The organism is Hathewaya limosa, from assembly GCF_030815255.1.
GTDB classification, from domain to species: Bacteria; Bacillota; Clostridia; order Clostridiales; family Clostridiaceae; genus Hathewaya; species Hathewaya limosa.
This window is the reverse complement of record NZ_JAUSWN010000008.1, coordinates 1-115343: the sequence shown is the minus strand read 5'-3', so window position 1 is coordinate 115343 and position 115343 is coordinate 1. Positions and strand designations below refer to the sequence as shown.

The following is a 115343-nucleotide window of genomic DNA, read 5'->3' as shown; positions in this document are numbered from 1 at the left end:
ATTTAAAGAAACTAATTCAGCTTTTTCTATCATAGCTGTAAATCCAGTATTTTCAACGAATGCAGTAAAGTTTATCTCTTTATTTTCATCTTTGATTCTATTTCCAACACTATCTTCTAATCTTAATACTCTTAATTTTGCACCTGCCATAACTTCTTGAGTTGCATCATCATTTCTATTAATTGTAACTGTAACAGATTTATTATCTTTTCCTACTGTTAAAGTTGCATCTTTTAAGTCCATTAAAGACTTATTGTTGAAGATATAGTTAGCTTTATTTAATAATGTTGTAGGATTCATAGCCTTTGTAAAGTATACTGTAAACTTGCTGTCCTTAACATCATTATCTTTATTAAAGTCTTTTCCAGCTGTTTCTTGTACGTATATTACATCACCTTTTACTTCTGGAGCTACTTTATCATTTAAGTTGAAAGCTAATATAGTTTCAGCTAATTTATTTTCTCTTACACTTTCATCTACAATTGTGTTGTTTTTTACAGCTTTAATTGAGAATTTACCAGAAATCTTGTCTGCATCTTTTACTGTAACTTTAACAACTGTTCCTTTGTTTTCTGCTTTAGTTATATCTGCAATGTTTGTAATTCCACCAGCTACTACTTTACCATCTTTGTCTAATAGTTCATAGTTTGCTGTTGTTGTTGCATTTTCAACTTTTTCTGTGAATGAAACTTCTACAGAATTATCATCATTTACTTTTGTTCCTGCCATTATTGGAGCAACTTTATCATCTTGAGCTGTAAATTCTACAGTTTGTTCTTTTTCTACTTTATTTCCATAGTTATCAGCTACATTGTTATAAGTTAATTTAGCTTCTACTAAAGATGCTAAACCTAATTTATGTCCTGCTTTTAAAGTTAATACATAAGTTTGTCCATCTTCAGTTTTTATATCTGCTTCTGGTTCTTCACCATTTACTCTAAAATTAGCTGCAATAACAGTAGCCTTATCTACAACCTTGTTAAATGTAACTTTTACTGTATTTCTATCTGCAACAACATTAGTTACAGCTGGAACTACTTTATCTTCTACTAAAGTTACTTTAGTTGAGTTAGCTTCTAATGGAAGATCTATTTCATCTTTTAAATCAGAAATTTTAACTGTATGTTCACCAACTGTTAAAGGATTTCCTAAAGTTATAATAGCTGTATTTTCATCAAACATCTTAGTTATATCGACAGCTGCTGCTAAGTAAGCATTAATTCCATCTATTTGAATTTTTTCTGTTACACCAGCTGCATTTGGTAAACCTTTAACTGGCTCAGAGAATTTAACAACTAATGTCTTAGGAGATGTAGCTTTTACATCTACAACTGTTGGGAATGAATTATCAGATGATTTTGCTGTTAATTCAGTTTTCTCAACTTTTTCACCTTCTACAGTTGCTATATTTGATATAACAAATCTATATGTTTGTAATTGGTCAAATTTATTTGCTGTGTTTACAACATATACTGTTTTTTTATCTTCTGCTAATTTAACTGTTAAACCAGCTACTTCAGCATTATCTTTAAATACTCTAACATTGCCAACCTTTTCTACAGTTGCTTTATCTAATTCTTTGTTGAAAGAAATAGTAGCTTTCTTTAAGTTTGCAAATTCAACTTTTTCAACTTTTAATTTAGCATTTTCTTTTTGTATTTCTTTTTCTACTGCTTCTACTTTAGCTTTTTCAGCTGCTGTAGCATTTAAAACGTCTTTATTTGTAGAAGTTTCTAATTCGGCTACTAAAGCTTTAGCTGCTTCTACATCTTTAGCATCTTTAGTTTCTTGTGCTTTCTTAACTGCAGCAACCATTTCATTAACATTGTTTTGTTGGAACTTGTCTACTGCTGAAGACCAAGATTGTGTGTATTGTTTGTTTACATCACATGTAGCAAAAGAATTTACACATTCTCTAGCTTCATTTATCTCTTTTTGAGACATTCTTGGTTTTTCTTTTCCATCAACATACATTAATGCATAGAAATCATTAAATAATCCTTGTTGAACTCCGTCAACATGCTCAGATAATGTTCCTACTAATGATATTAATTCTTTATTTTTAGCTAATTCAGCTATAGCTTTTCTAGCTGCATTTATTGATTCTTGAGTTTTATCTTTTTCAGCTTTTTGCATAGCCTTGAAAGCGTTTTCATATACTTTATTCCAGTCAGTTCCTTTTGCAAATACTGGAGCTGCACTTGTTAATACTGTTGTAGCTGCTAATGCACCACTTAACATTTTAGTATTCTTTTTATTCATGTTAATTTTACCCCCTAAATTAGATAACAAATATATTTAAAAAATTGGAAATTATTTTTCGAGTTAAATAATCTAAATAATAATTTCAATTTTTGATTTAAATTTTAAAAACATCTTTCGTCGAATTTCCCTAATTTTCCTTACGTTTTTACCTATTTTTTTGTTATACATCAATATTATACTTTTTTCTTTTTGATTTCAAGCTTATTTTAATATATATTGATATATTACTTGAATATTTTTTTTATTTTAATTTAATTATAATTTATTAAATATTTTCCTGTTTCTTTTTATTATTTTTCGACAAATTTCTACATGTATTTGAAATGTTTTAAGTCCTGTGTTTATTATTACCATTTTGTTTTACAATATATTGTATTTTATCCGTCATATTTTTTGCTTCTTAATAAAAAATGCTTTGAATTTTTTACATAAAATTCAAAGCATTTTGTTTATTTTTTTATTTATTTTAAACCTTCTATAAGAGCCTTTCTCTTTTCTTTTTCATTTTTCATGGTATATTTGACCATAATCATTACCCTAGTAACATAAAAAAAGCTCTTTAACCTTATATATTTTGTATATTTCATCTTATTTTTATACTTTTCAATCAAAAATTTCCTATTTCTTGTATTTAGCTTTATTGCAAAGGGAGATGCCTCTCCCCCAGTAGATGCACTTACCTTATGATAGATTTTACTTTTAGGTGTATATACTATATTAAAATCATTTTCTCTTAGTTTTAGGCAGAAATCTACATCTTCATAGTACATAAAATATTCTTCTGGTAGATATCCACACACTTTAAACACATCTTTGTTTATAAGCATTAAACATCCTGTGGAAAAACTTATAGTTTTTTCTTCATCATATTGCCCTATATCTTTTTCCCCTTCTCCTATATGTGCACCATAGAATCTATCCTCCCTAAAATATCCTCCTGCAAACCAAAAGGTATCTCTTTTTCCTTCATAATAAATTTTTCCTGTGGTCATACCTATAGTTTTATCTTTTTTAAATGGTTTTATAAGTTCACCTAAAAACTCTTTTTCTACTAAGGTATCATTGTTTAATAGGAGTACATATTCTGCACCGTTATCTAGGGCATATTTAATTCCTATGTTATTTCCTGCTGCAAATCCCCCATTTTCTTCTGATTTAATGAGGGTATGTTTATGTCCTAATGTAGCTTTTAACTTTTTATAAGAATCATCTGGAGAATTATTGTCTACTATGACTATTTTATAATTCTTATAATTTATCTTCTCTAAGGATTCCACACACTCTATGGTATCTTTAAATCCTTTATAATTTAAAAGGATTATATATACTAAGCTTTCCATCTTATATTTTACCTTTCTTTGCTTTACGTACTCTTATAAACTTTTCTACAAACAATAGAAGAAAAATATTTAATATTAGAATTGGTATTTTAAATGAGTTTACAAAAATACTCCATAAAAGCATACTAACTATATTGGTATATATAAGAATTCTTCCTACTGGAGTATAGTCTTTCTTACTTTTTATGATTCTTATAGCAATATAAGCTAATAATATATATATTAAAAGGTAAATTATGAATCCTACAACATTACCATCTTGAAAAGACTCCGGTATAAAAGTCATGGCATTTAATCCTACTTTTTTTTCAAGATATGGAGTATATGCCCCTCTTGATATCAACCAATCTTTAAATTGATTTCCACATCCAAATATATTGGCTATAAACTTAATAAATGGATAGAATAAGTTTGATAAAAAAGCATTTCCAATTGAATGTTGATTTGCAAGTGCATAGGCTACATTTTCTATAGGACTTGTAAGATACATATATACCCATAGTAATCCTGATGGTATCATAATTGAAACTCCATAATGCTGCCATAAGGTTCTTTTATATACTGCTCTTAATACATATTCCATTCTCATGTTACCAACATAACCAAAGAACCAAATAAATCCTGCAATTAATGCAAAAAATCCTGCATATATACCATACTTTTTCTTTTTAGATATATTTTCTTTTATATTAATGAAATTAAATACTTCATATATTCCTATAGTTATAAATAAAAATCCTATAGGTCCTCTGTTTAAAGTTAATGCTAATACAAGTATTGTTCCTACAAATATTATTGCATCTATAACTTTTTTATAATTTCTAAACAGCAAATATTTAATTTCTCCTGCAAGTATAAGCATATAAACAAAGTATGCTCCATAATGATCCATATCCTGTTTATCTATTTTATTACTTGCTGTAATTCTGAAACCATGTTTTATTACATTGTATATAAAGATTACTGTTCCTACTACAAATATTATTGTTGATAAAATCGAATATATTTTATAAAAACTATCATCTTCAAATTCTCTAGCAATCTCTTTTATATCCTGATCTTTTAACTTTGTATATCTAGATAATATTAAAAAGCCACCAAAAATACTAAAAGTTATTAAATTGATCTCAATAGTAGGTGAATATAAATTACTTAGTTGAAAATTATATAATATAGTAGCGCCACCCCATAACATAAGCATGACTTTAGATCCATCTACAAGCGAAATAATTCCATCTTCTTTCAGAAATTTTCTCATTACAAAAATGAAAATCGCTAATTCTATTAAAGCTATAAACTGATACATTCCTCTTCGCTCCTTTAGCCTATTATGGTTCTATATATCTCTTCTGCTGTTTTATCCCAAGAATATAGTTTTAAATTTTCTTTAGCATTATTTTTTATTTTTTCTAGTTCTTCTGTTCCTTTAAACTTTATGATCTTTTCTATAGAATTTTTTATTTCTTCTACACTTTCTGGATTAAAAGTTATTGCACCTCCATTTACAATCTCCTTTAATGAAGAATTATTAGAACATGCTACTATGGTATCACATGCCCATGCCTCTAGTATTGGTAACCCAAACCCTTCATATAGTGTTGGATATATAAATGCCTCACTTTTATTATATAGTGTACTTAAATCTTCATCTTCAACATATCCTAAAAATACTATCTTATCTTCTATATTAAGTTTCTTTGAAAGATCTTTTAATGTTTTTATGTACTCTGATTCTTTACCTGTAATTATAAACTTTAAATCACCCTTATCTTTAACCTTGCTAAAAGCTTCTATGGCTCTATGAAGATTTTTGTGACTATATCCAGCTCCAACAGCTATAAGGTATGGATAACTTATATTATGTTTTTTTAGTACATCTTCCTTTATGTTTTTTGTATTAAACATATTTTCATCATAACCGTTATATACAACAGTTACTTTACTCTCATCCACATTATAAAATTTCAATAAATCCTCTTTTGTATTTTGTGATATACATATAATTTTGTATGCTTTTTTTAAAAGTAATGGCATAAAATACTTATAATATCTATACTGATGTTTTGCTACTTCTTTATAGTAGAGAGGAATAAAATCATGTATAGTTATAACTTGTTTTTTTCTACTAAATAAAGATAGATATTGAAATGGATGGTATATTATTGCATCCTTAGGAACTTTAAAAGGAAGTACAAATTGAGTATATAAAAGTCTCATAAGTCCTCCTTTTTTCTTATAAGAAGGTTTAACATATTTTGTAGTTTTTATAACTTCTGCTCCCTCTATCTCTATTGGGGCTATTACTTTGATTGGAACATGTTTTTCTATCATACATTTTATAATATTTTTTGCATATACTCCGAGTCCTGAAGGCGTTTCATGAAGTATGGTTCCATTTACATATATTTCTTTCTTCATCTTTTTCTCCTTAAACTTAAAAGACTTTTTATTTCTTTTATAAAAAATGCTAAAACTATTAAAGTAAATCCTATTATATATAAAGCTAATCCTACATACCAGTTAGTTTTTGTGCTTAATACTAAAAATAATACTATAGTTAAAATTTCTGCTAAATGATGTTTATGAACTTTTATTCCTAAACGTTTTTTGAAAAAGTTATCTCCATATAATCCCCATAAATAAAATGATAATAACGAAGATGTAGCTATAGCCTCTTGGGTTCTAAATCCAAAGAAAGCTATTACTATAGTTATTAGTGATATAGCAACTGCTATAATATTATTCTTTGTATAACTCTTTTCAAGTTTTAAAGTTTTATAATAATTTGAAGTAACTATGTTAATTTCTCCACTTAATAATATTGTGGGGAAAATTATTGCAGTTACAGTTAATGAAGCTACATATTTAGGTAAAAATGCACTTACTAATACTTTGCAGAAAAAATATGCTGCAAGAGAGTATCCTAAAAGTATAAAAATTGCAGTTTTCATAATTTCATAATTCTTTCCTAAATCTTTTTCATCACTTCTAGTAAGGTATGGGTAAATAACAGTTCTTATTCCATTTAGAATTATATATATCATAGATAAAAGTGAAACTGCAAAGGAATACATAGCAAAATCATTTACAGTAAAAAACTTATCTACAAAGATTCTGTCTACTCCTATTATAATTATACTTACAAAGTTACCTAGCATTATAAAGAATCCCATTGATATATTTTTCTTTATATCACTTTTTATTGTATGTAAAGAAGTTTTTTTACCAAAGTTTATATCCTTATATTTATATATGTATATTAAAAATATAATAAAATTAACTATAGTTTGAAAAAGTATAAGATATGTAGCTTTTCTACAATCTAATAACAAAATCCCCAATACTCCTACCACATACATAATCTTAGAAAGTACCATATTAATAGAATATAACCTAAACTTTCTAACTACCTGACTTAAAAATTCAAAGTAACAAGTTATGTTTAAAAGAATTATGTTTATTCCTATAAATAAATAAATTATAAGTCTTTCACTATCTTTTACAAATACAAAACTTAAAATACAAAATAAGGCTCCTACTAGTACTTGAAATATTGTAAGAAATTTAAAATAGGCACGAAACTTTTCTCTTGGAAGTGTTTCATAATCATAATTTCCATAGTTAACATAAATACCATCATTAAATCCTAGATGAAAAATCCCTATATACCCCAAATAAAATGTAAATATCTTAAAATATCCATATTCCGATATTGATAAAGCTTTAGGTACTACAAATATCATTACAAGACTCGTTATTAAGGTTATGATATTTGCACCCATAGTATATAAAAAATCTCTTATTTTCTTATCTTTAATAAAATTTTTCTTCATATTATATCTTAAAAGTTACCTCTTCTTTTAAAACCTTTAGAGGATTTCCTCCTATTAGTGAATTTTCTTTTTCTATTTTATAGTTAGCAGATTTTGATACTGTAGTTCCTGCTGCTACTATGGTTCCTTTTTTTAAGTTTGTTCCTTTTAAGATTAGACATCTACATCCAATCCAAGTTTTATCACCTATATTTACTTTTTCACTAGGATTTATTATATTTTTGTCTTTATCCATTATTGGATGTAAATCACTATCCATTATTTGAACCTCCCAAGACAACATAACATCATTTCCTATGTTTATCTCCTTAGTGCAAATAATAGATGTTTCTGCAGTTATTATAACATTCTCTCCTATTGTAAGCTTTCCCTCTTTTTCAACTGAAATTTTACTTCCATGACCTATTGCCGTTGCTCCCTTAAATTCAATTTCACCATTTAAATTTATAACACCCCTAGACCTCATTTGATCAAATATTCCTACCTCATTAAATCCCATTTTAACCATAAAAGGGCTTATGCTATGAGAGGATAGTTTTACCCTTCCCCCTGTAGTCATAAGCCACATTCTATGAGATACTAATATTGGCAATTTTATTGCCTGTTTAAAAGGTAGATATTTAAAATTAAAATATAAAGTCTTAGGAATTGCTCTAATTAACAAATATATTTTTCTCATCATATCCATCACCTATTATCTTTGATCTATAATCTTTTATCTTTTATCTTTTATCTTTCATCTATAATCTATTCTCTATCTCCATACATTTCTTTGTAGTAATTTTCATATTGCCCAGATGTAACATTTTCTATCCATTCTTTGTTATCTAGATACCATTTAATAGTCTTTATAATACCTTCTTCAAAATGAGTTTCTGGATACCATCCTAAGGAATTTTTTATTTTCTCTGGATCTATAGCGTATCTTCTGTCATGTCCTTTTCTATCTTCTACATAAGTAATTAAATCTTCCGTGATACTACTATCTACATTTTTATTTAAATAATCTATAACTATTTTTACTATTTCTATATTGGCTTTTTCATTGTGTCCACCAATATTATAAACTTCCCCTAATTCTCCATTATTTATAACCATATCTATAGCTTTGCAATGATCTTCTACATATAACCAATCTCTTACGTTTAGTCCATCTCCATACACTGGTAATTCTTTATGGTTTAGACAGTTATTTATTAATAACGGTATTAATTTTTCTGGGAACTGATATGATCCATAGTTATTTGAACATCTTGTTATATTTATAGGCATTTTATAAGTATCAAAATATGCCTTAACTAAAAGATCAGAAGATGTCTTACTTGCAGAATATGGACTATGAGGATCCAGCTTTGTTTCTTCTGTAAAATATCCTTCTTTTCCAAGAGAACCATATACCTCATCAGTAGATACTTGAAGGTACTTAACTCCTTCTTTAAATTCCTCTCCTTGTTCCCAAGCTTCTTTTGCACAGTTTAATAAATTAGTTGTACCTAACACATTAGTTCTAACAAAAACTTCTGGTTCTTTTATACTTCTATCTACATGTGATTCTGCAGCAAAATTTACAACATAGTCTATATTATATTGTCTAAAAAGCTTTTGTACTAACTCTTTATCACATATGTCACCTTTTACGAATATATGTCTTTTATCATTTTTAATATCCTTTAGGTTTTCTAAATTTCCTGCATAAGTTAGTTTGTCTAAGTTAATTATTCTTATATTCTCATATTTATTTAACATATATAAAACAAAGTTAGAACCAATAAATCCAGCTCCACCTGTTACTAAATAAGTTTTCATAAATGTTCTCTCCTTTTAAAATGGAATTTCAGTTTCCTCTACGGACTTTAATTCTTGATCTTTTTGTGAAAAAATTAAGTCCTCTATTCCCTCTGTTGGCCAATCTATGTTTATAGTTTTATCATTCCATATTATACCCGAGTCAAATTCTGGGTGATAAAAATCTGTACATTTATAATTAAATATGGCTGTATCTGAAAGAACTAAAAATCCATGGGCGAATCCTTCTGGAATATAAAATTGAGTTTTGTTTTCTTCTGATAATATAACCCCAACCCACTGAAGATAAGTCTTAGACTCTTTCCTTAAATCTACAGCCACATCAAATATCTTTCCTTTAATAACTCTTACAAGTTTTCCTTGTGAATGTTGTTTTTGGAAATGTAATCCTCTTAAAACTCCTTTTTTAGAGAAGGACTCGTTATCTTGAACAAAATTCATAGTTAATCCATTTTCTTCAAACTCCTTCTTGCTGTAAGTTTCCATAAAATAACCTCTATGGTCACCGTAAACCTTAGGTTCAATTATATATACACCTTCAATTTTAGTTTTATTAAATTTAAAGTTTCCCATAATTACTTTCTCCCCTCTTTAAATTTCCTCTTCAGCAAGTTCCATTAAATATTTCCCGTATCCTGTTTTTAATAATGGTGTTGCCAAAGCTTTTAATTGTTCCTTATTTATCCAACCTTTTCTATAGGAAATTTCCTCTAAGCAAGCTATGTATGTACCTTGAGTGTTTTGAACAGCTTCTACAAAGTTAGATGCCTTCAACATTGAACTATGTGTTCCTGTATCAAGCCATGCCATTCCTCTACCTAGTAAATCTACTTCTAGTGTTCCTTCTTCCATATACAACTTATTTACATCTGTAATTTCAAGTTCCCCTCTTTTAGAAGGTTTTATCTTTTTAGCCTTTTCAACTACAGTATTATCATAGAAATATAGTCCTGGAACTGCATATTTTGATTTTGGGTTTTCTGGTTTTTCTTCTAAGGATATAACTTTATTATTTTTATCAAATTCCACTACACCGAAGTCCTTTGGGTTTTGAACATAATAACCATATATCATAGCACCACTTTTTAATTCTGCGCCTTTTTCTAAATGTTGTCCAAAGCTTTGTCCCCAGAATATATTATCACCTAATATTAATGATACATTATCATCTCCAATGAATTCTTCCCCTATTATAAATGCTTCTGCAAGACCATTAGGTTCCTTTTGAACTTCATAACTTATATTAAGTCCTAATTCTTGTCCATCTTTAAATAATTCCTTGAACCCTTTAATATCTCTTTCAGTTGATATTATAAGAATGTCTCTTATTCCAGATAACATTAAAACTGACATTGGATAATATATCATTGGTTTATCGTATATAGGTACCATCTGTTTTGACATTGCTTTTGTAACGGGATAAAGTCTTGTTCCTGATCCCCCTGCTAGAACTATTCCCTTCATTTATTTAACACTCCTTTTTCCAAAGTAACTTCCTAAAAATCTTGCTGCAAAATTTGGAATTAAATTTAAAAGGACTTTATAATTTCCTTCTTGAAAAGCTCTTTTTACCACATACCTTAGTAATCCCATTCCTGCCCTATTAGCTTTATAGGCTAATAAATAATCGTTCTGCTTTAAAAATACTCCTGTAATATAGTATCTTGTATACAACTGCTTTAAAGTAAATTTATGAGAATGAATAACTTGTGATTCTGCACAATATCTTATTCTATATCCATTTTGAATAATCTTATATGCAATATACATATCCTCATTAGTTGGTAATCTTTTTTGATCATATCCATTTAACTCCATAAACACAGATTTCTTTATGGCAGAAGATGCGTCTGAAAAGAAGAAAGTTAAAAACCCTAACTCTTCAATACTTTCTCTAGATACTAATCTACTTTCCTTTGGATAGTTTTTCTCTCTTATATATTTTTCAATAGTCTCATTATCACATATTTGTCTACTAAAAGTAGCCTCACATTTTCCTTCTACAATAGGTTCTGTTAATTTATATAGCCATAACTTATCTTTAATTAAAATATCCTGAGTTATAAAAACTAAAATATCACCTTCAGCATCAAAAGCAGCCTCTTCTCTAGTTTTACTATGAGAAAATTCTTTTCTGCTAATTTTTTTATAGTTACACCCTAGTTTTTTTAATAATTCTTCTGAATTATCCTCTGTTTCTGTAAGAACATATTGTATAGAAAGTATATCTACCTTTTCTTGTTCTTTTAAAGATTTATGTAGGTTCTCTATATATTTTTCTCCATTATACAAAGGACATATAATAGAAATTCTCATACCTTTCTCCTTTTGAATATCCTCAATTTTTTGCTACAATTCTAACAGATCTCTAACTTTACACAAATTCTCTATATTTTCCTTCTTGCCTAAGAAGATCATGTCATCACTTTCTACAAGTACGATGTCTTCTACACCTGATAGAACTATAGGTTTTTTATTTCCAATAATTATATTATTTTTTCCTTCTAATGTTTTCACACTACCTAAGGTTATGTTATTATCTTCATCCTTTTCTCTATATCTTTCAATTGACTTCCAACTACCTACATCATCCCAAGCAAGATCAGCTTTTATGACATAAATATTTTGTGTCTTTTCCATAATAGCAAAATCTACAGAGATATTATCTACTTTTGGATAATTCTTTTCTAAACTTTCCTCATATCCTTCTTCTTTTGTATTTACAATTTCTTGTAAAATATCATAAGTGTTCTTTAAATACCTATTTACGAGTTTTAAAATGTTTTCTGCTTTCCACATGAACATACCACTATTCCATAGATATTCTCCACTCTTGAAATATTTTTCCGCCTTTTCTAGATTAGGCTTTTCAACAAATCGCTCTACTTTAACAATTTTATCATTTAATTCTTTATCATATTTTATATAACCATATCCAGTTTCCGCTCTAGTTGGTTCTATTCCTATTGTGGCTATTGCATCTTTATGCTCTTCTATAAATTTTTCTCCTTCTTTTAGTACTTCTAAAAATTCATCTTCTTTTTTTATTAGATGATCCGAAGGGACTACTATCATAGTTGCATCTTTATACCTTTTATTTATATGAAAAGCTGATAATGCAATACATGGTGCCGTATTTCTACCTATAGGTTCTACTATTATATTTTCATTATTGATATTGGGTAATTGTTCTTTCAGTATTGGAACATATTCCTTAGATGTAACAACAAAAATTCTTTCCATTGGAATTATAGGTAGTAATCTCTTTACTGCCATTTGAATCATTGTATCTTGTCCTAAAAGGTTTAAAAATTGCTTTGGTTTTTTTTCTGTAGATAATGGCCAAAATCTTGTGCCCTTACCCCCTGCCATTATTAAAGCGCATAGCATTTTTAAGACTCCTCTCCGTTGTGTTCCTTATCCCACTCTTTTTGTATAACATTAGAAAATATTATAATTAAAACATATATAGTTGAACAATGTTTAATTATTGGACTTTCTATAAGATTATAGAATGCAATAAATACTAAAAAGCTTAAAATATAAGAAACATATCTTTTATCTTTTAAAGTTGTACTGTTATTTAACTTTTTAATTCTGTTAAATAAGTATGTAAAACCAGCTACAATAAATACGGCTCCTACAAATCCAAAATCAATTAATATATCTAAATATCCATTATGACAATGTGATGGAAGTCCTCCATAGAATTCAGCAATAAAGTTTACAGCATATATGTTATTACTAAATAATCCTGTATATCCATATCCAAGCATTGGCTTTACTTTTATACATGCTACGACTCCATTCCATATAACACTTCTATCTGTAAGAGTTGGTGTTCTACCTATTGCTAATAGTAAATTTTGAAACCATGCGGGTTGACATACCATAGCATAAGTTGAAAATAATAATAATGGTAATATAGCATAAATTATAATATTATTTAATGTTTTATATTTGGTTATTAAAATTAAAATAATAAATACAGGTAGTAATAGGTAACATGTCATACTTTTCGTTCCCATTAATATTATTGCTGCACCTATAATTGTTCCTAAATAAGTTAACTTTAATTTCTTATCATCTTTATTATTCATTAAAAACCATAGTGACAATGTTATAGTTAAAACCATATAAAAAGCCAAAAGATTTCTGTGTTTAAATATTCCTTTTATAGGGAAATGAGTATATCTCATCTCTGTTGTATCAAAAACAAATGGTAAACTAAATATCCATGATACTAAGTTTATAACTACTAAGATAATAAACCACTGTAATAGCATCTTAAAAATTTCTTCTTTAGTATAATTCAGTCCCATATACATTGCTATAACTGTAGTAGCTATTAAAAATAATGTATTTTTAGTTGTAATTCCTCTTGATTGAGACCATATTATTGATAAAGAACTAAAAACACATATAAAAATAAAGAATATATTTATGTCCTTTATATTTTTTGAAATTTGCTTGTTTTTCTTCATTACTAAAAAAAGAATTATTGGTACTATAGCTAAAAATATATACTTTATCACTTTAGTTACAGTAAAATAATTAACAAAACTTACACCAGATGTAATTATTAAAAACATATACATTAAAGCGTATTTAGTAATGTCTTTACTTAATAGTTCCTGAACTCCATCTAATCTATTATTTATAACTTCTTTATAACTCATCTATCTTTCCCCTCTTACTTTAGAACGTTTTAATCTTTTCATAAGTAAAGCTTTATAGTATTGGAATTCTTCTTTCTTATAAAACATTATAGCATAACTGAAATTTATAATTATTACACTTAAAATACAATTTAATAAGAAATCTAAAAATTTATTACTTACATGCACATATCTACAAGTGATTCTTGTTAAAATAAATGGAACCACAGCATAACACATATATTTTAAATAATGAATTAAGTATTCTGAAAGACTTTTATTAAATACTTTATTAAATACAATTTTCGGTTTAATCCAGAAAATAACTGATAAATTACTTATTAAAGTTCCTATAAATACTCCTATTAATCCAAATTTCTTTAAAAGAATTATAGAAAATACTAAATTTATAATACTTTCCGCTATTGGTGCATATCTATCTTCGTAATAAAGTCCTGCACTTTCTTTGAACTTATCCACACATAATCTCATTGCTGTTATATAAAAGTTTAAAAGAAGTACTATAAGTACGGATTTATCTAATAAAAATCTATTTCCAAGCCAAAGTTCTATAACTTGATCTATAGCATTATATAGACATATTCCTATAAATGAGGCTATCCAAAAATTAAAAAAGAATAATTTTTTAAATACTGAAAAAGATTTTTCTTTATCTCCTTCTGTTAATAGATTTCCTATACTTGCTGCAATACCTTCAAATATCTTGTTTATAAAATTTTGGCAAAATGCAATAATCATATTGTAGTTTGTATATAATGCCACTACTTTAAAATTCAAGAAATATGATATTAATAAATTATCTGTACTAAATACAACAAAGCCACCAATTTTATGTATAAATAATGCTTTTATATTTTTTATAATATCCTTTTTCCCTTTTACTTTGTCGGCTTTTATATCTTTATACCACGGAAATCTTTTATTGGTACTATAATTTATTACGATTAAATATTCTATATTGGTTAGAATCTGAATTACTATAAATATAATAAAAGACTTATATATATATAGCATTATTATTTGTACTACTGATCTTATAAATTTGAAAATAAAATCCCAAAAGGAAATTACATATCCATTTTCACTAGCATATAAAAGACAAGTTTTATATGAGAAAAAATATGTTAGTGATGTGTCTGCTATATATAGTAAAAAACATATTTTAGCATATACCATAGGTATTTGTTCTTTTACAAAAATGTGTAGAAATCCAGTTAATATTATTCCCGCTATTATTAAAATACTTCCACATACTTTATAAATCTTTGAATATAATGTAACAGCACTTTTTATTTGTACTTTATCATCTTCTGCAAAAGGTTTATATAGCGAAAACATTATTGCCATACCTACACCAGATTCTATTAGGTTTAAGAAACTAAGTATGTTTTGCAAAAGTCCTTGGAATCCTGCTACGTCATCACCTAACAAAGCTAAAAATACTTTTCTATTTAAGAATGTTACTAGCATTAATAATATATAGGTGGCCATACCATATATAACATTTTTCTTTGCATTTTTCACCCTTGTTTTTTTCATTTTTTCACCTTTTATTTTCTTAAAAGTTTATACATCAATTCTGGGCTTATTAATAAAACCTTCGATGCTATTTTAAATTTTATATTTTCCTTTTGCCCGTTTATTTTAAACCTTTTTAGGTATTCTCTTTGCTCTTTATCTTTTACAAAGTTCAAAAGTCTTTCCCTACAGTTTTCACTTTTAGCTAGTGATGAAAATATCCTCATTATTGATTGTGGAATTTTATATTCCATAAGTGATTTTTCAACATTTACACCTTCATATTTAAAATTTTCTCTAATATACTTCAGTATTTCCATATTAGATTCATGTAAATTGAAATATTTTTCATTAGCTGTTCTCGTAACAGATGTATCTCTTCTTAGATAATATACTAAAGCTTTTTCAACACAAGTAACTTTCTCAGCATTCATAAGAGCTTTTGCTACAAATACTGTATCTTCTCCAAAAACTATATTTGTAGGAAAATATAATTTATTTTCTTTTAAAAAGTTTCTTGAATACATACCAGATATGGCACTAATCCAAAATTCATTTTTTAACATTTTTTCTGCTGCTTTAATACCTTTAATTGTGTGTTTTATATATTTATGAACTTTTAGTATTTCTTCTCCATTACTTTCTTTTACATGAGTATATCCACAAAATACTATTTCAGCTTTTTCATTTTGAATTTTTTTGTACATTAAGTCTAACATATTAGGATCGATATAATCATCTCCATCAAGGAAATAAACATATTCTCCTTGTGCATTATCTATTCCTGTATTCCTTGCACTGCTTGCTCCACCATTTTCCTTATTTATAACTTTATAATTCAACATACTATTATTTAAAATTTTCTCTGCTACATCTACACTTTTATCCTTTGATCCATCATTAATTAAAAGGATTTCAAACTCTTTAAAGTTTTGATTTTTTAAGGAATTAAGAGTTCTTTCTATATAATTTTCAACATTATATAAAGGCACTATTACAGAAATCTTAATGCTCATATTTTTTATTTGCTCCTTATACATCTTTCTTATTTGTTACTTCTACTTCTCATTTTTTATGTTATTAATCCATAAATCATACATCATATATATTGTAATATTAACTTATATCTTAAAAATTAAACTTCATAAGAGTTTTACCTAAACTTTTATTTTCAGCTTCTATTTCAAACACATCATAATAATCAGTAATATTTTCAATTACTCTTATATCATTTACTAATTGACCTAAATATTTATTATAATCCGTTTCTTCCATTAACCTTACACTTCTTTTAAAATCATCAATAGAACTTCTTGTAGTTCCTGTAAGTACTAATCCTTTTTCTAGAATTTTTCTTGTATTTATTGCAACATTATCTTCTGCAACTCCAGTTAAAACTATCCTTCCACCTATTTTTATAACATCAATAATCTGATTGATGGCATCCTTAGAACCCATTCCCCCTACACACTCAAAAGCTAAATCTACCTTCAAATCTTTTAGGGACGGTTCATTAATTTCATAAGTTTCATCACTTGGAAATTGTGCTAACTTGTCTTCATTTTTACCAACTGTTATAATTTTACTGTCCTTTGCCATAACCTTCAAAATACAAGTTAAAATATATCCAACTATACCATCACCCCATACGGCAATTACTTTATTGTCTATATTACAATTCATATCTTTGCATCTTCTTATAGCTGACATTCCAACAGAAGTTAATTCGGCAAAAACCGATTGAATCTCTTCTATGGTTTCATCTACAGGCACAAGATTACTAACTGGGAAACTCATATATTCACAAGAAAATCCATCTGTATTACTAGATGCAAACTTAGCTTTAGGACAATAATTTTCCCCTATTGAATTCCTAAATTCACATTTATCTATATTTCCTTCAATATTACAAATAGATTTTCCTTTTAAGTACTTACATTGTTGTTTGTTTAAATAACTGCATTCTGTTATATTGGGAACTAAAACAACCTTTTGTCCTTCTTTAAAAATATTTGTAGGATCTTTTATAATTTCTCCTACTGCTTCATGTATAAGCCTCATAGGATATTTTAAACCTAAAATTCTTTTATCTCTTTTCCCTAAAAAATATCTAAGGTCTGCTTTGCATACTGCTCCCATATTTATTTTTACTAAGGCATGGTTTTCTTTTAATTCAACACTTTCATAATATATTTCAAAAGTTTTAGGAGATACTATTTTAAATCCCTTACTAAACAATTATTTAACCTCTAATTTTCCTAATTTTATTACAGATTTTAGTATAAGTAGATCTTCAAAAGTAGTTACCTTAAAATTTAATTTATCTCCCTTAACCAAACTAACTTTATTACCTATTTTTAAGACTAACTGACAATCATCTGTAGCATTTAGATTGTTTTCTTTTTTAGCTTCCTCATGTGCTTTTTTAATTAAGGCGTATTCAAAACTTTGAGGAGTTTGTCCAAGATACAATTCACGTCTTACTGGTACCTCTTCTATAACACTACCATCTATACTTCTTATTATGGTATCTGTTGTTGGAATTACTGTATCTACAGCTTTGTTTATCTTTGCACTTTCAATATTTTCATTTATTATTCTTTGTGAAATTAATGGTCTTGCAGCATCATGGATTACAACTATATCCTGATTACTACAAAAATCACTTAACTGATTTATGCCATTATAAACTGACTCTTGTCTTGTATTTCCACCATCTACAATCCACTTAACTTTTGAAATTCCATATTTTCTAATCCAAATAGTTAAATCTTCTTTAAACTCATTCTTACAAATCACTGCTATGTAATCTATATTTGGATTAATATCAAAAGCTTCTATTGTATGAATAATTAATGGCTTACCATATATATCTATAAATTGCTTAGGAATATCGCTCCCCATTCTTGTACCACTACCACCAGCCAATATAATTGCAATATTCATTTTGCAATCACCACCTTAAACTATTATTGTTTATCTTTAAAGAAATGATTTATAAATCTTTTTGTTGATTTTCCATCTGTATATTCGCAAAATCTTTTAGAAAACTCTCTTATAAGTTCCTTATTATATGAACCTTCCATACTTTCTTGTATTTCATTTAATACTTCTTCTGATGTTCTTAACATTTTACCTGGTATAAATTCTTCATATCCAAAATAAAAATTTCTTAAGTTGTTTTTATATTTTTCATAATCATAAGCAAAAAATATAATCGGTTTATCTAACAATGAATATTCAAAAATAATAGATGAATAATCCGTAATTAAAATATCTGAAATTATCATAAGTTTATTTATATTAACCTTACTTACATCTATAATAAAATCTTCTAATCCTTTAGGAATTTCAAATTTATGTCTAATTATAGGATGTAATTTTAATAAAATAACTGAACCGTCCCCTAAGTTTTCTTTTAACAATTTAAGGTCTAGTTGCATGTTAAAATACTCTTTCTCATCATCTCTAAATGTAGGCGCATATAAAATTATGTTTTTTTTCTTTAGTTCTGTATGTACATTAAAAAATTCTTCTTTAACTGCTTCCATATGATTTGAATCAAATAAAATATCTGTTCTTGGTATTCCTAAAGATAGAATTTTAGTTTCTTCCACATTTAAAGCTTTACTATAGATTCCTTTTAATTCTTTTGAACTGACCAAAAGATAATCTATATTTTTTGAGTCTTTTATAAATCTTTCTCTTTCTTTTTCTGTCTTAGCAGAATCTATTCCAAATTTCTTAAATGCACCTAAAGCGTGCCAAGTATTAATCATAATTGTTCCTTTAGGTTTGGGTAAAAAATGATAATAATGATTGTTAGTAATCCAGTATTTTGATGTAGCTAAATAGTATAAGTGCTTAAGTGTTTTTGTTTTTACTATTTTAGTATTATTATCTTCTTGTATATCGATTCTCACACCACTATTTATAGGAATTATTATTTCTAATGGCATTTTTTCTTCTTTTATTTGTTTATATATATATAGTAAGTTTCCAAAGAATCCTTTACCATAATCACATTCTAAAATTATTCTGTTTTGTTTAGTTGGGAAAATAGATAAAATTTTAAATACAAAAGATGCTATAGCAAATATTATTTTTCTCATATTCCATTCTCCCTTACTTAAATTTTCTTTTTAAGAAGTTTTTAATCTTCTTAACCCATTCTACCTTTTCCATATTCAAAATAGGAAGTTCTTTTATATTAAATTCCTGTTTTGCAATCCATACATTAAACAATCTTTCACTTAAAAAACCATATATCCTTTTTTGATAATTATCATAAGAAGATATATCTATACTTCCTTCAAGTTTAAAAAGAATATGAAATAGCCACTCACAATATTTATCAAAATCATCTTTTTTCATTATAAACATATTATAAAGATGTAAGGTTCTTCCATTCATAACACTTTTAAAACTCTCCATGTATTCTGGATAATCTGTTTCTATTATTTTTTCTACCTTTTTTAAGTCCTCTATATGATGGGCATTTTTATAATGTGATTCTATGGTTTCTATATAGTAATTTCTTTTTTTAGGTAAAATAACATTATACTTAGACAGTAATTCTTCTATCTGACTTTTATTAAGAATTAAATCTAATTTATTATTGGTTTGTATTGCTCTTTTAAATATATTTTTCATGGTAAAATATCTTCTATAATGACATAAGCCAATATATTCACACTTTAAATTTTTATATGCCCAGTAAAGTCCTGTCAGTTCACAATAATTAGGATTCTTTATAGATATATTTTCTCCTGTATTATCTCCTATATATCCTAAATCTTGTTTTCCTTCTCGTCCCACATGAAGAGGAATGTATATATTCTCTTCAGGCATTTTATACTTTTTATGTGTTGCCACTAGTATTTTTACATCCATCACTGTAAAAACTCCTCTTTTACTTTATCTAGTGCCGCCTTTATAACATTGTGCATATCATAATACTTGTATTCCCCTAATCGGCCACCAAAAATAATATTCTTTTCTTTATTTGCAAGTTCTCTATATTTATTATATCTTTCTATGTTTTTCTTATCTAATACTGGGTAATATGGCTCATCGCCATGTTTCCATTCCATAGGATACTCTTTTGTTATTACTGTTTTATCGCCTTGTCCAAATTCAAAATGTTTATGCTCTATTATTCTTGTGTAAGGGGTATATCTATCTGTGTAATTTATAACGGCATTTCCTTGATAATTTTCTTCTTCTAACATTTCCGTTTCAAATCTTAAAGTTCTATATTCTAAAATTCCATACTTGTATTCAAAAAATTCATCTATCATACCTGTAAATACAATTTTATCACTAATATTATTTAATTCATCTTTATCTTTAAAATAATCTGTGTTAAGTCTTACTTCACACCCTTGCAATAACCTTTCGATTAAAAGAGTATACCCACCTTCAGGTATTCCCTGATATTTGTCATTGAAATAATTATTATCATAAGTATATCTAACTGGCAATCTTTTTATAATAAATGCAGGAAGTTCAGTACAGGCTCTTCCCCATTGCTTTTCCGTATATCCCTTTATAAGCTTTTCGTAAATATCCGTTCCCACAAGAGAAATAGCTTGTTCCTCTAGATTTTTTGGGGCTTTACCTTTAAGTATGCTTTTTTGTTCCTCAATTTTTTCTTTAGCTTCATTTGGAGTAACCACACCCCATAATTTATTAAATGTATTCATATTAAAAGGTAAATTATATAATTCACCTTTATAATTTGCTATTGGGGAATTAACAAAGGAATTAAAAGATACAAAATCATTTACATAGTCCCAAATTTCTTTATCACTTGTATGAAAAATATGTGCTCCATACTTATGTACATTAATTCCCTCTATAGATTCACAATATACATTTCCACCTATATGAGTCCTTTTGTCTATTACTAAACAACGTTTCCCTAATTTTGTAGCTTCATGTGCAAAAATTGACCCATAAAGTCCAGCCCCTACTATTAAATAATCGTATTTACTCATTTAAAAGTTCTCCTTCTACTTTTGAAAGTGTACTATCTTGCTCCATGTTTTTTAAATACTTCACTAAAAGTTTTAAAAATTATTTTTATATCTAACCCTAAACTTCTATGATCTATATAATACATGTCTAATTGAACCCTTTCTTCATATGTAGTATCACTTCTACCATTTACTTGCCAATATCCTGTAAGGCCTGGTTTTACAGTTAAAAGTTTCTTGCCATACTTTCCGTAAAGTTCTATTTCTTTTTCTATTATTGGTCTTGGCCCTACTATAGTTAAATCACCTTTTAATATATTTAAAAGCTGTGGTAACTCATCAAGACTTGTTTTTCTCAAAATATTACCTATCTTAGTTATTCTAGGATCATTTTCTAACTTAAAATTCTTTGAGAATTCTTCTTTTTGTTCAGGTGACAATTCATCTAATAATTTCTCCGCATTTGTAACCATAGTTCTAAATTTGTATATTTTTATTAATTCGCCATGATATCCTAATCTTTTATGAGCAAAAAACACCGGTCCTTTTGAACCTAACTTTACTAATATACCTAAGATTAAGAATACAGGGCTTAAAATAATAATACCAATTAAAGAACCAATTATATCTACTACTCTCTTAATAAAAAAATATATAAAACTCTTTTTAGGACATATTTCTACTTCTTCAGTTTCATCATTCAAATTTTCCGTCTTTAATTCTAGCATTGGTTCTCCCTCCTTATTTCTTATTGACTACCTAACACTAATTGGATTACCCAACAAAAGTTTTTCTAAATTTCTCTCTACAACTTCTTGTATAACTATATCAGGTTTAACATATTTTATTAATTCCGAATTAAAACTATATGATTTTTCATATATTGATTCACTAAAATGTTCTGACATAAATGGTATTAATGAATCAGTAAAAGAATCACCTAACATAATCATTTTATGTAAATGTTTTTTCGGATTAATCATAACCTTACCATTTACAATTCCATAGTTCTCTCTGGGTAATTGAATTGATGTTCTTATAGTCTTCGGACTTAACTTTATTTCTTTTTCACCATATTGATCTGGTAAACTTAACATATTGGCTAAATCTCCGCCACTTGGTACTTTATATTTATTTATTATATTAAATTTATCTAATCCTATAGGTTTTTCAACTTTAATTTTTTTACTTACTTCATCCATTATCTCCTTATATCCATAATAAGCACCATACTCATTCCAATGGGTATCTGTCTTCCAATATAAATTTGTTTCATTTGTTTTACTTATTAATGTCTTTCTAAGATCTAATATATCTATATTTGAATGTTCATTAAGATACTCTAACAATTGATCTAGTCTGGTCTTACATGATACTTTTCTATATTTTACATTATCATAATATTGAGGATATATACTTTCTTTATTTGGTGCAATAACTAAAATAAAAGGCATTCCTTTTTTAGCCAACCAATTCTTTCTGTTTTCCAAGTTAGTTTTTATTCTAAACAATTCCTGTTTAGTAAATTTGTCTATGCCCCTATATTGTCTTGTTAAATCTTTTCCATCCTCTTTAGCATAATATAACCAGTTATCTTTACCTATTAATACTTTTTCTACAGAAGATACATTAAAAAGTTCTTTATTTATTTTAGCATTCATATATATTAGTATATTTCTAAGTCCAAAACTATCATTGTAGTATGTTTCAAATGCTTTTATTCTATTTTCTATAATGCCTAAATTAATGTTTTCCTCCGCTATTGTAATATTTCGCTTTTCTGTATTGCTACCTATTTTTATTCCTATAAAGTTAACTAAACTAGGAATATATAATATTAGTATAAAGTTTATAATAAAAATTAATTTACATACATCTATATTAGTTTTTACTATACTGTTTACTAGCTTTAAAATTAATCCTGATATAATAAGATTTATACATATTATGGTTATCATTAAGCAATAATCCCTAGGATTATTTTTAATAATTTGACCTATATTATCTATTTCTATAAAGAACTTATTATTTTGAGGATAAATTACATATCCATCTCTTTCATGCTCTATTTTTTTTGCGTTATGGCAACACTTGTTTAAAATTTTCTCTAATTGAACCCCATTTAAAATTATTTTTTTAAATGGAGTCTTTAACTTTAATTCCTTAATATAAAACTTATAATTTGTATTCATAGGCTGAATTCTAAGTTTTTTAATTTTACTGCTACTTAATTTAAAAGGAAGTTCTCTGTACGAACAAAATAAGGTAGGACCAATATTAACACCCATTTTATCATCATATACTTCTTTTCCTATATCTGTATACATTATTCCTATTCCATTTATTCCTTCAAACTTTACTGTAATACTTCCTTTTGTAACCTTATCAAATACATTTCTATATAGCATAATTAATAAAACAAAAATCACCACATTAATTAGTACAAATGTTATAAATTTCTTTAGCTTATACACATCTAGTCTTATCATCTAATTTTCCTTAACTATTTAACACTAATTGGATTTTCATATAAAAGTTTATCTAAATTTCTCTCTACGGTTTCTTGAATAACTATATCTGGTTTACATTGTTTTACTAATTTATCATCAAAATTTTGAGACCATTCGTATACTGCTTCACTAAAATGTTCTGACATATATGGTCCTAATGCCACAGTAAATGAATCTCTAAACATCAATAATTTAGGTAAAGACTTATTAGGATTTTTCATTACTGCCCCTCTTACCAAATCATACTTATGTTCTTCATAAGGGATAGATGTCCTTTTTATCTTAGGTTGTAACAGAATATGTTCCTCTCCATATTGGTTAGGTAAACTTAACATATTAGCCAAATCTCCTTCACCTGGAACTCTGTATTCTTTAACTATATTAAACTTATCTATAGTAAGTGGTCTAACATTTTTAATGTACTTTCCAACTTCTTTCATAATAGCTTCATAACCAAAGTATCCACCAAATTGATTCCAATGTGTATCAGTTTTATAATATAATCTTCCTTTAGATTTATTATCTAATAAAATCTTTCTTAGGTCTAGAACATCTATGTTAGAATTTTTATGTAAGTAATCCATAAGCTGATCTAATCTACTTTCATTACTTACCTTTTTATATTTTTCATTATTATAGTATTCTGGGTAAATAGTTTCTTTATCTGGTGCTATGACTAAAACAAAAGGTATTCCTTTCTTTTCAAGCCATGCTTTTCTCTGTTCTAGATTAGTTTTTATCTTTGATAATTCCTCTGGAGTAAACTTAGTTATTCCTCTATATTGTTTAGTTATATCTTTTCCATTATCTAATCCACAATATAGCCATCCTTCTTTTCCTAAAACAACCTTTTCAGTGGATGGAGTTTTAAAAAATTTAAAGTCAGATAAAGCTTCCAGCCTTATCATTAAATTTCTAAGACCAAAATGGTCATTATACATAGTTTCTACCTTTTTAATAGTTTTTTCAACCCCACTTATATTAGGGTCCAAATCTACCATCATACTTCCTCTTTGTTCTGTATTGTCTCCATCCTTCATTCCTGACACTAAAAATAAGTTAGGAATATATAGAATTAAAATAAATAATGCTATAAAAGCAAATTTTCTTGGTAATAATCCCTTGTATAATAAAAACTCATATAATTTTAATGTAGCTGCTGTTAAAATAATACTTGCAAAAGCTAAAAATAAAATTATAGAATAATTTAATTTAGCATTTTTTATGATTTCACCCATATTATCAGTATACATAAAAGCATCGACTTTTTTAGGATGTATAAATAAAACACCATCCTTAACTTCAACCTTTTGTATATCCTTTGACACATGAGTAAAAGTATCTTTTATTTTTTGAGCATCAAACTCTAATTGTTTAAAAGGTGTTTTGATTGTTAATCTTTTTACCTGTACTTCTTGACCTTTATAACCAAAATGAAGCTTTAATCCTCTTATTTTAGATGAATTCATTGCAAAAGGTATAGCTATAAATTCATTATCTGTTCTAACCATTTCACATCTAGCTGCCATATCGTCATTGTAAATAGTTATATTGTCATCTGTGTAGAATAAAGTAAATAGATTATCTTTTTTATAATTAACTACCATTTCTGCTTTTATAACATTTCCAAAAATGCCTTTATATAAAGTTACTACAAAAAGTAAAAATATTACGTTCAATATTATGAATCGCAACACTTTAAAAATTTTACTATTACAGTAGTTTTGCATATTCTCACCTCTTTTTAAAATCTAAAATATATAAATGGATTATACGTTGATCCTGCTAAAGCTATTAATGATACTATAAGCACTAAAATACATATTGTATTTGATATAAAATCATAAGTACGCTCATGTTTCTTTAATAGACCTTTTGCAAATGAGTTTATATATCTTAGTATAGGTGTGGAAAATACTATAGCAAGTATTAAAATAAATATAACCTTGTTATCTAAATATAATGCTGGATAATATACATTAGTAGATGCCTTAAATACAAACATTTTCTTTATATATGCAAAGGCATTTGTTAATGTATCTGCTCTAAAAATAACCCATCCTACTGTTACTACTAATAATGCATAAACATATCTGAATGGTTTTGGAACCTTTTTAAGTACTCCTCCAACTTTCGTTCTTTCCACTACTAAAAAAGCCCCATGATATGCTCCCCAAAAGATAAAATTCCAACTAGCTCCATGCCATAAACCAGAAAGTAAAAATACTATTATTTGATTTACATAACATCTAGCTACTCCTTTTCTATTTCCTCCTAGGGGTATGTACACATAATCTCTAAACCAATTTGTTAAGGATATATGCCATCTTTTCCAAAACTCTCTTATGGATTTAGATATGTATGGATAGTTAAAGTTCTCCAAAAAGTCAAATCCAAATATTTTCCCAAGCCCTATTGCCATATCTGAATACCCTGAAAAATCAAAGTATATTTGTAAGGTATAACAAATAGCACCAATCCATATTAATGATGTTGATATTTCTTTTGGAGTTATTGCAAAAATTTTATCTGCTATAAGTCCAATTTGATTTGCAATTAAAACTTTTTTAGCAAATCCCATTATAAATCTTTTTATTCCATAGCATACTTTATCTATAGTTATTTTTCTTTCTTTAATTTGTTCATCTATGTCATGATATCTAACTATAGGCCCTGCTATTAATTGTGGAAAAAATGATATGTATAATGCTAAATCGTATATACTTTTTTGTACCTCTACATCTCCCCTATATACATCTATTACATATGATAAACCTTGAAATGTAAAAAATGAAATTCCGATTGGTAAATGTATGGTTGCTAAATCTATTCCTTTAGATACTCCTGTTAATCCTATAAAAGAATTTATATTATCTACAATAAAGTTAGCATATTTAAAAAATATTAAAAGAGATAAGTTACAAACTACACTCCATATTACTATGTTTTTTTTCTTCTTACTATTTTCCCAATATTTATGTATCAAAATTCCAAAGTAATAATTTATACCTATAGATGCTAGCATTACTAATATATGTTTAGGTTCTCCCCAAGCATAAAACAATAAACTAGCTATTAATAATAGAGTATTTCTTTGATCTTTTCTTATTAAAAAATACAAAGTTACTACTAATGGTAAAAAAATAAACATAAATATAGTAGACGTGAAAACCATGCTTCCGCCTCCTTTTATCATTACTAAAAATTAATTATATGAATTATTTCTTATATATAACTTTTTAAAAGCTTCATATTTCCTTGTAATCTGTATTCACCTAGGGCTGCAGGTATTAATATACTTTCACACTTTTCTATACTCTCTTCTCTTGTTATATTATTCTCATCAGAAAAGATAATTTTCCCTTTACCATCTACACAAGTAAAAATATAGAATTTCTTTTTGTCACTACATTCCTTAAGTTCGTCTTTAATTTTATATAGTTGTAAATTTAGCACATCACTTTTTATACAGTTAAAAACTTTTGTTTCCTTTTCACCTTCACAACTTAACTCTAAATTTTCTTCTACATGGATTCTTTTAGGTTGAAGTGTGATGTCTATAACATCTAAGGCTTTCCTTATATGTAATTCTCTTCCTCTATTGTAGTCATATACTCTATAGGTTGTATCACTATTTTGTTGAACTTCTACTAAGAGAATACCTTTTCCTATAGCATGTACCAATCCAGCTTCAATAAAAAACATATCTCCACTTTGAACCTTTATTTTATTCATATATGCTTCTACATTCCCATTTTTGCAGCTTGTTACAAATTCTTCCTGGGTACAATTTTTAGTCCCTACAATTAGTTCTGCATCTTCTTCGGCATCTATTATATACCATGCCTCTACTTTGCCATTATCGCCTTCTACCTTTCTAGCATATTCACTATCTGGATGAACTTGAAGTGACAAATTCTCTTTGGAATTTATTAATTTTAGTAACAGGGGGAAATCTCTAGGTAGAAAATCTTTTTTTGTAATAAGTTCCCCAACGATTTTATCATCTGTCAATTTAACTAATTCCAACAAGGACATTCCTTTATACGCACCATTTGACACTATACTCATTCCATGTTTATGACAAGCTAAGTCCCAACTTTCACCTATGTGTCCTTTAGGCAAATTTTTTCTATAATCTTCTAATTTTCTTCCACCCCAAATTTTTTCATAATACAAATTTTTAAACTTTATTGGATATATATCATATATCATTAAACTTTTCGCTCCTATTCCTAGCCTTACACATTGCTCCCCTAACAAGTTTTACTTTTTTGTAGCATTTTGCTCTTATATTATATCAGATGTAATACAAACTATAAATATACTATTCTTATTCTTTTGTTGGTTTTTAGTTGTTATATATGGTTTTTATAGTCTATTTTATAGTTATATTATGTTTTTATAAAACCTAGTGTAAAACTTTTCATCATAAAAATACTATTTTTGAAAAATATCTACATTAATATATGTATTTAATTTCATACTTATTAATTTTACTTCTACTTTTATTCTTTATTCCCTCTATTATTGCATTTAATTGCTAGTTTTAATATTTATTTAAAGATTTGTATTCTATTTGTAACTTTTGTGCTATATATGACTTATTATGTTTACTATACGTATACTCTGCTTAACTTCATTATACATTCGTTCTTTATATGATATCATTTCTTTGTAATATAAATAATTTTTAAATTGCTATCTTACAAAATCATTCAAATGCAACAAAAGCCTCCAGTAACATGGAGGCTTTTTCAACATTGTAAGATGCCTTTTAAGAATACATCTTTTAACTTAATTAGATCTTCTAATTTAGTTGTTTATCATTATTTGTATTATTACAATTAGTACAGCATTTTAGAACTTCTTGTCTTTCTTGATTTTTTATTAAAACTCCTTTTTTACTTACAGAATAAGTTATTATTGCTAAACATACATTAGCTTCAGTATAACTTGTATTATAATCAGTACATTGAACTTCTACTCCTGTTATTATATTGGATTGAGTTATGACATTATCTCCAACATACACTACTGATTGAATATTTCTACTAGGTAGAACCCCTACCTTTGTACTAGTTTTCACTGAGCTACAACCTTGCATTTCATATATAATAGTATATGGCACAGTAAAACTATAACTTATAGTTTTAAAATTAAGTCCACAACTATTATTACTTATAGTTAAAGTTCCTTGCTTAATTACTGGATTAGCAAATATAATATTTTTAAATTTATATCCTGTAACTTGTGGTAATAACACATTTTCATATTTATAATATTTAGCACATTTCCCCAAGACATTATTGATATATAAACACTCTAATTTTTCTTGATTTTTTGTACTACTTGCATAAACCGTAAAAACACATTTACTTTCTATATTTTGTGAAGTTCTTATACTTAAATTTACCCACCCTTGTTCCAATTGCCCAACACTTAAAGGCGTGTTTTTATATTGAAGTACTGTATAGCTAAAAGTTAATTTAATATCTTGATTGGTTGCATTCTGTTCTAAAATTGTTGGATATATTATACCTCCTGGAATATTAGAAACTTGAACTTTATTTCCATTGATTTTTGAATCTTCTAAAATACATGATGGAGAATAAAAGGCTTCTAATTGTAAATCATAAACTGTTGTATTCTTAGTTATAGTTACGATAACCTCATAATTTATACTGTACATATTAGGATTTTTAAAATATTCCTTAGAACTATACTTTAAATCCACTAATACTTTTCCCCAATAAATACTACTATTAATTGTTATAAAATTATTAGTCCTAACTGCCCTAGCCGTAATATTAAATTGTATTGGATTACCTGTGTCAAGGTTATTATTTATTTTATAATTTAAAGTTATATACACACTTCTTCCATCACCTACTTCACTTAACGCTTGAAGTTGTGAATTCAAATTAGTATTAGCATATACTTCTTGTACAAAAACTCCATTTATAAAAATATTGTAATTCATTGGGATAGGATCTATTTCCAATATAAAACTTTGAATAGGATTAGATACATTCGTTAAAATATAAGTTATATTTCCCTTGCATCCCAAAACGCCATAAGAATTAGCTTTAGTACTAGTCACATAATTATTTTTACTTGGTACAAAACTAAATAAAGTATTTAAATTTTTTACCTTTACTATATTAGAATAAATATTATTAGAAACAGTACTTCCTGAGCTACTAATAATATTCTCTATAGCTTGATTTTGTATCACATTACTATTATTAAAATTTAAAATTTTAGCTGTATATATGGCTTGTATAGTACTTTGTGGTGCTAAAGAAGTTATTCCATTCCATTTTATAAGTCCTGTTTTTGCTAAATTTAAATCAATTTGTCCTATACTAATTTGTTGAATAGATAAAATTTCTAAATTAGAATTTAATGTATCTTCAACTTCGATATTATCTATTATATCATTACTATTATTTACAACTTCTATTTTATATTGAATAATATCATTAGTAGAAGCATATATAATACTTTCAGTAAAAGAATTTGATAAATTATAATTTCTTTGATACTTCTTTATAACAACCAAGTTATCTATAATATTTATATTTATATTACTTTGCTGTGGAACAACGGGCTGTGTTAATTGAGAATTTCTATACCACCCAACATAAGTCAAATTATTTTGGATATTATTAATATCAGTTTCCTCTTTCTTCTGTAGTATAGCAGTAATTGTAAAATTAAAATTAGTTTCACTACTACTTATTGCCATGTTTTCTATAGCCTCAAAACAAATCTTTTGTCCATTTACAGTAACACCTGTTGGTTTACCATTTACCATTGGCACTGTATCATTATCATAGTTTTGCCCTACTGGCAATACATCACAGACTTGTAAGTTATAAAAGCTAATCCCTTGTGGAATTTGTACATTTATTTTATACATTATCTTATTTCCAACTGTAGGACTCATAGGTGATGCTGTTTTAGTCACCCTAATATACGGATATTGTTCCTCTACTAAATTTCCTGCAACATTATATCTTTTTGTATTCTGTAAAGTTGCTGTAGCAAAATTAACGCTAACCAAATTTTTACACACATAAGCTGCTGGAACATTTTCTTGCATTTGAACTTTAAATGTTGCACTCAATATTTGTCCTATATATAAAATATCTATATCCCAATTAACTATATTATTAACAAGATTAAAGGTTAAATTCCCCTCTTTTACAATTACAGTATCTATATACTTTATATACTTATCTAAATCACAATTCACATTTAAATTATACGCTGGTGCAGATCCCAAATTCTCTATATTTATCCTAAAATTCAAAAATTCTAAAGGTTTTACTTCTAATTTTTCATCCAAGAATACATTTCCATTTTCTGAGAAACATTGCTGTAGTCCTATTGTTATATAAGGCTGAATAACATTTACTGTACAACTGGCTTCCACTTGTAAGTTACTGAGTTCAATAGCACTTGATGCCCAATTCATGGTAACAATATTTGTTTGTACTACCTCCCCTTTTTGTAACATACCTAATACCTCTGTTTGATTTACCATTACATTATATTTATAATTTAAAATTTTCTTTTCTTGTAAAGTATTCACTAAAGCTTGCTCCAATAATTTAGTTTTTTTTATATTTCTATTTTCTTCCGTAGCAAGCATAGTATTTGGAGTTATGTCATTTAAATATTGTTGTCCAAGAGGTAAAATGTCATTCACAATACAATTAAATAATTGCAAACCTTGTGGAATTAAAATTTGTAAATTATATGTGAGTACATTGCCAATTTCTATAGTTGAAGAACTTGGGACTAAATTTATCTTTACTATATCTGCAGGAACTATATATTCTAATATATTAGACTTTACTACCCCAAATTGTACTCCATATAAACTTGTAAGACTTGTACTATAATAACTAGATATATTATTCTGTACTATTTGTCCAGGTACTACTGGTCCTAATACTTTACATAAAAACGTTATTATAATAACTTCTCCACCATTTAATACTGGTATCATTCCATCTATTACAGAATTGCCAAGAGGTCTTACTAAAATAAAGTTTTCTGTTGGAACAACTCCACCAACACTTTCAATTTCTATACCAGTAATATTTTGAACCTTTATAGTGCTATTAAAATTATTATACACCTCTACATTATACATTGGACTAGTAGATTTATTAGTTATTTGTATTTGATAATAAACCTCCTCACCAACATTAGTTATAGTTAGTAAGTTAGTAGTTAAATTGTTCATTGTTAATCCTTGGGTAAACTGTAATTCTAATATCAAAGATGTAGATATCAAATAATTCTCTGTTGTAATGGGTGAACCACTAACTCCTTGAGCATTAACATCCCAATTTAAAGTACATTGTTGAGATAAAAAGCTTTGTTGATATTGGTTAGAACTACTAGGCTGCAATATTGTTATATCATAATAGCTAGTTAGAGTTAACCCCTCTTCTCCTCCACTTATTACATTACCTAACTTTATAACAACTTCCTGATCAGAAGCAGAAACAAGTACCCCATTACCCTTAAAACTATTAGGTGTATATTTCTCATTTCCTGTTAAGGTACTAGTAATCTTTGCATTATAAATAACTGTATTAGCTGGAATTTGTACTTCTATATAATAGGTTACTTGTTGTCCCACAATGACGGTAGTTGCCTGAACTTCAGTATAAGTAACTCCCACCTGAGATGAAGTATCTATAACTTCACTTTTAAAATACCCAGTTATTGTAGGTATATTTACTTCTATTCCTACAGAATTTGAGGCATTCTCCCCTTCCATACTACTTCCTTGAGCATTCGAAAAAGTACAATAAAAGGTATTAAAAAGTTGTGTCCCCTTTTTATAACTACTAGGTACAATACAATGTACAATAAGACTTTCTTGTTGCTTTATATTCATATTACCAACATGCCAACTTATATTATTATTACTTTCACTTATCCCATAAGGTTCTGCCCCTACGTATTGTAATGGTAAACTATCTGTAACAGAAACATTATAAGCAGTAGCATGACCATTATTATTAATTGTAAGTTGATAATCTATCTTATCACCTATATCAATATTACTTAATGGTTTTTGTGTAAATTGGGTTTGGCCCTTAGTTACATTTCGTTGAGATTTTATACAATTTATATTACTACCATTAATTCGTACAAGACAACTGGCTAAGGTAGTATTAATTAAATGAGTATCTGATGTGTTTAACCAAGTTACGTTACATACATTATCTTGTAATTGTGTATATGGTGCTGGGAACGGAAATGATGTAAGGTTTATTTCATAAGTATAAGTTATAGTTATTCCATTCCCTTTTCCACTTAATTCATTAGTAGGTTCAACATATTGTAAGATTCCTTCTTGGGTTACTATTGGAGTCCCTTTAGATGTTAGTGAAGATGTCCAAGATCCTTTTACATAACGATATCCTTCTACAAGTAAACATGAAACTTTTAAATTGTAAACAGTTATTCCTTTAGGTATATCTATATTAATTATATATTTTGTATTTTGTCCAAAGTACATAACACTTTCATTGCACTTATAAATAACATTTAAACCATTTATTATGATTAATAACTGGTTAGATTGGCAAGTAAACATACTAGAATTACTTAAACTAGAATAATAAACAGCTTGTGAAACACTAATATACTCATCATCTAGTGCTACTGTATTACTAACAGTTAAAGCATACTCATATTCCAAAACTTCACCAGGACTTATTTTAGGAATCATCCAAACAACATTTCCCGTTTCTCCAACGTTTGGAACCTTAGTGCTTCCTTCCATGGTTGCAGATACATTTCTATTAAATAAAAAACATGGCTGTAATGCGTCTGTTATAACAACATTAAAAGAAGGCGCACTTCCTTCACAACTTATAGTTACTTTATAGTTAACTACATCTCCTGCATTTACAAATATCTCATTTTCTGAATAACTATTATTAGCATTTCCTACCACAACTTGCTGTTTAAGAATACTTATCTTGGGAGTAGTAACCTCTAAATTACAAGTTGTAGAAGTTTTATTAGTTTGAATTCCACTATAACTATCTGCCTGCCAAGTCATATAACAATTATTTATTTTTTTCTTATAGTAAGGATACTGAAAATTTACAGTATCATCACTAACGCTAAATGTATAGACTATAGTTGTATTTTCCATGGCCTTGATGTATCCAGGACTTCCCCACTCTGTTACCTGTGGCATCTCTATTACTTGTTGGTTATTATCATTTGTACTTAAAACAGGTTCCTCCGATATAGGATTACTCGAATTTATAGTTTGAGTTAAATTACCTATATACTTTTGATCTAAGGGTAATACATCATATATCTTAAAAGCTGTAATCTCTGTACCTTTAACAATTTTAATAGTTATACTATACTGAAATTCACTTCCTACAACTATAGTTTTATTGCTCACATTTACATTAAAACTTGCTCCATTATTATTTATAACTAAAGAATTACTAATAAACTTTTCTACTTTTGTTGGAGGAATAGTATATTGACCTCTCACATAATTTTCAATATTTTGTATAAGTGATATATTCGGTAAGACTTGAGTTTGAAAAGTAAAAATTGCAACTTGTCCTATTTCTAAATTAGGAATATTCCATACAATCTCATTTTTACTACTATTAAATTGTTGATTGCCCAGATTAAGTGAAAAAGAAGAAGGTTCTATCTTAAACATAGTTAAAAGTCTATCCGCAGTAACTATATTAGTAGCCTCTGACTTTCCACTATTTATAACAACTATTCTATACTCAATAGTATCTCCTATATTAAAATCTATTTCGTTGGTTGTAAAATTTTCCTTATTAGTTACATTTCTTTGTTCATATTCTAAATTTATATAAGGAAGTTGAACATATATTGTAGCTGTATCTTTTACAGTTCCATTAAAAAAGACCTTGTCATTATTAGACCAATTAACATATATATTACTGATCTGTTGATCAACTGATTCATTATAAACATTTATTATAGGATTTTTAGGCAAGTTTGCATCTAATATCTTTGCCTTAAAAGAATATACACTTACAACTTCTTCATCACTAGCATCTATTATATCAATGTTTGGAAAAATAATTTTACCATTTGTAATTGTAGGATTAGAACTCAAATACGTTCCATTTAAACTAAATGTATTTTCTATTACCTCTTGTAACTCATAAGGATAATCTATATTTAACTGTATATTATATGCAATCACCCCTTGTGGAACTGTTATTTGAATTATATAAGTTATTATATCATTAACTTTACAAGTGACTGGAGATATTATACTTTCTAACATTAAATTTTTATTAATATTACTCATTTCTCTCTATGCTCCTTAACTGCTTACTTATTACAAATACTACAGCAATGTAGTATTTTTGCTCCTTTAGTTTCTTTAACTAACATAGATTTTTTTCCAACAGAATAAGTAACAATTCCTAAACAAGCTGTAAAAGAATTATTATTGTTAATACATAATTTTTTTATTATAGTTTCTGAAACAATTTGAATACTTTCGTTTATATACTCAGGCGTAAACACCATAACTTTAACATCTTGACTCGCCAGTATTCCTTCTCTAATAGTTGCTTCTATACTATTACATCCTTGATTTTCATACTCAATTGTATACGGAATAGTAAATTTATAGCTAACCTCAATAAAATTATTATCACAATTACTAGATATTATAGTCTTATCTTTAATAATTGGATTACTAAATAAAATATTCTTTACTTCAAACCCTTCTACATTAGGAATTGATATATCTGTATATTTAAAGTATTGTACACACTCTCCTTCAACATTATCTATATATATACAACTTATTTGTTCTCCTGTATTTTGATCACCAATATATTGTTGTAAAGTACATTTCATATCAATATTTGGTGAAGTTCTTATGCTTAATAATGCTAAAGATTGTTCCAATTCCCCAACCCCTATAGGAGTATTCTTGTATTGAAGTAAAGTATATCCATAATTTATTTGTAAAGAATCCTTTAGGGCATTAACCTCTGTTATAACAGGATATATTAATTTACCCTCTGCTACAGTAATATTTACTGAACTTCCATTTTGAGTAGCACTATCAAATATATATGAAGATGAATAATTTGTTTCTAATTGAAGATCATATATTTTAATACCTTTGCTAATATTTATTTGAACATTGTAATTTACACTATACATATTAGGGTTTAACTTATAATTACTTGAAGTATAAGTGGAATTCATAGAAATACTACCTAAATAAATATAATTATTAATTGTACTTACATAATAAGAAATTGTTGATGTAGTAATACTAACTGTAAATGTAATAGGATTTTGTGTTATTTTATAAACTTTAGGGACATTATAAATTAAAGATATATATACCCTACCCCCTGGTAATATATTATTTAATTCATTTAAACTACTATTAAAAGAAGTATTATTGTACACCTCTTTTACAAAAACTCCGTTTATTAAAATCGAATAATTAAAAGGCAATTCTGAAATTTGCAAACTTACATTTTGTGCTATAACAGATGTATTTGTATAAACATATGTTATTTTTCCTCTACATCCCAACACCCCATAAGATTGTGCTTGATTAAAATCTATATAATTAACTCTGCTTGGTTCAAAGTTAAATTGTGTTTTTAAATCTCTTAATTTAACTTTATTTGAATAAACATTATTAACAGCACTTGCTAGTCTATTACTTTGAAAACTTTCTATAGCCTCATTTATTATCGCACTTCCATTAAAACTTTGGATTTCTACTTCATAAATAAGTTTAATACTTTGCTGAGGTACTAAAGTGGAGTTATAATTCCATTTTATTATTCCTTCCTTTAATAATGTTTGATCTAAACTTCCTTCAGTTATACTAACTATGCTAATAAACTTTAACCTACTATCTATTGTGTCAGTAATTACTATATTACCAGTGTTATCCTTACTATTATTTGTAACAACTAACTGATACTGTATATCATCTCCTACTGAAGCATAAAGCACACTTTCTGTAAATATATCTTTATTCCCTACAATTCTTTGTTGTTTAGTTATATTTATCATATTATTATATACGTTTATATTTAAGTTATTCTCTTGTGGAACTGCTGCATTTGATGCTTTATTATCTAAGTCCCACTGAATATAAGCTAAATTATTTTGAATATTACCATTAGGTATATCTCCTACTCCGTTAACTCTAGCTGTAAAACTATAGCTATAAGTTTCAACACTTTCACTAGGTATACTATTTGAAATTGAATTAAAAGTAACTTCTTGTCCGTTTACTATAACATTTGTGGATCTTCCATTTAATGTTGGTAACTCTGCTTCATCATACTCCTGACCGACTGGTAATACGTCTCTTACCTTCAAGTTATAGCACACCACACCTATAGGTATTTTAACTAATAAATTATAATTTATCTTACTTCCTATAACTGCATTTGTTAAATTACCAGATTTGATAACTTGAATATTAGGTAATTGCTCTTTAAGGGAATTTCCATTATTGGAATCTGTTAATGCAGAATTTAAATTAGATGTTCTGTCTGTTTCATTAAAAGTATTTTCTAATATAACTCCAGCTGCCGCCCCATTTCTCACTTGTACTGTAAATATAGCTGTTATACTTTGTGTAGAACTTACCTGTGGTATGCTCCATAAAACCTGATTTGAAGAACTATCCAAAGTTATAGTTCCATTTTTTACTGAAATCTCATCAACATACTTAATAAATTGGCTCAAATTACAAGTTACTACTACATCATATGCTGTCCCAGATCCAAAATTTATAAGATTTAACCTAAAATTTAAATTATCCCCTACATTTACTCCTGCTTTGCTTTCATAAAATACTTTATCTGTTCCTACAATCTGTTGTTCACATGTCAATTTTAAAGCTGGCTTACTAACCATAACTGTACAAGTGGTATTTACATCTATAATTGATGGTGAATTAGGACTCTGTGCCCATTGAAGTATAACCTCATTTGTTTCCTCAACTGGTTCAAGTGATTGAGAACCTATATCTAATACTTCATTAATTTGAACTCCGTACGTATAATCTAAAATTTGTCCACCATTTTCAGTATTAATTAAACTTTTAGTAATAAGAACTACTTCTCCTGTAGTTGATGTACTACTAAAAGACTTTGGACTTATATCTTGTAAATACATTTGACCTAAAGGCAGGGAATCAAGTAAAGAACAATTATACATTTTCATACCTTGTGGAATAAACACTTGTAAGTTATATTTCAATTGACCTCCTACTTCAACTAACTCCGGCACTGGAATTAAGTTTAATTTAATAAGACTTGTAGGAATATAACATTCAACCTTATTTGATTTAATTAATCCATATAAAATTCCATTTGTTTGTTGTTCAGTACCATAATAAGTAGATATTTCATTTGTAAGACTTGTTCCAGGCACAACAGGTCCAACTAATTTAGTAATAAAAGTAATTGTTACTGTGCTATTTTTATTAATCACTGGTATATTACCATAAAACTGAAAACTACCTAATGGTTGTGTTAATATAAATGCTCCACTAGGAACAACACTTTCAATGCCTTGAACTAATATAGAATCCTGAAAATTATCATATATTGATATATCATACATTGGATAAGCTGTATTATTAATAACACTTAGTTCATAAAATATTTCTTGCCCTACATTACTTAACTCTAACATATTCTCACTTACACTACTTGAATTAAAACCATGTTTTAAAACTATCTGAGGCTTTAGCGATGTACTATATGCATAAGAATTTGCTGTTACACCACTTGCAGAAGGCCCTCCTTCATGAATATTCCAATTTAAAGTATTATATTGAAATAATGGATTTTGTATTATTTGCTCTTTACTGGATGTCGCCTCAGTAGCCTCTATATCGTATGAAAACTTAAAATTCTTTGGTCCTGTTACTACCTTTCCTAGACTTATAGTTAAACTATTATTGGTACTTGATATTAAAGTTCCATCTCCAGAAAAGGTAGAATCAACATAAACTTGTCCACTGCTTAGATTACAATTTACTTGTATATCATACAAAGTAGTACCTTGAGGAATTGTAACATCCACATAATATGGTATCTTTACTCCAACTATCATGGTTTCTGTCTGTCCTTGAGCATAAATTACACTTCCAGAAGGTGTAACCTCTAAATTTAAGAAATAAGAATTCATACTAGGAATATTATTCTCTATTGCTACATTATTAGATGGACCTCCAATAAGAAAATGATTTTCTTCTAAAGAAGGATTGTAACTAACATCAAAATTGTTTACCTTACTAGTTCCCTTTACATAATCTTTAGGAACTTGACAAGTTAAAATATACGTTACAGAATTATTAGGACTTAAATTTCCACCAAAACTAGTAAATTCAGTACTACTTTGTAAAGTTGGATTAGGTGCTGTAGAACTTACATAAGTTAGACTTAAATTATCTATTATAGCAACTGCATATCCTGTAGCTTTTCCATTATTAGTTATACTTAATTGATATTCTATTATATCTCCTGGGTTAACATTAGTAATAACATCCTTAGTAAAACTTGTTTGTCCTTGTGTTTTATTTCTTTGAGCCTTTTCACAAATTAAATTAGGTTGATTAACTTGTATATCTATATGACCAAGTGTAAATTTAAGATCATTACTATTAAGATCATTATCCCAATATACGTTACATAAGTTACTGGCTATTATATAGTAGGGACTTATAGCTTCAGGTAAATTTGTAACTGTTGTCGTATACGTATACGTAACAACTAAGGGTTCATTAGTTGCTTGTAATTCTATTGTTGGTTCGATGTATTCTAACATATTATCACTTAATTGCTTAGGATTAGAAGTTCCTTTAAGATTATTTAAGGAAGTCGTCCAAGAAGCATTATTATATGTCTCCATATAACTTAGCATACATAAAATCTTCATATTATATATAGTAATTCCTTTTGGTATTGTAATGATAATTGAATATTTTATAATATCATTAAAAACAACAATAGATTTACTTGGAGTATAGTTAAGTCCTACTCCCTTTATTATTAAAAGTAATTGATTAGATGTTTCACTTAATTGAATACCTCCATTACTTAACGTATTATATTTTGCAACTGAAGTATCTAAAAAGATTTCTTTTAACTTAACTAATTTACTAATTGTTACAGAATATATATATTCAGCACTCTTACTTGGTTCAAGATTACCTACATTCCATGTAATAGTTCCGTTACTACCTACTGTCGGAACTGAAACATTTCCTAGTGTAGGACTTGATACAGTAGATTGAAATAAAAAACAAGGTTGTAATTTACTTGTAACTACTATATTATAAGCAGTTGAAGTTCCATTATTGGACACTCTTAACTTGTAATTAATTGCATCTCCTATATCAGTTAATATTTCACTTTGAATATATTGGTTATTTATATTAGTTTGTAATTGTTGTTCTTTAAATAATACTAAATTAGGTTGATTGATAGTAATCGTACAATTCTCCTCATCTCCATATGTTTGGAGATTACTTCCTTCCCCTACACTCCAAGAGATATATCCTAAGTTAGTCACTTGTTGTATATAAGGATATGTTTGTACTTGATTTATTAATTCAGCTTGAAATTTATACACTATAGTATTAGATACAGTAGTATTTACTGATCCAGGCTTTCCCCATTTAGTAACTTGGGGTATTACAATTATCTGTTGGTTTGTATTATCTTGAGTTTCTAAACTTGGTGTTAAATTAATAACTGATTCGGTATTAATTTGTTGAGTTAAGGTTTTATCAACATATTGTTGATTAGGAGGAAGTAAATCATAAACTTTTAGATTTTTTACGTAAACATTAGGTGGAATTATAATTGTAAGAATATACCCTATATTACTTCCTAGTATATACTGATTAGAAGTTGATGTAACTGTAAAATTAGCTCCTTCACTATTACTAACAAGTGTGTTACTAGAAAACTTCTCTGTCTTAACTGCAGATTTAACATATGTGCCTGTAACATAACCTAATATTACTTGTGACATACTAACTACTGGCAAAACTTCCACCGTAAAATTCAAAATTTCTTGTTGTTTAGGTTGTAATGATGGTAAATTCCATATAATTTTATTGGAATTAGCTACTTGAAACTTACCCGATGTCACTACAAATGATTTATGATCTATTTTTAAAACATTTTCAACTAAGTCTGTAACAATAATATTGTTAGCTGATGCTAAACCGTTATTGCTAACTATTATTTCATATTTTATAACATCACCTATATTAAAATTTAATGCATTTCTTGTTAATTCACCATTTTGCATAGTATCTGCGTGTTTATAATCTATTACTATATACGGCAAACAAACATTTAATATTCCTGTACTATTACTTACATCATTTTCAACAATGTTTAAGTTGTTAGACCATTTTACTACTACTTGACTCTCTTGCACATCAACATATTGATATTCAAAGTTTATTACTGTTTCTTTAGGTAATTTTGCATCTATAACTTTAGCTTGAAATGTATACACTGTATTTATTTCTTCATCACTAGCATCTATTTGGGATATAGGAGAAAATTTTATTTGATTATTTTCTATAGTGGGTTGTACATTTAAGTTTATGTTATCTCGCATAAAACTTCCTAATATTATTTTTTGATCATTGGTTGGATAAACTACAGTGGTTTGTATATTGTATGCAACTACCCCTTCTGGTACTGTAATTTGAACCATGTAAGTTACAATATCACCTATATTACAAGTAACAGGAGATATTATAGTAGTCACATTTAATTGATCATTTATACTACTCATATTTTACTCCTTACATTTTTAATATTAATGAAAAAGGATAACTATTTGTTATCCCTTTTAACTTTCACTAATTTGAACAATTAGGACAACAATAAACAAAATCGCATTTTCCTAAATTATTTATTAAAGTCATAACCTTCCCTATAGAAAGGGTTGTAACTCCAATACAAGCTGTGGCTTCAGAAGTATTACTATTATAATTCATATTTTCTAATTCACTTTGTAATACTACATTATAATTACTACCTTCATTTTTAGGTGTATATAAAATTATACTTATACTTTTTTGTGGTAACGTTCCTGTTAATATTGTAGTATTAACTTCTGTACACTTAGTTTGAGTATATATAATTGTATATGGTATTTGAAAAGTATACTTTATTTCACTAAAGTTATCCTGACAAGTACTAGGTTCTATAGTTAAACTATCTTCTACAATAACAGGTGTTTCAAATTTAATATTTTTAAAATTATATCCATTAACTACAGGTATAGGTATATTAGGATAACACAAATACTGTGTACATTTTCCAAAAACTTTATCCACATATGCACAAGTTAATTTTTCTTGATTTGAATTTTGTAAAGTACTTGTTTCAAAAATACTTTTATTCTCAATATTTAACACTGTTCTTAAGCTTAAAATTGCATGATTTTGTTCTAAAGCGCCTATTGATAATGGCGTATTCTTATATTGCAACAAGTTATACGTATATTGAATGTTTACCTTTTCACTTGTAGCGTCAATTTCATTTTGTAATGGATATATAACTTCTCCACTTTCATTAGTTACATTAACTAAGTTATTATTTTCTGCTGCATTAACAAAAATACAGGATGGTGGATAGAATGCATCTAATTGTACATCATACAGCTTTATTCCTTGGGATATACTTAAATTTATTTCATATTGTATAGAGAATAATTTAGGGTTAACCGAATATTCTGATATATCATAAGAACTTGTTAAACTAACCTTTCCTAATATTAATGTACTATTAATTGAAATTATATCTTTAACCCCTACTGGATTAGCTGATATTAAAAAAGTAACTGAATCTTGCGTTATAGTATACCAACTAGGAATATTAAAAAATAAATTTATATTTATTGGTACAGATTGTACTACATTAGTTAATACCTCTGGAGTATTATTGTATTTTGTATTAGCTTGAACCTCCTGTACAAATATTCCATTTATATATAATTTATAAGAAAATGGCAATGGTGTTATTTGTATATTAAAAGAAGTTGGAGTTTTATATAAGCTTTCTAATACATATCCTATATTTCCATCACATCCAACGACTCCATAAGCTTGAGCCTGAGTATTGGATATAAAACTATTCTTAGCAGGTACAAAAATATATTGATTTTGTATCTGTTGTAATTCTAAAGGTTTAGTTTTCTTCATTTTAAATCTAATTCCTCCTCCTCAATTTGAAAAACACTAACTTTTTTTAATTCTTAATATAGCTTTCTTTGTTTAACTTATTCCACTCTTCTATATTATTAATACCTATATCTATAGTTCACTAAATCTTTTTTGTTAACAAACACTATTCTTAATTAAATTACTATTCTATATATTAATATTAAATTGCTATTGATAAGTTACGTAATTTATCTATATTTTTAATATTACTTAATTTGAGTATTATTTAAATTTCTATATAAAATAAAACATGTATATTTAAATTATTATTCGTTTAAATATACATGTTTTGCTAATTTATTTTAATAACTTAACTATTAATGTTATCACAATTTATACAACAATATGATAAGTTATTTTTTGTTAAATTATTTATCACTACATTATTTTTTGATATTGAAAATGTTATAATTCCTATACAAGAACAAAATTCTGACTTCACTTCATTTACTTCTATATTTTTTACTGTAGTTTCACATAAAATGTTATATGTCTCACCTTTATTATTAGGAGTATATAATATTATTTCTAAGTTTTTTGGTTCTAGTTCCCCTTTCCTCTCTTTTATTTCTACTGTAGAACAATTATATTGTTCATAAATAATGGTATATGGAACTACAAAACTATACTTAACTTTACTAAAATTCTCATCGCATTCACTTTTAGTAATACTTAGAGTATTTTCTATAATTTCAGGATTATTAAAAACTACTTCTTTAAAGTTATATCCTTTAACTTCTGGAATTGTTATATCCTTATATAAATAGTATTGAATACATTTTCCGAAAACTTTATCGACATATAAACATTCTATTTTTTCCATATTTATATTTTGAAAAATACTGCTTTGTAATATACACTTGTCCTGTACATTTTTAGCTGTTCTTAAGCTTAAGATAGTCAAATTTTCCTCCAATTCTCCTATACTTAACTGTGTCTTTTTATATTGAAGTACCGTATATGAATAATTTAATTGAACCGTTCCTCGGGTTGCATCCACTGTTTTCATAATTGGATAAATAATTTGACCATTTAATTGTATTACATCGATTGACCTACTACTATTTCTAGCACTCTCAAATATACATGATGGTGGATAATATGATTTTAATTCCATATCATAAATTTTTATGCCCTTACTTATATTAACCTCTATATAATATTGAAGAGCAAATAAATTTGGATTTTTAGGATATTCATTGACCTTATACGAAGTAATTAATTGTACTGTTCCTAATATAAGTTCACATTGAATAATTTTTTTATTTATACCTTGAATACTAACGTTAAAATCCACCTTACCATTTCCTATCACATAGGTATTAGGAATTTCATAAATTATTTCTATATTATTGGATCTTTCTGGTATTAATCCATTTAGTTGCATTGGATTTTCATCATATATTTTATTCGCATCAATCTCTTCAATAAAACTTCCATTAATAAATAATTTATATGAAAATGGTATTGAATCAATTTTTAGATTATACCCTTCCGACGTTCCATATCCATTTTTAAATATATATCCAATTTTGCCCTTAGCTCCTACGACTCCATAACCAAATGCTTCTGTATCAGAAGTATAATTATTCCTATTAGGTATAAATGTATATGAATCCCCTATTATATTAGTTTTAACTGTATTAGATATTCCACCTTCTATTTCAGATACACCCGTATTTACATTAAATGTGGATGTGGCCATATTTATTGCTTGTTCCTTTCTAGTTTCTATAACTTTAACTGAATATATTAATTCGCTACTTTGATTCGGTGCTAATTGTAAAATTCCATTCCAAGTTAGTATTTTTTCAATAGTTCCTGATGAACTTGTACTGTCATTTATACTAACCGTACCTTGAGATGCAGATACCACTTCATTAAACAGCATTTTATTACTTAACATATCTTTTATTTGTACCGAACTTGGCTTAACACGACCAATATTAGTCACAACAATTTTATATTCTATTTCTTGACCAGTATTAGCTTCTATTTCATTTTGTGTGAACTGACCACTTCCTTTGATTTTCTGAAATTTTTGTAGTTCGATTATATTCTCACCAGCCATTAAAGAAATTCCTGTAGAAATCGGTCCTACTGTATTTCTATTACCTGAATCTAATGCCCAACTAATATTAGCAGTATTAGTTTGAATATCTATTTGATCGTTTTCACTATCAATAACTTCTACCTTAGCTTTCACTTCATAGTTATATATTACATAATTTTCTAAGTTACTTTCATCTACTAATAACTTTATTGATTTCTCTAATCTTTCTCTATCATTACTGTTGGATAACCTTATAGTGCTATCCTTTACAGGAAAATTTACCACTTGTCCATTTATTGTCGGAACTATATTGGTTCCATCTAAAGAACAACTAATAAATCTTTGACCTATTGGAATAATATCTTGTACTTGTAAGTTATAAAATTTATCTCCACTAGGTACTTTTACCAATATATTGTAAGTTATTATTTCATCAACTTTAAATTGAGATTTATCACTTTTTATTTCAATAATTATATTTCTACTTTTTTGCCATAAGATATTGGTTTGTGAATTAGGAAGTTCTACTACTTGATTATCAGAACTAAAATATCTTGTAAAGAATTGAGTACTTATAGATTTACCAGCAACAATTCCATCATTAATGCTTATTTGTATAATTAAAGTTGCTATCTCTCCTACTTCTAACCTTTCAATTTTCCAATCAAATCTATTGCTTAAAGGATAATAAATTGTATTTCCTAGGCTAATTGAAACAGTTTTTTCAAATTTATAACTATCATCTAAAAATTCTTTACACACTATATTATAAGCCGTATAGCTTCCTATATTCTCTAAAACTATTTTAAACTCCATTATGTCTCCGGGCTTAATTATTATTTCTCCAACATCAAAAACTCCATTATACGTTACATTCCTTTGTAATTGAAAAGATCTTATTACAGCTCTCCTACCTTGAACTTCTACTTGTGACTCTATGGTATTCAGAGTTCCCCCTGCTGTTGTTGCCCAAGAAAAACTTGCTTTATTAGTCATAAATTCCTCAAAAGGTTTTGTATTTATTACATCCATTATTCTAGAATAAAATGAATAATTAAAAATTCCTATTTCATTTGAGGTATCTAACTCTGGTATTTCCTCAAAGGTAACTTTAGGTCCTGAATAACTTGGCATTATACCATTCCCATTTAATTGTGCATATCCAGAATATCTTTGTTTACTAGGCAAATTATCTATAACTTGAGCATTATATAATTTTATTCCCTTTGCAACTCTAAGTTTTAATAAATAATCTACATATCCCCCTATCCCCGCTTCTAAAGTTTCATAATCTTTATAAAACTGTATAGTATCTTGTGAAATTTGAATAGCTACTTCATTAGAATTTATAGGGCCATATACCCGATTTAATGTATCTTGCTGTAAACTATAACCGATATTAGCTAAACTGCTTGTTGTATTTCCAACTATATTAGGTCCTTTTAACATAGCTGAATACACAACAGTTATTATTCCATTTGCACTAACTGTGGGAATATATAAATTAAGATTAGATACTCCTAATAAATTATTATTATCTAAATAAAATGTATCTGTTCCGTGTACACTGTTCAATGATTGAATAGCTACATTACTAGGTGTTATATCTTTCAAAACAAGATTATATATTGGATAATTAAATGTATTATTTATTTCTAACTTGTAATAAATTCTATCTGTTGGTATTACCTCTAATACTGTATCAGCAAAATCAACATTATTTAAACTTTGGGTTTTGTTAATTGTTAATTGTACTGGAGTTACATATACACTAGCAATACTAGTCTGAGGATCTCCATTAGTTCCAGTACTATTAACATTCCAGCTTAAGGTAGCTGTACTTTGTTGAATACTTTGTGTTACAGTACCTACGTTTATAATCTTAGCACTAAAACTATACGTTATAGTTTTTTCTTGTGTTGTTGCATCTATTGTTCCCTCATTAGGAAAAGTTAATGTTGTCGTAGATGGAATATTCACTCCTCCAACGCTAGTTAAGGAATTGGACTTATATTCTTGATCACCATTTAATAAGTAATTTACTTGAACATTAAATGCTACACTTCCCCTTGGTACGGTTATAACAACTTTATAATTAATTGTATCTCCCGCAAACACACCTTTCCAATCATTAACAACATAGTTTGTTAAACTAGGATTTACGTATTCAAATCCTACTGAATTAGATTGTATAGGTGACAACTGAACTCCATTTGTAGTTACTCCTTGATAGTTTACACTGAAATTATTTATAACACTATCACCTTTAACATATCCACCCTTTACCGTAGCTTTTACCCCAGAATTTACAAGTGCAGTTTCACTAAGAAAAGGACGGTTTATAGTCACCTCTTGTCCTACCACCGTAACTCCACTATCACCTTCATTTTTAAATTGAAGATTGTCTGGTAGTTTATCTTTAATAACAAGGTTATTTGCTACTGCTTTACCTATATTAGTTATATAAAAGTGATATTCTATTTCATCTCCTACATTTACATTACTTATAGGTAATCTAGTAAAATTCGTTTGTAGTTGTGTAACATTTCTTTGTTCCTTTCCACAAATCAACATTGGTGAATTTACTGTTATACTTGTTGATGTAATAATAGGCATGTTCATTATTCCACCTGCTGAATTCGACCATGTTACATTACATATACTATTTTGATTTTGAACATACGGTGATGAAGTGTTACCTTTTATTATTAAGGCTTTAAACTTATATTCAACTATAAAATCAGTTGAACTAGAACTAATAGGACTTGTTGGCTCATTATATTCTATAATGTTATTTGAATTCAATACATTAGGTATACCAGGTGTTCCTAATGTAGATGTCCATGAACTAGCAACAAAGTTTTGGTTTGTATTTAATTTTTCTACTATTTTTAAGTTATAAACGGTTCTTCCCTTTGGTATAGTAACTTTTATTGTATATTCAACCTCTTCCCCTACAGTAAATGTATTTATAGCGGTTGTTTGCTCTAATTGTAATGCATTTATTTTAAATACTAAAATGTTACTATTTAACTTATATAAATTAATATTATCTACTGTAGAAGAATATTGACTGTTAAGGGAATTACTAACCAAATCTCCCATGGAAGTTGGGCTATTTACCTTTACCGAAAACTCGTAACTTACGGTATTACCTGCATTAATACTTGGAATATTCCATTGAACACTTCCTCCGAATTGTTGTGTTGGTGTATTTACATTACCCACAGTAGGAGTTGTTAAATTATTTATAAAACTTAATTTATCACTTAGAACATCCTGTATATCCAAATTTTTAGCTTCACAAGTACCTATTGAAAAAACTGTAATTTTGTATGCTATAGTATCTCCTATAGAAGCTACAACATTATTAGTAGTATATGTTGCACCTGCCCCGCCTACAGTTAAATTTTTCTGTTCTATTAAGATCTCCACCTTAGGAGAAAATACATTTATATCTATATTAGTTGTTTGTTGTTCATTAGACCCTGAAATTGAAGAAATCCATTCAATAAACGCTTGATTATTTTGAACCTGTAAATATGGGGTAACCGTTATACCCTTTATAATTTTAGCTGAAAAAGTATATACCACACTTGTCATATTATTCGATGCATCAATGCTATTATCTGGATTAATTATGGGACTAGGGAACTTTATCTTTTGCCCCAATCCTGTAGATGTTACCTCTGGTGTTACATTCTCTGGAGCATTGGACTCTATCTGTTTTGTTGCTTCTCCTGCATATTCTTGTGAATTAGGCAGTATATCATATATTGATACTTCATTTATTTTAGTTCCTTTGTAAACTTGCAATGTTATAGAATATTTTATTTTTTCTCCTATTCGACAATTAGTATTAGAACATGTAACGTTAAATTTCAAATTTTGTATATTAATAACAGCTTGATTACTATTTAAGGAAGTAAATTCTTTTCCAAATGTATTATTATTAGAATTAAAACTCATATTCACTTGATTTTGTATTTGTCCAAGTGCAGGTACCGATTTTCCTCCTTGTACAGTAAAATCTATAGAGATTATTTCTCCCGTCTCCATATTAGGAATATTCCATATTAAATTATTTCCTTCAAAACTTCCTTCACCTTTTGTACCCATTAAACTATTACTATTAACAACAAAACTATCAGAAATTGTATCATTTATAAGTACTTGATAAACTGGACAATTTCCCCTATTAGTTATACTAAGTCTATAACCTATAACGTCATTACCTATAAAATTTACTTCTTGACTGGTATAATCTATGTTTTGTGTTAAATTCTTTTGTAGTAACATTAAGGATATATTAGGCGTATTTACATATATATTTGTTTCCTTATTAATTTGTATTCCTGATGTTGCGGAACTTTCATTATCCCAAATAAGCTTACATGTATTTTTTTGAACATCTACATATTTATCATTTAAAGTAGCATCGATAATCCTAACTTGAAAAGAATAAGTTACCATTACAACTTCGCTTGTAGCATCAACAGTATCTATAACCGGTAATGTTAATACCCCATTTACAGGTGTTGGTTGATTTTTTATAGTTAATCCATTATATAAAATGCTATTTTCAATAAATGTTTGTTTATTATTTAAAAAAGTATCTTCTAACCTAATATTTTTTGCTATAATTCCTTTAGCTACAGTTATTTGTAATACATATGTTATAAGATCTCCTATTTTAGTAGATATAGGAGAGGCTATAATCATAAAGTTTAAATCTTCTTGTGTAATAACCTTATTAGCTAGATCTATATTAAACTTATTATTCTTATTACCTAAATCCATAATCTCACTCCTAAAAAATTATACCTTATATTATTATTATTATTTAAACTAAGTTAAGTTGACTAATTAATACTTATATTCTCATAAAAAAATGTAAGAAAATCACATGATTTTCTTACACTTTTTATTCGATAAATTGTCCTCTATACCAACTTTTATAATTATTGTAGAGTATCTAATAAAATCTTTCGTTTTGCTATTGCCGAAGTAATAATACCTATACAAACATTATAACTTGTCTTTTCATTATTAATTATTATATTGTCTACTATACTTTTAGAAATAATATTAAATGGTTCTTTAGAACTTTCAGGAGTATACAATATAACTTTTAAATCTTTTTGCGATAACTCTCCTGATATTTCTTTTATACTTGTCTTAGAACAATTGTATTGTACATAAATAATCTTATATGGAATAATAAACGTATATTGAATTTGGCTAAATTTAGTATCAATTTTATTAGGAATTATGCTTAAACTCTTTTCAATAATCTGAGGATCATTAAATACTACTTTTTCAAAAACATATCCTTCAACATTGGGAATTTTTATATCATTATAATCATAATATTTTTTACATCTTCCAAATACCTTATCTATATATAAACATTCTATTTTTGTACCATCACTTCTTTTATATGCATTGCTCTTTATAATATATTTCTGTTCTATATTTTTAGCCATTCTAAAGCTTATCATAGAATAACTATTTTTCAACTCTGCTATACTTAATGGTGTTGCCTTATATTGCAATACTGTATAACTATAATTTAGAATAACCTCTTTTTCTGTTGCATCTATAATAGATATATTGGGATATATTACTTCACCATTAAAACCACCCTTTTTTAATTCTTTTGTCAACGTAACTTCTTTAAAAATACATGATGGTGGATAAAAAGATTTTATTTCCAAATTATATACTTTTATCCCCTTACTTATATAAATTTCTATACTATATTTAATTGCAAATAAACGATTATCCTCTGGATATGATTCAATATTATACGAAGTAAGCAAATCAACTTGTCCTATTATTATTTTATTTTTTATGGTTGTTGGATCATTTCTCTCAGCTAAATTTATAGTCAAATCAAAATTAACCTCATTGCCAACAAAATTATATTCTTTAGGTATATTGTAGATTATTTCTATGAAATTTTTACTTTTAGGATATACATTGTTTAACATTGTAGGTGTTCCATTATAAATTGTATTTTCCATGACATCTTCAACAAACCTATTATTTATCACTAATTTATATCTAATAGGAAGAACTCCTATTGTTAAATTATAGGACGTTGGCACATCATAATTATTTTCTAAAACATATGCAAATTTACTCTCAGCTCCCAGGATAGTATAACTTATAGCTTGATTATAAGAAATATAATTATTTTCATTAGGTACAAAAGTATATCTTTCTCCTAATAATTTTATAAAAACTTTATTAGACAATTCTCCAAATACTCTTTCTCCCGTCAATGTTAAATAAAAACTTGGAAGAGCTGCATTAAAGATTTGTCCTGTATTTAATGATGTATTTCTAACTAAAAATATAGCCTCATGTGTTTCTCCAGGTAATAATTCATTAATTTCATTCCATACTACTGTATTATTGTTTTGTAATGCACATATCCCCTTAGTAACAGAAATTAATTCTACATATTCTAACCTATTATCTAAAACATCCTCTATACTTACTTTATACAACTTAATATTTAATATATTTTCAATTCTTATTTTGTACTCTATTAATTTTCCACTATTAATTTCTATAGGTTTATTTGTAAATTGTAAATCTCCGTTTCTTCTCTGAATCTTCTGTACTTTAATTGAGTTTTTACTAGGAACTAATATATTTACCAATACCTGATTAGAAGGCAATCCATTTAAAATACTACCAGTAGCTGTTACTGCAAAACTCTGTGTAGCACCATTAGTTATAGTCCCTGTAATACTTGAATTAGTCTTCACTATATATACTAATTGAGCTGTTTTATTTGGACCTAACTTATCCTTAAGATCCCATACTAGCTTATTATTATCTTGTTGCAATTCAGCTTGACCTTGACTAATTACTTTAATATTCTTAAATATTAAATCTTTCTCTAATATATCTTCAATTTTTATTTTATATACATCTATTGTTCCCATGTTAAGAATACTTAATTTATACTCTATCTCCTCACCATTACTAACATCTATATCAGTAGTTAAAAATTTCCCTACATTATTTATCCTTTGAAACTTAATTAATCTAATTAAGGTTTGATTTCCTACTAATATATTTGTGAAAACTTCATTGGATGGTGTTCCACTTATATTTGCTCCCGTAGCAGTTACAGCAAAACTGGATGTAGTTTGATTTGATATTCTATCTGCAACCGATGATACCCCTTTTACTACAAAAACTAACTCTATACTTTGATCTGGATTTAACTCTGTTATTCCATTCCATATTAAAACATTCTTCCCACCAATATTCTGTATTCCTGCCGCTCCTACTGTTGGTGTTGTATTACTTATATATTGAAATTTATCATTTAATATATCCTGTATTTCTATTTTGTAAGTTTTCATTGCTCCATTGGTAACTACTAACTTATATTCTATTTCTTCTTCACTACTAATTTCTATTTCATTTGTACTAAAATTACCGATTCCATTTATTCTTTGCAATTTCTGTACTTGTACTAAATTCGGATTTCCGACTAATATATTTGTGAAAACCTCATTAGATGGTGTTCTACCCAATTCATCTCCTCCAGAAGTAATTGCAAATTTAGAAATAGCTTGATTTGATATAGTAGCATTAGCTGTAGAAGTTGTATTTACTGTATAAACCAGTTCAGCTTTTTGTCCTGGATCCAACTCCACAATTCCTTCCCAAACTAATGTATTTTTACCTGTCACACTCTGTACATTTACTGTACCTTGGGTACTCGAATCAACCCCTACATATTGTAATTTATCATTTAATATATCTTCTATCTTAACATTATATGCTTTTATCTTACCTGTATTGGTAATAACTATATTATATTGTATTTCTTCTCCGCTAGTAACCTCTATATCATTAGTAGTAAAGTTTCCAGCAGTTTTTATCTTTTGAAGTTTTTCTATAAAAACTAGATTGTTAGTAGCCAGTACTTCTACAGTATCAGATATAGGGTTTACCAATTGTGTATTAGTTGCATCTAAACTCCAGTTAACATTAGCCGAATCCATTTGTATATCGGGAATTCCCTTAGACATATCAGCACTTTTTACTATAGCCTTTATTTGATAACTAAAAGTTCTTGCTTTAGCCTTAGATATAGTTGCAACACTTACAACCCCATTATTTCTATTTTTTAGATTTAACTCTTTTTTAGATATCTCTTCTCCTTCTTTTATTTCTTTTATATTGTCCCTATGACTATTTAGTCTACTAATTGGTATAACTGGAAATGTTATCAGCTGATTATTAACATCTGGACTTATAGAAATATCATTTAATGTGCTACTAACAAATTCTTGTCCTATAGGTAATATATTTTGCACTTTCAAATTATAAAATATCATTTGATTAGGAACAGTAATTACTACATTATACGTTACTATATCATTTACAAGAAAAGTAGATTTATTTGAGGTTAACTGAATACTTATAGGTGGATATCTCTGTTCAATAGCTTGAGTTGAAATTGATGGATTATTCTTGCCATAATATGTTGCACTAAGATTATTTGTTGAAACTCCAAATGCTGAAATCCCTCCTATAACTTCTACCTCGAAAATAGCTGTTGCCATTGTATTAGATGGTAAAATATCTATGGTCCAATTTACTGTATGATTACTTGAAGAATAAGACAAGGTACCTATACTAGTTGATATATATCTTAAATACTTAATGGAATTATTTAATATATCAGCACATTCAATAGTATATCCCTTTCCTGGACCTGAATTGATAACAACTAGTTTAAACTCTAATATATCCCCTGATTTTACACTAATTTGTTTAATATCAAATATTCCATTATCAGTTTTATTCCTCTGAAATTTTTGTATATTAATGTTAGGATTTTGAACTATAACAATACTACTAGAATTCATAGTAAACTTTGTACTAGATCCATTACTTAATCCCCAAGATAATTCTGCAATATTTTCTAATGACTTTTCAAAAGGATCTACATTCTCATCTGCACTAACATTAGAAGTATACGTATATTCTAATATAGTCTCATTATTTGCAGCATTTTCATTAATTAAGGGGAAAAACACCTTACCACTAGAAGCAGTAACTGATATCTGTGTACCATTTAAATAAGCTGGACCTACAAAAAACAATCCATTAGGATATTTATCTGAAACCTGCAAGTCATAAAGTTGTATTCCTTGTGGAACTTTCACAGTTACATTATATGGAACATTTGCATCCCAATAAGTTTCTGTATTTGTAGTTTCCTTAGTAAGTTCAATACCATACTGTGAGATTGTACTACTTAGTTCCATAGAATTTACTGGACCATATACAACTAAATTATATCTATCCAATAGTGTACTATAAGTTGCAGTTACCATACTACTTATTGTACTTCCTGCTACAACTATTCCATCTAAAATTGCTGTATATATTATTGTAATACTTGAACTTGCTGATAAAGTTTGTATAATAAATTCAAGTTTTGTTGAACCTATTATATTACCATTTCTAATTAGTACACCTTGAGACAAACCTATATTTTCCAAAGATTGCATAATCATATTAGGAGGTAACTGGTCTACTACCTCAACATTATACGCAGGATAAGCAGATGGGTTTTGTATTTCTAACTTATAATAAACTAATTCCTTTCTTTTAATAGTTATACTAGAACTTACAAAATTAGTTCCGTTCAAACTATGTGTTTTTACTAATCCTAACTTTACTGGAGTTAGATACTCATACATAAATCCATATTGTACAGTTATGGGATCACCCGGAGCCTTATTCCAATATAATTGTGTTTCTACCTCTTGTCTTTCTTGTCCAGTACTTGCTAATGAATTTACATTAACTTTAAAGTTATATGTTATAATTCTATCTTGTGTAGAACTATAAACTGTTCCTTCATTTGGAAAAGTTAGTGTGGAAGGAGATGGTGATATTGTAACTCCACCTGTACTAGTAAGAGAATTAGATACATAAGTCTGTCCTGTTGGTAGCGTTACACGCGCTATATAAAGATTGTATGCAGTTGTTCCCTTGCTAACTATTATTTTAAATTCATAATTAATAATATCTCCCTCTATATATGCTGGTAGTATTTTATTTCCATTCTCATCTACTAAAGACAGTAAAAATTCAGGTGCAACATAATTATATCCAATTCTATTTGATTCTATAGGTCCTAAAGTTATAGAACTTCCTGATGCCCCAACAAGATTTCCATAAAAATAATTGGGATCTGGATATGAGGGAAGAGCATTTATTCTAACTGTTATTTTAGCATTGGCTGTATCACCTACATTAATCGTTCCTGGATCCCATCCAACTCTTGACCCCGATATACCAACCCCTGGAGTTGAACTTCCTACATACGTAAGCCAACTTGGTAAATTATCCCCTGTAACTACTTTATAAGCATTTCCTGTACCATTATTAGTTATACTAAAAGATAATTCTAATTCATCTCCTATACTAGCATTATTTATTAAATCAGATGTAAAGGTTGATTGCCCCTTGGTTATATTTCTTTGTTCCTGGATACAAGTTAAATTAGGTCTATTTATTTTGATATTATTTATGAAACTTACGGGACCCATTATTGCTCCACCTGATGAATTCCTCCAGTTGGCATTTATTGTAGTAATTTGATTTTTTGAAGACTCTGTAAGGTCACTTACATATACGGTATTAGTTTGAAATGTATAAGTAATTATAAGATCCGATGATGCTGATGCACTTATTGGATTTCTAGATTCAATATATTGTATATCTGTATTTCCTAAACTCATACTTGGCGTTCCTGCATTTCCTAAACTTGAATACCAACTACCCACAGTATATGTTTGACCTAAATCTAATTGTATATCTAAAGTTAAATCATAAATTGTTTTACCTTTTGGAATAATAACTTTCATTGAATAGAGCACGCTATCTCCAATTGCTATAGAAGGTAGGGTTTTAGCTAAAAGATATATTCCTGTGGTATATATTTTTAGCGTATTACTAGATAAATTAAATACTTTTGTACTTACTGAATCAGTGGAATATTGTCCTACTACATTATTACTAAAGTTATCTGCTAAGGGAGCACTACTATTTACCTGAACTGAAAATTCATATACAGCGGTTGTTTCTGAATTTAAAAAATCAATATTCCACTGTAATGTTCCACCAGGAACCCCTGTTGGTTTAACTATAGTTCCCAAAGTAGGTTGCTTTATAGTATCAAGAAAATTTAAATTATTATTAAGAATATCTTGTAATTGTAGATTATATCCTCCCACCGCGCCCTTTGATTTTATGGTAATTTTATAATAAATTATATCCCCTATGGTTGCTGAAATATCTCCAGTTGTATATTTTTTAATACTTGTAAAATTCATTTGTTCCTGAGTTATGCTAATATCTGAACTTTTCAATTTAATAAGTACATTAGCATTAATTTCATTATTGATACTACTTCCTTCACTCCAATTAACACTAGATTTTATAGTCTGATCTTCTACATATGGATATACCTGTATTACATTTATAACCTTTGAACTAAAAATATATTTTATAGTTATATTCTGTTTTGATGCATCTATATTATTATTAGATCCTATAATTGGTTTAGGAAAAATTAATTGTTGTTCTGTAGCTGTTGAATTTATGCTAGGAACTACAACTTCGGGTAAATTATTATTGATTTGTTTTGTGGCACTTCCAGATATATACTCTTGTGAATTCGGTATAATGCTTTTTAATTGAGCATCATCTAAAACCGTACCTTTATAAACACTAAATATAACTGTATATTGAATCGTATCCTCTAGTAAGTCATTAGTCTTCGAAGATGTTATACTTAGATTTAAATTATTAATATTCAATGTTACTAAGTTACTAGTTCTAGGAGTTAGATTTTTACCAAACCCATTATTATTAGTACTATAAGTTACATTCGCTGTATTTTGTACATTATTTACTGCAGGTATACTGTTTCCACCTGTTACATTAAACCCTATTATTACTGATTCCCCTACTTCCAAAGTAGTAATATTCCATGTAAGCGTATTTCCTACAAAACTTCCTGTACCTTTAGTAGCATTTAAACTAACAGTATCTATACTTAGGTAATTAGAAATAATATCTGCAACTGTAACATTATACGCAACGTTCAACCCTGTATTAGTTACACTAATTTTATAGGTTAATGTATCCGTTGAAATAAAATTAATATCTTCAATTGTATTACCTGTAGCCTTAGTTACATTATTTTGAAACTTTCTTATTTGTATAAATGGCATTGTTACATTCACATTATTTTCCGAACTTACAACTATATTTGTAGCTCCTGTTGTATTATTATCCCATGTTACTTCTGCAGTATTTATTTGTTTGTCTATAAAATCCCCTGACTCTATTGCATTTACTATTCTAACATCAAATGAATATATTTCTGTTACTTCTTTAGTAGTAGCGTCAATAGTACTTACTACTGGAAATGTTAATACTCCTCTAGCTGGTATAGGTTCAACACCCATTGGTTGTCCATTTACCAAAATACTTCCTGCTATAAATTGTTGTTTTGTTTCTGGAAATGTATCTTTTAATTGAATGTTACCTGCTAACACCCCTTTTGGAATAGTTATTTGGATTATATATGTTATTGTATCTCCTATTTTAGGTGAAATTGGAGATACTAAAGTATCCAATGTTAAACTACTTCCTGGCTTAACCGCATTTCTATCTATTTCTATATTATTATTCATGTTTTTTATAAAGTCACTCCTTTAGCCTTACTTATATTATTACTATTAAAGGTTTACTATTTTTGATATTAAAGTACACTTATATAAAAATATATCCTTCTTAATAATAAAAAAGTACCAGAAAATAATATTAAACTTATCTTCTGATACTTAATAAATTACCATCTATACTTACTATTCTATGCCTAGTTATTTATACTATTACAATTTGGACAACAATATACTAACTCACTCTTACCTAATGTATTCATTAATACCATTTCCTTTGATATAGTTGAAGTTACTACACCTATACATGCACAAAATTCAGTTTGTATATTATTAATTATTACTTTATTAGTTACTACTTCAGATAAAACACTATATAAATTACCTTGATTTTTAGGTGTATATATTATTACTTCTAATTCTTGTTGTTTAAACTTTTCTTGAATTTCATTGGTTTTTATACTTGAACAGTTATACTGAGCATAAATAATTGTATATGGAATTACAAAGCTATATTTTATCCTACTAAAATCTTTATCGCATCCACTATTAGTGATACTCAAACTTCCTTGTATAATTTCCGGATTATTAAAAACTATATCCTTAAATACATAACCTGTAACCTCTGGAATTGATATATTTTCAAATTTATAGTATTTTATGCATTTACCAATTATTTTATTGACATATACACATTCCAACTTTTCATTTAGTCCTAGTGTACTACTATTTAAAATATATTTATCCTCTATATTCCTGGCTGTCCTTAAACCTAAAACAGCTTTATTTTTCTCTAACTCTCCTATACTTAATGGTGTTTTCTTATACTGACATACCATATAGGAATACTTTAATTGAACTGGTTGTTGCGTAGCATCTATCATGTCTATAAATGGATAATTTATTTTTCCTCTTAATTGATTTACATTAATAGATACTCCATTACTTTCGGCATTCATAAAAATACAAGATGGAGGATAAAAAGCTTCTAATTCTATATCATAAACTTTTATTCCTTTGCTTATATTAATATCTATATAATATTGAATAGTAAACAAACTTGGATTTTTAGGATATTCTCCAATATTATACGATGTCGTTAATTGAACTGTTCCTACGCTCAATTCATTATTAATAGTTTTAGGAATACCCTTACTTACGGCTTGTATGCTCACATTAAAGTTAATTGGATTGTTTATTACAATATAATTTTCGGGTATTTTATAAATTATCTCTATAATATTTAAATCGTTTGATAATAAGTTTAGACTATCATTTATATTTTCAAAATATAAGGTATTCTTATATATCTCTTCTATAAAAATATTATTAATAACTAAATAATAATCAAATGGTATAGGTTCTATCTTTAAATCATATAAAGAAGTATTATTTCCATTCTCTTTGAATATATATCCTATTTTCCCTTCTGCTCCTAATACACCATAACTTAATGCCTCCATATCTGAAATATAATTATTTTTACTAGGTATAAATGTAAAATTTTCTGTTACAACCGGTTGTAACACTGTGGCAAAAACTTCATTAGATAAAATACCTTGTATTGGTTTAGCTCCTTTTATTATACTAAAATTTGGCATAGCAGAATTAGTTATAGTTACATTAGATTTTGTATTGACTTTAGCTGTATATATTAACTCTTCTGATTTTGTTGGACTAATTTCAGTAATATCCGACCAAGTTAAAAGACTTTGATTAACTCCATTGCTTACTATTCCTTTACCCTGACTTACAGAAGATACATTTATAGAACTTAAATTATTATCTATTAAATCCTCTATTTTAGGTGTATATGCTGTAAGCTTTCCTATATTCGTAATTACAATTTTGTACTCTATGTCTTCTTCATTCAATATTTCAATATTGTCTTTTGTAAACTTATTTGTTCCTTTTATTCCTTGAAACTTTTCTACTTCAATTAAATTTTCACTTGTATTTATAGTAACTGTATCTGAAATAGGCCCTATTATATTTTTATTTAAGGGATCAGTGCTCCAAGTAACATTAGCCGAATTTGTTTGATTATCTACAGTACCATTTTGTATATTTGAAATATGAACTTTTGCTTTAATATTGTAATTATAATTTATATAATTATTTTCATCTTGTGCAAACTCATCTAGTATTCTTCCCTTTATAAGTGTGTTAGGTTCATAATTAATACTAGGAAAACTTAATAACTTTCCATTTTGATCAGGCGTTACAGGATTATTATTTAGTGTACTTTCTATAAAACTTTGTTCTACTGGTAATATATCAATCAGCTGTAAATTGTAAACTGTAGTTCCTTGTGGAATTTGAACTATTATATTGTAACTTATTATGGAATCTAAAATATAACTTGAATTATCTGCACTTATTTGAACTTTTATATCCACGTATTTTTGTCGAATTGAAGATGCTAAAATAGGTCCAACCACTATAGGATTAACTGTATTTGTATTATATCTTAAATTAACCATATTTGTAGTAATACCTGATGAAACCATACCTGAACTCATTTGCACTTCAATAATAGCAGTAGCTATCTCATCTGGTGCTAACAATGGTATATTCCATATAACATATCTATTGGATGAATTATAACTTACAGCCCCTACTGTACTGGAAATAGTTTTAGTAAATGCTGTATATTGATTTAATGTGTCTTGTATATTTAAGTTATACGCTGTGGCTGCTCCAGTATTTTGTACCTGCAACTTAAATTCCACTAAATCTCCTGATTTAACATTTATTTGTGCAACACCAAATACATCTTCTTGAGTTTTATTTCTTTGTTCTTGTGATATAGTAACATTCGCAGTTTTAACTGTTACACCACATTTATTACTTATACTTAAGGTTGTAGAAGATGTTTTACTCGTACTCCACAATAGACTTGCATTATTTTCCATATACTCTTCAAATGGTTGAGTATAAGTTGGTTCGATTGTTCTAGCATACAATGAATAATTTAGTATAACAGGATTATTTATTGCATTAATTTCTTCTATTTTATTTGAAATCAAATTTTGTCCATTTTCATTTAAAACTATAGAATTACCATTTAATTGGGCAATTCCTAAATAAACTTGTTTCCCTGGCAAAACATCTTGTAATTGAATGTTATATAAGCTTACTCCTGCTGGAATATTAACTTTTACTAAATACTCTATTTCTTCTCCTAAATTAATAGTATTACTAGACGATGTAACATCAATTTGTAGGCTTGCCTCTGAAACCATGATACTTACTTGATTAGATGTTATACTTCCATATACTACGTTTAAAGTAGATATATCAGTACTATAACTTATACTTGCTGAACTACCCATGCTATTACCTACTATACATGTTCCAATAAGATTAGACATATATACTATGCTAACGGTTTCACTTGGTTGTACTACTGATATTGTTCCTTTAAAACTAGAGTTTCCTACAAAATTATCATTCTCTAAAATAAATTCTCCAGTTAAATTTGCCTCTTTAAAGGATTGACCTACTATTCCACTCGGCATGCTATCTTGAATATTAATATTATAGATTGCAAATGTAGAGGTATTCTGTATTTCTAATTTATAATAAATATTTTGATTAATTTTTAAATCTATGGGGTTGCTTACAAAATTTATACCATCTAAGCTCTGACTTTTATTAATTGCTAATTTAATATTAGTTACGTATACCGATACCTTATCTCTTTCAACTGGTTGTGCTACACCTGTATTGTTTTGCCAACTTAAAGTGGCCTCACTTTCCTGCTTCTCTTGTGATACACCACTGACACCATTAGCCACAGCCTTAAATGTATATATTATTGTTTGGTCTGAAGCAGAAGCATTGATGGTTCCTTCATTTGGAAATACTAAATTTGGTGTATTACTTGGAACTCCTACTCCTCCATAGTTTTTTAAAGAATTTGGAACATAGGTTTGATTACTATTTAAGTTATAATTTACCTGAACATTATATACAGTACTACCTTTAGGCACCTGTATTACCACCCTATATTGAATAGTTGATCCACTAAATACCATGGCATTAATTTCCCCATTTTGACCCATAACATAGGTTGTAATATTAGGCGCAACATACAAAAATCCTACCTGTTTAGATTTTATAGGTTCTAAAACAACATTATTGTTACCATTATAGTTACTAGTAAAAAAATTAATAGAATTCGTACTTGCATTTATGGCTCCTGTTACATTTGTTTTTACATATATATTTGCCGATTTTCCTGCTTCAATTTTTGCAACCGTCCAAGTAACTTTTTGACCTGATGCGGTTATTTCTGGTATTGATTGATCAACAAATGATAAATATGAACTTAGATTATCTTCACTAATAACGTTATACGCTGTTCCTGTACCCATATTTCTAATATCTAAACTATAATCTATTTCATCTCCTGTTTGTACATTATTTAGTGGTATTGTATTGTAAACTGTTTCACCTTTACTAGTATTTTTTTGAAATTTTTGTAGGAAGAGCATTGGTCTGTTTACTTTTATTTGTTCCAACACTTCTACAGGGCCTTTTTTATTTCCACCTAATGAATTAGACCACATTACATTACAACAACTAACTTGGTTTTCTGTATATGGTGAAAACTCATTAGCATATATAACTTTAGTCCTAAAAGTATAACTAACTATTAAATCATTAGATCCCGTAGCTGCAATAGGATTAGTAGCCTCTATATATTTTATAGTAGTATTTGAATTTGTTATAACCGGAATACTACTTCCACCTAGGCTAGATGTCCAAGAAGAAGCTACGTAAGATTGTCCTGAGTCTAGGTTCTCTATTATACTAAGATCATAAACCTGTGTTCCTTTAGGAATAACTATATTTATAGTATATTGAACCTCATCCCCTATATTAGCTTCTGTGATATTCATTTGTTGTGTAACATTTAAATCTTTTATTTTTATATTTAAGGTATTACTAGATACATTAAATATTTTTCCTCCTAGGTGATCAATTGAATAATTTAATGATGCAACATTAGTAAAACTATCTCCTATTGGTGAAGTTTCACTAACCTTAACTGCAAACTCATAAATTACATTTGATCCTAATGTCATGTTAGGAATTTCACACTGAACTGTTCCACCTGGTCCTGGATTAGGTGATGTTATGACTCCACCAGTAGGTATGCTTATATTCTTCAAAAATGCCATATTATTATTTAACGTATCCCTAATCTGTAAATTATTAGCACCTACTATTCCTTGTATATTTAATGTAACTTTATAATAAACAGTATCCCCGATACTAGCTAGTATATCTTTTTCTGTATAACTTCCACTCTCTCCAACTAGTGTGAAATTTTTTTGTTCTATTAAAATATTAACCTGACAACCCTCCACTGTAACACTTGTGTTAGCAGTTGTTTCCTTATTACCCCCTCCGGCTATAGCATCTTCCCATTGAATACCAGCATTATTAAATTGTTGTTGAGTATACGGTGGTACTTGTGTTCCTGAATTACATTGTACCGTAAACACATATTGTACTGAAACAGAGTTTGTCGTTGCATTTATCCCATTATCTGGGCCTATTACAGGTTGTGGAAAATTTATTCTTTGTCCTACGACTTGTGGAGTTATACTTTCAGGAGGATTTGAATTAATTTGTTTTGTTACATCCCCTATAAATGTTTGTGTAGTTGGTAATACATCGTATATGCTAACATTATTTAGTGAAGATCCTTTTCCTACATTTAAATTTAATGTATATTTAAACGTATCTCCTATTTTTATAGTATTTATTGAAGGGTTTACTGCAAAAGTTATATTATTAATTCGTGTACTTACAGACGCTACATCAAGTGGGCCTACAATTTGTCCAAATCCATTATTATTAGAACTAAATTGTATATTTGCATTATTTTTTACTAGTTTCTCAACAGGCATATTGTTTCCCGCTGTTACATTAAAATCTATAAAAATCAAACTTCCTGCCTGTACACTGTCTATATTCCAAGTTATATTATTTCCACCGATTGAGCCTTGTCCTAATGTCCCGTTTAAAGTAGACTGATCTATTATAAATTCGTTTGGTACACTATCTAATAAAACAACATCATATGCAGTATTTTTCCCAACATTTTCTATGACTATTTTATATGCTAATGTATCTTTTGAATTAAAATTTATATATCCAGTAGTATATTCACTATTAGTAGTCAGGTTTTTTTGATATATTTCAACTTTTAAAAGTGGTACTTGAACATAAAGAGAATTTTCTTGTACTATTGAAATAACATTTGTAATATCTAAACTATCATTCCATAAAAGTTCACATTTATTTTTTTGAATATCTATAAACGTATCTGTTAAATTTCCCCTTGTTACTCTGATAGAAAATGAATATATTAAATTAACTTCATTTTGTGTTGCATCTATCGAGGATATAGTGGGAAAAGTTAATACACCGTCTATTGGAGTCGGTTCCGGTGTAATTGGTACACCATCCTTTAACACACTATTTTGTATAAAACTTTGTTTAGTCTTAGGAAATGTATCTATAACCCTAATATTATTTGCTATAATTCCTTTAGCTATAGTAATTTGTATTATATATGATACTATCTCTCCTACCTTTGTAGCCTCAGGTGAAGATAAAACTTGCATAGTTACTGGACTTTTAGATTTTAGTTCAACACTTGTGGTTAATGGACTTCCAGGGTATTGATAGGATTTATCTAATTGAGAGTATGGTTGAGTAAGTGTTACTTCATTCGCAAAAGTTGAACCTATGGATATATTACTATCAACTGTAACATCATAAGTTAAAGTTAATGTCTCTCCTGGTGAAAGCTTATTTATGACCATAATTAAATTTTGTCCTGAAATTATGGGATTCTGATAAGTACCATTTCCCTTAACTACTATACTTGAAGAATTATAAGTTAAACCTTGAGGTATTACCCCTGTCAATGTCATTTCAAATGCATCCGTTACGGTGTTATCTGCATTTTGTAAATTACTAACATTAATAGTATAGGTATAAAGTTCATTAGGCTTTATATTATTTACGTTAGGCCCTGTAACACTAGAGCTAATTTTAACATTTGGAGTGCCAAATTTAACATTTACAGCGTTTTGCAACATATAAGAACCTCTTGAACTATTTACTCCAATAAAATTACTCCAATTATACTTTTGACCTATAAAATTTAAACTTGTACTTACAGGAACACGAAATTTAACATTCCAATTATTATTTCCAGGAATAGTCTGTAAATTCCATTGTAAACCATTAAAATCTATACTTTGACTGCCTAATCCTGGCTTTGAAAAAGATCCTCCATAAATTACACCCGATGGTGTATTTACCATATTTTCCGGTAAGAAGTCCCTTACGAAAATATTTTTTTGTGTTGCATTTATACTATTTGCGTCATATAAAATGTTAAATTCTATTAGATCTCCTGGTGCTCCTACTGAAAAATTCTTAGCAGTTCCATCCTTATAATAATATCCTAATATTTGCTTGCTTAAGTTTGGTATTCCTACATATATATTACTTGAACTTATATCCTCAATATAAGAATTTTCACTATTATTTATTACTGCACCCATAGTAGCAGTATTACTTAACATATCACCTGAACTTACACTAGTTCTTGTATATGCACTTTTTGTAGTTGTTGAATACTTAATCACCTTGGTTACTCCAGTATTACCTCCATCTGTAGGGAATACCGTAGATAAATCCCACGTTAATCTAGTTACTCCACTTCCCACATCTATAACTATGGGTGTTTCCGTAGCATCATTATTGTACTGTTGACCGTCTTTTATATTATCAATTATTTGAAATTGATATAAGTTATTGCTACCTATGGATGTGTATTGATTTACCTTATATGATAAAGTAAATTTATTTTTAACCCCAACATCTGTTGATGTTGATAAAACACTTTTCTCTATTAAAAAATATTCTGCTATTACCGTAGTAAAACCTTCTACACTACCATCATTTCCCCGTAGTGTAGCTATACTGATGATTTCCTCTCCCTGTGGTATCTCTGTTCCTGAATTCTCTACACCATTTTCTGTACTTCTATTCCAAATTGCTGCTTCTATAGTTACTATATTGTTAGAACTTTTACTTAAGTTAATATTTTGCCATTTAAGTACTGTAGAATTATTTTCATTTGAAGGTTGCATTACTATAGGGGCTTTGAATTGATTTAAATCATCTCCACTAGCAGAAATAAATGTTAAATATCTTATCCCGTTACCTAATTGAAAATATATATCACAATTTTCATCCTTAACTGAGTTATTGTCTATAGTTATCTTATAATTATACTTCCATATAGGGTCCTGAAAATTAGGTGATAAAGTACCAGCTCCCTTAGGTACCTTTTTAGGCGAAGATATACTTATCTTATATGGTACTGGAATAAAACTACAGTTACTCGTTAATTGAAGTCTGTCATTCAAAGGATTACTACTTCCTTCAGCTATTGTATCTACTGTAGCATTTACTGTTACTCCTTGTATTGGATTATTAAATTGCACTACCTCTGAACTTTTCGCTGGATTTCTAAAATTATATAACCCTTTAATTGTTATTGTGTTATTATAACTTTGCTTAGGCTCCAAGTTACCCATATTAATCCAAATAACTTTTTGAGAATAATCATTTGTACTTATAGTGTTTGAATTTGATTGTTGTTGGGCAGAAACATATTCTACGCCATCAGGTAACTGTAATTCTATATGAAGATTATATACAGTATCTGTAATACTACTATTCATAAAACTCAAATTCAAATCTACATTTTTACCTATAACCCCTCTAATGGGATTAGGATTTATACTAACTAAAATATCACTAGAACTTACAGTCATAATTTTTCTCCTAAAAAATGCTTCTTATATTATTATTATTAATTAATTACAAGTAAGTTACCATAATCTATATTATTTTAACAAACTCTATATTATATCTTACAATTTATAACTTATTTTATGATATATTCCTTAGTAATAAATTTATTATAATTATATTCACTACATATTTAAACTTAGACACTTATTAGATGTTGTAACTTTAACCTATACTATGAATTTCACTCTATAGATATAAATTTTTAAAATAATATTTAACCAATAAAATCTATAAATTTTGCTAAAATTCATTGAATATTTAATGATCCTTAAATTTAATAAAAGAATGTTTTAATTTTATCTTAAATATTACTTGTAAATTAATAAAATAGTTAAAGTACTTATATTTTTATAATATATATTAGTAAATTACTCCAGAAAAAGATCCTTTATAACGCTATGAATTCATTTTATAACTCTTTATTAAAAATATTTTCTTTTAACGAATTAAAAATCTCCTATAAATAAATTTAAATGAAAGTTATTTATCCTTTAAATACTGTTGTATTACTACAAAATTATCTGTACACAAAAATAGTAACAGAATTAATGTTAGAACGAAAAAAATGTACGAATTAAAGAAACCGCATGTGAAACTCACATACGGTTTTCTAATTCTATTAATTGTTAGTTTTTACATTGTTACCGTAGAAGATAATGGTAATGATAACGTAATAATATTATTAATATCCAAATACTTCATTGTTGAAGGCGTAACTGCAGATGTGCTTCCAGGTCCACAAATATCATTAATTGCTAATTCATAATTTCCTGTAGCTGTTGTGCTTGGATTTATTTTTATTTGAATATTATCTTGATTTCCATTTTTACTTGCTAAAGTTGCAAGTGACTGACCTATTAAAGTTGATAACAACATACTAGTACCAGACAATGCTACGTTTCCTTTCACTAAGCTATAGCTTACAGAACTTTGAGGACCTCCTGAAGATCCTGATCCTGAATAAATATCAACTACAATTCCTGTTAAATCCTTATTTGATATTATACTTACGTCTTTATAAATAGTAGAAACTGAACTTAAAATTGAACTATAGTTAGTTGTGATTTGAATTCCACTTGGTATATTTGTTACAGTACTTGAAGTTACTAAATTAGTTGTAACACCTGTTCCTGCCGCACTTAATCCATTGGTTATTTGTCCCGAAGTATCTGCATAAATCATATTAGTAAAAGTTAAATCATATTTACTTGCAGATGGTATATTTGAAAGATATACTGCAACTCCTTGTGTTGTTGGATTACTAGCTAAATTTGAAAGCGCACTTCCATTAGTTACAACTGCCCCTGTTAAAGGATTGATAGAAGTAACTCCGGATTGAAGATTTGGACTTGCTTCAAACAATAACCCTACTTGGCCTGAATATGGTTGTGCTAAATCACTTTGTGTGCTATCTACATCTACTATAGACTGTAAACTATAATTTCCTGCTCCACTACTTGAAACAAAAGAATATACTACTGGTGCTACTAACCCTACAATCTGTAATTTAGTCTGATTACTTCCAGATAAGCTTGTAATTACTCCAGTTCCTCCTGGATAAATAGGCGTAGCCTCTGTATCATACCAATTTCCACCGTAATTTGTTTGAAGAACTGCTAAAGATTGATCATAAGCAGCCGTTCCATTATTTTTTATAGCATAGGTTGTAGATACATTTTGTCCATTAACTTGCGTATTAGACTTTATTATATTATAATTTCCAGAGGTTGTTTGTGTTTCATTTGTTGAGGAATTACTCAAGGTAATTTCTAGCACTGGTGCATATTGATTTATAGAATTATTAACACTTCCAATTGTAATGAAACCGTTAGTAAAACTTGGGGTTGTACTTTGTAATAATATACCATTGTTTGAAACTGTTCCATTTACCCAATTTTTAACTATATCTGTTACATTTCCTGTTACATACTGACTTGATCCATTTATAATAATAGTATCACTTGTACTTGTTGTTTGCATTGCTGTTGTCATATTCCAATCTATTAAGCTAGGATTAAAACTTGATCCTAAAGTACTAATACTCAAAGTAACTGGAGTTATTGATGGATTATAATTTACATATAATTTTAATTGAGCACTTTGAATAGTACTTGTTGTGGGAATTTGACTTAAATCAAAATATAAAAGAATTTCGCAACTTCCTGTAGAAGGCGCATTAGGAACATTGCTATTATTTCCAATATAAAGATATGGTGCTCCTTCATAATTTGTATATGGACTACCTTCATATACAAAACTATCATTTGTTACACTTATTGTTTGTATCAAGAGTGACCAGCTCCTAATTTAAATTTTGTAGAATTTTATCTATGATTCTACTACTTTATACTATGTTTTTATGTTCTTTTTTGATACTTATTTTATTATAAATATTTCTTACAGATACTAACTTATTACCTTTTTATAAAAACTTAATAAGACCATGTATTCAATTTCAAGCATGGTCTTATTTATTTTACATATTAATACTTAATTATTTAAGAAACAGAATTAGGCATTGATGCAAAAGGAAGATTTATGGTTATTATATTATTAAAATCTAAATATTTCATTTTGTTTTGAGGGGTTATTCCTGATACACTTCCTAATCCTGCCACATCATCAATAGATAGCTCATAACTTCCTGTAGCTGTTGTACTTGGATTTATTACTATTTGATAATTATCTTGTTTTCCGTTTAAAGCCCCTAAATTATTGAGTTGTTGGCCAGTAATCTGGGACAAATACATAAACTCACCTGTTAAAGATACATTACTTTTTAATAATTGATAGTTCAAACCACTTTGTGACCCACCTGAAGTTCCTTGAGCATAGTAAATATCTACATTAATACCATTTAATGGTTTATTAGAACTTATTATAGCATCCTTATAAATTGTAGTAACCCCTGTTAATATTGAACTATAGTTTGTTGTAATCTGTACACCTGTTGGTATATTAGTTACACTACTTAAATTTACTAAATTTGTTGTAATACCGCTGCCCACTGTACTTAATCCAGATGTTATCTGAGCTGAAGTAGCTGCATATATCATATTAGTAAAAGTTAAATTGTATTGTTGTGCTGAAGGGATATTTAATAGGGTAACTTCCATAGGCTGAGTTACAGGCGTAGTAGTTAAATTACCTCCGGAAAGAGATGCTCCTGTTGTAGTTACAACTCCATTAACCGGATTAACAGCTACACCAGCTTGCGCTGACCCTACTGTAGAATATAATATTCCTACCTGTTCATTATATGGTTCAGCTAAACCACCGGAACTACTAAAAACATCTAAAATAGGTTGCAAATTATAGTTTCCTGCTCCAGTATTTGAAACAAAGGAATATAATGTTGGGAATATAGTTCCTAAAAGCTCCAATCTACTTTGGGTATTACCAGCTAAACTTGTAAGCACTGCTGTTCCTCCTGGTAAAACTGGTGCTGCTTTAGTATCATACCAATTTCCTCCATAATTTAACTGAAGAACTGCTAAAGCTTTATCATATGCGTCTACACCTTTATTGCTTACAGCATAAGTGGTCGATACATTCTGACCATTAATTTGACTTGTTGAAGTTGTTATATCATAATCCCCTGTGCTTATTTCAGTTTGTGATGTTGAAGAGTTACTAAAGGTAATTTCTAGCACCGGTGCATATTGATTTATTGAATTATTAACACTTCCAATTGTAATGAAACCGTTAGTAAAACTTGGAGTTGAGCTTTGTAATAATATACCATTGTTTGCAACTGTTCCATTTACCCAATTTTTAACTATATCTGTTACATTTCCTGTTACATACTGACTTGATCCATTTATAATAATAGTATCACTTGTACTTGTTGTTTGCATTGCTGTTGTCATATTCCAATCTATTAAGCTAGGATTAAAACTAGATCCTAAAGTACTAATACTCAAAGTAACTGGAGTTATTGATGGATTATAATTGACATATAACTTTAATTGAGCACTTTGAATAGTACTTGTTGTGGGAATTTGACTTAAATCAAAATATAAAAGAACTTCGCAACTTCCTGTAGAAGGTGCATTAGAAACATTAGTATTATTTCCAATATAAAGATATGGTGCTCCTTCATAATTTGTATATGGACTACCTTCATATACAAAACTATCATTTGTTACACTTATTGTTTGTATCAAGAGTGACCAACTCCTATTTAGATTATAGATAATCTTGTTATCTATAGTTACAATGTATGTTTTTTATAGATTTTTTGACACAAAGTTATTTTTATTTCTTTAAAATAAAAGTGTAATAACCTTTTATTTTAGTTATTACACTCTCTCTAGTACATCTATCTTAATACAAATGTGCAATGTGCATGACTTGAATCTGTTGGAGATACACCATAGCTTTTGTATATATTGCCATCTAGAACTTTGCCAAGCTCATTCATTAATTCTTGCTGAGTTATTTTGAATCCTTTAAGCCTTACATAAAATTCAGTTTTTCTATTTTTCATTGCTTCTTTAACTGATTGTATAAGTTTCTCTTTACTTGTTACCTTTGGTACTTTTGTTCCATCATTCATAAATTCATCTACATCTAGATTATCATATGCATATTTAGTTCCATTAGCTGTTGGATAATTATTTTGTTCAAAATCACCTCTCATATGATCTATATTAAATACTACATCTGTTACATTGAAATATGCGTGACTTACTGGTGATACTACAACCTCTTTATCACTTCTTCCAACCCTATCAGAAACTGGATCATCCCATGTCGCATCCAAGTTATACCATTCATTATCTAACTTAACCATATTCCAAGCGTGTCCACCACCTTTACTTCCATTAGGGTTTCTTTTATATCCTGTGGCATATTTACACTCTACTCCTACTTCATTCAATAATAAATGCATTGCTTTTGCATAGCTTTCACATACACCTTTACCTAATACTAGAACACCATAAGCATTGTGATCTTCTAAATCTGAAGGTTGCTTTGCAAGTCCTGCCATATTATAATCTGCATGTTTAACTACATAGTCGTGTAATGCTAGTTCTTTTTCAACATCAGTCATTCCTGGTTTTATAACTTCACCGATGATTCTTTTAACAGCCTCTTCTGTAGCTTTCTTTTGTCTTTTTACTTCATCTGTATCTCTTCTATAATCAAACTTTACTGTCATTTTAACTTTACCGTCAACTACTGTTCCCCCACTTGTTGAAACTCCAGGTTTGCCATAATCTTCTCCACCCAATTCACCCATAATGTTATTATATTTATTAAAATTATATTTTGTATACTCTGAATAAGGCACAATCATTTCAAACTTTTCTTTTAATTGCTTTACAGCCTCTTTAACAGCTATATCAAAGTTTTCTGGTTTTTTAAACTCTATTGGCTTATCTTCTTTTAATAAATCAACTATTTCCTCAGTTCTTGTTTTTACTTTAGGTTTTTCTTGTGCCTTTACTATAGCTGTAAATTCTTTAGTTGATGTTTGTTCCTCTTTAGTAAATGTTGCAACTAATTTAACATTTCTATCTTGGCTATCTGAACTTGGTCTAGTAACTATTCCATCATTTTTTATTGTTGCTTCATCATTAGATGTCCATGAAATCTTAACTCCATTAGAGTCTTCTGTTGGTAATGTTAAATTGTCTTTTATGTTAGTTAAATCTCCAAGATTTATATTATTTTTTGCCTCTTCTATTAATCTATTATTTTCATCTTTAACTCTTTGCTTTTCTTGTTCTATTTTTGCAAGTCTTTCTTTTTCTGCTTGCTCTGCTTTTAGTTTTTCTTCTGCTTTTACTCTTGCTTCTTCTGCAAGTTTTGCTTGTTTTTCTTTTTCTACTCTAATCTTTTCTTCTTGTTGTTTTTTTAATACATCAGCTTTTTCTTGTGCTTCTCTTGCTTCTTGTTCTTTTTTTAATTGTGCTTGTCTTTCTACTTCAGCTTGTTTTTGTTTCTCTTCTTGTTCTCTCTTTAGCTGAACTTGTTTTTCTGCTTCTTGTTGTTGCTTTAATTTTTCAGCCTTAACTCTTTCCTCTGCTTCTTTTTGTAATTTTGCTTGTTTTTCTTTTTCTATTCTTTCAGCTTCTAATTTTTTATCCGCTTCTCTTTTTTCAAGTCTTTCTTTTTCTGCTTGCCCTGCTTTTAACTTTTCTTCTGCTTTTACTCTTGCTTCTTCTGAAAGTTTTGCTTGTTTTTCTTTTTCTACTCTAATCTTTTCTTCTTTTTGTTGTTTTTTTAATGCATCAGCTTTTTCTTGTGCTTCTCTTGCTTCTTGTTCTTTTTTTAATCGTGCTTGTCTTTCTGTTTCAGCTTGTTTTTGTTTTTCTTCTTGTTCTCTCTTTAGCTGAACTTGTTTTTCTGCTTCTTGTTGTTGCTTTAATTTTTCAGCCTTAACTCTTTCCTCTGCTTCTTTTTGTAATTTTGCTTGATTTTCTTTTTCTATTCTTTCAGCTTCTAATTTTTTATCCGCTTCTATTTTTTCAAGTCTTTCTTTTTCTGCTTGCCCTGCTTTTAACTTTTCTTCTGCTTTTACTCTTGTTTCTTCTGAAAGTTTTGCTTGTTTTTCTTTTTCTACTCTAATCTTTTCTTCTTCTTGTTGTTTTTTTAATGCATCAGCTTTTTCTTGTGCTTCTCTTGCTTCTTGTTCTTTTTTTAATCGTGCTTGTCTTTCTGTTTCAGCTTGTTTTTGTTTTTCTTCTTGTTCTCTCTTTAGTTGAGCTTGTCTTCCTATTTCTTGTTGTTTTAACTTTTCTGCCCTTACTATTTGCTCTGCTTCCTTTTGTTGTTTAGCTTTTTCTACTACTTCCTCTTTTTCAGGTTTTACTATCTCCTTATTATCATTGCTATATTCTTTTACTTTCTTTGATAACTTTTCTATATCAACACTATCTGTTGTTTTTACCCAATAGATTGCTGAATTAAATAATTTATTCTTATCAGCTTGAGAATTCTTTAATGTATCGACTAATTCTTCTGAATCAGAGCATGCCTTTATTTCCTCAATTTCTTTTTTATCTAACTTATTTTCAATTATTTCACAGTATTTATTAGTTAATTCTGTTGAACTAGTTATCTTTACAAAGATTTCATCACTATAAGTATCAACAAAATCTTTAACAGTATTATTAAACTTAACTTTGTTTAAATCACTTAATTCTTCTTCTATTATTACTAATTTATTTATATTTTCGGTATTTACTTCATTTACATTTCTAACTAATCTATTAATTTTTTCTTGTTGGACTTTATCTAAAACGGAAGACCATGTACTTCTATATTGTTCCTCTATTACATCCTTCACTAACCCTCTACCATTATTTATATCATTTTGCTTATTAGTACCTTCTGCCTTTTTTATACAATGAATTATTTGAACAAAAATTGGTTGTTGAACAGTATCTATTTGTTTTGAAAATTCACTAATAGCCCATCCATACTCTTTAGGAAGTTTATTAATGGCCTCTCTCGCCTCCTTTATAGATACTTGTGTTTTTTCATTTAAACTTTTTGTAGTAGCATCATAAGCACTTTTGTATATTTGATTTATGTCAATTAATGTATTATTGGTTTCACTTGCTAAAACCATAGAAGTAATATTTGTAGCTAATGCTGCTGCTATTAATGTACTTAAAAATCTCTTTTTCATCTTTATTTTCTCTCCTTATATACAATAACTATATACTAGTTAACTTTTTCTATATGTTCTTGTAAAATAATATATTTTACATATGTTATCGTTATTTTTTTAAATAAACTATATATCAACTATAATGAAAATTTAATTTTAACTAAAAAAATAACTTGAATCTTTGTTAATATTTAAATATAATTAACAATTATAATTCAAGTTATATTATAAGTTCTAAATTAATATATACGTTATTTTATTTTTATATAAAACCTTCTCATAAATTCCTCTTTCCATAAGTGAATTAACCCTTATAACATTCTGAACTCTTTTTAAATCCTTTGCATCAAATAAAACAGATTTAGTACATCCTATGGAAAGTTTATATGGAGTTGCTATAATTTCTGAAGGTATATTTAACTCTAATAGTCTACTGTGTAAAAAAGCTGTATGCGAATATGACGCCAAAACTGCTATATATTTTTCATCGTTCATTGACCTCGTTCTCCTCAGATTAGTTTTTTATTTATTAAATATTCTTTCAAAAACACTTCTACTTTTTAACTGTTCTTCACGTAATAGATTTTTCTGTTCCTCTATCTTTTCTTTATACTCTCTCATTCTTATAGAATTGAGTTCTATAGTAGCATTTAATTCCTTTTTTAAGTCTAAAACCTTCTTCTGTAACTCACAAATATTATTCTCAAAAGAATTCTTAAACTTTTCACTTTCTCTTAATTTATCTATTAAAACTTTATCTTCCTTAGCTTTCTCTTCTAATATATGATTCTTATTTGTTAATTGTTCTATATTCAAATTAAGACTACTTACTATTTCTTTATATTTCTTTAAATTCTTTTCATTATCTATATTTTCCTCGGTAAAGTTTCTCATACTATTAGACATCTCAGCATATTCTCTAGATACATTACTAAGTTGTATTTCTAAATCTGATATATTCTGATCTGAATCATGCTTTAACTTGATCATTTCTTTTTTTAAGTGCTGATTATCTTCTATTAATTGTTTCTTTTCTTTACATAATTTTTCTTTCTCTTTCACTAACTTTGATACATTTTGTTCATATGCTTTTTTTAAAGTTTCACTAGAATTCTCTTCAGATTTATTTACTATATTTTTTAGTTCTTCTTGTTTTCTTTCTAACTCCTTTTGCAAATTTTGTAAATTAAATTTTAACTTTGATATTACATCTCGCTCTCTTCTTCTTTCTACACCTAAAATATTAAATACATTACTACTATAATCAAATATATCTTGTCTATTAATACCATTCAATATTAATAATTCATGTATATCAATAAAACCTACCTTATCATTTACTTTATTTAATAAAGCTTTATATCTGTCTACTACTCCATTTTGTTTTTGCTCATTTACATTACATATTGCTATTTGTCCATTAAATTCGTCTATTATATACGTATATATAGGCTTGTTATTTTCAATACATGATGTAACTATATTCTTATTATTTTTATTCCAAGTTAAATAAAATTTATTATTACTTTTAAGAAAATATATGTTATCAAGTTTTTCTGTATCATAATAAGTTTTCTCTTCAAGGACTTCCAGAGTTTTATTTTTTATAACTAATATTTTTAATATATTAATTGAATAATTACTATATATTATTCCTAAACATATATTATCATAATATTTTACTACGTCCATTTCTTTTATACTTCCAGAAACCGATATAAGTTTTTTACTATCTCCCCATGTATTATCTTTAAAGTTTCTGTAACTTATAATTTCCTTACTATCTTCAACAAAGCTATAAAATACCGTTGCATTATCTTTTTCTAACATTAAATGATAATTTGTTTTTTTATTGTTAAATACCTTACATATAATATTACTCTCAACTTTTCCTTCCCTGTAAACATAGTGCATAACTATATCTTTATTTATATCTTCTTGACTTTTTAAAACAGCTACTACATTTATACTATTATTTAATATAAACATTTTAGTTTCGGAAATATCAAAACCTCCATTTTCACTACAATACAGACTTCCTACATTAATTTCTCCTTCATTAAAAAAAGCACATTCTAGTTCCTCATTTTTTTTAAATAAAACATATATCTTATCTGATGATTCTAAAAAAACTTCAAACTCTACTACATTAGGCGACATGATTTCTTTATGAAGTACCTCAGGTTTATTATTTTTTTTATCTATAACTTTATAATAAAGATTATTTAGCTTATCTGTAAAAAAATAATAATCTTTATCTTTTTGAATTACATTCTTTATAGTAATTTCTCTCATATATTTCACCATCTTTATTATTTATCCATAAATTATATTACTTAAAACAAAAAAATATGATTTTATCGAACCAAATTTACAATAAATCATATTATATTATTAGATAATTTTTAAATTATTTTTTTAAATTATTTAAGGAGGATGATATTATGGCTTTAATGCCACTTAATCAAATCAATTGCCCTATAGATATAACTGACTTTCCCCAATATACTGGGTTTGAACAATATCAACAAATAGTAGCTATTCAAGTACCTCTTGTTTATGATCAAGTTATACAAAAGAAATGTTTAATGGATAAAAATGATCCTAGACTTAAAATACAACCGCCAATATGTCCACCGAATCAGTCTACTATTCCCGGACTTAATGGTGTTATATCAAATGTTCCAGTTAATACACCTTTAAATTTCCGTGAGTTTAGAAACTTTCAAGCTTCTATAACTAATGTATCTGCAACTCAAATATCACCTACTCAAAAACTTGTAACTGTAACCTATAATATACAATTTATTGCAGATATTTTACAAGGAAATACTAATGTTTCTATACCTGTTACATTATCTGGATTAACAGAATCAGTAACATTAAATTGCCCTGAATCTCAGTCTCAAATTTCTGTATCTACTGGTGGATCAAACAGTACCTCTGAAAGTCAACCAATATTTAAATTAGAAATATTGCCTGATTTAACTAACTCATCAGCTTATTTCTCTACAACACCTTCTGGTTCATCACAAAAGGTTGATGTCACAGTATATTTCACATTATGCTATACGTTAATTACAAAATGTGAATTAAATGTACAAATGCTAGTTCCATTTTATGGTTTCTTCGAAAATGGAAGAAATTCAACTACGCCTCCTACACAAATATGTCCTTGTACTAAATGTATAAATAGTACAAATACTAGTGACTTATATCCACCAATTAATTTTTCAATATTTAATTGTGTAGGTTCCTCTGGAAGTAGTACTCCACCTAGCTCAACACCTCCTACAAGTACACCTCCTAATACAGGTAATACTCCCGGAGGAACACCAACACCAACACCTGCACCTACTGGTTCTTCATCAGAAATCATACCAGTTCGTTAAATGTAATTTATTTAAAATGCCTACAAAGAAGATTTTTTCTTTGTAGGCATTTTTTATAGCAAAACTACAATATTTTTTTATTTAATAAAGATCTATGATGTAAACTCTTCCTCATATATATCTTTAATCGCTTCTACGACTTTTTCAATCTCCTTGAAATCATTAAAATATCCGGGACTTATTCTAACAGTTCCCATCCGTTCTGTTTTTAAATATTTATGAATCATTCCTGCACAATGAAATCCAGTTCTTACAGCTATTCCTCTTTTATTTAAAAAATATCCTACATCTGATGGATCCAAATAATCTATATTAATTGAAAGAACTCCTGCTCTTGGTGCTTTTAATTTACCATATATTTTAACATAGTGAAGTTTATTTAATTCTTCAATTAAATAATGCATAAGTTTCTCTTCTTTTTTATAAATTTTTTCTATTCCTTCATTTTTTAAAAACTTTATTCCCTCACATAACCCTGCAATTGAAGGTACATTCATGGTGCCACTTTCTAATATATCTGGGAAAAAACTAGGTTGATTTAAATCTAGAGATTTACTTCCTGTTCCACCAAACTTAATCGGTCTTATTTCATCTTGAATTTTAGGATCTATATAAAGTCCTCCTACCCCTTGTGGTCCTAATAATCCTTTATGCCCAGGGAAAGCAAGTATATTTATACTATTTTTTTTTACATCTATATTTAATTTTCCTGCACTTTGAGATGCATCTACCATAAATATTAATCCTTTTTCTTTACATAATTCGCCTATAGAATGTATATTTTGTATAGTACCTAACACATTAGATACATGATTTATTATTATCATTTTTGTACTTTTTTTTAAGCTACTTTTTATATCAACTAAATTAAGTTCTCCTTCATGATTTATAGGAACTATGGTTGTTTCTACTCCTTTTGACTCTAAATATTTAAGTGGTCGTAATACCGAATTATGCTCCAAAGCTGTTGTAATTACATGATCTCCTGATCTCAATATTCCTATTATAGCTTCATTCAATCCTTCCGTAGCATTAGTTGTAAAAACAACATTCATAGGACTATTTATATTAAATAATTCACTTATAAGTTCCCTACATTCCGATACTTTATCTCCTGCTAAATTTGCAATTTCATAACTTCCTCTTCCTGGATTTCCTGCATAATGATCTATACACTTTTTTACCTCTTCACCTACAGCAACGGGCTTAGGAAAACTTGTTGCCGCATTATCTAAATATATCATTAAAAAATTCCACCTTCTTATAAAAATACTTATAATATATATTATTAAATAAAAATTTATTGGCTACAAAAAAAGCAACCTACAGAATGAACTACATCTGTAAGTTACTTGTACTTATATATTATTAAAATTTAATTCTATTTATTAATAACTTTTTCAACTTCTTTTTCAACATCTTGCCAGCCTAGCACTCTAGTCATATTATTAATTAGTGGATACCTATTATAATTAGTATCTAACATTAACACTTTAATTCCTTCTTTTGCCAAAAACACAGAATTTCTATATCTATCTTCTACAAATATATCACATTTTAGTTCCTTAGCCTGTTCAGATTTATTATGATGTCCCATCATATATACTGGTACTTTAGGTAACCCATTTTCATAAAGCCACTTTTCAGTAACTTGTCTATATTTATCAGGTCTTGCAGTTATATAATATATATTATGCTCTTTAGCAAGTTTATTTAAAACTTGTACAGCAAAATCTCTAGGTATATTATCTGAATGAATTTGTTCTCCTAATTCGTCGTAAAATTCATTATATGTTTCATCATCAATATTTAATATCCTACAAATATCAAATTTAACTATATCCTCTGATTTTAAATTTGTATGAAAGTATGGATTAACATATTTTAACCAATAGTAAGGATCCGTAATAGTTCCGTCTATGTCTACACATATATTTAATTTCATGCCTATAATCCCTCCTGTAGTGTAAATTAATTATAGTATATAGTATATCTAGGAGAAATCAAGTGTTACCTTAAATTTAATCACAATTTAGTATTCTTTTTTCTGCATTTTCAACAATTTCTTGTGGATAACCTATGAACTTTAATATTCTTATAGCATTTCTAGTAGGTGATACTCCTTTTTTAATTAAGTAATCAAATATAAGTTTATCTCCCTCTACCTCTTCTCTAAAATAATAGGAATCGTATTCCTCTACTAAAAGTTTTGTAAGTTCCAAGTCATGTGTCGCTACTGTTACTAGACAATTATTTTTATCTAAATATTTTAGTATTTCTAATGCTGCACTAATTCTTTCTACTGGATTAGTACCTCTAAATATCTCATCTATTAATGCCAATGTTGGAACTTCTTCATTACACTTTTTAATTATTCTTAATAAAGCTTCTACTTCTCCAAAATAATAACTTTTTCCGCTTACTAAATTATCTGATGGACTTATTGAGCTTAAAATATGAAAATATGAGGCTTTATACTCATCGGCTGTGCATGTTAAAATACTTTGGGCCAATACTGAATTAACTCCTATAGTTCTTAAAAAAGTTGATTTACCTGACATGTTTGATCCTGTTAATATTATTCCTTTATTATTCATGTGTACATCATTTCCAATAGCATTTTCAACCAATGGATGTTTTAAGTTTTTAGCTTCTATAAATTTACCTTCGTGTATAAGTTCTGGCTTGCAATATTCCTGTAATTCCTCTCTATACGATGCTACTGAAATCAATGAATCTACTTCACCTAATGTTAGATATATCTTTTTTAATTCTTCTTTTTTGTCTTTAAGTTTACCTATTACTCTAAAATATGCTCTTTCTTCTACTAGAAATAATACATTTATATATTGACGAATCGAATCTGCCAATTCCCCTAAATTAGATTCACCTAATAATCCTGACTTTTTTGTTATCTCTTTACAAGCATTAGAATTTTCTTTTAGAATTTTACCATATTCTTTTAATTCATCTATATTTAAATTTCCTATTTTCCCTGCACCCTTTATAATAGCTCCTAGATATTTAATAGAATTTACATAAGCACCTATAACTGTTTGGGTTTTAAAATGAAAATATGTATTAAGTGCAAAATCTAAAACCAATGGAAGCATAACCTTTGAGAAGCCTACTACAAATATACTTCCTATTAAAGCTATAGAAATACACGGTAAAATATAAAACAAATATTTTATATTCTTATCTCCATCTAAATCATCCCAAATTAAATCGAAAACTTCACTATTACTTTTTCCTATTTTAAATAATTCTAATTCCACCTTTTCTCTTTCTTTAGGATTATTTTGAAAAAACTCTATGTATTTGTCTCTTAATCTTAATTTTTCTTCATCTAATAATGGTGTTCTTAAAATATTATATAAAACCTGTTGACCTACTGTTGTATTGGTTCTATCAATTTTTGAAAAAATGTCTTTCATATTTAAATCTTCAAAGGTTTGGTCATCTATGAAAAAGTCAATTTCTTCATACTTCTTTAATTCACTAAACAATCCACTAATTTGCTTGAAATTTCTTTTTTGTTTACTTTCTTTTCCCCATTTGTTTTTTATTTTTTGTATTTTAGATTTATCAAAAAATCTAGTTATAAAATTATCCATATTCCCTTATATTCCCCTCTAAAATTTAAATTTTACAAACTTATTTTAAATCTTACAGTATATCTTGATTATTTTCAATATTTTTTATTTAATGTGTTATTTACTAGTAATATACTATTGAATTCTCTATCTTAAATACATTTATTTTTATAAAATACATAATAAATAAAAAAGATCGTGTTCTGGCCAGAAACACAATCTTTTCCTAATTCATGAATTATTTTATTGTTTAAATTATAATTTTTTAACACACATTAAAAAATTTTGTTTTACGCACTTTAATTTTTCATTTTAATATTATTTATTTTGCCTTTCTAACTACGTCTATAACTGTTCCATCTCTGTATTCCACTACTGCTACAACCTCATCTGTAAACTCTAATTCTTTAGGTTTACCTGTCATATTTTCAGCTAGATCCTTTAATTGTTCTATAGTCATAATTGGAAGTCTAGTATCTTTTAATTTTTCTATTAAGTCTTTTCTTCTTGGGTTAATTGCAATACCTCTTTCAGTTACAACCATGTCTATACTTTCACCTGGTGTTGTTACTGTAGTTACTCTATTTTTAATTATTGGAGTTCTTGATTTAACTAGTTTTGTAACTACTATAGCTAATTTAGAACCAGCTGCAGTATCACTATGTCCACCAGAACCTCCCATTATTGTTCCATCTGATGCTGTAGTTACGTTTACATTAAAATCAGTATCAATTTCTGTTGCTCCTAAAATCATTATGTCTAGTTTATTTACAACTGCCCCTTTATTTAGAGCATTTCCATACATTGAAGATGACATACTCATATGTTTTGGGTTATCTTTTATTGATTTAACTGCTTTAAGGTCGAAACATTGAACGTCAAATATATTTCTAAATAGTCCTTCCTCTAACATTTCTACCATATAACCAGTTATTCCACCAGCTGCAAAGCTTCCTTGAATTTGTTCTTTTTTCATGTATTCTTTAAGTTCTGATGCAACTGCTAGAGAGATTCCCCCTGCCCCTGTTTGGAATGATAATCCGTCTTTAACTAATCCAGAAGCCACCATTGCATCAGATGCCATTTTAGCTATTTTCAATCCTATTGGATCTTTTGTAACTTGAGTTGTTCCTGAAACTATTCCTGCTGGATCTCCAATACTATCAATTTTTAACACATAATCCACACAACTTTGTGTTATTTCTATTGGACATGCAGGATATGGCACTAAATTATCTGTTATAGCAATCACTGTATCTGCAAATTCAGCATCTGCTTCTGCATATCCTAATGATCCACACGCTGATGGACCTTCTACTCCATTAATATTTCCATATTCATCTGCTGTAGGAGCTGCTAAGAAAGCAATGTCCACATGTAAATCGCCACTTTCCATAAGTCTTGCTCTTCCACCATGTGTATGCATTACTGCTGGTGTTTTTAACTTACCTTCTGATACAGCTATAGCAACTGGTCCTGACATATAAGCTGCATATAAGCCTGTAACTGTTCCATCTTCCATATATTTTACTAGTGGAGCATGTACTGGGAATATAGAACTAGCTGCTATGGTAAGATTTTTAATTCCTCTTTTAGCTAAAGCTTCTACTACCATATTTAAAACATAGTCACCATTTCTTAAATGATGGTGAAATGCTATTGTCATACCATCTTTTAATTCTAATTTATTTAATAATTCATCAAGAGAATTAACTAATTTGTCTTCTCCTGGTTTTGTAGATTTTATTTTTAGAGCTCTCTTTTCACATTCGCCAACATGAACAAAAGCTCCTTCAAAAGGTTTTACCTTTCCATACCCTTCTATAACTTCAGGTAATTCTCTTCCAAGAACATTTTTCATGATATATCCCTCACTTACTATTTTAGTATACAACTTAATTAGATAAGTCCTAGAATTTTTGCTAATTCAAGAGTAGTTTTTGCTCTATTTATAACTGGAGCATCAACCATTTTTCCGTCTAGTGAGAATACTCCTTTACCTTCCCTTTTAGCTTCTTCCATAGCATCCATAACTCTTTGAGCATGTTTAATTTCTGCTGCTGCTGGAGCAAATACTGAATGAATTGTATCTATTTGTCTTGGATTTATAGATGCCTTTCCTGTAAAGCCTAAGTTTTTAGCTTTTTCTGTGTCTTTTCTTAATCCTTCAAAATCATTAGTATCTGTAAATGGTGTATCTATAGAATCAACTCTTAATGCTCTACAAGCCATTGATACTTTATTTCTTGCATAAAGAATTTCATCACCTTGTTTTGTTCTTTTAACTCCTAAATCTGATGTTAAGTCTTCTCCACCTAATAATATCCCTTCAACTCTGTTTGAAGATTTTATTATGTTGTAAACATTTTCAACACCATAAGCTGTTTCTACTAGTCCAAATAGTCTAATACTTCCTTCTTCAAATCCTTGTTCTTTTTCTATTCTTGTAAGTTCTTTGTCTACCTTTACTATAGCATCCTCTGTAACTTTAGGAACTAAAATAGTATCTGGTTTTACTTTCGCTATATTTTCTATATCATCCATTGCATACTCTGTATCTAATGGATTAATTCTCACTACTACTTCTACACCTTTATAATGAAGGCTCTTTATTGCTTCTCTAACTAAAATTCTTGCTGCATCTTTTTCTGTTAAACTAACAGCGTCTTCTAGGTCTAATATTATAGAATCTGCTCCTAATATATCTGCACTTTGTAACATCCCTGGATTATTTCCTGGCATGAATAACATAGTTCTTCTTAATCTTTTCATATCAATAGTCACCCCTTACATACTAGCCCTTTTTACTGCTGTTTCAACCCTAGACTTAATTGTATAATTTAAAGCACCCTTATCTTGAGCCCTTACTATAGCGTCTTTAACATCTAATTCTTTTAGGGTTTGTCTTATAACTCTTTCAATTTCTTCACCAAATTGTTTCATAACTATACTCTCAAGTTCTAGTTTTATGCCATTTTCATTAGGCATAACCATAATATATATATCATTTGATTCCATTGTGCCCGCCTTAGCTGGTTTTAGTATTTCCATAAGTCTCACCTCAAATTTTATTTTATAGAGTCTAGGTAAGCCTTTTGGCCTTCCTCATATAGATTATTTCCTTCACTATCAATTACTACAACAGCAGGAAAATCCTTTACAACTAATCTTCTCAATGCTTCTGCACCTAAATCCTCATATGTTACTATTTCAGCTTCTTGTACTGATTTTCCTATTAATGCAGCTGCTCCACCTATAGCTCCAAAATAAACTGCTGTATTTTTTTTCATGGACTCAATTACTTCTTTTGATCTTAAGCCTTTACCTATCATTCCTTTTAAACCTTCATCTAAAAGTCTTGGTGCATATGGGTCCATTCTATAACTAGTAGTTGGTCCACCTGAGCCAAATGCTTGACCTGGTTTTGCTGGTGTTGGTCCAACATAGTATATAATCGCATCTTTAATATCTATAGGAAGTTCTTTTCCTTCATCTAATAAATCTACTAATCTTTTATGTGCTGCATCTCTTGATGTATATATAACCCCTGATATTAAAACGGTATCACCTGCTTTTAGGTCTTTAACTTTTTCTGCTGTTAAAGGAGTTGTTATTCTCTTTTCCATTTCTATATTCCTCCAAACCCTTTATTATAGTTCTCGTGCTGCATGTCTTGCTACGTGGCAATTAATATTAACTGCTACTGGAAGACCTGCAATATGAGTTGGATAGTGTTCTATATTCACAGCAAGAGCCGTAGTTTTTCCACCAAAACCTTGAGGACCAATCCCTAAATTGTTTATCTTTTCTAACAATTCCGCCTCTAAGTTTGCATAAAATTCATCTAGATTCTTTTCATCTAAGGATCTTGTTAATGCTTTTTTAGCCATATTAGCTGCTCTATCAAATGTTCCTCCAATTCCTACCCCAACCACAATTGGTGGACATGGATTTGGACCTGCATCTTTTACAACTTTTAAGATAAATTCTTTTACACCTTCAAGACCATCTGCTGGTTTTAACATTTTGATTTGACTCATATTTTCTGAACCAAATCCTTTTGGTGCAACTGTAAGCTTAAATTTATCTCCTGGTACTATATTATAATATATTATAGCCGGTGTATTATCATTTGTATTTACTCTATTTATTGGATCTTTTACTACTGATTTTCTTAAATATCCTTCTGTATATCCTTGTGCCACACCTTTATTAATAGCCTCTTCTAAACCTCCACCTACTATATGAACTTCTTGTCCAATTTCAACAAATACGCAAGCCATTCCTGTATCTTGACATATTGGTCTATCCTCATCGTGCGCTATATTGAAGTTTGTAATAATTTTGTCTAATATTCCTTTAGCTGTATCCCAAGTTTCTTCTTTATGTGCAGTTTTTATTCTATCTTTAACATCTTCTGCTAAATAATAATTTGCTTTTATACATAATTCCTTTATGGTATTTGTAATTTCAGACACATTAATTTCTCTCATTATTATTTCCTCCAATTTATACTATGGAATTATTGGATAAAAGGCAGTTTATAATAAACTGCCTTTTTATATTACATATAAGTCATTATCAACTATTTATTTCTTCTATTTACAAGAGCAACAACTCTATTCATTTCATTGTTAACGATCATGTATCCTTCGTCAACACCCATTCCTGGTTTAGCTAAGCATTGAGTAGCTCCACATGCCATAGCTATGTTTGTTGTTACTTCTGCTGATCTATTAGTTTCGTTACAAGTTCCTCCACAGTAAGAACCTACACCTTTTTCATTACAATATAAAATAGCTTTTGCTATATTGTTTACTCCACCTAGGTCTGGAGTTTTAATTTGTAACATATGTCCAGCTTTATTATCTGCAAAGAATTTAACATCATCAAATGTATTACACCATTCATCAGCAACTAATTCTACATTAATACCTCTCTTATCAACTTCTGCAGTTAAATCTCTTAAAGCTTCCATTTGTTTTTGTCTATCTTCAACGTCCATAGGACCTTCTATTCTTAATTTGAATGGTTTAGCAGCTTCTGCTAATTTTTCTAAGTAATCTCCCATTTTCTTTGTATCACAATTAAAAGCAGCACCTATTGTTCCATAAACATCAATGTGGAATACTGGGCTATAGCATTCGCATTGTCTTAAAGCTATAACTCTATCTCTTAACCATTTAACATATTCTAAAAGTTTAGAACCATCTTTACCTAATTTTTCTTCCACATTGTTAATTAAAGCATGAGGCATAACGTCTGCACCTTTAATTATCATTTTATCAGCGTTTTCATATCTGTTATCTCCAGATTGAGTAAAGATAGGTATTCTCTTAATTTCTTTACCAGTTTCATATTCATCTTTGATAACTTCTGCTAAAGTTATTTTTCTTGATTTTGATACAGCATCTAATATAGCTTGAGTTATACCATATCTTATTGCTGTGTGTAATCTTTTACCGTTAATTTGCATTGTATCAAATTCTTCTGCTAATTCTTTAAAGCTTGTTAATTCTCTTCCTACTAATTTTGGAGCTATTTCTTTTTCTATTACTGGAATGAAGTCTTTAGCTAAGAATAGTGGATCTCTTCCCCCTGCACCTGAATATTGAACTGCTGCACAGTCCCCAAAAGCAACTTGTCCATCTTCAAGTATTAACATAACTGAAATTGATTCACCTGATTGTCTTATTGAAGTAAATCCTTCTGTTACAGGTTCTCCAACATAAGTAAAACCATCATGACCTGCACCTTTTTTTATAGCTCTTTGGTCATCAAAATAGAAACCAGTTCTTCCTGCTGAACATACAACATCTACAATTTTCATTTAAATAAGCCCCCATCTTTTTAAATTTAAAAATTTATTTTTTATTTATTTGGAAAGCCTTCCGTAAATCTATATGATCTACGGAAGTTAACATGCAAATTTATTTTTTTTCTGGTCTTCCAACTAGAACTCCTTTTCCTACAGCAAATATATCATCAACTGTCATTTGGAATCCTACTTCTCTACCTTCAAATTTTCCTCTTTCTTGTAATAACCTAGCGTTGTAATCTTTTATTTCTTGAGTAAATGGAACGTTACCAAATTTTAGATATCTTACAGCACCATTGTTATCTCTAGCTGGCATCATTTTACCATTGTTCCATTTACTTGGTGCAAATGGAATATCTATTACTCCTGCTTTAAATCCTTCAATTACACCTACTGCCAAGTCGCCTTTTCCAAGTCTAAATAATTCATCCATCATACATTTAGTTTCTGCTTTTATTAAAACTATTTCTGTTTCTAATTCTTTAGACATTGGCATTTTCTGTCCTTTTAATAAGTTTAATGTCATTTTTGTAGCTTTAATTCCTTGAGCATTAGCTTCTTTTGTTGGAATACCAATAGCTTCATGTGGTGTTTTAACTATAACTTTAGTTGCTCCAGCAAGTGCTGCTGCTGCTGAACCTGTAGATATTACCCCAAAAGCTTTAGCTTCATCTGAAGGGAATCCACCCATCCATTGATGGAATACTGTAGTTAGGTAAACATCTTCGTGTCCTGCTGCTTTTAAATATTCATAGCATTGTTCTTCTAATGATCTTATTGCTGCTACGTCTTGTATTATATTACCACATTGTCCATATCCAACCGTAATGTTTTTAACACCTTGTTCTGCTGCAAGTAATGCTTCTATAATTGCAACTGCATTTGAAGTACTTGGTGGTACTAATGTACCTGTTAATGGTCCAAATGGTTCTCTATTAATTGTAACTCCTGCAGCTTCATATTCTCCAACTAATCTATCACAATATTGCCAATCTCTAATACTCTTTTCTAAAGATGCATTTTTAGCATAAGGGATATTGTAAGAAATTCCTCCACCTTCATTTGAAGTCCAACCAGAAGCATGTATAATTTCACTTAGAAGTCTAGCATCTGGTGTACCGTGTCTTGCCTCAACTGGAATATTAACAGCTTCTAAAACTCTTCTACATCCCTTAATACCATGGTTTACTGCTGGGAAACCATTAAGTAATGATCTTCCTGCTTTTTCACTTTCATCTATACCAACTTGACATTCATCATATCTATTTAGTCTTGAATAACTATCTATTGTACTTGGTAGTAAATCTGCTCCACCTTCATCTTGAAGATGTGTTAATAATTCAATATGCTTATCAACTAATGCAACCCCTGCTCTTGGTTGAGCTAATGTGATACCAGCTTCTTTGGCCTTTATTAACTTTTTACCAAAGTTTTTATGTTCTGGTACCTCTGAACAATATTTTATACCATCTTCAATATTTTCTATCTCTTTTCCTGTTTCCCATTGTCCTAAAACTTCTTTTCTAATTTCAAAGAACTCATCTTCAGTCCATTTTTTATTTTTTAAATCCACAGCTCTTACCCCCTCAAATTAAGTTATGCTTTAACTAAATATTTTTTCATTAATCTAACAGCTAAATCAGGTAATTCTTGTGCTAACAATCCCATTGATGATAAGATATAAGTTTTATCTAATAAAAATTCAGGTTTTTGAGGTTTTAGATGCATTGCATCTTCCATTTTAAATGTACCTGCATTTAATATATCTCCTGGATTTTTACTATGAACTAAAACTCCCCCTGTTCCGATCATATATTTTACTGGCATTAAATCCTTCCCAAATTGTGTATATATAGGCCCACATGGCGTATATATTGATTCTACAGTTCCAACATGTCTTTCCATGGCAAGTTCAGTTGCTACCTTTGCCATAGCTTCATCAAAGAAAATTTCTTCATCTGTTTTTGGAACCATCTTTATATGTTCACTTCTATAATTGCAGTTTTCGGCTACATTTATTTTTCTTTCTTTATCATTTAAATATCTTCTTAATTTTCTTGTTCCAGCAGCTTCTAAAAGAGATACTGCTGAATATCTCATTCCTAAATCTCCTTCAACAGTTCTTTTAGCAAAAGGTTCTTCTAATCCTCTTACCGTAACTCCTGGTTTAGAAGGTTCTCCATCAGCTAGTGAGTGTATATCAGTAGTTGCACCACCTATGTCTACTACAACTAAATCACCTATTCCTTCTTCTTCATCTGTACCTAAACTTAATGCCTCTGCTGCCTTCAGTACTGCCGCTGGTGTTGGCATTAATATACCACTAACAAAATCTTCTGCATTTCCTAATCCCTTTGCCTTTACTATGTTGCCCATGAATATTTTTCTAATTTCTTCTCTCGCTGGTTCAACATTTAATTCATTTAATTGAGGCATAACATTTTTAGTTATGCTGTAGAATATTCCAGCAGCATTGAAAATTCTTGCAATTTCATCGTTAGCTACCTTATTGCCAGCAACTACTACTGGAACTTTTAATCCAGAATTTGCAATCATCTTAGCGTTATGAATTATACATTCTTTATTTCCACCATCTGTTCCACCAGCCAATAGAATAATATCTAAATTTGAACTTTTAATCTCATTAATTTCATTTTCTGTTAGTTCGAAACTATAAACATTAATTATTCTTGCCCCTGCGCCTAAAGCAGCTCTTTTGGCAGCTTCTGCTGTTAAATCTGGAACTAATCCTATTGCAACCATCTTTAAACCACCGGCAGCAGATGAACAAGCTAACTTTCTTACAAAATTAACTTCCTTACCTTGAAATTGTTCTTGTAACTTTTCATACGCTTTATTAAATCCTATCATTATGTCATCTTCAATTGTTGTAATATCCTTTGCTGTAGCTATGATCTCTTCATTTTCTATATCTACAGCAGTTAACTTGGTATAAGTACTACCAAAATCTAATAATAGGTATGCATCCACTTCTTTCACCTCTGAAATAATTTATGTGCCCCAAACTAATATTTAAAATTTATATTAGTTTACTAATCTTCTATTTTTAAATCTTTCTTTAAGTCTTTTATTGTAATTTCAATTGGTGTTCCTGGTCCATATATTTTGTCATATCCCATCTTTTTAAATCTTTCATGAACAGAATCCCAATCTTGTTTTCCAACAACTATGTTTCCACCTACATATAGTAAAATATCCTTTAACCCTGCTTCTTCACATTTTTCTCTTAATCCCCTACAGTCTATTTCGCCTTGTCCATAAAGAGATGATACGACTATAGCATCTGCATTTGTTTCCACAGCCGCATTAATAAAATCTTCTTGTGGAGATAAAACTCCTACATTAATTACATTGAATCCTGCATCTGTCATAGCATAATCAATTATTTTATTCCCAACAGCATGACAATCAGAACCAATAACCCCAATTACTACAGTTTTGCCATTTTTCTTTTCCATGTTAACTTGGCCTCCTAATAAATTAATAATTATTTTAAGCTATTGTTATTTAAGATAGTTTTAACTAAATATTTATTTAAAACATCATATTGTTATGATGCCTTTCCCCATTGAATAAACCGTTATTTAATTATTACTCTTTATCTCAATTAATTTTGATTTTATTGCTTTAACCGAGCCGTCATCTAATGTATATAAAAATTCAATTACATCTTTTGTATCCTTATTTACAGTTATTACATCTTTCCTCCTACCTGGAGAAACTATAATAACATCTACACCTTTAATAAATTTTTCTAAGCTTTCTATATCATAAGTATTTGTATATTTTACGTTCATAGTATCTAACCCAGCATTTTCAAGAGCTCTTTTTATTTTAAACATAAACTCTTCTGAAATGCAGACACATCCAAATTTTGTTCCACTTTGATATCGTGCAATTTTAACTATAGTTCCTAAGTCTGGCGTAATCGCTACTCCAAAAATATGTTTATTAAGTCCTTTTGTTAACTCAGTAACCTCATTTACATGATTAAAAGTTGATATTATTACCTGACACTTTTTCAATATGCTCTGAGTATCCTTATCCATTTTTTGAAGCTGGGAAATTGTAAGGGGCATTACCTTCATATTTCCATTTTTACTTAATTCATCGCTAAACATTTTAGCCTGTTCTATATTGCATTCAACATATACAAATAACATTTTTTCCATCAATTCATTCTTTTCATTTACTCTTTCATTTACTAATTCTACAAATTCTTGTGTACTCATACCATTTTCTAAGGCCTCTTCTAAGGCTATATCTAAAACCTTTACTATTTTATCCTTTAGATCTTTATCTTTCCACGATGCTACTTCTTCTATTACAAATGTGCCTTTTCCTTGATATGATTTTATTATCCCATCTTGTTCTAATTCGTTATATGCTGTACTTACTGTATTTCTACTAACATTTAAACTTTGGGATAATTCCCTCTCCGTTGGCATCTTATTACCAACTCTAATCTTACCTGATCTTATTTGATCAATAATTTGCTTCTTAACCTGCAAGTAAAGAGGAACTCCACTTTTTTTATTTATTCTAATTTCTATCATAATCCCTCCCAACTCAATGGACTAATGGATTAGTCCATAAGACAACTTAATAATAACACACCCATATATATATATCAATAATTTTCAAAAAATAAATTGATTTTTTTAACTCTCTTAATTCTAAATATTTCTACGCAATTTCAATACTCTTTTTTTAATTATTAACCATATTTTGTAATGTTTTTGTTTTTTTATAAGGCTCTCGTGTAATTTGATGTAATTTTTTTGTATATTCTATATTTGATTATTCCTTATATTTCTTACAGAAATATTATGTAAATATTTCTTATTTATATATATACTTACAAAAATCATTATTATTTTTTAGTTATATCTAAAACTAAAAATATATTTAAAAAGCAAAAATGGACTTATTTAAAAGTCCATTAATTATTTTTAAAGTACTCATTTATAGATTTACATATGGATTCTGCCACTTTTTTTTGATATTCTTCTGTTTTTAACAATTTTTCTTCCTCATAATTAGAAATGAACCCGCATTCAACAATTACTGAAGGCATATCATCATTTACTCTAAGTACTTTAAACTGATCCTCTGCACCCTTTTCAACTCTATTATTTGATTTATCTAAATCATTTTTTAAATTGGTCTGTAAAATATGTGCCAATTCTTTACTTTTTGGATGTTTAGAATACCAAACTTGAGCTCCTTTATACTTTTCTTGTGGAAATTTGTTTAAATGTACACTAACAAACATATCACAATTTAATTCCTTTTTCATTTTACATCTAGCAGTTAAATCTTGATTTTTTTTATTTCTTACTGTTCCCTTATTTTCATAAAGCCCCTTATCTTCTTCCCTTGTCATATACACCTTGAATCCACTCTTTTCCAAATTTTCTTTAGTATATTTAGATATAGGCAATGTTATATGTTTTTCTATAGTTCCTCTTGATGATACCGCTCCTCCATCCATACCTCCATGTCCTGGATCAATAAGAATAACTTTAGGTGTATTATTTTTACTTGTTTGTTGAACTTTTAAATTATAATTTACTCCTAGGATTCCTAAAAAGGCAAATAATACAACTGTTAGTGAAAAAATCAATTTTTTATTTACTATTCTCATATTTCCCCCTATATGATTTATTCACTAATAAATATATTCTTTATAGTAAAAAAAAATAACCTATAAAACTAATAGCAATTGCCATTATTGTTTTACAGGTTAATTTATTTATTAACTATTTCTTATTTATAAACCATAAATTATTTCTTACTCATACGCTATATTTTTTATAAATTATTTAAATTACTTTACTTATATCAATTATCAATAAAAAATAATTGACTTGCTTTAATAGCTCTAATTTTAATAACCTAAATGTTCTATAACTGTATCTGCTATATTATTTGAGTGGTCACTAATTCTCTCTAAATTGCTTATAAGATCTAAAAATACTGTTCCTACAGTGGCACTACATTTTTCTTGATTTAATCTTATAATATGTGAACTTCTTAATTGTTTTTCAAGTGCATCTACACTTTCTTCTATAGTTCTTACTTCTTGTGCTTTATAAATATTTTTTTCTTCAAATGCTTTTATACTTGTGTCTAAACTTGAAAGAGTTTTTTGGAACAATTGCTTTAACTCTTCTTCAGCTTCCTTTGAAAAATTTAATCTCTTAAGCATTTTTTCTCCAGCAAGATCCGCTATATTTTCAGCATGATCCCCTATACGTTCTATATCATTTACTACATGGAACATAGAAGTCACTATATCTTTTTCTTTATCGGCTAACTCTGATTTTGATAACTTAACTAAAAAATTAGTTATTTCATCCTCTAATAGATTAATTAACTTCTCATTTTTGTAGACCTTTTGTACTAACTTGTCATCATTCTTTGCGAAAGCTTCCATAGCAATATCTAAGCTTTTCCTCGCCTTAGTAGCCATTCTTGAAATTTCTTTAACTGTTTGCCCTACGGCTATTACAGGTGTTTCTAATAATCTATCATCAATAAATTGGGTTCCATATTTTTCAGTCTCATCTTCACCTTTTATTATCCTATTGGCCATTTTAACCAAAACTTTTATAAATGGTAATAAAAGAATTGTATTTACTATATTAAAAATTATGTGTGCATGTGCTATTTGACTTGGAACATCACTTGCTCCAAATATAGGTGCCTTAGTTACTATCCATGTTAATGGTGTAAATAACGGTATAAAAATTACAGTTCCAATAACATTAAATAATAGATGTATTATTGCAGCCTTTTTAGCAGTCTTTGAAGTACCTATACTTGATAAAAGCGCTGTTACACAGGTACCCATATTACAACCAAATAAAACAGGAATAACCATAGTTATCTTTAATACTCCCGTAGCCGCCATAGATACTAAAATTGCTGTTGTTGCAGATGAACTTTGTAAAACTGCAGTTATAGCTAAACCTGCTAAAATTCCTAAAAATATGTTACCATCTAATTTAATAAGTATTTGTTGAAATATAGGTGATGTTTGTAGCGGCTCCATTGCCACTTTCATTAAGTTCATTCCTAAAAATAAAATACCAAATCCTAAAATTATATTTCCTACTTCTTTTCCTTTTTTGGCTTCCGTAAATAAAACAATTAATGCTCCAACACCAATAAAAATAGGGACAAAATTATCTATATTTAGAGTTACAATAAGTGCTGTTACTGTTGTTCCAATATTTGCTCCCATAATTACTGCTGTTGCCTGATATAAATTCATAAGTTGTGCATTAACGAATCCAACAACCATTACAGTTGTAGCACTACTACTTTGTATAATAGCTGTTACTAAAGCTCCTGTAAGTACTCCTTTAACCGGATTAGAGGTGATTTTCTCAAAAATTTTCTTTAGTTTCTCACCTGTTGCATTTTGAAGGCCATCTCCCATTAGTTTCATTCCATATAGAAACAATCCTAATCCTCCAAATAATTTAATGGCCATTAAAAGCCCTTCGCTCATAAAATCCCTCCTGTTTATGGCTTATGGTATTTAAAACTTAATTTCACATCCTTTTAAATAATACATAATTTAAATTGTTTTGTTAATACAATGCTCTTTTTTTTAACATGTATTTTAATGTTGTTCATATTTTGTTCATATTTTAAAATATAAAAAAAGAAGAGGTAAATTCCCCTTCCTTCCATTGCAATATATCCGTTCTGAGCAAAACTATCTCTTTGAGAATTGTGGAGCTCTTCTTGCTTTTTTAAGACCGTATTTCTTTCTTTCTTTCATTCTTGAATCTCTAGTTAAGAATCCAGCCTTCTTTAATTCAGATCTTAAGTTTTCGTCAGCTTTAATTAAAGCTCTTGAGATACCATGTCTGATAGCTCCTGCTTGACCTGAAATTCCTCCACCGTGTACATTAACTAGTACATCAAACTTTTCTTTTGTACCTGTTAATTCTAATGGTTGGTTAATTATAACCTTTAATGTGTCTAATCCGAAATATTCATTTATATCTCTTTTATTTATTTTAACTTCACCTTGACCAGGTACTAATCTTACTCTAGCAACTGATGTTTTTCTTCTTCCTGTTCCAAAATATTGTACTTTTGCCATAATACTTCCTCCCTTCAGTTAATAATTAGTATCTTAACTCTAATTTTTGTGGATTTTGAGCTGCATTTTCGTGCTCTGGACCGCTATATACTTTTAACTTTTTAAGCATTTGACGACCTAATTTTCCCTTTGGAAGCATTCTTCTAACAGCTTCTTGGAATACAAATTCAGGCTTTCTTACTAAAGCATCTCTGTAAGAGATTTCTTTTAATCCGCCTGGATATAAAGAGTGATGTCTTAACATCTTTTGATCTAATTTCTTACCTGTTAAAACAACTTTATCAGCATTAACAACGATAACAAAATCTCCAGTATCAACGTGTGGAGTATATGTTGGTTTATGCTTTCCTCTTAATATTGTAGCTATTTGGCTAGCTGCTCTTCCTAATGTTTGACCTTCTAAGTCTACTACATACCATTCTCTTTGAACTTCTTCTTTTTTAGCTATGTATGATTTCATTTTTTTCCCTCCCTGAATTTCACATGAAATATATCTATGCAAAAGACCCGGGGCTAGTGGATCTATATACACATAACAACTTTATTTATTATAATACATTCATCCGGGCGTGTCAACATAATTAAGGATATATTATAAAATATTTTTTTAACCTAATAATATACCTTAAGCAAGGATAATCCTTGTGGTGGTGCCGTTTTACCGGCCTTTTGTCTATCTTTAGATTCTATAATTTCTTTTACCTTCTCAGGTATTATTATGCCTCCACCGACATTAACTAAAGTACCCACTATTATCCTAGCCATATTGTATAAAAAACCGTCTGCCGTAATATAAATTTTTATATACTCATGTTCTTTTTCTATTTTGATTTCTTTTACAGTTCTTACAGAAGTTTTAACTGAACCACCTTTATTTTTAAACGCCTCAAAATCATGAGTACCTATAAGGTATTTCGCCCCTTCTTTCATAAGCTCTATATTTAACTTATATTTATAATGAAATACGTAATTTTTGCCTATAGCTGGAGGTATTTCACGATTTAATATAGTATATACATATGTCTTACCTATAGAACTATATCTTGCATGAAACTCCTCATCTGCATCTTGTGCATCTAAAACTACGATATCTCTTGGTAATTTATTGTTTAAGGCATATTTGATTCCATGTGCAGGTATTTTACTATTAGTAAAAAAATTTAGCACATATCCCATAGCATGAACACCTTTATCTGTCCTACTACATCCCAAAACCTTAATTTCTTCATTTAAAACTTTTATAATTGTTTTTTCAACTGCTTCTTCTACACTTAAAACATGGTTCTGTCTTTGCCATCCTGAATATTGAGTTCCATCATATTCAATTATGAGCATTATATTTCTCATAGGACTACCTCATCTATACAAATCTAAAACTAATAATAAAAACTAAATATATAATAAAAATTATAAAAGCCATACAATCAGACTTATTATATTTTAATATCTTCATTCTTGTTCTACCTTCTCCACCTCTATAGCAGCGTGCTTCCATTGCTATACCTAACTCATCTGCCCTTTTGAAAGAATTTACAAATAATGGTACTAATATTGGTAACAAATTTTTAGCTCTTTTTATTAAATTTCCTGATGAAAAATCCGCACCTCTTGACATTTGTGCTTTCATTATTTTATCAGTTTCATCTATTAAAGTAGGTATAAATCTTAATGCAATGGTCATAATCATTGCTAACTCATGAGCCGGAAAATTAATTTTTTTTAATGGTGAAAATAAACTTTCTAATCCATCTGTAAGTTCAATAGGAGATGTAGTAAGAGTCAATAAAGATGTTCCTACTATTAAAAACAGAAGTCTTATAGCCATAAAAATTGCCATTTGTACTCCTTGAGAGTATATGGTTATAAATTTCCACTTGAATAATAGTTCTCCCCCATTGGTCATAAAAATATTCAATACTGATGTAAAGATCAAGAGGATAAATATAGGTTTTAATCCCTTATAAATATATTTAAGCTTAAGTTTAGATATACAAATAATTATTCCTAAAAAAGCACCTACTATTACATAAGTAAGTAACTTATTTACTAAAAATAAATGTACCATAAATAGAATAGAAGAAACTATTTTTACCCTTGGATCTAATTTATGTATAAAAGAATCCCCTGGTATGTATTGTCCTATTGTTATATCCTTAAACATCTAAAGCTCCCCCTTACTTGTAAGGTTTAAAACTTTAACTAATTCTTCCTTTAATTCATCAATAGAATAAATTTCAGGATTTATATTAAATCCTTTTTTATTTAACTCATATATCAAATAACTTATTCTCGGAACTGATAATCCAATCCCTTCTAAAAGTTCTACCTGCTTAAAAATATCTTTTGGTTCTCCGTATAAAACACACTTTCCTTTACTCATAACTATTACTTTTTGTGCATACTTTGCAACATCTTCCATGCTATGAGATACAAGTATAATATTCATATTATACTTATCATGAAATTCTTTAATTGTTCGTAGAATATCTTCCCTTCCTTTAGGGTCTAACCCAGCAGTAGGCTCATCCAATATTAAAACCTTAGGCTTCATAGCTAAAATTCCTGCTATAGCTACTCTCCTTTTTTGGCCTCCACTTAAATTAAATGGGCACTTTTCTTTAAACATTTCATAACTAAGCCCAACCATCTTCATAGCCATTTTTACTCTATTACTTATCTCTTTTTCATCCAAGCCTAAATTTTGTGGTCCAAATGCTATATCTTTTTCAACAGTTTCTTCAAATAACTGATATTCTGGATACTGAAATACTAAACCAATTTCTTTTCTAATTTCAGATAAATTAACATCTTCTGAATATATATCTTTATGTTCCAAAAACACTGTTCCTTCACTAGGTTTTAAAAGTCCATTGAATAACTGTATTAAAGTGGACTTTCCGGAGCCTGTATGACCTATAATAGCGGTAAATTCGCCCTTTTCAATTTCAATATTAACATTGTCTAATGCTCTTTTTTCAAAAGGTGTACCTTGCATATAAATGTATGATAACTTATCTATTTTAATAAACATAATGCATTCACCATCTCATCAATACTAATTATATCTTCCTCTATGTTAACCCCAATTTTCCTAAGTTCGTAACTAAGTTCTGTTACTTCGGGTACATCTAATCCTAGGCTTTTTAGTGTGCTTACCTGTGAAAATACTTGTTTTGGAGTTCCCTGCATAGAGACTTCACCATTATTTAATATTATAACTCTATCTGCGTTAATAACTTCCTCCATATAATGTGTTATTAAAATAATAGTTTTTCCAAACTCTTTATTTAATTTTAAAGCTGTATTAATTACTTCTTTTCTTCCCATTGGATCTAACATAGCTGTAGATTCATCAAATATTATGCACTTCGTATCCATAGCTAAGATTCCTGCTATAGCTACTCTTTGTTTTTGTCCCCCTGATAATAAACTAGGAGAATGTTTCCTATATTCATACATATCTACTATCTTTAAAGCATTATCTACCTTTTTTCTAATAAGTTCAGATGGAAACCCTAAATTTTCTGGACCAAAAGCTACATCTTCTTCAACAATCGTGGCTACTATTTGATTATCCGGATTTTGGAAAACCATTCCTACATTTTTTCTAATATCCCAAATATTTTTTTCATTTAATGCATCTAATCCATATACTTGAACTGTTCCCTTTTGTGGACTTAATATTCCATTTAAAATTTTTGCTAGAGTAGACTTTCCTGAACCATTATGTCCAAGTATAGTTAAAAACTCACCTTCATACACTTCTAAATTAACTCCCTTAAGAGCTTTTACCTTATTACCATCTATATCATCATAATTATAGACTAAATCTTCACACTTAATTATAACATCTTTTTCTCTGCTCATTTTTTTACCTCAGACATAAAAAGATTATATTAAAATGGGGACTAAGTAAGTTACACTTAATCCCCTTATATATAAGCTTAAACTAATTCTAATACTACTACTTCAGCAGCGTCGCCTCTTCTTGGACCTACTTTGTAGATTCTTGTATATCCGCCGTTTCTTTCAGCATACTTTGGTGCTATGTTAGCGAATAATTCGTCAACTACTTTTGTTTCTGTTACAAAAGAAAGTACTTGTCTTCTAGAATGAAGGTCACCTTTTTTAGCAAGTGTAATCATTTTTTCTGCTAATTTTCTAGTTTCCTTAGCTCTTGTTTCAGTTGTTTCGATTTTGCCATGTTTTAATAAACTAGTTACTAAGTTTCTTAACATAGCTCTTCTTTGATCTGTTGGACGTCCTAACTTGCGGTATCCTGCCATCACTCTACCTCCTTAATCCTCACTTTTTTTCAAGCCTAAGTTTAGTTCTTTTAACTTATGTTGAACTTCCTCAAGAGACTTTTTACCAAGATTTCTAACCTTCATCATATCTTCCATAGATCTTTCAGTTAATTCTTGTACTGTATTTATTCCAGCTCTCTTTAAGCAGTTATAACTTCTTACTGAAAGGTCAAGTTCTTCAATAGTCATCTCTAGAACTTTTTCCTTCTTATCTTCTTCTTTTTCAACCATTATTTCCATATCATCTGCATGATCTGTTAATGTCATGAAAAGCTTGAAGTGTTCAATAAGAATTTTTGCTGATAAACTTATAGCTTCCTCTGGTCTAATTGTTCCATTAGTCCATACTTCTAAAGTTAATTTATCATAATCAGTAATTTGACCAACTCTTGTATTTTCTACAATATAATTAACTCTTTTAACTGGAGTGTATATAGAATCAACAGGTATAACTGATATTGGAAGATCCTCAGACTTATTCTTAGCTTGAGAAACATATCCTCTACCTTTATTAACGTTAATTTCCATATACAACTTACCATCGTCATCTAAAGTTGCAATATGTAAATCTTTATTTACAATTTCAACATTACCACTAGTTTTAATATCACCAGCAGTAACCTCACCAGGACCTTGTGCATCTATATAAAGAGTTGTAGATCCTTCTCCATACATCTTAACGGCTAATTCTTTAATATTAAGAATTAATTGAGCAACATCTTCTTTTACACCTTTTACAGTAGAAAATTCATGTAGAACTCCATCAATTTTAATACTATTAGCTGCTGCACCTGGTAATGATGAAAGAAGTATTCTTCTTAATGAGTTACCTAAAGTAATCCCATATCCTCTTTCCAAAGGTTCTATGACAAATTTACCATATGAACCTTCTTCGTTTGTTTCAACACACTCAATTTTTGGCTTTTCTATTTCCAACAACTATATAACCCTCCTTCGTTTATCAACTTAAACCTCTTTTGAGGGCAACTGATTTATATCAATCTATTATTTGCTGTATAACTCAACGATTAGAGTTTCATTTACTGGAACATCTATATCTTCTCTAGTTGGAATTGCAACTACTTTAGCTTCAAAGTTTGCTGCATTAGCTTCTATCCAGCTTGGAAGAGTCTTAGGATTTTCGTTAAATATTTTAAATAACTCAGTTCCTCTGCTCTTCTCACATACTGATATTACATCATTAGCTTTTAAGTTATATGATGGAATATTAACTTTTTTACCATTTACTAAGAAATGTCCATGAGTTACTAATTGTCTAGCTTCTTTTCTAGAATTTCCGTATCCTAATTTGTAAACAACACTGTCTAATCTCATTTCTAGTAATCTTAGTAGGTTTTCACCTGTGATTCCTCTTTGCTTTTCAGCTTTTTCATAGTACTTTCTAAATTGCTTTTCAAGTACTCCATATATTCTCTTAGCTTTTTGCTTTTCTCTTAATTGTAATCCATAGTTAGATAATTTCTTTTTGCTTTGACCATGTTGTCCTGGTGCATAACCTCTTCTTGCAACAGAACATTTGTCAGAGTAACATCTATCTCCCTTAAGGAAAAGTTTCATGCCTTCTCTTCTACAAAGTCTACAAACAGCTCCTGTATATCTTGCCATTAAAAATTACACCTCCTACATCTATTATAAGTAACTATACTCTTCTTCTTTTTGGTGGTCTACAACCATTGTGTGGTATTGGGGTAACGTCTTTAATTAAAGTGATTTCTAATCCTGCAGCTTGTAATGATCTTATAGCAGATTCTCTACCAGCTCCTGGTCCTTTAACGTATACTTCTATACTCTTTAAACCGTGTTCCATTGCAACACCTGCAGCTGTTTCAGCAGCCATTTGAGCAGCAAATGGAGTTCCTTTTCTTGAACCTTTAAATCCTAATCCACCTGCACTTGCCCATGATAAACAGTTACCTGCACGGTCTGTTAATGTAACAATTGAGTTATTGAAAGTTGATTTAATATGTGCACAACCATGCTCAATATTTTTTCTTTCTTTTCTTCTTCTTGACTTTTTAACTTTTTTTGGTGCCACGATCATCCCTCCTATCTTTTACTATTTCTTCTTATTAGCAATAGTCTTCTTAGGACCTTTTCTTGTTCTTGCATTAGTTTTAGTTTTTTGACCTCTTACTGGAAGACCTCTTCTGTGTCTAATTCCTCTGTAAGATCCGATTTCTGTTAATCTCTTTATGTCTAAGGCAACTTTTCTTCTTAAATCACCTTCAACAGTGAAATGTTTGTTTATATAATCTCTTAAAGCTCCAACTTCATCTTCTGATAAATCTTTTATTCTTATATCAGGATTAACTCCTGTTTCTTTTAAGATTTTTTGAGCAGTTGGTAATCCAATTCCAAATATATATGTTAAACCAATTTCAACTCTTTTTTCTCTTGGTAGGTCAACACCTGCTATTCTTGCCATATACTATTTACACCTCCTAGGTTATATTTCGTTTTTTTAGTGCGTAAGGTAAAATTTTGTGTGTATTATTTTATATAAAACTTTTAGGATAATAGAGAGTATAAACTCTACTAGCAGCCGCTCCTAAAGTATTTTTAGCTTTTATTATTATAACAAAAGAAAATATTAAATTTAATATTTTTTATATATTAGCCTTGTTTTTGTTTGTGCTTAGGATTTTCACAGATAACCATTACTCTTCCTTTTCTTTTAATAACTTTGCACTTTTCGCAAATAGGCTTTACAGATGGTCTAACTTTCATCTTTTAACCCTCCTTACTATTTTTCTCTCCATACAATTCTACCACGAGTCAAATCATAAGGAGATAGTTCTACTTTAACTTTATCACCTGGTAATATTCTTATAAAATTCATTCTTAGCTTTCCAGAAATATGTGCTAAGATTTTGTGACCACTTTCTAATTCAACTTCAAATGTTGCATTAGGTAAAGAATCGGTAACAACACCTTGCATTTCAATTACATCATCTTTTGACATAAGGTAATCAAACCTCCTTATTGGCATACATAGTATCTAAAAAATCCTTTATTCTAGGATTGCTTACATACTTGCCATTTAAAATGGCTTCCTTAATTTCTTCTGAATAAGTTCCTGTAAAAATTAGATGTTTACGTTTCTTTTTCTTTGGTTTTTCAACTTTTCGTAGTTTACCATCCGAAATATAAACGTAATCCTCATTTAATATTCCAACAATTATATAATATTCGTCTCTGTCTCTGCCTACCTTAGAGTAAACTACTTGACCTAAGGGATTATCAGTTTCCAATACTTTTCACCTCTATTTTTGTTCAAACCAAAGAACTTATTACTATTTTCCCACAAATAAGCCTCAAAATACTTTTATCCTTCATATCGAGATATTTAGGAAGTGTAGAGTTTATCCAATAGATTGGGACATTACCTTTTGTTCTTAACTTTACCTTGTCTAGCAACACTTACTAAATAAATCTATTTTGTAGATTCTAAAACCTTACAAATTTCATCAAAAACAGAAGCAATTGCCTTTGTACCATCAACTGCAGCTAACTGGCCTTTCCCTGTGTAGAAGTCAACTAATGGTTTTGTTTGGTTCTCGTAAGTATCTAATCTATTGTTCACAGTGCTTATAGCGTCATCAGCTCTTTGAATAACCTCAGCGCCACATAGATCACATTTTGAATCTACCTTTGGTGGGTTAAATTTAACATGATAACTAGCACCACAAGCTGGGCATACTCTTCTTCCAGTCATTCTTTCAAGAATTTCTTCTCTTGGAACATCAATCAATAAAGCAACGTCTATTCTTTCGCCTTTATCAGCTAATGCCTTTTCTAAAGCTTCAGCTTGCTTTACTGTTCTAGGAAAACCATCAAGTAAGAAACCTTGCTTGCAATCATCTCTAGTTATCCTATCCTCAACTATGCTTATAGTTAATTCATCTGGAACTAATGCCCCACTATCAATGTATTTTTTAGCTTCTACTCCAAGTGGAGTTTTCTCACTTATATTCTGCCTAAATATATCACCTGTTGATATATGTGGTATAGAATATTTATTACTAATTGATTTAGCCTGTGTGCCTTTACCAGCTCCCGGAGGACCTAATAAAATTATCTTCAATTGAATCATCTCCGACCTTTTATTTTAAAAATCCTTCATAATGTCTCATTACTAGCTGTGATTCAAGTTGTCTCATAGTTTCAACTGCAACTCCCACTACAATAAGAAGGGCTGTTCCTCCTAATGATAACTGTCCAAAAGCAGTATGATTTGCTACAATTATAGGGAAAATCGCTATTATTGAAGCAAAAACACCTCCTAGGATCGATGCTTTAGTTAGCACATCTTCAAGATATCTAGTAGTAGGTTCACCAGGTCTAATTCCTGGGATAAATCCTGATGACTTATGCATGTTTTCTGACATTTCATCCGGCTTAAATGTTATTTCAGTATAGAAAATAGTAAACAATACTATTAATATTGCATACACTACTGAATACTGCCATGTACTTTCTTTAAATATGCTATAAGGACTATTCATCACAAGTTTAGCGAATCCTGATTTTGGCATAAACTCCGCTATTGTTGCAGGGAATCTCATTACTGACATAGCGAAAATAATTGAGATAACTGCTGAAGAACTTATATTGATTGGAATATGTGTTGATTGACCTTTAAACATCTTTCCACCAACAGCCTTACCAGCATATTGTACAGGTATTCTTCTCTCACTCAAGTTTACCACAATTACTAATAGCAGCATTGCAGCAGATACTAATAATAAAAGAATGATAGATACAGATGTTACATTTCCAAGACTACCAGCTTTAAAGATCTTAGCTAAAGAATTTGGAACTCTTGAAATAATATTTATAAATATTATTACTGAAATTCCATTTCCTATTCCTTTAGTAGTAATTTGCTCTCCTAACCATACTAAGAACACTGATGCTGTATTCATAGTTAATATGATTAAAAACATATTAAACTTAGATGTATCAAGAATTGCACCAGTTCTTTGCATTATAGCATACATACCAAAAGCCTCTAAAAATCCGAAAGCTATAGCAGAATATCTTGTGTAATTTTGTATTTTTTGACGTCCTTCATGACCTTCCTTTGAAAGTTGTTCAAGTTTAGGTATAGCAACTGTTAATAGCTGTATAATGATGGACGCATTAATGTATGGGGTTACTCCCATAGCAAAAATACTAGAATTACTAAATGCTCCTCCTGAGATTAAATCATAGAAGTTAAATAAGTTCTTGGATTGTGCCAACGAACTTACATGAGCACTGTCAATTCCAGGAACAGGAATAAAATTTCCCATCCTGAAAAGGACAATCATAAAAAATGTAAATATCATTCTCTTTTTTAATTCAGGAACTTTCCAGGCATTACGTAGGGTAGATAGCATCCTAAATCACCTCAACTTTTCCTCCAGCTTTTTCTATCTTTTCAGCTGCAGCTTTTGAGAATTTATTTGCCTTTACTGTTAATGACTTTTCTAAAGTTCCGTTTCCTAATATTTTAACTCCATCATTTAACTTTCTGATTATTTTCTTTTCAAGTAATAATTCTGGAGTTACTTCTGTTCCGTTTTCAAAAACGTTAAGTCTATCAACGTTAATGCTAACTATTTCTGAAGAAAAAATATTTGTGAAACCTCTTTTTGGTAGTCTTCTATATAGAGGTAATTGACCTCCTTCAAAACCAGGTCTTACTCCACCACCTGATCTAGAATTTTGACCATTTTCTCCTCTTCCAGCTGTTTTACCCCAGCCAGAACCAGTACCTCTACCAACTCTTTTACTGTTTTTCTTAGATCCTTCTGCAGGTCTTAATTCATGTAACTTCATAATGTGCACCTCCTCCTATACTAATTTAAAATTATGCTTCTTCTACTTGTAGGAGATAATTTACTTTATTAACCATTCCTCTTATTTGAGGATTATCATTGTGTTCTACAACATCATTTATTTTCTTTAGACCTAAAGCATTTACTGTAGCTATTTGGTCTTTTTTTCTACCTATTAAACTTCTTTTCAAAGTTATTCTTAGTTTTGCCAAGGGAATCCCTCCTATCCTAAGATCTCTTCAACAGATTTGCCTCTTAATTCAGCAACCTGTTCAGCTGTTCTTAAATTTGATAACCCATTAATAGTAGCCTTAACCATATTTCTTGGGTTGTTAGAACCTAATGATTTAGCTCTAACGTCTTTTAATCCTGCAAGTTCAAGTACGGCTCTTGCTGGACCTCCAGCAATAACTCCTGTACCTTCTGTAGCTGGCATTAATAATATTTTTCCTGTTCCGAACTCACCATAAATTCTATGAGGAATTGTGTTTTCAACTATAGCAACACTTACTAAATGCTTTCTAGCATCTTCGATTGCTTTTCTTATAGCATCTGGTATTTCTACAGCTTTTCCTGTTCCAACTCCAACATGCCCATTTTCGTCTCCAACAACAACTAAAGCACTAAATCTGAAGTTTCTACCACCTTTAACAACTTTAGCTACTCTGTTTATGCTAACAACTTTTTCTTTAAGTTCTAATTGAGTTGCATCTATTCTCATACATTCCCCTCCTTTTTTCTAGAATTGAAGTCCTGCTTCTCTAGCTCCTTCAGCTAGTTCTTTAACTCTTCCGTGGTATATGTTACCGCCTCTATCAAAAACGACTTCTTTGATTCCTTTTTCTAAAGCTTTTTTAGCTATTGTTTCTCCAACTAATTTAGCAGCTTCTTTGTTACTACCAATTTTTAAAGAGAAATCTTTATCTAATGAAGATGCTGAAGCTAATGTGATTCCAGCAACATCGTCTATAACTTGAGCGTAAATATTCTTAGCACTTCTGAATACACAAAGTCTTGGTCTTTCATTAGTACCAGAAATTTTAGAACGTACCCTCTTATGACGTCTAACTCTAGCAGCTAGTCTTTCATTCTTATTAGCCATAAGTAGTTCACTCCTTTCTACCTATTGTTAACTATTATTTTTTACCAGTTTTACCTTCTTTACGTCTTATAACTTCATTGCTATATTTAATACCTTTTCCTTGGTATGGTTCAGGTTTTCTCCAACGTCTTATATCAGCTGCTACTGCTCCAACTAATTCTTTATCAATACCCTTAACAACTACTTTAGTTGTTTCAGGAGTTTCAAAAGTTATTCCTTCAACCATATCAATTTCAACAGGATGAGAGTAACCTAAGTTCATTACTAATTTCTTGCCCTTAAGTTCTGCTCTATAACCAACACCAATTAATTCAAGTGTCTTTTGGTATCCTTCTGTTACTCCGATTACCATATTGTTTACTAAAGCTCTAATTGTTCCATGTAAAGCTCTATGTAATTTATTTTCACTTGGTCTTGTAACAACTATATTGTTGTCCTCAACAGTAATTTTTATATCTTTATGCATTTGTCTAGTTAATTCACCTTTAGGTCCCTTTACAGTTACCTCATTGCTAGGTGATACTGTAACTGTAACCCCGTTAGGAATAGCTATTGGAAGTCTTCCTACTCTTGACATAAACACACCTCCTATTCTTTAAACTACCAAATGTAGCAGATAACCTCTCCACCAACGCCTAATTTTCTCGCTTCTCTATCGGCCATTATTCCTCTAGAAGTTGAAATTATAGCGATGCCTAATCCGCTTAATACTTGTGGAATTTCTTCCTTAGATGTATATACTCTTAAACCTGGCTTAGATATTCTCTTAAGTCCAGTTATAACTCTTTGCTTATCCTTACCATATTTCATAGTAAGTCTTAACATTGGCACTGACCCATCATTGTATTCTTCTATATTTTTTAAGTAACCTTCATTTAACATTATGTCAACTAAAGCTTTCTTAATTTTTGATGATGGTACTTCTACAACTTCGTGCCCAACTATATTAGCATTTCTAATACGTGTAAGTAAATCTGCAATAGGATCTGTCATTCCCATATTATTTGCCTCCTTTCATACTAAATCAATCTATTACCAGCTTGCTTTTTTGCATCCAGGTATTTGACCTTTGTAAGCTAATTCTCTAAAACATATACGGCAAATTCCGTACTTTTTAAGTACAGCATGTGGTCTTCCACATAATCTGCATCTTGTATAAGCTCTTGTTGAGAACTTTGGTTCTCTTTCCCACTTAACTATTAATGCTTTACGTGCCACAATCTTCCCTCCTTATTTGACAAAAGGCATACCTAATAATCTTAGTAATTCCCTTGCCTCTTCATCAGTCTTAGCAGTTGTAACTACAATAACATCCATTCCTCTAACTTTATCGATCTTATCATATTCAATTTCAGGGAAAATTAATTGCTCTTTTATTCCTACAGCGTAATTTCCTCTACCATCAAAAGATTTATCAGAGATACCTCTGAAGTCTCTAACTCTTGGGAATGCTATATTCATTAATTTATCCATGAATTGATACATTTTTTGTTTTCTTAATGTAACTTTACATCCAATTGGCATGTTCTCTCTTAGCTTGAAGTTAGCAACAGATTTCTTAGCTCTTGTTGCTATTGGTTTTTGACCTGTGATTAACTCAAGGTCTGCTAAAGCTGATTCTAAGTTTTTAGAATTTTCTTTAGCTTCACCAACACCCATGTTGATTACTACCTTTTCAAGCTTCGGAACTTCCATAATATTTTTATACCCGAACTTTTCCATTAAAGCTGGAACTACTTCTTTATTATACTTTTCTTGAAGTCTTGGCATCATTATTTTTTAAACCTCCTTCCAAAGCTTAGAATGTTTCTCCACATTTTTTACATACTCTAACTTTTGTTCCATCTTCAAGAATCTTATGACTGATTCTTGTAGCTTTATTACACTTAGTGCAATATAACATAACCTTAGAGCTATTTATTGGAGCTTCTACCTTTTGAATTCCACCTTGCATATTTTGTCTATTTGGCTTTTCGTGTTTAGTTACGATGTTAACACCCTCAACTAAAACTCTGCCTTTTTTAGGTATAACAGCTAAAACTTCGCCTACTTTACCTTTATCTTTTCCAGATATAACTACTACCGTATCTTTTCTTCTAACATGAATTTTATTTGCCAACTTAGCCACCTCCTATCTTGAATTATAGAACTTCAGGTGCTAATGAGATAATTTTATTGAATTCTTTGTCTCTTAATTCTCTAGCAACTGGTCCAAAAATACGTGTTCCTTTTGGTTGTTTATCATCTTTAATTATAACAGCTGCGTTTTCATCAAATCTTATGTATGATCCATCTGCTCTTCTTAAGCCTTTAACAGATCTTACTATTACAGCTTTAACAACTTCACCTTTTTTAACAACTCCGCCTGGTGTTGCACTCTTTACACTTGCAACTATAACGTCACCGATATTTCCGTATTGTCTTTTTGAACCGCCCAACACTCTTATGCACATAATTTCTTTAGCACCAGAATTATCTGCAACTTTTAGTCTAGTTTGCTGTTGTATCATGTAAATAACCTCCTTTCAAACTGTAAGGAAAATTTAGTAACCTATTTTGCTCTTTCCATTACCTTAACAAGTCTCCATCTTTTATCTTTTGATAATGGTCTTGTTTCCATGATTAGAACTTTATCATTTAATCTTGCTTCATTATTTTCATCATGAGCTTTAAATTTTGTAGTTCTGTTCATTGTTTTTCCGTATAGTGGATGACGAACTTTTGTTTCAACAGCAACAACGATTGTCTTATCCATCTTATCAGAAACAACTCTTCCAATTCTTGTTTTTCTTAGATTTCTTTCCACAAAACTTACCTCCCTTCAGCTACTACTGCTCTAGGTTCTTTAATTCACTTTCTCTTAAAACTGTCTTTATCTGAGCTATTGATCTCTTCACTTGTCTAATTCTCATAGGGTTTTCTAATTGCCCAGTTGCTAGTTGAAATCTTAAGTTGAAAAGCTCTTCTTTTAAATCTTTGATTTTACCAGCTAACTCTTGAGAACTTTGATTTCTCAACTCTTGTAATTCCCTAGCCTTCATTGTTTTCACCACCTATTTCTTTAAAGTCTTCTCTACTTACAAACTTAGTTTTAACAGGTAGTTTGTGAGATGCAAGTCTCATAGCTTCTCTAGCTAATTCTTCAGATACTCCTGAAATTTCAAATAAAACTCTACCTGGTTTAATTACTGCAACCCAGTATTCTGGTGAACCTTTACCAGAACCCATACGTGTTTCAGCTGGTTTCTCAGTTACTGGTTTGTCTGGGAAAATTTTTATCCAAACTTTTCCCCCTCTTTTAACGTGTCTATTTATAGCTATTCTGGCTGCTTCTATTTGGTTGCTAGTTATCCAACCGCATTCTGTAGCCTGTAATCCATATTCACCATATGCAATAAAGTTTCCTCTAGTTGCCTTACCTTTCATTCTACCGCGTTGAACCTTACGGTGTTTTACTCTTTTAGGCATTAACATATGTGATTCCTCCTTCCTGAACCGTGATATGTGGTTTATTAAGCTCTTGCTTTTTCTTCTTTTCTTACTGGAAGAACTTCTCCTCTATAAACCCAAACCTTAACTCCAATTTTTCCATAGATTGTATCTGCTTCTGCAAATCCGTAATCTATATCAGCTCTTAAAGTTTGTAGTGGAATTGTTCCTTCATGGTAAGCTTCTCCTCTTGCTATTTCAGCTCCACCAAGTCTTCCTGAACAAGAAGTTTTAACACCTTTAATTCCTAATCTCATAGCTCTTTGAATTGTTTGTTTCATAGCTCTTCTGAAAGATATTCTCTTTTCTAATTGAAGTGCTATATTTTCAGCCATTAATTGAGCATTTGATTCTGGATTTTTAACTTCTACAATGTTAATTAAAACATTTTTATCAGTTGTTACTATACCAGCTAATTCTTTCTTTAATTCTTCTATACCAGCTCCACCTTTACCAATTATCATTCCTGGTTTAGCTGTGAATATATTTAATTTAACTTTTTTTGCTGTTCTTTCAACTTCTATCTTAGAAATACCAGCATTGTAGTGTTTTTCTTTTACAAATTCTCTTATTGCATTATCTTCAACTAAGTAATCAGCAAAGTTCTTTTTGTCTGCGTACCATTTTGAATCCCAATCTTTAATTACGCCTACTCTTATTCCGTGAGGATGTACTTTTTGACCCACTACATTTCCCTCCTTCTTTTTAGTTTCTCTCTTTAACTACTAGAGTAATATGACTAGTTCTTTTTCTTATTCTATACGCTCTACCTTGTGCACGTGGTCTAAATCTTTTTAGAGTTGTGCCTTGACATGCGTAAGCTTCAGCAACGTATAATCTGTTTACATCTAAATTGTAATTATGTTCTGCATTTGCAATAGCTGATTTTAAAACTTTCTCAACTACTACAGCTGCGTCCTTAGGAGTATACTTTAGTATTGCTTCTGCTTCTCTAACGTCTTTACCTCTTATTAAATCTAATACTATGCCAACTTTTCTTGAAGACATTCTTATATGTCTAGCTATAGCTTTAGCTTCCATTTATTGTTGCCTCCTTTCTGGACTATTTCTTAACTTTTGATGATTTTTCTTTATCTACGTGACCTTTGTAAGTTCTTGTCATAACAAACTCACCTAACTTGTGTCCTACCATGTCCTCACTAACATATACTGGAACATGTTTTCTTCCATCGTGTACTGCAATTGTATGCCCTACCATTTGTGGGAAGATTGTTGAACTTCTTGACCAAGTTTTAACAACTTTCTTTTCCCCAGCTTTATTCATTTCAAGGATTCTTTTTATAAGAGCTTCTTGTACGAAAGGCCCTTTTTTGATTGATCTACTCATGGTCTGCCTCCCTCCTATTTATAGAATAGGCGAAGAGAATTAATATTCTCTTCTACTATTTTCTTCTCTTAACAATAAGTCTATCAGAATATTTTTTATTCTTTCTAGTTTTATATCCAAGTGTTGGTTTACCCCATGGAGTAACTGGTGATGGACGTCCAACTGGACATTTTCCTTCTCCTCCTCCGTGTGGGTGGTCGTTAGGGTTCATAACAGAACCTCTTACGTGTGGTCTTATACCCATGTTTCTCTTTCTACCAGCTTTACCGATATTTACGATATCATGAGTTAAGTTAGAAACTGTACCTATTGTTGCTCTACACTCGATTCTTACGTTTCTTAACTCACCACTTGGAAGTCTTAATAATGCATATTTTCCTTCCTTAGCCATAAGTTGTGCAGAAGCACCTGCAGATCTAACCATCTGACCACCTTTACCTGCTGTTAATTCAATATTATGAATAACAGTACCAACTGGTATATTTAAAAGTGGTAATGTATTACCAGGTTTAATATCAGCTTCAGTTCCTGATACAATTACGTCTCCAACATTTAAGCCAACAGGAGCTAATATGTATCTCTTTTCTCCATCAGCGTATACAACTAATGCTATATATGCTGATCTATTTGGATCATATTCTATTGTTGCAACTTTTGCTGGAACATTATCTTTATTTCTTTTGAAATCGATAATTCTATATTTTCTTTTAGCTCCGCCTCCACGATGACGAACTGTTATTTTACCTTGAGTATTTCTTCCGCCTGTTTTCTTTAAAGATACTAACAGGCTTTTCTCAGGTTGATTTGTTGTAACTTCTTCAAAGCTAGGCATAGTCATATGTCTTCTTGAAGGTGTTGTAGGATTAAAACTCTTAATTGCCATGTTGTTTTCCCTCCTTTTGATAGCTTTTCTGGCTTAACGCCAATACATGCTTTTATAAGTACAATTAAATTCCTTCGAAGAATTCAATTGCTTTACTTTCCTCTGTAAGTTTCACGATAGCTTTTTTATAATCGGCTCTCTTACCTTCGTGAACACCAACTCTTTTTTTCTTACCAATATATCTTACAGTATTAACTTCTTCAACTTTTACGCCAAAGATTTCTTCTACTGCTCTTTTTATTTGAGATTTATTAGCATGGATATCTACTACAAAGGTGTATTTCTTGTCAGCCATTGCTGCCATACTTTTTTCTGTTATAACTGGTCTTCTAATTATATCATGGCTTACTAGCTTCATTATGCATACACCTCCTCAATTTTTTCAATGGCGTTCTTAGTCACCATGACTTTATCGTATTTTAATAGGTCATATACATTGATATTGTTAACTGGAAGTACTTCTACTCCTTCAATGTTTCTAGCTGATTTGTAAACATTTTCATTGTTTACTTCAGTTAAAATTAATGTTTTCTTTGCTTCGAAAGCACTTAACATTTTAACCACTTCTTTAGTTTTAGGCACTTCTAACTCTAAGCTTTCTAAAACTATCATATTATTTTCAACAATCTTTGAAGATAAAGCTGATTTTATAGCTAATCTTCTTACTTTTTTAGGAACTGACATTCTATAGTCTCTTGGCTTTGGTGCGAAAACTATACCTCCATGAATCCATTGTGGAGCTCTTATAGAACCTTGTCTTGCTCTACCTGTACCCTTTTGTCTCCATGGCTTTATTCCGCCGCCTCTAACTTCAGCTCTAGTTTTAGCTGATTGAGTTCCTTGTCTCTTGTTAGCAAGTTGAGCAACTACTACTTGATGCATAACTTCACTATTAACTTCAATACCGAACACATTATCATTTAATTGCATTTCCCCAACTTTTTGGGCTTCTCTATTATAAACAGCTATTGTTGGCATATAACCTCCTCCTTTCTCTAAAACTCTTACTTAACTGTATTCTTTATTATTACGTAACCTTTTTTAGCTCCTGGTACTCCACCTTTTACAAGAATAACATTCTTTTCAGGAATAACCATAGCAACCTCTAGGTTTAACACTGTTGATTTAACGTGTCCCATATGTCCTGGCATTCTTCTGTTTTTGAATGTTCTTGAAGGATCTGAACAAGCTCCTTGTGAACCTGGTGCTCTATGGAATTTAGAACCGTGGCTCTTTGGTCCGATATGATTATGCCATCTTTTAACAGCACCTTGATATCCTTTACCTTTAGAAATTCCAGTTACATCTACTTTATCGCCTACTGCAAATACGTCAGCTTTGATTTCTTGACCTACTTCGTAAGCACTTGTATCTTCTAATCTGAATTCTTTAACGAATCTTCTTGGAGATACCCCTGCCTTTTTAAATTCTCCAAGCATTGGTTTGTTGAATAAAGTTTCTCTTTTTTCATCAAATCCAACCTTGATTGAATCATAACCATCATTTTCAACAGTTTTCTTTTGAATTATAGCACATGGGCCTGCTTCAACAACTGTTACTGGTATTACTCTTCCTCTCTCATCGAAGATTTGAGTCATACCTAATTTTCTACCTAATATTGCTTTTTTCATTTAAAGCACCTCCTATTAATATCAGCGGATCACATTAGTGGTCTTAATATTACTTTATCGAAATTAAAGTTTTATTTCGATATCTACTCCTGCTGGTAAATCAACTCTCATTAGAGCATCTACAGTCTTTTGTGAAGGACTGATTATATCTAATAATCTCTTATGAGTTCTTATTTCAAATTGTTCTCTAGAATCTTTGTACTTATGAGGAGCTCTTAATATAGTTACAACATCTTTCTCTGTTGGTAATGGTATTGGACCTGCCACACCTGCTCCAGTGTTTTTAGCTGTTTCAACAATCTTTTCTGCTGATTGATCTAAAAGATTGTGATCATAAGCTTTTAATCTAATTCTTATTTTTTGAGTTGCCATTGAATTCCCCTCCTTTTCTAATTTCGTTATATTTCAACGGATATCAGTTATAAACTGTTCCGGGTGTTGCATATTTTAAAAAGTAAAGGTTTAGCTTATAACACTCTACCTTCTTGTCTTTTAATATTTAACATCAATTGTATTGCGAATTCACAATACAACTTCTTTAGTATACAATATTTTTTAGCATTTGACAAGTATTTTTTAAACATAGATTTTGTTTTTTTCTTTAACTTTTATGTATTGAACTCATAGATTTATTTTCTTTTTTTGTTTGTTTGAACTTTTTTCTTTTTTGTTTGTTTGAACTTTTTTTCTTTTTTAATAATCATCATTCAGATTATTAAGGGAGGATTACTCCTCCCCTTAACATACTAGTAATATTGGCCAATATTTACTTTGTATTTTAATTTATAAAGACTACTCGATTATAGTAGTAACAACTCCTGATCCTACTGTTCTTCCGCCTTCTCTTATTGCGAATCTTAATCCTTCTTCCATTGCTACTTTTGTGATTAACTCAACATTCATATCAATGTGATCCCCAGGCATTACCATTTCTACTCCGTCTGGTAATTGGATTGATCCTGTTACGTCTGTTGTTCTGAAGTAGAATTGTGGTCTATATCCGTTAAAGAATGGAGTGTGTCTTCCACCTTCTTCTTTCTTTAATACGTATACTTGACCTACGAATTTCTTATGAGGTTTTACTGATCCTGTTTTTGCAAGTACTTGACCTCTTTGAACGTCTGCTCTTTGTACTCCTCTTAATAATGCTCCGATGTTATCTCCAGCCATTGCTTGGTCTAGTAACTTTCTGAACATTTCTACTCCTGTACATACTACTT

At 29.0% G+C, this 115343-nt stretch carries 89 protein-coding genes (1 of these 89 running past the window's edge); 1 reads left to right on the top strand and 88 read right to left on the bottom strand.

Annotation, left to right across the window (positions count from 1 at the left end):
- The 35 genes from QOZ93_RS06135 to QOZ93_RS05965 all read right to left on the bottom strand — a co-directional run.
- On the bottom strand, positions 1-2262 hold the 5' portion of the coding sequence (locus tag QOZ93_RS06135; protein WP_307355526.1) for a hypothetical protein. 1272 nt of this gene lie to the left of the window's left edge; the window shows 2262 of its 3534 coding nt (coding positions 1-2262); the start codon lies at positions 2260-2262; the stop codon falls past the left edge of the window.
- Between the two features lie 464 nt (positions 2263-2726).
- A complete protein-coding gene (locus tag QOZ93_RS06130) occupies positions 2727-3605 on the bottom strand; it encodes a glycosyltransferase family 2 protein (protein WP_307355525.1) in 879 nt (292 codons plus the stop codon).
- Position 3606: 1 nt separating this feature from the next.
- A complete protein-coding gene (locus QOZ93_RS06125) occupies positions 3607-4911 on the bottom strand; it encodes a hypothetical protein (protein WP_307355524.1) in 1305 nt (434 codons plus the stop codon).
- A 14-nt stretch (positions 4912-4925) separates the two neighbouring features.
- A complete protein-coding gene (locus QOZ93_RS06120; RefSeq protein ID WP_307355523.1) occupies positions 4926-6023 on the bottom strand; it encodes a glycosyltransferase family 4 protein in 1098 nt (365 codons plus the stop codon).
- The gene (locus QOZ93_RS06115) at positions 6020-7438 is read right to left on the bottom strand and encodes an oligosaccharide flippase family protein (protein WP_307355522.1); all 1419 of its coding nucleotides are present in this window, start codon (positions 7436-7438) and stop codon (positions 6020-6022) included. Before QOZ93_RS06115 ends, QOZ93_RS06120 begins: the two co-directional genes overlap by 4 nt.
- Before the next feature lies 1 nt (position 7439).
- Positions 7440-8120, bottom strand: coding sequence for an acyltransferase (locus tag QOZ93_RS06110; protein WP_307355521.1), 681 nt, complete (start codon positions 8118-8120; stop codon positions 7440-7442).
- Positions 8121-8185: 65 nt separating this feature from the next.
- On the bottom strand, positions 8186-9244 hold the full coding sequence (gene rfbB, locus QOZ93_RS06105) for a dTDP-glucose 4,6-dehydratase (protein WP_307355520.1): 1059 nt from the start codon (positions 9242-9244) through the stop codon (positions 8186-8188).
- Between the two features lie 15 nt (positions 9245-9259).
- Positions 9260-9817: a dTDP-4-dehydrorhamnose 3,5-epimerase gene (gene rfbC, locus QOZ93_RS06100; RefSeq protein WP_307355519.1), complete on the bottom strand. Its 558-nt coding sequence runs from the start codon at positions 9815-9817 to the stop codon at positions 9260-9262.
- A gap of 18 nt (positions 9818-9835) precedes the next feature.
- Entirely contained in the window at positions 9836-10708 is an 873-nt protein-coding gene (gene rfbA / locus QOZ93_RS06095; RefSeq protein WP_111944026.1) for a glucose-1-phosphate thymidylyltransferase RfbA, read from the bottom strand.
- On the bottom strand, positions 10709-11560 hold the full coding sequence (locus QOZ93_RS06090) for a glycosyltransferase family 2 protein (protein WP_307355518.1): 852 nt from the start codon (positions 11558-11560) through the stop codon (positions 10709-10711).
- 33 nt (positions 11561-11593) lie between these two features.
- A complete protein-coding gene (locus QOZ93_RS06085; RefSeq protein WP_307355517.1) occupies positions 11594-12634 on the bottom strand; it encodes a mannose-1-phosphate guanylyltransferase in 1041 nt (346 codons plus the stop codon).
- Between the two features lie 2 nt (positions 12635-12636).
- Complete coding sequence (locus QOZ93_RS06080) at positions 12637-13923, bottom strand: O-antigen ligase family protein (RefSeq protein ID WP_307355516.1); 1287 nt, start codon at positions 13921-13923, stop codon at positions 12637-12639.
- Positions 13924-15462 (bottom strand): lipopolysaccharide biosynthesis protein, encoded by a 1539-nt coding sequence (locus tag QOZ93_RS06075; protein WP_307355515.1) that lies wholly within the window; start codon positions 15460-15462, stop codon positions 13924-13926.
- 11 nt (positions 15463-15473) lie between these two features.
- Positions 15474-16457, bottom strand: a complete 984-nt coding sequence (locus QOZ93_RS06070; protein ID WP_307355514.1) for a glycosyltransferase family 2 protein — start codon at positions 16455-16457, stop codon at positions 15474-15476.
- Between the two features lie 112 nt (positions 16458-16569).
- The gene (locus tag QOZ93_RS06065) at positions 16570-17679 is read right to left on the bottom strand and encodes an alcohol dehydrogenase catalytic domain-containing protein (RefSeq protein ID WP_307355513.1); all 1110 of its coding nucleotides are present in this window, start codon (positions 17677-17679) and stop codon (positions 16570-16572) included.
- The gene (gene ispD, locus QOZ93_RS06060; RefSeq protein ID WP_307355512.1) at positions 17680-18387 is read right to left on the bottom strand and encodes a 2-C-methyl-D-erythritol 4-phosphate cytidylyltransferase; all 708 of its coding nucleotides are present in this window, start codon (positions 18385-18387) and stop codon (positions 17680-17682) included. It lies immediately after the preceding gene.
- Between the two features lie 23 nt (positions 18388-18410).
- Entirely contained in the window at positions 18411-19553 is a 1143-nt protein-coding gene (locus QOZ93_RS06055; RefSeq protein ID WP_307355511.1) for a CDP-glycerol glycerophosphotransferase family protein, read from the bottom strand.
- 13 nt (positions 19554-19566) lie between these two features.
- A complete protein-coding gene (locus tag QOZ93_RS06050; RefSeq protein ID WP_307355531.1) occupies positions 19567-20334 on the bottom strand; it encodes a DUF4422 domain-containing protein in 768 nt (255 codons plus the stop codon).
- Positions 20334-21440: a UDP-galactopyranose mutase gene (gene glf / locus QOZ93_RS06045; protein ID WP_307355510.1), complete on the bottom strand. Its 1107-nt coding sequence runs from the start codon at positions 21438-21440 to the stop codon at positions 20334-20336. Before glf ends, QOZ93_RS06050 begins: the two co-directional genes overlap by 1 nt.
- Positions 21441-21472: 32 nt before the next feature.
- A complete protein-coding gene (locus QOZ93_RS06040; RefSeq protein ID WP_307355509.1) occupies positions 21473-22147 on the bottom strand; it encodes a sugar transferase in 675 nt (224 codons plus the stop codon).
- Positions 22148-22174: 27 nt separating this feature from the next.
- Positions 22175-23827 (bottom strand): alginate O-acetyltransferase AlgX-related protein, encoded by a 1653-nt coding sequence (locus tag QOZ93_RS06035; RefSeq protein ID WP_307355508.1) that lies wholly within the window; start codon positions 23825-23827, stop codon positions 22175-22177.
- Positions 23828-23922: 95 nt separating this feature from the next.
- Positions 23923-25659: an alginate O-acetyltransferase AlgX-related protein gene (locus tag QOZ93_RS06030; protein ID WP_307355507.1), complete on the bottom strand. Its 1737-nt coding sequence runs from the start codon at positions 25657-25659 to the stop codon at positions 23923-23925.
- A 14-nt stretch (positions 25660-25673) separates the two neighbouring features.
- Entirely contained in the window at positions 25674-27080 is a 1407-nt protein-coding gene (locus QOZ93_RS06025; protein WP_307355506.1) for an MBOAT family O-acyltransferase, read from the bottom strand.
- Between the two features lie 74 nt (positions 27081-27154).
- Positions 27155-28132 carry a type I phosphomannose isomerase catalytic subunit gene (locus QOZ93_RS06020; RefSeq protein ID WP_307355530.1) on the bottom strand — a complete coding sequence of 326 codons (978 nt, stop codon included), beginning with the start codon at positions 28130-28132 and terminating at the stop codon, positions 27155-27157.
- Between the two features lie 607 nt (positions 28133-28739).
- Complete coding sequence (locus tag QOZ93_RS06015; protein ID WP_307355505.1) at positions 28740-35288, bottom strand: hypothetical protein; 6549 nt, start codon at positions 35286-35288, stop codon at positions 28740-28742.
- A 23-nt stretch (positions 35289-35311) separates the two neighbouring features.
- The gene (locus tag QOZ93_RS06010) at positions 35312-41803 is read right to left on the bottom strand and encodes a hypothetical protein (RefSeq protein ID WP_307355504.1); all 6492 of its coding nucleotides are present in this window, start codon (positions 41801-41803) and stop codon (positions 35312-35314) included.
- Positions 41804-41870: 67 nt separating this feature from the next.
- Positions 41871-43217 carry a hypothetical protein gene (locus QOZ93_RS06005; RefSeq protein ID WP_307355503.1) on the bottom strand — a complete coding sequence of 449 codons (1347 nt, stop codon included), beginning with the start codon at positions 43215-43217 and terminating at the stop codon, positions 41871-41873.
- A gap of 331 nt (positions 43218-43548) precedes the next feature.
- Positions 43549-50091, bottom strand: a complete 6543-nt coding sequence (locus QOZ93_RS06000; protein WP_307355502.1) for a hypothetical protein — start codon at positions 50089-50091, stop codon at positions 43549-43551.
- A 161-nt stretch (positions 50092-50252) separates the two neighbouring features.
- Positions 50253-58043 carry a hypothetical protein gene (locus tag QOZ93_RS05995; protein WP_307355501.1) on the bottom strand — a complete coding sequence of 2597 codons (7791 nt, stop codon included), beginning with the start codon at positions 58041-58043 and terminating at the stop codon, positions 50253-50255.
- 185 nt (positions 58044-58228) lie between these two features.
- Positions 58229-66907: a hypothetical protein gene (locus QOZ93_RS05990; RefSeq protein WP_307355500.1), complete on the bottom strand. Its 8679-nt coding sequence runs from the start codon at positions 66905-66907 to the stop codon at positions 58229-58231.
- A gap of 673 nt (positions 66908-67580) precedes the next feature.
- On the bottom strand, positions 67581-69236 hold the full coding sequence (locus tag QOZ93_RS05985) for a DNRLRE domain-containing protein (RefSeq protein WP_307355499.1): 1656 nt from the start codon (positions 69234-69236) through the stop codon (positions 67581-67583).
- 209 nt (positions 69237-69445) lie between these two features.
- Positions 69446-71113 (bottom strand): DNRLRE domain-containing protein, encoded by a 1668-nt coding sequence (locus tag QOZ93_RS05980; RefSeq protein WP_307355498.1) that lies wholly within the window; start codon positions 71111-71113, stop codon positions 69446-69448.
- 155 nt (positions 71114-71268) lie between these two features.
- Positions 71269-74589, bottom strand: a complete 3321-nt coding sequence (locus tag QOZ93_RS05975; protein WP_307355497.1) for an immunoglobulin-like domain-containing protein — start codon at positions 74587-74589, stop codon at positions 71269-71271.
- A gap of 216 nt (positions 74590-74805) precedes the next feature.
- Complete coding sequence (locus QOZ93_RS05970; RefSeq protein ID WP_307355496.1) at positions 74806-75066, bottom strand: putative Se/S carrier protein; 261 nt, start codon at positions 75064-75066, stop codon at positions 74806-74808.
- A gap of 27 nt (positions 75067-75093) precedes the next feature.
- Positions 75094-76866: a hypothetical protein gene (locus tag QOZ93_RS05965; RefSeq protein ID WP_307355495.1), complete on the bottom strand. Its 1773-nt coding sequence runs from the start codon at positions 76864-76866 to the stop codon at positions 75094-75096.
- Positions 76867-77015: 149 nt separating this feature from the next.
- On the opposite strand from QOZ93_RS05965, the gene QOZ93_RS05960 reads away from it, so the two are divergent.
- A complete protein-coding gene (locus QOZ93_RS05960) occupies positions 77016-77963 on the top strand; it encodes a hypothetical protein (RefSeq protein WP_307355494.1) in 948 nt (315 codons plus the stop codon).
- A 92-nt stretch (positions 77964-78055) separates the two neighbouring features.
- On the opposite strand, the gene QOZ93_RS05955 is transcribed toward QOZ93_RS05960, so the two are convergent.
- The 53 genes from QOZ93_RS05955 to QOZ93_RS05695 form a co-directional block, all read right to left on the bottom strand.
- On the bottom strand, positions 78056-79207 hold the full coding sequence (locus QOZ93_RS05955) for an aminotransferase class V-fold PLP-dependent enzyme (protein ID WP_307355493.1): 1152 nt from the start codon (positions 79205-79207) through the stop codon (positions 78056-78058).
- A 137-nt stretch (positions 79208-79344) separates the two neighbouring features.
- The gene (locus QOZ93_RS05950; protein WP_307355492.1) at positions 79345-79908 is read right to left on the bottom strand and encodes a 5' nucleotidase, NT5C type; all 564 of its coding nucleotides are present in this window, start codon (positions 79906-79908) and stop codon (positions 79345-79347) included.
- Positions 79909-79984: 76 nt separating this feature from the next.
- A complete protein-coding gene (locus QOZ93_RS05945) occupies positions 79985-81580 on the bottom strand; it encodes a MutS-related protein (protein ID WP_307355491.1) in 1596 nt (531 codons plus the stop codon).
- Positions 81581-81881: 301 nt separating this feature from the next.
- Positions 81882-83420, bottom strand: a complete 1539-nt coding sequence (gene citF, locus QOZ93_RS05940) for a citrate lyase subunit alpha (protein WP_307355490.1) — start codon at positions 83418-83420, stop codon at positions 81882-81884.
- 38 nt (positions 83421-83458) lie between these two features.
- On the bottom strand, positions 83459-84331 hold the full coding sequence (locus QOZ93_RS05935) for an HpcH/HpaI aldolase/citrate lyase family protein (protein ID WP_307355489.1): 873 nt from the start codon (positions 84329-84331) through the stop codon (positions 83459-83461).
- 15 nt (positions 84332-84346) lie between these two features.
- Entirely contained in the window at positions 84347-84610 is a 264-nt protein-coding gene (gene citD / locus QOZ93_RS05930) for a citrate lyase acyl carrier protein (protein WP_111944056.1), read from the bottom strand.
- Between the two features lie 17 nt (positions 84611-84627).
- Positions 84628-85185, bottom strand: coding sequence for a Fe-S-containing hydro-lyase (locus tag QOZ93_RS05925; protein ID WP_111944057.1), 558 nt, complete (start codon positions 85183-85185; stop codon positions 84628-84630).
- A 24-nt stretch (positions 85186-85209) separates the two neighbouring features.
- Positions 85210-86052 carry a fumarate hydratase gene (locus QOZ93_RS05920; protein WP_307355488.1) on the bottom strand — a complete coding sequence of 281 codons (843 nt, stop codon included), beginning with the start codon at positions 86050-86052 and terminating at the stop codon, positions 85210-85212.
- A 92-nt stretch (positions 86053-86144) separates the two neighbouring features.
- Positions 86145-87389, bottom strand: coding sequence for a methylaspartate ammonia-lyase (locus QOZ93_RS05915; RefSeq protein ID WP_307355487.1), 1245 nt, complete (start codon positions 87387-87389; stop codon positions 86145-86147).
- 100 nt (positions 87390-87489) lie between these two features.
- Complete coding sequence (locus tag QOZ93_RS05910) at positions 87490-88950, bottom strand: methylaspartate mutase subunit E (protein ID WP_307355486.1); 1461 nt, start codon at positions 88948-88950, stop codon at positions 87490-87492.
- 23 nt (positions 88951-88973) lie between these two features.
- Complete coding sequence (gene glmL, locus QOZ93_RS05905) at positions 88974-90368, bottom strand: methylaspartate mutase accessory protein GlmL (protein WP_307355529.1); 1395 nt, start codon at positions 90366-90368, stop codon at positions 88974-88976.
- 62 nt (positions 90369-90430) lie between these two features.
- Positions 90431-90856, bottom strand: coding sequence for a methylaspartate mutase subunit S (gene glmS, locus QOZ93_RS05900; protein ID WP_111944062.1), 426 nt, complete (start codon positions 90854-90856; stop codon positions 90431-90433).
- Between the two features lie 126 nt (positions 90857-90982).
- Positions 90983-91954 carry a GntR family transcriptional regulator gene (locus tag QOZ93_RS05895; protein WP_307355485.1) on the bottom strand — a complete coding sequence of 324 codons (972 nt, stop codon included), beginning with the start codon at positions 91952-91954 and terminating at the stop codon, positions 90983-90985.
- A gap of 386 nt (positions 91955-92340) precedes the next feature.
- Entirely contained in the window at positions 92341-93045 is a 705-nt protein-coding gene (cwlD, locus tag QOZ93_RS05890) for an N-acetylmuramoyl-L-alanine amidase CwlD (RefSeq protein ID WP_307355484.1), read from the bottom strand.
- A gap of 243 nt (positions 93046-93288) precedes the next feature.
- The gene (locus QOZ93_RS05885) at positions 93289-94917 is read right to left on the bottom strand and encodes a Na/Pi cotransporter family protein (RefSeq protein WP_307355483.1); all 1629 of its coding nucleotides are present in this window, start codon (positions 94915-94917) and stop codon (positions 93289-93291) included.
- Between the two features lie 210 nt (positions 94918-95127).
- Positions 95128-95520 carry a 30S ribosomal protein S9 gene (rpsI, locus tag QOZ93_RS05880; RefSeq protein ID WP_111944066.1) on the bottom strand — a complete coding sequence of 131 codons (393 nt, stop codon included), beginning with the start codon at positions 95518-95520 and terminating at the stop codon, positions 95128-95130.
- Between the two features lie 25 nt (positions 95521-95545).
- The gene (gene rplM, locus QOZ93_RS05875) at positions 95546-95980 is read right to left on the bottom strand and encodes a 50S ribosomal protein L13 (RefSeq protein WP_307355482.1); all 435 of its coding nucleotides are present in this window, start codon (positions 95978-95980) and stop codon (positions 95546-95548) included.
- A 152-nt stretch (positions 95981-96132) separates the two neighbouring features.
- Positions 96133-96867: a tRNA pseudouridine(38-40) synthase TruA gene (truA, locus tag QOZ93_RS05870; RefSeq protein ID WP_307355481.1), complete on the bottom strand. Its 735-nt coding sequence runs from the start codon at positions 96865-96867 to the stop codon at positions 96133-96135.
- A 13-nt stretch (positions 96868-96880) separates the two neighbouring features.
- Positions 96881-97681, bottom strand: a complete 801-nt coding sequence (locus tag QOZ93_RS05865; protein ID WP_307355480.1) for an energy-coupling factor transporter transmembrane component T family protein — start codon at positions 97679-97681, stop codon at positions 96881-96883.
- Complete coding sequence (locus QOZ93_RS05860; protein WP_307355479.1) at positions 97682-98551, bottom strand: energy-coupling factor transporter ATPase; 870 nt, start codon at positions 98549-98551, stop codon at positions 97682-97684.
- On the bottom strand, positions 98536-99387 hold the full coding sequence (locus QOZ93_RS05855) for an energy-coupling factor transporter ATPase (RefSeq protein ID WP_111944071.1): 852 nt from the start codon (positions 99385-99387) through the stop codon (positions 98536-98538). The genes QOZ93_RS05860 and QOZ93_RS05855 overlap by 16 nt, the downstream gene beginning before the upstream one ends.
- A gap of 77 nt (positions 99388-99464) precedes the next feature.
- A complete protein-coding gene (gene rplQ / locus QOZ93_RS05850) occupies positions 99465-99806 on the bottom strand; it encodes a 50S ribosomal protein L17 (RefSeq protein WP_111944072.1) in 342 nt (113 codons plus the stop codon).
- A gap of 12 nt (positions 99807-99818) precedes the next feature.
- On the bottom strand, positions 99819-100766 hold the full coding sequence (locus QOZ93_RS05845; protein ID WP_111944073.1) for a DNA-directed RNA polymerase subunit alpha: 948 nt from the start codon (positions 100764-100766) through the stop codon (positions 99819-99821).
- Positions 100767-100832: 66 nt separating this feature from the next.
- The gene (rpsD, locus tag QOZ93_RS05840; protein WP_111944074.1) at positions 100833-101453 is read right to left on the bottom strand and encodes a 30S ribosomal protein S4; all 621 of its coding nucleotides are present in this window, start codon (positions 101451-101453) and stop codon (positions 100833-100835) included.
- A 34-nt stretch (positions 101454-101487) separates the two neighbouring features.
- Entirely contained in the window at positions 101488-101883 is a 396-nt protein-coding gene (rpsK, locus tag QOZ93_RS05835) for a 30S ribosomal protein S11 (RefSeq protein WP_162630418.1), read from the bottom strand.
- A gap of 21 nt (positions 101884-101904) precedes the next feature.
- A complete protein-coding gene (rpsM, locus tag QOZ93_RS05830) occupies positions 101905-102273 on the bottom strand; it encodes a 30S ribosomal protein S13 (RefSeq protein WP_111944076.1) in 369 nt (122 codons plus the stop codon).
- A 188-nt stretch (positions 102274-102461) separates the two neighbouring features.
- A complete protein-coding gene (gene rpmJ / locus QOZ93_RS05825; RefSeq protein WP_003373491.1) occupies positions 102462-102575 on the bottom strand; it encodes a 50S ribosomal protein L36 in 114 nt (37 codons plus the stop codon).
- 16 nt (positions 102576-102591) lie between these two features.
- Complete coding sequence (gene infA / locus QOZ93_RS05820; protein ID WP_111944077.1) at positions 102592-102810, bottom strand: translation initiation factor IF-1; 219 nt, start codon at positions 102808-102810, stop codon at positions 102592-102594.
- Between the two features lie 7 nt (positions 102811-102817).
- Positions 102818-103099, bottom strand: a complete 282-nt coding sequence (locus QOZ93_RS05815; protein WP_111944078.1) for a KOW domain-containing RNA-binding protein — start codon at positions 103097-103099, stop codon at positions 102818-102820.
- 182 nt (positions 103100-103281) lie between these two features.
- On the bottom strand, positions 103282-103932 hold the full coding sequence (locus tag QOZ93_RS05810; protein WP_307355476.1) for an adenylate kinase: 651 nt from the start codon (positions 103930-103932) through the stop codon (positions 103282-103284).
- A 19-nt stretch (positions 103933-103951) separates the two neighbouring features.
- Entirely contained in the window at positions 103952-105229 is a 1278-nt protein-coding gene (gene secY, locus QOZ93_RS05805) for a preprotein translocase subunit SecY (RefSeq protein ID WP_111944080.1), read from the bottom strand.
- A gap of 1 nt (position 105230) precedes the next feature.
- Complete coding sequence (gene rplO, locus QOZ93_RS05800) at positions 105231-105671, bottom strand: 50S ribosomal protein L15 (protein WP_111944081.1); 441 nt, start codon at positions 105669-105671, stop codon at positions 105231-105233.
- Between the two features lie 31 nt (positions 105672-105702).
- Complete coding sequence (gene rpmD / locus QOZ93_RS05795; protein ID WP_111944082.1) at positions 105703-105882, bottom strand: 50S ribosomal protein L30; 180 nt, start codon at positions 105880-105882, stop codon at positions 105703-105705.
- Between the two features lie 11 nt (positions 105883-105893).
- A complete protein-coding gene (gene rpsE, locus QOZ93_RS05790; RefSeq protein ID WP_111944083.1) occupies positions 105894-106391 on the bottom strand; it encodes a 30S ribosomal protein S5 in 498 nt (165 codons plus the stop codon).
- A gap of 18 nt (positions 106392-106409) precedes the next feature.
- On the bottom strand, positions 106410-106772 hold the full coding sequence (gene rplR, locus QOZ93_RS05785; protein ID WP_111944084.1) for a 50S ribosomal protein L18: 363 nt from the start codon (positions 106770-106772) through the stop codon (positions 106410-106412).
- Between the two features lie 34 nt (positions 106773-106806).
- Positions 106807-107349 carry a 50S ribosomal protein L6 gene (gene rplF / locus QOZ93_RS05780; protein WP_307355475.1) on the bottom strand — a complete coding sequence of 181 codons (543 nt, stop codon included), beginning with the start codon at positions 107347-107349 and terminating at the stop codon, positions 106807-106809.
- Positions 107350-107372: 23 nt separating this feature from the next.
- Positions 107373-107771: a 30S ribosomal protein S8 gene (rpsH, locus tag QOZ93_RS05775; RefSeq protein ID WP_111944086.1), complete on the bottom strand. Its 399-nt coding sequence runs from the start codon at positions 107769-107771 to the stop codon at positions 107373-107375.
- Positions 107772-107804: 33 nt separating this feature from the next.
- The gene (locus QOZ93_RS05770) at positions 107805-107990 is read right to left on the bottom strand and encodes a type Z 30S ribosomal protein S14 (RefSeq protein ID WP_111944087.1); all 186 of its coding nucleotides are present in this window, start codon (positions 107988-107990) and stop codon (positions 107805-107807) included.
- A gap of 12 nt (positions 107991-108002) precedes the next feature.
- Positions 108003-108545, bottom strand: coding sequence for a 50S ribosomal protein L5 (gene rplE / locus QOZ93_RS05765; RefSeq protein ID WP_111944088.1), 543 nt, complete (start codon positions 108543-108545; stop codon positions 108003-108005).
- 25 nt (positions 108546-108570) lie between these two features.
- Complete coding sequence (gene rplX, locus QOZ93_RS05760) at positions 108571-108891, bottom strand: 50S ribosomal protein L24 (protein ID WP_111944089.1); 321 nt, start codon at positions 108889-108891, stop codon at positions 108571-108573.
- Between the two features lie 22 nt (positions 108892-108913).
- The gene (rplN, locus tag QOZ93_RS05755; RefSeq protein WP_307355473.1) at positions 108914-109282 is read right to left on the bottom strand and encodes a 50S ribosomal protein L14; all 369 of its coding nucleotides are present in this window, start codon (positions 109280-109282) and stop codon (positions 108914-108916) included.
- A 41-nt stretch (positions 109283-109323) separates the two neighbouring features.
- Positions 109324-109578, bottom strand: coding sequence for a 30S ribosomal protein S17 (rpsQ, locus tag QOZ93_RS05750; protein ID WP_111944091.1), 255 nt, complete (start codon positions 109576-109578; stop codon positions 109324-109326).
- Between the two features lie 22 nt (positions 109579-109600).
- On the bottom strand, positions 109601-109813 hold the full coding sequence (rpmC, locus tag QOZ93_RS05745; RefSeq protein ID WP_111944092.1) for a 50S ribosomal protein L29: 213 nt from the start codon (positions 109811-109813) through the stop codon (positions 109601-109603).
- Complete coding sequence (gene rplP, locus QOZ93_RS05740; RefSeq protein ID WP_111944093.1) at positions 109803-110246, bottom strand: 50S ribosomal protein L16; 444 nt, start codon at positions 110244-110246, stop codon at positions 109803-109805. Before rplP ends, rpmC begins: the two co-directional genes overlap by 11 nt.
- A gap of 38 nt (positions 110247-110284) precedes the next feature.
- Complete coding sequence (gene rpsC, locus QOZ93_RS05735; RefSeq protein WP_111944094.1) at positions 110285-110947, bottom strand: 30S ribosomal protein S3; 663 nt, start codon at positions 110945-110947, stop codon at positions 110285-110287.
- Positions 110948-110966: 19 nt separating this feature from the next.
- Positions 110967-111302 carry a 50S ribosomal protein L22 gene (gene rplV, locus QOZ93_RS05730; RefSeq protein WP_111944095.1) on the bottom strand — a complete coding sequence of 112 codons (336 nt, stop codon included), beginning with the start codon at positions 111300-111302 and terminating at the stop codon, positions 110967-110969.
- Positions 111303-111324: 22 nt separating this feature from the next.
- A complete protein-coding gene (gene rpsS, locus QOZ93_RS05725) occupies positions 111325-111609 on the bottom strand; it encodes a 30S ribosomal protein S19 (RefSeq protein ID WP_111944096.1) in 285 nt (94 codons plus the stop codon).
- A gap of 55 nt (positions 111610-111664) precedes the next feature.
- Entirely contained in the window at positions 111665-112492 is an 828-nt protein-coding gene (rplB, locus tag QOZ93_RS05720; protein WP_111944097.1) for a 50S ribosomal protein L2, read from the bottom strand.
- A 64-nt stretch (positions 112493-112556) separates the two neighbouring features.
- Positions 112557-112850 carry a 50S ribosomal protein L23 gene (gene rplW, locus QOZ93_RS05715; protein ID WP_307355471.1) on the bottom strand — a complete coding sequence of 98 codons (294 nt, stop codon included), beginning with the start codon at positions 112848-112850 and terminating at the stop codon, positions 112557-112559.
- The gene (gene rplD, locus QOZ93_RS05710) at positions 112850-113470 is read right to left on the bottom strand and encodes a 50S ribosomal protein L4 (RefSeq protein WP_307355470.1); all 621 of its coding nucleotides are present in this window, start codon (positions 113468-113470) and stop codon (positions 112850-112852) included. Before rplD ends, rplW begins: the two co-directional genes overlap by 1 nt.
- 26 nt (positions 113471-113496) lie before the next feature.
- Positions 113497-114123 carry a 50S ribosomal protein L3 gene (gene rplC / locus QOZ93_RS05705; RefSeq protein WP_111944100.1) on the bottom strand — a complete coding sequence of 209 codons (627 nt, stop codon included), beginning with the start codon at positions 114121-114123 and terminating at the stop codon, positions 113497-113499.
- A 63-nt stretch (positions 114124-114186) separates the two neighbouring features.
- Positions 114187-114495, bottom strand: coding sequence for a 30S ribosomal protein S10 (gene rpsJ / locus QOZ93_RS05700; RefSeq protein WP_111944101.1), 309 nt, complete (start codon positions 114493-114495; stop codon positions 114187-114189).
- 420 nt (positions 114496-114915) lie between these two features.
- Positions 114916-115343, bottom strand: a 428-nt coding sequence (locus tag QOZ93_RS05695; RefSeq protein WP_340343619.1) for an EF-Tu C-terminal domain-related protein, incomplete at its 5' end; no start/stop codon positions are given.

Excerpts from the sequence above, each read along its gene's own strand:
- rfbB (WP_307355520.1), bottom strand. The coding sequence starts at position 9,244 with ATGAAAACTTATTTAGTAACAGGTGGAGCTGGATTTATTGGTTCTAAC.
- infA (WP_111944077.1), bottom strand. The coding sequence starts at position 102,810 with ATGTCAAAAGATGATGTAATTGAAATGCAAGGTGTTGTTACCGATTCT.
- truA (WP_307355481.1), bottom strand. The coding sequence starts at position 96,867 with ATGAGAAATATAATGCTCATAATTGAATATGATGGAACTCAATATTCA.
- citD (WP_111944056.1), bottom strand. The coding sequence starts at position 84,610 with ATGGAAATACTAAAACCAGCTAAGGCGGGCACAATGGAATCAAATGAT.
- QOZ93_RS05925 (WP_111944057.1), bottom strand. The coding sequence starts at position 85,185 with ATGGAAAAGAGAATAACAACTCCTTTAACAGCAGAAAAAGTTAAAGAC.
- QOZ93_RS05965 (WP_307355495.1), bottom strand. The coding sequence starts at position 76,866 with ATGAGAGAAATTACTATAAAGAATGTAATTCAAAAAGATAAAGATTAT.
- QOZ93_RS06125 (WP_307355524.1), bottom strand. The coding sequence starts at position 4,911 with ATGTATCAGTTTATAGCTTTAATAGAATTAGCGATTTTCATTTTTGTA.
- rplQ (WP_111944072.1), bottom strand. The coding sequence starts at position 99,806 with ATGGCAGGATACCGCAAGTTAGGACGTCCAACAGATCAAAGAAGAGCT.
- QOZ93_RS06130 (WP_307355525.1), bottom strand. The coding sequence starts at position 3,605 with ATGGAAAGCTTAGTATATATAATCCTTTTAAATTATAAAGGATTTAAA.
- rpmJ (WP_003373491.1), bottom strand. The coding sequence starts at position 102,575 with ATGAAAGTTAGACCATCTGTAAAGCCTATTTGCGAAAAGTGCAAAGTT.
- QOZ93_RS05960 (WP_307355494.1), top strand. The coding sequence starts at position 77,016 with ATGGCTTTAATGCCACTTAATCAAATCAATTGCCCTATAGATATAACT.
- QOZ93_RS05950 (WP_307355492.1), bottom strand. The coding sequence starts at position 79,908 with ATGAAATTAAATATATGTGTAGACATAGACGGAACTATTACGGATCCT.
- rplM (WP_307355482.1), bottom strand. The coding sequence starts at position 95,980 with ATGAAATCATACATAGCTAAAAAAGAAGAAGTTCAAAGAGAATGGTAT.
- rplF (WP_307355475.1), bottom strand. The coding sequence starts at position 107,349 with ATGTCAAGAGTAGGAAGACTTCCAATAGCTATTCCTAACGGGGTTACA.
- rpsI (WP_111944066.1), bottom strand. The coding sequence starts at position 95,520 with ATGGCAAAAGTACAATATTTTGGAACAGGAAGAAGAAAAACATCAGTT.
- rpmC (WP_111944092.1), bottom strand. The coding sequence starts at position 109,813 with ATGAAGGCTAGGGAATTACAAGAGTTGAGAAATCAAAGTTCTCAAGAG.
- rpsJ (WP_111944101.1), bottom strand. The coding sequence starts at position 114,495 with ATGGCAACTCAAAAAATAAGAATTAGATTAAAAGCTTATGATCACAAT.
- rfbC (WP_307355519.1), bottom strand. The coding sequence starts at position 9,817 with ATGGGAAACTTTAAATTTAATAAAACTAAAATTGAAGGTGTATATATA.
- QOZ93_RS05885 (WP_307355483.1), bottom strand. The coding sequence starts at position 94,917 with ATGAGCGAAGGGCTTTTAATGGCCATTAAATTATTTGGAGGATTAGGA.
- QOZ93_RS06085 (WP_307355517.1), bottom strand. The coding sequence starts at position 12,634 with ATGCTATGCGCTTTAATAATGGCAGGGGGTAAGGGCACAAGATTTTGG.
- rplD (WP_307355470.1), bottom strand. The coding sequence starts at position 113,470 with ATGCCAACAATAGCTGTTTATAATAGAGAAGCCCAAAAAGTTGGGGAA.
- QOZ93_RS05955 (WP_307355493.1), bottom strand. The coding sequence starts at position 79,207 with ATGATATATTTAGATAATGCGGCAACAAGTTTTCCTAAGCCCGTTGCT.
- QOZ93_RS05865 (WP_307355480.1), bottom strand. The coding sequence starts at position 97,681 with ATGTTTAAGGATATAACAATAGGACAATACATACCAGGGGATTCTTTT.
- QOZ93_RS06090 (WP_307355518.1), bottom strand. The coding sequence starts at position 11,560 with ATGAGAATTTCTATTATATGTCCTTTGTATAATGGAGAAAAATATATA.
- QOZ93_RS05855 (WP_111944071.1), bottom strand. The coding sequence starts at position 99,387 with ATGAGCAGAGAAAAAGATGTTATAATTAAGTGTGAAGATTTAGTCTAT.
- QOZ93_RS05920 (WP_307355488.1), bottom strand. The coding sequence starts at position 86,052 with ATGAGAGAAATTAATGTGTCTGAAATTACAAATACCATAAAGGAATTA.
- QOZ93_RS05995 (WP_307355501.1), bottom strand. The coding sequence starts at position 58,043 with ATGAATAATAATATAGAAATAGATAGAAATGCGGTTAAGCCAGGAAGT.
- rplO (WP_111944081.1), bottom strand. The coding sequence starts at position 105,671 with ATGAAGTTACATGAATTAAGACCTGCAGAAGGATCTAAGAAAAACAGT.
- QOZ93_RS06005 (WP_307355503.1), bottom strand. The coding sequence starts at position 43,217 with ATGAAGAAAACTAAACCTTTAGAATTACAACAGATACAAAATCAATAT.
- QOZ93_RS05970 (WP_307355496.1), bottom strand. The coding sequence starts at position 75,066 with ATGAACGATGAAAAATATATAGCAGTTTTGGCGTCATATTCGCATACA.
- rplV (WP_111944095.1), bottom strand. The coding sequence starts at position 111,302 with ATGGAAGCTAAAGCTATAGCTAGACATATAAGAATGTCTTCAAGAAAA.
- QOZ93_RS06040 (WP_307355509.1), bottom strand. The coding sequence starts at position 22,147 with ATGCTAGAATTAAAGACGGAAAATTTGAATGATGAAACTGAAGAAGTA.
- rpsS (WP_111944096.1), bottom strand. The coding sequence starts at position 111,609 with ATGAGTAGATCAATCAAAAAAGGGCCTTTCGTACAAGAAGCTCTTATA.
- QOZ93_RS05975 (WP_307355497.1), bottom strand. The coding sequence starts at position 74,589 with ATGAAAAAGAGATTTTTAAGTACATTAATAGCAGCAGCATTAGCTACA.
- QOZ93_RS05990 (WP_307355500.1), bottom strand. The coding sequence starts at position 66,907 with ATGACTGTAAGTTCTAGTGATATTTTAGTTAGTATAAATCCTAATCCC.
- QOZ93_RS06115 (WP_307355522.1), bottom strand. The coding sequence starts at position 7,438 with ATGAAGAAAAATTTTATTAAAGATAAGAAAATAAGAGATTTTTTATAT.
- rplE (WP_111944088.1), bottom strand. The coding sequence starts at position 108,545 with ATGATGCCAAGACTTCAAGAAAAGTATAATAAAGAAGTAGTTCCAGCT.
- QOZ93_RS05915 (WP_307355487.1), bottom strand. The coding sequence starts at position 87,389 with ATGAAAATTGTAGATGTTGTATGTTCAGCAGGAAGAACTGGTTTCTAT.
- rplC (WP_111944100.1), bottom strand. The coding sequence starts at position 114,123 with ATGAAAAAAGCAATATTAGGTAGAAAATTAGGTATGACTCAAATCTTC.
- QOZ93_RS06070 (WP_307355514.1), bottom strand. The coding sequence starts at position 16,457 with ATGAGCATTAAGATTTCTGTAATAGTGCCTTTATATAATGTTGAAAAT.
- QOZ93_RS06010 (WP_307355504.1), bottom strand. The coding sequence starts at position 41,803 with ATGAGTAGTATAAATGATCAATTAAATGTGACTACTATAATATCTCCT.
- QOZ93_RS06050 (WP_307355531.1), bottom strand. The coding sequence starts at position 20,334 with ATGGATGTAAAAATACTAGTGGCAACACATAAAAAGTATAAAATGCCT.
- rplW (WP_307355471.1), bottom strand. The coding sequence starts at position 112,850 with ATGAAGCTAGTAAGCCATGATATAATTAGAAGACCAGTTATAACAGAA.
- rplN (WP_307355473.1), bottom strand. The coding sequence starts at position 109,282 with ATGATACAACAGCAAACTAGACTAAAAGTTGCAGATAATTCTGGTGCT.
- QOZ93_RS06025 (WP_307355506.1), bottom strand. The coding sequence starts at position 27,080 with ATGTTTATTTTTTTACCATTAGTAGTAACTTTGTATTTTTTAATAAGA.
- rfbA (WP_111944026.1), bottom strand. The coding sequence starts at position 10,708 with ATGAAGGGAATAGTTCTAGCAGGGGGATCAGGAACAAGACTTTATCCC.
- QOZ93_RS05895 (WP_307355485.1), bottom strand. The coding sequence starts at position 91,954 with ATGATAGAAATTAGAATAAATAAAAAAAGTGGAGTTCCTCTTTACTTG.
- secY (WP_111944080.1), bottom strand. The coding sequence starts at position 105,229 with ATGCTATCTACCCTACGTAATGCCTGGAAAGTTCCTGAATTAAAAAAG.
- citF (WP_307355490.1), bottom strand. The coding sequence starts at position 83,420 with ATGAAAAATGTTCTTGGAAGAGAATTACCTGAAGTTATAGAAGGGTAT.
- rpsE (WP_111944083.1), bottom strand. The coding sequence starts at position 106,391 with ATGAGAATAGATGCAACTCAATTAGAACTTAAAGAAAAAGTTGTTAGC.
- QOZ93_RS05935 (WP_307355489.1), bottom strand. The coding sequence starts at position 84,331 with ATGAAAAGATTAAGAAGAACTATGTTATTCATGCCAGGAAATAATCCA.
- QOZ93_RS06110 (WP_307355521.1), bottom strand. The coding sequence starts at position 8,120 with ATGATGAGAAAAATATATTTGTTAATTAGAGCAATTCCTAAGACTTTA.
- QOZ93_RS06035 (WP_307355508.1), bottom strand. The coding sequence starts at position 23,827 with ATGCTATATAGAAATGTATTTGATAAGGTTACAAAAGGAAGTATTACA.
- rpsD (WP_111944074.1), bottom strand. The coding sequence starts at position 101,453 with ATGGCAAGATATACAGGAGCTGTTTGTAGACTTTGTAGAAGAGAAGGC.
- QOZ93_RS06015 (WP_307355505.1), bottom strand. The coding sequence starts at position 35,288 with ATGAGTAATATTAATAAAAATTTAATGTTAGAAAGTATAATATCTCCA.
- cwlD (WP_307355484.1), bottom strand. The coding sequence starts at position 93,045 with ATGAGAATAGTAAATAAAAAATTGATTTTTTCACTAACAGTTGTATTA.
- QOZ93_RS06120 (WP_307355523.1), bottom strand. The coding sequence starts at position 6,023 with ATGAAGAAAGAAATATATGTAAATGGAACCATACTTCATGAAACGCCT.
- ispD (WP_307355512.1), bottom strand. The coding sequence starts at position 18,387 with ATGAATATTGCAATTATATTGGCTGGTGGTAGTGGTACAAGAATGGGG.
- glf (WP_307355510.1), bottom strand. The coding sequence starts at position 21,440 with ATGAGTAAATACGATTATTTAATAGTAGGGGCTGGACTTTATGGGTCA.
- QOZ93_RS06075 (WP_307355515.1), bottom strand. The coding sequence starts at position 15,462 with ATGAAAAAAACAAGGGTGAAAAATGCAAAGAAAAATGTTATATATGGT.
- rpsM (WP_111944076.1), bottom strand. The coding sequence starts at position 102,273 with ATGGCAAGAATAGCAGGTGTTGACCTACCAAGAGAAAAAAGAGTTGAA.
- QOZ93_RS06055 (WP_307355511.1), bottom strand. The coding sequence starts at position 19,553 with ATGAGAAAAATAATATTTGCTATAGCATCTTTTGTATTTAAAATTTTA.
- QOZ93_RS05945 (WP_307355491.1), bottom strand. The coding sequence starts at position 81,580 with ATGGATAATTTTATAACTAGATTTTTTGATAAATCTAAAATACAAAAA.
- rplB (WP_111944097.1), bottom strand. The coding sequence starts at position 112,492 with ATGGCAATTAAGAGTTTTAATCCTACAACACCTTCAAGAAGACATATG.
- rplR (WP_111944084.1), bottom strand. The coding sequence starts at position 106,772 with ATGGCTAATAAGAATGAAAGACTAGCTGCTAGAGTTAGACGTCATAAG.
- QOZ93_RS06080 (WP_307355516.1), bottom strand. The coding sequence starts at position 13,923 with ATGAGTTATAAAGAAGTTATAAATAATAGATTAGATGGAGTTCAGGAA.
- QOZ93_RS06030 (WP_307355507.1), bottom strand. The coding sequence starts at position 25,659 with ATGCAAAACTACTGTAATAGTAAAATTTTTAAAGTGTTGCGATTCATA.
- QOZ93_RS05860 (WP_307355479.1), bottom strand. The coding sequence starts at position 98,551 with ATGTTTATTAAAATAGATAAGTTATCATACATTTATATGCAAGGTACA.
- rpsH (WP_111944086.1), bottom strand. The coding sequence starts at position 107,771 with ATGGGAATGACAGATCCTATTGCAGATTTACTTACACGTATTAGAAAT.
- rplP (WP_111944093.1), bottom strand. The coding sequence starts at position 110,246 with ATGTTAATGCCTAAAAGAGTAAAACACCGTAAGGTTCAACGCGGTAGA.
- QOZ93_RS06000 (WP_307355502.1), bottom strand. The coding sequence starts at position 50,091 with ATGGATTTAGGTAATAAGAATAATAAGTTTAATATAGATCTAGCTAAT.
- glmS (WP_111944062.1), bottom strand. The coding sequence starts at position 90,856 with ATGGAAAAGAAAAATGGCAAAACTGTAGTAATTGGGGTTATTGGTTCT.